The 90629-nt window shown below is 66.0% G+C and carries 91 protein-coding genes (1 of these 91 cut by a window edge); 58 read left to right on the forward strand and 33 right to left on the reverse strand.

Annotation, left to right across the window (positions count from 1 at the left end; genetic code table 11):
- From KB874_RS14340 to KB874_RS14380, 9 genes are all read left to right on the forward strand, one after another.
- Positions 1–250 carry the end of a hypothetical protein gene (locus KB874_RS14340; protein WP_212537224.1) on the forward strand. 584 nt of this gene lie to the left of the window's left edge, so the window shows 250 of its 834 coding nt (coding positions 585–834); the start codon falls outside the window, past its left edge; the stop codon is at positions 248–250.
- A gap of 75 nt (positions 251–325) precedes the next feature.
- A complete protein-coding gene (locus KB874_RS14345; RefSeq protein WP_249200492.1) occupies positions 326–748 on the forward strand; it encodes a hypothetical protein in 423 nt (140 codons plus the stop codon).
- Positions 749–775: 27 nt separating this feature from the next.
- A complete protein-coding gene (locus KB874_RS14350; protein ID WP_212537225.1) occupies positions 776–1711 on the forward strand; it encodes a homocysteine S-methyltransferase family protein in 936 nt (311 codons plus the stop codon).
- 119 nt (positions 1712–1830) lie between these two features.
- Complete coding sequence (locus KB874_RS14355) at positions 1831–4332, forward strand: GcvT family protein (protein ID WP_212537226.1); 2502 nt, start codon at positions 1831–1833, stop codon at positions 4330–4332.
- Positions 4325–5134: a hypothetical protein gene (locus tag KB874_RS14360; RefSeq protein ID WP_212537227.1), complete on the forward strand. Its 810-nt coding sequence runs from the start codon at positions 4325–4327 to the stop codon at positions 5132–5134. The genes KB874_RS14355 and KB874_RS14360 overlap by 8 nt, the downstream gene beginning before the upstream one ends.
- Before the next feature lie 62 nt (positions 5135–5196).
- Positions 5197–7230 carry an NADH:flavin oxidoreductase gene (locus tag KB874_RS14365; protein ID WP_212537228.1) on the forward strand — a complete coding sequence of 678 codons (2034 nt, stop codon included), beginning with the start codon at positions 5197–5199 and terminating at the stop codon, positions 7228–7230.
- 191 nt (positions 7231–7421) lie between these two features.
- Positions 7422–7871, forward strand: coding sequence for a YtoQ family protein (locus KB874_RS14370; protein WP_212537229.1), 450 nt, complete (start codon positions 7422–7424; stop codon positions 7869–7871).
- 123 nt (positions 7872–7994) lie between these two features.
- Positions 7995–8423, forward strand: coding sequence for a large conductance mechanosensitive channel protein MscL (gene mscL, locus KB874_RS14375; RefSeq protein ID WP_212537230.1), 429 nt, complete (start codon positions 7995–7997; stop codon positions 8421–8423).
- Between the two features lie 104 nt (positions 8424–8527).
- Positions 8528–9415, forward strand: coding sequence for a cation diffusion facilitator family transporter (locus tag KB874_RS14380; protein WP_212537231.1), 888 nt, complete (start codon positions 8528–8530; stop codon positions 9413–9415).
- A gap of 120 nt (positions 9416–9535) precedes the next feature.
- Here the strand turns inward: KB874_RS14380 and ald are convergent, their stop codons facing one another.
- Positions 9536–10669 carry an alanine dehydrogenase gene (gene ald, locus KB874_RS14385; RefSeq protein WP_212537232.1) on the reverse strand — a complete coding sequence of 378 codons (1134 nt, stop codon included), beginning with the start codon at positions 10667–10669 and terminating at the stop codon, positions 9536–9538.
- A 135-nt stretch (positions 10670–10804) separates the two neighbouring features.
- On the opposite strand from ald, the gene KB874_RS14390 reads away from it, so the two are divergent.
- The 4 genes from KB874_RS14390 to KB874_RS14405 all read left to right on the forward strand — a co-directional run bounded on the left by KB874_RS14390 (position 10805) and on the right by KB874_RS14405 (position 14095).
- Entirely contained in the window at positions 10805–11263 is a 459-nt protein-coding gene (locus KB874_RS14390; protein WP_212537233.1) for an Lrp/AsnC family transcriptional regulator, read from the forward strand.
- A gap of 57 nt (positions 11264–11320) precedes the next feature.
- Positions 11321–12904 (forward strand): GMC family oxidoreductase, encoded by a 1584-nt coding sequence (locus KB874_RS14395; protein ID WP_212537234.1) that lies wholly within the window; start codon positions 11321–11323, stop codon positions 12902–12904.
- 126 nt (positions 12905–13030) lie between these two features.
- Positions 13031–13627: an EF-hand domain-containing protein gene (locus tag KB874_RS14400; protein WP_212537235.1), complete on the forward strand. Its 597-nt coding sequence runs from the start codon at positions 13031–13033 to the stop codon at positions 13625–13627.
- Between the two features lie 108 nt (positions 13628–13735).
- Entirely contained in the window at positions 13736–14095 is a 360-nt protein-coding gene (locus KB874_RS14405; protein ID WP_212537236.1) for a penta-EF hand family protein, read from the forward strand.
- 60 nt (positions 14096–14155) lie between these two features.
- Here the strand turns inward: KB874_RS14405 and ccoS are convergent, their stop codons facing one another.
- The 8 genes from ccoS to ccoN form a co-directional block, all read right to left on the reverse strand.
- On the reverse strand, positions 14156–14317 hold the full coding sequence (ccoS, locus tag KB874_RS14410; RefSeq protein ID WP_212537237.1) for a cbb3-type cytochrome oxidase assembly protein CcoS: 162 nt from the start codon (positions 14315–14317) through the stop codon (positions 14156–14158).
- A 5-nt stretch (positions 14318–14322) separates the two neighbouring features.
- The gene (locus tag KB874_RS14415; RefSeq protein ID WP_212537238.1) at positions 14323–16503 is read right to left on the reverse strand and encodes a heavy metal translocating P-type ATPase; all 2181 of its coding nucleotides are present in this window, start codon (positions 16501–16503) and stop codon (positions 14323–14325) included.
- A gap of 4 nt (positions 16504–16507) precedes the next feature.
- Positions 16508–16969, reverse strand: a complete 462-nt coding sequence (locus KB874_RS14420; RefSeq protein ID WP_212537239.1) for a FixH family protein — start codon at positions 16967–16969, stop codon at positions 16508–16510.
- Entirely contained in the window at positions 16969–18396 is a 1428-nt protein-coding gene (ccoG, locus tag KB874_RS14425) for a cytochrome c oxidase accessory protein CcoG (protein ID WP_212537240.1), read from the reverse strand. Before ccoG ends, KB874_RS14420 begins: the two co-directional genes overlap by 1 nt.
- Positions 18397–18863: 467 nt before the next feature.
- Positions 18864–19736 carry a cytochrome-c oxidase, cbb3-type subunit III gene (gene ccoP / locus KB874_RS14430; RefSeq protein ID WP_212537241.1) on the reverse strand — a complete coding sequence of 291 codons (873 nt, stop codon included), beginning with the start codon at positions 19734–19736 and terminating at the stop codon, positions 18864–18866.
- A 14-nt stretch (positions 19737–19750) separates the two neighbouring features.
- Positions 19751–19939 carry a cbb3-type cytochrome c oxidase subunit 3 gene (locus KB874_RS14435; RefSeq protein ID WP_212537242.1) on the reverse strand — a complete coding sequence of 63 codons (189 nt, stop codon included), beginning with the start codon at positions 19937–19939 and terminating at the stop codon, positions 19751–19753.
- A 12-nt stretch (positions 19940–19951) separates the two neighbouring features.
- Positions 19952–20713, reverse strand: a complete 762-nt coding sequence (gene ccoO, locus KB874_RS14440; RefSeq protein ID WP_212537243.1) for a cytochrome-c oxidase, cbb3-type subunit II — start codon at positions 20711–20713, stop codon at positions 19952–19954.
- A gap of 12 nt (positions 20714–20725) precedes the next feature.
- Entirely contained in the window at positions 20726–22342 is a 1617-nt protein-coding gene (gene ccoN / locus KB874_RS14445; RefSeq protein ID WP_212537244.1) for a cytochrome-c oxidase, cbb3-type subunit I, read from the reverse strand.
- Positions 22343–22535: 193 nt separating this feature from the next.
- Between ccoN and KB874_RS14450 the strand changes: the two genes are divergently transcribed.
- Positions 22536–23381, forward strand: a complete 846-nt coding sequence (locus tag KB874_RS14450) for a universal stress protein (protein WP_212537245.1) — start codon at positions 22536–22538, stop codon at positions 23379–23381.
- A gap of 107 nt (positions 23382–23488) precedes the next feature.
- On the opposite strand, the gene KB874_RS14455 is transcribed toward KB874_RS14450, so the two are convergent.
- Positions 23489–23731, reverse strand: coding sequence for a MarR family transcriptional regulator (locus KB874_RS14455; RefSeq protein ID WP_249200493.1), 243 nt, complete (start codon positions 23729–23731; stop codon positions 23489–23491).
- Positions 23732–23940: 209 nt separating this feature from the next.
- Here KB874_RS14455 and KB874_RS14460 point away from each other — a divergent pair, with 209 nt between their 5' ends.
- Positions 23941–24294, forward strand: coding sequence for a DUF1428 domain-containing protein (locus KB874_RS14460; RefSeq protein WP_212537246.1), 354 nt, complete (start codon positions 23941–23943; stop codon positions 24292–24294).
- Positions 24295–24326: 32 nt separating this feature from the next.
- Here KB874_RS14460 and fnrL read toward each other — a convergent pair whose 3' ends face one another.
- Positions 24327–25073 carry a transcriptional regulator FnrL gene (gene fnrL / locus KB874_RS14465; RefSeq protein ID WP_212537247.1) on the reverse strand — a complete coding sequence of 249 codons (747 nt, stop codon included), beginning with the start codon at positions 25071–25073 and terminating at the stop codon, positions 24327–24329.
- Positions 25074–25134: 61 nt separating this feature from the next.
- On the opposite strand from fnrL, the gene hemN reads away from it, so the two are divergent.
- Positions 25135–26490 (forward strand): oxygen-independent coproporphyrinogen III oxidase, encoded by a 1356-nt coding sequence (hemN, locus tag KB874_RS14470; RefSeq protein WP_212537248.1) that lies wholly within the window; start codon positions 25135–25137, stop codon positions 26488–26490.
- An 82-nt stretch (positions 26491–26572) separates the two neighbouring features.
- Here the strand turns inward: hemN and KB874_RS14475 are convergent, their stop codons facing one another.
- The 5 genes from KB874_RS14475 to KB874_RS14495 form a co-directional block, all read right to left on the reverse strand.
- Positions 26573–28168 (reverse strand): ABC transporter ATP-binding protein, encoded by a 1596-nt coding sequence (locus KB874_RS14475; protein ID WP_212537249.1) that lies wholly within the window; start codon positions 28166–28168, stop codon positions 26573–26575.
- Positions 28165–29307, reverse strand: a complete 1143-nt coding sequence (locus KB874_RS14480) for an ABC transporter permease (RefSeq protein ID WP_212537332.1) — start codon at positions 29305–29307, stop codon at positions 28165–28167. The genes KB874_RS14475 and KB874_RS14480 overlap by 4 nt, the downstream gene beginning before the upstream one ends.
- Positions 29308–29388: 81 nt before the next feature.
- Positions 29389–30462, reverse strand: coding sequence for a microcin C ABC transporter permease YejB (locus KB874_RS14485; protein ID WP_212537250.1), 1074 nt, complete (start codon positions 30460–30462; stop codon positions 29389–29391).
- A 6-nt stretch (positions 30463–30468) separates the two neighbouring features.
- On the reverse strand, positions 30469–32421 hold the full coding sequence (locus KB874_RS14490; protein WP_212537251.1) for an extracellular solute-binding protein: 1953 nt from the start codon (positions 32419–32421) through the stop codon (positions 30469–30471).
- A gap of 194 nt (positions 32422–32615) precedes the next feature.
- A complete protein-coding gene (locus KB874_RS14495) occupies positions 32616–33125 on the reverse strand; it encodes a c-type cytochrome (RefSeq protein ID WP_212537252.1) in 510 nt (169 codons plus the stop codon).
- 117 nt (positions 33126–33242) lie between these two features.
- Here KB874_RS14495 and KB874_RS14500 point away from each other — a divergent pair, with 117 nt between their 5' ends.
- From KB874_RS14500 to KB874_RS14510, 3 genes are all read left to right on the forward strand, one after another.
- Positions 33243–34076 (forward strand): prephenate dehydratase, encoded by an 834-nt coding sequence (locus tag KB874_RS14500; protein ID WP_212537253.1) that lies wholly within the window; start codon positions 33243–33245, stop codon positions 34074–34076.
- A gap of 86 nt (positions 34077–34162) precedes the next feature.
- Positions 34163–35215: an NAD(P)-dependent oxidoreductase gene (locus KB874_RS14505; RefSeq protein ID WP_346346557.1), complete on the forward strand. Its 1053-nt coding sequence runs from the start codon at positions 34163–34165 to the stop codon at positions 35213–35215.
- A 56-nt stretch (positions 35216–35271) separates the two neighbouring features.
- The gene (locus KB874_RS14510) at positions 35272–35751 is read left to right on the forward strand and encodes an FIG domain-containing protein (protein WP_212537255.1); all 480 of its coding nucleotides are present in this window, start codon (positions 35272–35274) and stop codon (positions 35749–35751) included.
- Positions 35752–35785: 34 nt separating this feature from the next.
- Here the strand turns inward: KB874_RS14510 and KB874_RS14515 are convergent, their stop codons facing one another.
- The 3 genes from KB874_RS14515 to KB874_RS14525 are packed head-to-tail and all read right to left on the reverse strand — an operon-like array spanning position 35786 to position 38864.
- A complete protein-coding gene (locus KB874_RS14515) occupies positions 35786–36451 on the reverse strand; it encodes a TadE/TadG family type IV pilus assembly protein (RefSeq protein WP_212537256.1) in 666 nt (221 codons plus the stop codon).
- Positions 36452–36462: 11 nt separating this feature from the next.
- Positions 36463–36996 carry a TadE/TadG family type IV pilus assembly protein gene (locus tag KB874_RS14520; RefSeq protein WP_212537257.1) on the reverse strand — a complete coding sequence of 178 codons (534 nt, stop codon included), beginning with the start codon at positions 36994–36996 and terminating at the stop codon, positions 36463–36465.
- Positions 36993–38864: a pilus assembly protein TadG-related protein gene (locus KB874_RS14525; RefSeq protein ID WP_212537258.1), complete on the reverse strand. Its 1872-nt coding sequence runs from the start codon at positions 38862–38864 to the stop codon at positions 36993–36995. Before KB874_RS14525 ends, KB874_RS14520 begins: the two co-directional genes overlap by 4 nt.
- A 313-nt stretch (positions 38865–39177) precedes the next feature.
- Between KB874_RS14525 and KB874_RS14530 the strand changes: the two genes are divergently transcribed.
- The 14 genes from KB874_RS14530 (at position 39178) to KB874_RS14595 (ending at position 54607) form a co-directional block, all read left to right on the forward strand.
- The gene (locus tag KB874_RS14530) at positions 39178–40614 is read left to right on the forward strand and encodes a Glu/Leu/Phe/Val family dehydrogenase (RefSeq protein WP_212537259.1); all 1437 of its coding nucleotides are present in this window, start codon (positions 39178–39180) and stop codon (positions 40612–40614) included.
- 258 nt (positions 40615–40872) lie between these two features.
- Positions 40873–42798, forward strand: coding sequence for a Tad domain-containing protein (locus tag KB874_RS14535; protein ID WP_212537260.1), 1926 nt, complete (start codon positions 40873–40875; stop codon positions 42796–42798).
- Positions 42795–43340, forward strand: coding sequence for a TadE/TadG family type IV pilus assembly protein (locus KB874_RS14540; RefSeq protein ID WP_212537261.1), 546 nt, complete (start codon positions 42795–42797; stop codon positions 43338–43340). The genes KB874_RS14535 and KB874_RS14540 overlap by 4 nt, the downstream gene beginning before the upstream one ends.
- Before the next feature lie 4 nt (positions 43341–43344).
- Complete coding sequence (locus KB874_RS14545; protein ID WP_212537262.1) at positions 43345–43908, forward strand: TadE/TadG family type IV pilus assembly protein; 564 nt, start codon at positions 43345–43347, stop codon at positions 43906–43908.
- 112 nt (positions 43909–44020) lie between these two features.
- Positions 44021–45274: a sarcosine oxidase subunit beta family protein gene (locus tag KB874_RS14550; RefSeq protein WP_212537263.1), complete on the forward strand. Its 1254-nt coding sequence runs from the start codon at positions 44021–44023 to the stop codon at positions 45272–45274.
- A gap of 98 nt (positions 45275–45372) precedes the next feature.
- Positions 45373–45639 (forward strand): sarcosine oxidase subunit delta, encoded by a 267-nt coding sequence (locus KB874_RS14555; protein ID WP_212537264.1) that lies wholly within the window; start codon positions 45373–45375, stop codon positions 45637–45639.
- Positions 45629–48541, forward strand: a complete 2913-nt coding sequence (locus tag KB874_RS14560) for a sarcosine oxidase subunit alpha family protein (RefSeq protein ID WP_212537265.1) — start codon at positions 45629–45631, stop codon at positions 48539–48541. The genes KB874_RS14555 and KB874_RS14560 overlap by 11 nt, the downstream gene beginning before the upstream one ends.
- Positions 48534–49079: a sarcosine oxidase subunit gamma gene (locus KB874_RS14565; protein ID WP_249200495.1), complete on the forward strand. Its 546-nt coding sequence runs from the start codon at positions 48534–48536 to the stop codon at positions 49077–49079. Before KB874_RS14560 ends, KB874_RS14565 begins: the two co-directional genes overlap by 8 nt.
- A gap of 26 nt (positions 49080–49105) precedes the next feature.
- Positions 49106–49402 carry a hypothetical protein gene (locus tag KB874_RS14570; RefSeq protein WP_212537266.1) on the forward strand — a complete coding sequence of 99 codons (297 nt, stop codon included), beginning with the start codon at positions 49106–49108 and terminating at the stop codon, positions 49400–49402.
- A gap of 196 nt (positions 49403–49598) precedes the next feature.
- The gene (gene dnaG / locus KB874_RS14575; RefSeq protein WP_212537267.1) at positions 49599–51542 is read left to right on the forward strand and encodes a DNA primase; all 1944 of its coding nucleotides are present in this window, start codon (positions 49599–49601) and stop codon (positions 51540–51542) included.
- 128 nt (positions 51543–51670) lie between these two features.
- Positions 51671–53665 carry an RNA polymerase sigma factor RpoD gene (rpoD, locus tag KB874_RS14580; RefSeq protein WP_212537268.1) on the forward strand — a complete coding sequence of 665 codons (1995 nt, stop codon included), beginning with the start codon at positions 51671–51673 and terminating at the stop codon, positions 53663–53665.
- 9 nt (positions 53666–53674) lie between these two features.
- Positions 53675–53956, forward strand: coding sequence for an HlyU family transcriptional regulator (locus KB874_RS14585; protein ID WP_212537269.1), 282 nt, complete (start codon positions 53675–53677; stop codon positions 53954–53956).
- A 25-nt stretch (positions 53957–53981) separates the two neighbouring features.
- Entirely contained in the window at positions 53982–54215 is a 234-nt protein-coding gene (locus KB874_RS14590; RefSeq protein ID WP_212537270.1) for an RND transporter, read from the forward strand.
- A gap of 254 nt (positions 54216–54469) precedes the next feature.
- On the forward strand, positions 54470–54607 hold the full coding sequence (locus tag KB874_RS14595; RefSeq protein WP_212537271.1) for a hypothetical protein: 138 nt from the start codon (positions 54470–54472) through the stop codon (positions 54605–54607).
- 44 nt (positions 54608–54651) lie between these two features.
- On the opposite strand, the gene yghX is transcribed toward KB874_RS14595, so the two are convergent.
- Positions 54652–55557 carry a YghX family hydrolase gene (yghX, locus tag KB874_RS14600; protein ID WP_212537272.1) on the reverse strand — a complete coding sequence of 302 codons (906 nt, stop codon included), beginning with the start codon at positions 55555–55557 and terminating at the stop codon, positions 54652–54654.
- 101 nt (positions 55558–55658) lie between these two features.
- Here yghX and KB874_RS14605 point away from each other — a divergent pair, with 101 nt between their 5' ends.
- The 4 genes from KB874_RS14605 (at position 55659) to ribD (ending at position 59364) form a co-directional block, all read left to right on the forward strand.
- A complete protein-coding gene (locus tag KB874_RS14605; protein ID WP_212537273.1) occupies positions 55659–56063 on the forward strand; it encodes a secondary thiamine-phosphate synthase enzyme YjbQ in 405 nt (134 codons plus the stop codon).
- A 64-nt stretch (positions 56064–56127) separates the two neighbouring features.
- A complete protein-coding gene (locus KB874_RS14610) occupies positions 56128–57663 on the forward strand; it encodes a zinc-binding metallopeptidase family protein (protein ID WP_212537274.1) in 1536 nt (511 codons plus the stop codon).
- Positions 57664–57805: 142 nt separating this feature from the next.
- Positions 57806–58273 carry a transcriptional regulator NrdR gene (nrdR, locus tag KB874_RS14615; protein WP_212537275.1) on the forward strand — a complete coding sequence of 156 codons (468 nt, stop codon included), beginning with the start codon at positions 57806–57808 and terminating at the stop codon, positions 58271–58273.
- Entirely contained in the window at positions 58270–59364 is a 1095-nt protein-coding gene (ribD, locus tag KB874_RS14620) for a bifunctional diaminohydroxyphosphoribosylaminopyrimidine deaminase/5-amino-6-(5-phosphoribosylamino)uracil reductase RibD (protein WP_346346558.1), read from the forward strand. The genes nrdR and ribD overlap by 4 nt, the downstream gene beginning before the upstream one ends.
- 40 nt (positions 59365–59404) lie before the next feature.
- On the opposite strand, the gene KB874_RS14625 is transcribed toward ribD, so the two are convergent.
- The 3 genes from KB874_RS14625 to KB874_RS14635 all read right to left on the reverse strand — a co-directional run bounded on the left by KB874_RS14625 (position 59405) and on the right by KB874_RS14635 (position 63973).
- Positions 59405–61435: a capsule polysaccharide biogenesis protein gene (locus KB874_RS14625; RefSeq protein ID WP_249200496.1), complete on the reverse strand. Its 2031-nt coding sequence runs from the start codon at positions 61433–61435 to the stop codon at positions 59405–59407.
- A 4-nt stretch (positions 61436–61439) separates the two neighbouring features.
- Entirely contained in the window at positions 61440–62594 is a 1155-nt protein-coding gene (locus KB874_RS14630) for a polysaccharide biosynthesis/export family protein (RefSeq protein ID WP_212537276.1), read from the reverse strand.
- A gap of 86 nt (positions 62595–62680) precedes the next feature.
- On the reverse strand, positions 62681–63973 hold the full coding sequence (locus KB874_RS14635; RefSeq protein WP_212537277.1) for a capsule polysaccharide biogenesis protein: 1293 nt from the start codon (positions 63971–63973) through the stop codon (positions 62681–62683).
- Positions 63974–64063: 90 nt separating this feature from the next.
- Between KB874_RS14635 and KB874_RS14640 the strand changes: the two genes are divergently transcribed.
- Complete coding sequence (locus tag KB874_RS14640; RefSeq protein ID WP_212537278.1) at positions 64064–64651, forward strand: riboflavin synthase; 588 nt, start codon at positions 64064–64066, stop codon at positions 64649–64651.
- Between the two features lie 28 nt (positions 64652–64679).
- Here the strand turns inward: KB874_RS14640 and KB874_RS14645 are convergent, their stop codons facing one another.
- The 4 genes from KB874_RS14645 to KB874_RS14660 form a co-directional block, all read right to left on the reverse strand.
- Positions 64680–65321, reverse strand: a complete 642-nt coding sequence (locus tag KB874_RS14645) for a DUF3047 domain-containing protein (RefSeq protein WP_212537279.1) — start codon at positions 65319–65321, stop codon at positions 64680–64682.
- Between the two features lie 138 nt (positions 65322–65459).
- Positions 65460–66518, reverse strand: a complete 1059-nt coding sequence (locus KB874_RS14650; RefSeq protein ID WP_212537280.1) for a YeeE/YedE family protein — start codon at positions 66516–66518, stop codon at positions 65460–65462.
- Between the two features lie 116 nt (positions 66519–66634).
- Positions 66635–66973: an ArsR/SmtB family transcription factor gene (locus tag KB874_RS14655; protein ID WP_212537281.1), complete on the reverse strand. Its 339-nt coding sequence runs from the start codon at positions 66971–66973 to the stop codon at positions 66635–66637.
- A gap of 14 nt (positions 66974–66987) precedes the next feature.
- Complete coding sequence (locus tag KB874_RS14660) at positions 66988–67362, reverse strand: thioredoxin fold domain-containing protein (protein WP_428849249.1); 375 nt, start codon at positions 67360–67362, stop codon at positions 66988–66990.
- 80 nt (positions 67363–67442) lie between these two features.
- On the opposite strand from KB874_RS14660, the gene KB874_RS14665 reads away from it, so the two are divergent.
- The 12 genes from KB874_RS14665 (at position 67443) to KB874_RS14720 (ending at position 78651) form a co-directional block, all read left to right on the forward strand.
- A complete protein-coding gene (locus tag KB874_RS14665) occupies positions 67443–68180 on the forward strand; it encodes a cytochrome c biogenesis CcdA family protein (RefSeq protein ID WP_212537283.1) in 738 nt (245 codons plus the stop codon).
- Positions 68181–68196: 16 nt separating this feature from the next.
- Positions 68197–68793, forward strand: a complete 597-nt coding sequence (locus tag KB874_RS14670) for a thioredoxin family protein (protein WP_212537284.1) — start codon at positions 68197–68199, stop codon at positions 68791–68793.
- Positions 68794–68940: 147 nt separating this feature from the next.
- Positions 68941–69411, forward strand: a complete 471-nt coding sequence (soxX, locus tag KB874_RS14675) for a sulfur oxidation c-type cytochrome SoxX (protein WP_212537285.1) — start codon at positions 68941–68943, stop codon at positions 69409–69411.
- 24 nt (positions 69412–69435) lie between these two features.
- Positions 69436–69870 (forward strand): thiosulfate oxidation carrier protein SoxY, encoded by a 435-nt coding sequence (soxY, locus tag KB874_RS14680; protein ID WP_212537286.1) that lies wholly within the window; start codon positions 69436–69438, stop codon positions 69868–69870.
- Between the two features lie 19 nt (positions 69871–69889).
- Positions 69890–70216, forward strand: a complete 327-nt coding sequence (gene soxZ / locus KB874_RS14685; RefSeq protein ID WP_212537287.1) for a thiosulfate oxidation carrier complex protein SoxZ — start codon at positions 69890–69892, stop codon at positions 70214–70216.
- 60 nt (positions 70217–70276) lie between these two features.
- Positions 70277–71125: a sulfur oxidation c-type cytochrome SoxA gene (gene soxA, locus KB874_RS14690; protein WP_212537288.1), complete on the forward strand. Its 849-nt coding sequence runs from the start codon at positions 70277–70279 to the stop codon at positions 71123–71125.
- Between the two features lie 95 nt (positions 71126–71220).
- Positions 71221–72918: a thiosulfohydrolase SoxB gene (gene soxB, locus KB874_RS14695; protein WP_212537289.1), complete on the forward strand. Its 1698-nt coding sequence runs from the start codon at positions 71221–71223 to the stop codon at positions 72916–72918.
- Between the two features lie 28 nt (positions 72919–72946).
- Complete coding sequence (gene soxC / locus KB874_RS14700; protein WP_212537290.1) at positions 72947–74224, forward strand: sulfite dehydrogenase; 1278 nt, start codon at positions 72947–72949, stop codon at positions 74222–74224.
- A complete protein-coding gene (locus KB874_RS14705; RefSeq protein WP_212537291.1) occupies positions 74208–75470 on the forward strand; it encodes a c-type cytochrome in 1263 nt (420 codons plus the stop codon). Before soxC ends, KB874_RS14705 begins: the two co-directional genes overlap by 17 nt.
- Before the next feature lie 2 nt (positions 75471–75472).
- Positions 75473–76183, forward strand: coding sequence for a c-type cytochrome (locus tag KB874_RS14710; RefSeq protein WP_212537292.1), 711 nt, complete (start codon positions 75473–75475; stop codon positions 76181–76183).
- A 210-nt stretch (positions 76184–76393) separates the two neighbouring features.
- Positions 76394–77656, forward strand: coding sequence for an NAD(P)/FAD-dependent oxidoreductase (locus KB874_RS14715; RefSeq protein WP_212537293.1), 1263 nt, complete (start codon positions 76394–76396; stop codon positions 77654–77656).
- An 83-nt stretch (positions 77657–77739) separates the two neighbouring features.
- Complete coding sequence (locus KB874_RS14720; protein WP_212537294.1) at positions 77740–78651, forward strand: cation diffusion facilitator family transporter; 912 nt, start codon at positions 77740–77742, stop codon at positions 78649–78651.
- Here KB874_RS14720 and KB874_RS14725 read toward each other — a convergent pair.
- On the reverse strand, positions 78648–79853 hold the full coding sequence (locus tag KB874_RS14725) for an FAD-binding domain-containing protein (protein ID WP_346346559.1): 1206 nt from the start codon (positions 79851–79853) through the stop codon (positions 78648–78650). The two genes, KB874_RS14720 and KB874_RS14725, sit on opposite strands and share 4 nt — an antisense overlap.
- Positions 79854–80023: 170 nt before the next feature.
- Here KB874_RS14725 and KB874_RS14730 point away from each other — a divergent pair, with 170 nt between their 5' ends.
- A complete protein-coding gene (locus tag KB874_RS14730) occupies positions 80024–80662 on the forward strand; it encodes an ATP-dependent Clp protease proteolytic subunit (protein ID WP_212537296.1) in 639 nt (212 codons plus the stop codon).
- A gap of 153 nt (positions 80663–80815) precedes the next feature.
- Positions 80816–82078: an ATP-dependent Clp protease ATP-binding subunit ClpX gene (gene clpX / locus KB874_RS14735; protein ID WP_212537297.1), complete on the forward strand. Its 1263-nt coding sequence runs from the start codon at positions 80816–80818 to the stop codon at positions 82076–82078.
- Between the two features lie 4 nt (positions 82079–82082).
- Here clpX and KB874_RS14740 read toward each other — a convergent pair whose 3' ends face one another.
- On the reverse strand, positions 82083–83201 hold the full coding sequence (locus tag KB874_RS14740) for a glycosyltransferase family 61 protein (RefSeq protein ID WP_212537298.1): 1119 nt from the start codon (positions 83199–83201) through the stop codon (positions 82083–82085).
- Positions 83202–83280: 79 nt separating this feature from the next.
- Here KB874_RS14740 and KB874_RS14745 point away from each other — a divergent pair, with 79 nt between their 5' ends.
- From KB874_RS14745 to KB874_RS14760, 4 genes are all read left to right on the forward strand, one after another.
- Entirely contained in the window at positions 83281–83640 is a 360-nt protein-coding gene (locus tag KB874_RS14745) for a RidA family protein (RefSeq protein ID WP_212537299.1), read from the forward strand.
- Positions 83641–83715: 75 nt separating this feature from the next.
- A complete protein-coding gene (locus KB874_RS14750) occupies positions 83716–84099 on the forward strand; it encodes an NADH:ubiquinone oxidoreductase subunit NDUFA12 (RefSeq protein WP_212537300.1) in 384 nt (127 codons plus the stop codon).
- On the forward strand, positions 84096–84560 hold the full coding sequence (mlaD, locus tag KB874_RS14755; RefSeq protein ID WP_212537301.1) for an outer membrane lipid asymmetry maintenance protein MlaD: 465 nt from the start codon (positions 84096–84098) through the stop codon (positions 84558–84560). The genes KB874_RS14750 and mlaD overlap by 4 nt, the downstream gene beginning before the upstream one ends.
- Positions 84557–84913: a DUF2155 domain-containing protein gene (locus tag KB874_RS14760; protein ID WP_212537302.1), complete on the forward strand. Its 357-nt coding sequence runs from the start codon at positions 84557–84559 to the stop codon at positions 84911–84913. Before mlaD ends, KB874_RS14760 begins: the two co-directional genes overlap by 4 nt.
- Here the strand turns inward: KB874_RS14760 and aat are convergent.
- From aat to accB, 3 genes are read right to left on the reverse strand one after another with little or no spacing between them, the layout of a single operon-like run.
- Positions 84877–85512, reverse strand: coding sequence for a leucyl/phenylalanyl-tRNA--protein transferase (gene aat, locus KB874_RS14765; RefSeq protein ID WP_212537303.1), 636 nt, complete (start codon positions 85510–85512; stop codon positions 84877–84879). The two genes, KB874_RS14760 and aat, sit on opposite strands and share 37 nt — an antisense overlap.
- A 51-nt stretch (positions 85513–85563) precedes the next feature.
- On the reverse strand, positions 85564–86913 hold the full coding sequence (gene accC / locus KB874_RS14770; protein ID WP_212537304.1) for an acetyl-CoA carboxylase biotin carboxylase subunit: 1350 nt from the start codon (positions 86911–86913) through the stop codon (positions 85564–85566).
- A 4-nt stretch (positions 86914–86917) separates the two neighbouring features.
- Positions 86918–87418: an acetyl-CoA carboxylase biotin carboxyl carrier protein gene (gene accB / locus KB874_RS14775; protein ID WP_212537305.1), complete on the reverse strand. Its 501-nt coding sequence runs from the start codon at positions 87416–87418 to the stop codon at positions 86918–86920.
- A gap of 175 nt (positions 87419–87593) precedes the next feature.
- Here accB and KB874_RS14780 point away from each other — a divergent pair, with 175 nt between their 5' ends.
- Positions 87594–89102, forward strand: coding sequence for an AMP-binding protein (locus tag KB874_RS14780; RefSeq protein WP_212537306.1), 1509 nt, complete (start codon positions 87594–87596; stop codon positions 89100–89102).
- Here KB874_RS14780 and KB874_RS14785 read toward each other — a convergent pair.
- Positions 89048–89539, reverse strand: coding sequence for a hypothetical protein (locus KB874_RS14785; protein ID WP_212537307.1), 492 nt, complete (start codon positions 89537–89539; stop codon positions 89048–89050). The genes KB874_RS14780 and KB874_RS14785 overlap by 55 nt on opposite strands.
- A 303-nt stretch (positions 89540–89842) precedes the next feature.
- Between KB874_RS14785 and KB874_RS14790 the strand changes: the two genes are divergently transcribed.
- Positions 89843–90427 carry a DUF2202 domain-containing protein gene (locus KB874_RS14790; protein ID WP_212537308.1) on the forward strand — a complete coding sequence of 195 codons (585 nt, stop codon included), beginning with the start codon at positions 89843–89845 and terminating at the stop codon, positions 90425–90427.
- Positions 90428–90629: the final 202 nt, after the last annotated feature.

A 90629-nucleotide genomic window follows, 5' to 3' on the forward strand; every position in this document is an offset into this window, starting at 1 on the left:
CTCGGATGGGGACCTGCCGCATGACCTGCGCCGTTTCCATGCCGAAATGGACGGCGTCCGGATCGACCTTGTGACCCGCGCCCCCGAAGGCGTCATCCGCCGTTTCCTGGGCCTCGTCAACCTGCGCGACCTGCGCCGCCTCGGCGGTCAGACCGCTCCGGTTCCGGCTCCCGCAAGGGCCGATCCGCAGCCAGACCTGCTGGCGGACCTGTCCTTCGACCAGCCGGGGCCACTGGGCGGCGTAAACTGATCCAGCCCGGTTTCCTTTGACAGGCGATCCCGCACGGCTCAGGCTGACGGGGTCTTTTCGTCAAAGGATATTGCCATGAAGCATTTCGGCACGCTCATCCTGTCGGCGGCCCTGGCGCTGCCCTTGCTGATCGCACCGCAGGCCGCAAGGGCCGATTCCTGCTGGGATCACAACGGTTCTCTCATGCGGCTGCAAGCCAGCGGCAACGATCGCTGGTTCAGCTATGACCAGCCACGCCAGTCGCTGTGGTCGTCGGGGGTGGGGCGGGGGACGCTGCTGTTCAACGGCCAGAAGATCGGCGACTGGTATGCCGGTCTGGCGCGGGTGTTCTCCAGCGCCTGTCCGGGCCAGCCGCTGGAATACCGGGTCGAGGGGCCGGTGATGCAGAACCCGCTGCGCGTGGTGCTGCGCGGCACGCGCGAGGTCTTTGCCAACTGCCTGCCGACCGGCCGGATGACCAGCGACGAGCTGATCTTCGTCTATCGCCACGATTGCTGAGCGCCGCGCCGTTACGCCGGAGAGGATATGCCGCGATACCGCCGCCACTTGCCGCAGTTCGAGGACGGGCTGTTCCTGGCCTGGACCGGGATGGAAACCGACCTGATCTTTTCGCAGGGCGTGGACCTGCCCGGCTTTGCCGCCTATCCGCTTCTGGAAAGCGCCGAGGGGCGCGCCCGGCTGGCACACTATTACCGCGCACAGATCGCGCTGGGCCGGGCGCAGGGGGTCGGCGTGATCCTCGAAAGCCCCACATGGCTTGCCCATCGCGACCGGGGGGCCGAGATCGGCTATGCGCCCGACCGCCTGCGCGACCTGAACCGGCAGGCCATCGCGCAGATGGCAGCCATTCGCGACGAAAAGGGCGACTTGCCCACGGTGCTCAGCGCCAATATCGGCCCAAGGCGCGACGCCTATGCGGCCGAACCGGACATGACCGCCGACGAGGCCGAGGCCTATCACGCCGAGCAGATCGCCACGCTGGCCGCGACCGAGGTCGACGTGATCAGCGGCTATACGCTGGGCAGCGTGGACGAGGCGATCGGCATCGTCCGCGCGGCGCGGCGGCTTGACCTGCCCGTGGTGATCGCCTTCACGGTTGAAACCGACGGGCGCTTGCCCACCGGTGCGCCCCTTGGCCAGGCCATTGCCGCGGTCGATGCGGCGACGGCGGGATATGCCGCTGGCTACATGGTGAACTGCGCCCATCCCGAGCATGTCGCGCCCGCGCTGTCCGATGCGCCCTGGATGGCCCGCTTGCGCGGCATTGTCGCCAATGCCTCGCGGTGCAGCCATGCCGAACTGGACGAGGCCGAGACGCTGGACGCGGGCGACGCCCACGACCTTGCAGCGCAGCTTGCGGCGCTGCGGGCGCGCTTTCCGCATTTCTCGGTGCTGGGCGGCTGTTGCGGCACCGACATGCGCCACATGGCCCGCATCGCCGAGGCCGCCCGTTCCGCCTGACGCGCATTTCATACCGCGCGCGTCTCGAGTCGTTTTCCGACCGAAACGCGTCGGGCCCGCTCTGCGCGCCGCCCCGTGCCGCGCTATGCAACGGGGGAAAGATCGGGAGTCGTCACGCCATGAAAACCCATGTCAAAGCCCTCGTCGTCGGCGGTGGTGCCGTCGGCACCGCCATCGCCTATCACCTCGCCCGCGCGGGCTGGGACGATGTCATGCTGCTGGAGCGTGACGAGCTGACCAGCGGCAGCACATGGCACGCCGCGGGCCTGCTGCCCTATTTCAACATGAGCTATGCGACGACGCATATCCACGACTACTCGATCAAGTTCTACAAGACGCTGGAAGAAGAGACCGGGCTGAACGCCGGCTTCTTCGTCGTGGGCAACCTGCGCATGGCGCAGACCCAGGCGCGCATGGATGAATACATGCTGTATGCCGCCACCGCCGAGACCTGCGGCGTCCCGTTCGAATGGCTGACCCCCTCTCAGATCAAGGAGCGCTGGCCGCTGGTGCGCACCGACGACCTGCAAGGCGCGATCTTTCACCCGACCGACGGCTACATCAACCCCGCCGACGTGACGATGGCGATGGCCAAGGGCGCGCGCCAGCGTGGCGTCGCGATCGAGCGCCGCTGGCAGGTGGACAGCTACACATGGACCGGCTCCGAGTGGCAGGTCGGCGTGACCAAGATGGTCGAAAAAGGCGGCAACCTGGTGCCGTCCGAGGAGCGCATGGTCATTACCGCTGAGCATGTCGTGACCGCCACCGGCAACCACGCGCAGCGCATCGCGAAGCTGCTGGGCATCAAGATCCCCGCAATCCCGGTCGAGCACCAGTATATCGTGACAGAACCCGACCCCGCGCTGGTCGAATGGCGCAAGACCAACCCGCAGCACCCCGTCCTGCGCGACGCCGACGCCAAGTGGTATGTCCGCGAGGAGCGCGGCGGCTGGATCCTGGGCCCCTATGAGCGGAACGCGCCTGCGCGGTTCGAATACGGCGTGCCGGACAGTTTCCGTGCCGATCTGTTCCCGCTCGACCTCGAACGGATCGAGGAAGAATACATGAGCATGATCCACCGGATTCCGTCCTCGGAAACCGTGGGCCTCAAGGACGATTTCAACGGCCCGATCTGCTACACGCCCGACGGCAACCCGCTGATCGGCCCGGCGCCGGGGCTGCGCAACATGTGGCTGGCCGAGGGCTTTTCCTTCGGCATCACCGCCGCCGGTGGCACCGGGTATTACCTCGCCCAGTTGATGGTCGAGGGCGAGGCAGAGATCGACATGGCCAGCCTCGACCCCAAGCGTTACGGGTCGTGGATGACCACCGAATACGCCGCCCGAAAGAACGAGGAAGCGTATGAGCATGTCTTCATCCTCCACCATCCCGACGAGGAACGCCCCGCATGCCGTCCGCTGCGCACCGCGCCCGCCTATGACCGGCAAAAGGCGCAAGGCGCGCAGTTCGGGCACGTGAACGGCTGGGAGCGGCCGAACTACTACGGCCCGCTCGACGCGGGTGAGGATTTCGACCACGACGCCCGCAGCTTCCGCCGCGGCGGCTGGTGGCAATACGCGGTTGAAGAGGCCAAGGCCATCCGCGAGGGCGTGGGACTGATCGACGCCACTGCCTTTACCAAACATCTGGTGAAGGGGCCGGGCGCGACGGCCTTCCTCGACTGGTTCACCTGCAACAAGCTGCCCAAGGTGGGCCGCATCAACCTGACCTATGCGCTGACCGAAAAGGGCACGACGCGCACCGAATACACCATCGTCCGGCTGGCCGAGCATGAGTATTACCTCGTCTCGGCGGGTGCCTGGACGGCCTATGACGCCGATTTCCTGCGCAAGGCTGCCGAGGACAAGGCGGGTGAGTTCGGCCATGTCGAGATCCAGGACGTCACCACCCAATGGGGCGTCTTCGCCGTTGCCGGGCCGAAATCCCGCGCCCTGCTGAACGAGCTGGTCAAGGATGCCGAGCCCGAAACAGTGCTGTCGAACAAGCGCTTTCCCTGGCTGTCCTGCCGCGACATCGAGCTGGGCATGGTGCCCGTCCGCGCGATCCGCGTCGCCTATACCGGCGAGCTGGGTTGGGAATTGCATCACCCGATCGAGATGCAGAACCACCTCTGGGACCGGCTGATGGAGGCGGGCGCGAAGCACGGGCTGAAGCTGGTCGGCGCGCGGGCGCAGAACTGGCTCCGGCAGGAGAAATCCTATCGCGCCTTCGGCAATGAACTGGGCCGCGACGCGACCCCGCTCGAGGCCGACCTGCCGCGCTTCGTCGACCTGGACAAGGACTTCCACGGCAAGCAGGCGATGGTCGACACCGGCGTGCGGTCGAAATGCTGCACGCTGCTGATCAACGGGCCGGCGGATGCCGATCCCTGGGGCCGCGAGGCGCTGTATCTGGAGGATGGCACGCGTGTCGGGCGGCTGACCTCGGGCGGCTATTCCGTGGTCTTCGGGAAGTCGATCGGCATGGGCTATGTTCGCTCCGACCTCGTGGTCGAGGGTCAGCGCCTGAAGGTTCGGATGCAGAAGCGGCTCTGGGACGCTGTCGTAACCTGCGATAGCCCCTATGATCCCAGGAATGAGATGATCCGCAAGGATGGGTGAGAGCCGCAGACGCTTTGCCCTCGTCCTGGTCGCGGTGGCCGCCTTTGCCGCCGCTTTCCTGTATCCGTCGAACCCGGCGACGCAGGGGGCGCAGGCCTATGCCCGCAGCGTGGCAACCGCCAGCGGCGGCGTCTATGTCACGCTGCGGTCGCTGAACGCCGTCCTGTCCACCGCGCAGGAAATCGAGGTCGGCGGCTCTTTCGTGGTGCAGGGCACCGCGCAGCCGCTGAAGGTGCTCGAGCCGATCGACGACACGGTGGAACGGATCGCGGGGGTTGTCTTTTCCGTCATGGTGGCGACTGGGCTGATCTCGGTGGCAATGGGCCCGGCCAGCGCGGTCGGCTTTGCCATGGTTGGCGTCGCCGCGCTGCTGCGCCTTGGTGCAGGCATGACCGGTGGCGCGGGCGGTTCGCTGGTGCGGCCGCTCGGCGTCTACGGCCTGTTCCTTGCCGCCGCTCTGCCGCTGTCCTTCCTGGTTGCGGCGCTGCTGGCAGACCGCATGACCGCCGGCGTCTGGGCCGAACACAGCGCGGTCCTGGCCGAGATCACCGCCTCGGTCGCGCCCGAGATCGACACGGCCGGATCCGGCGGTTGGCGGGCGGTCATGGAAGATGCAGAACGCTACGGCACCCTCGCCTCCAATCTCTACGGTCGGGCGGATGACCTGGTGGCCAGCCTCGTCGCCATCCTCGCGGTCTTCCTGTTCAAGGTCCTGGTGCTGCCCCTGCTGATCCTTGGCGGCTTTCTGGTCCTGTCGCGCAGCCTTGCCCTGCCTCCGGGACGTTTCACGCCCATGCGATGACGCAAACGGGTTGGCGGGCCCGGCACAGGCACGCCAAGGTCAGGGGAAACACAGGACGCATCATGGCCACCGATCCGCTGTTCCAGCCGTTCCAGCTTCGTCACCTTGGCATCCGCAACCGGATGCTCTCGACCGCGCATGAGCCCGCCTATACCGAGGACGGGCTGCCGAAGGAGCGCTATCGCCTCTACCACGTGGAAAAGGCGAAGGGCGGCATCGGCATGACGATGATCGGTGGGTCGGCCGTCGTGTCCCGAGACAGCCCTGCCGTCTTCGGCAACATCCTGCTCTACAAGGACGAATCCGTGCGCTGGCTGGCGGAACTGGCCGAGGCGGTGCATCAGCACGACACGGCCGTGATGATCCAGATCACCCACCTTGGCCGCCGCAACAACTGGGATATCGGCGACTGGCTGCCGGTCATGGCGCCGTCCCACACGCGCGAACCGGCCCACCGCGCCTATGCCAAGGCGATGGAGGACTGGGACATCGCCCGCGTCATCCGCGACTATGCCGATGCCGCCGAACGGGTGCAGGCGGCCGGGCTCGACGGGATCGAGATCGAGATGTATGGCCACCTGATCGACCAGTTCTGGTCTCCCCTGACCAACCGGCGCGACGACGATTACGGCGGCAGCCTCGAGAACCGGATGCGCTTCGGCACCGAGGTGCTCCAGGCGATCCGCGACCGCGTGGGCCCGGATTTCATTGTCGGCGCCCGGCTGGTCTGCGACGAGGACCTGGCCCGCGGCCTCACCGCCGAGCAGGGGACAGAGATCGCGCAGCGCCTGGCGCAAGGCGGGCAGGTCGATTTCCTGAACGTGATCCGTGGTCATATCGACCGCGCCGCGGGACTTGCGCGGGTGATCCCCGGCATGGGCGCGGCCTCCAGCCCGCACCTGGACTTCGCCGGTCGCATCCGCGCCGCCACCGGCCTGCCGACATTTCACGCCGCGCGTGTGCAGGACGTGGCGACCGCGCGGCATGCCATCGAAAGCGGCAAGCTCGACATGGTCGGCATGACCCGCGCCCACATGGCCGAGCCGCATATCATGGCCAAGGTCGCCCGCGGCGAGGAACACCGCATCCGCCCCTGCATCGGCATGGGCTATTGCATCGACTCGATCTATGCCGGGCAGGCGGCCTGCATCCACAATGCCGCCACAGGGCGCGAGGCGACGATCCCGCACGTCCTGCCGAAGGCGCCTGAACGCCGAAAGGTCGTCGTCGTGGGCGCCGGTCCCGGCGGGCTCGAAGCAGCGCGCGTCGCGGGCGAACGTGGCCATGCCGTGACCGTGTTCGAGGCCGCCCCGCGCGCCGGCGGCCAGGTCCTGCTCGCCGGTGCCGTTCCGCGCCGGCGCGAGATCCTGGGCCTCATCGACTGGCGGCTCGACGAATGCGCCCGCCACGGTGTCACCTTCCACTACGACAGTTGGGCCGAATCGGACGACGTGCTGGCCGAGAATCCGGATATCGTGGTGATCGCCACCGGCGGCATGCCCGATCCCGATTTCCTGCTCTCCGGAGCCGATCTCGCGGTCAGTTCCTGGGACATCCTTTCCGGCGCGATCAAGCCCGGGCGCGAGGTGATCCTGTTCGACGACAGCGCCGGTCATGCGGGCCTGACCTGCGCCGAGGCGCTGGCCGGGCAGGGGGCAAGGCTCGACTATGTCACGCCCGAACGTGCGCTGGGTCCGCTGGTCGGCGACACCAGCTTTCCGCCCTATGCCGCGATGCTGAACCGGGCCGAGGCGCGGATCACGCTGAACCTGCGGCTGGAACGGGTGGAACGCGCCGGCAACCGGGTCCGCGCGGTCTTCCAGGACGACTACACGCGGCAGGAGGTCACCCGCGAGGCCGACCAGGTCGTGTGGGAGGCTGGCGTGCAGCCGCTCGACGATCTCTACCACGCGTTGAAACCGCTCTCGCGCAACCTGGGCGAGGTCGACCAGCGCGCCCTCGTCGCCCATGCCCCGCAGGATGTGACGCGCAACCCCGAGGGGCGATTTACCCTGTTCCGCATCGGCGACGCGGTGGCCAGCCGCAACATCCACGCCGCGATCTACGACGCCGTCCGGCTGCTCAAGGACGCCTGAAACCGTCCCGTGCCTGCCCGCATCCCTTCATCTTGCCGGAAAAACTCCGGGGGGTGGGCCGCAGGCCCGCGGGGGCAGAGCCCCCTCTGCGGCTTGCCATCCCCGCGCCCATGCATATCTTGAGGGGAAGAAAAGGGCCGCTCGACGGGGCGGCCCTAGTCTATTGCGAAAGACAAGAAGGAGAGAGCGCGATGGGACTGAGGGTCTACCTGTCCGGAGAAATCCACACCGACTGGCGCGAGCGCATCACCGAGGGCGCGCAGGGGCTCGACATCAGCTTCGACAGCCCGGTAACCGACCACGCGGCATCCGACGATTGCGGTGTCGCCATCCTCGGGGCCGAGCCGGACAAGTTCTGGCATGACCGCAAGGGCGCCATGGTCAACGCGATCCGCACCCGCAAGGGAATCGAGGAGGCCGACGTGGTCGTCGTGCGCTTCGGCGAGCAATACAAGCAGTGGAACGCGGCCTTCGATGCGGGCTATGCCGCCGCGCTGGGCAAGTCCATCGTCACCCTGCATCCCCCCGAGCATGACCACGCCCTCAAGGAAGTCGATGCCGCCGCCCTCGCCATGGCGCGGACCCCCGAACAGGTGGTCGCGATCCTGCGTTACGTCCTGACCGGCACGCTGCCCGGCTGATCCCCCGCCGCTGGGCCATTGGGCCCGGCGGCCGAATTCGTTTTGTTTTCCCGCGTCGCCGTTGTTCAATCTCGGCAGGGTCGCCCGCAACGACGGGACCGGCCAAAGCAGAGGGGAACAGTCATGCTCAACGAGTTCAAGCAGTTCATTGCCAAGGGCAATGTCATGGACATGGCGGTCGGCATCATCGTCGGCGCCGCCTTTACCGCGATCGTCACATCGCTGGTGGGGGACATCATCAACCCGGTCATCGCCCTGTTCACCGGCGGGATCGATTTCTCGGGCTGGTTCTACACGCTGGACGGCTCGGTGCATGCATCGCTGGCCGCCGCGCAAGAGGCGGGCGCGCCGGTCTTTGCGATCGGCAGCTTCATCATGGCGATCATAAACTTCCTGATCATCGCCTTCGTCGTCTTCCTTCTGGTGAAGATGGTGAACCGGCTCAAGGACGCGGCGATACGCGAGGAGGCCAAGGCCGAGGCGCCCGCGGCACCGCCCGGCCCGACAGAGCTGGAGGTGCTGCTCGAAATCCGCGACGCGCTGCGCAAGTGATCCGGCGGTCTCCGGCCGATCCCGGACCGGTCGATTGCAGGGCGGGGTTTTACCCCGGCCTTCTTCTTCGCTAAAGCGGGCGGGACAGCCGGACGGAGCCGCCCATGACCAACGCCCTGACCCTTGCCAAGGCCAGCATCGCGATCGGCCTGCTGGTGTTGGGGATCAAGACGCTGGCCTGGTGGATCACCGGATCGGTTGCGCTGCTGTCGGACGCGCTGGAGAGCATCGTCAACGTGGCCACCGCCGTCGCGGCCCTGCTGGCCCTGCGTGTCGCGGCGCAACCCGCCGACGACAACCATCCCTACGGCCATCACAAGGCCGAGTATTTCTCGGCCGTGCTCGAAGGGGTTCTGATTGTCATCGCGGCGCTGCTTATCCTGCATTCCGCTGCGCGCGGGCTGCTGAACCCGCAGCCGATCGAGGCGCCCTTTACCGGCCTGGGCATCAACCTGATCGCCGGGGCGATCAACGGATGGTGGTGTTTCGTCCTGATCCGCGCCGGGCGGCGGCTGTCCTCTCCCGCGCTGTCGGCCGATGGGCGGCACCTGCTCAGCGACGTGGTTTCGTCGCTCGGTGTTACCGTGGGCGTGGCGGCGGCGGTCTGGACCGGCTGGCTGTGGCTCGATCCGGTGCTGGCCGCGCTGGTGGCAGTCAACATCCTCTGGTCGGGTTGGCAGGTGATCCGGGGATCGGTCGGCGGACTGATGGACGAAAGCGTGCCCACATCCGACCTCGAGACCGTGCGCGCGCTGATCCTGTCGCACGCCGAGGGCGCGATAGAGGCGCATGATCTGCGTGCCCGCCATGCGGGGGCTGCGACATTCGTCGAATTTCACCTGGTCGTGCCCGAGGACATGACCGTCCTGGTCGCGCATGAGATCTGCGACCGGATCGAGGCGGCGCTGAAAGCCAGGATCGACAATTGCACCGTGACGATCCATGTCGAGCCCCGCCACAAGGCGAAACCCGACGAGGCGCTGGTGATCTGAGCCAGCTGCCTTGGCGATGGCGAGGGGCTCTGCCCCGCCTCGCTGCGCTTGGCCTCCGCGGGATATCCGGTGCCGGAAGAAACGGGCCGGACGCGCCTGTCGGGGCGCCCGGCGCCGGTGTCAGGCCGCTTTCGGCGCCTGGCGCAAAACGGTTTCCGCGTCTGTGACCTTCAGGCCTTGGGCCTCGCCCACCGCCGCGATGGTCAGCTTGCCCGCATGGACGTTCAGGCCTGCCAGCAGGTGGCGGTCCTCGGTGCAGGCGCGCGCCCAGCCCTTGTCGGCCAGGGCCAGCATGTAGGGCATGGTCGCGTTGCCCAGCGCCAGGGTCGAGGTGCGGGCCACGGCACCGGGCATGTTGGCGACGCAGTAATGCACGATCCCGTCGACGGTGTAGATCGGGTCCTGGTGGGTGGTGGCGCGCGACGTCTCGAAGCACCCGCCCTGGTCGATGGCGACATCCACCACCACGGCGCCGGGTTTCATCCCGGAGAGCTGCGCGCGGCTGACCAGCTTGGGCGCGGCGGCGCCGGGGATCAGCACCGCGCCAATCACCATGTCGGATTGCGCTACCAGTTCGGCGGTGTTGCCGGCGCTGGCGTAGCGGGTCCGGAAGACACCGCCGAAGGCTTCGTCGAGCTGTCGCAGGCGGGGCAGCGAGCGGTCGAGCACGGTTACGTCCGCGCCCATCCCGGCGGCGATGCGGGCCGCATGGGTGCCGACCACGCCGCCGCCGATCACCGTGACCTGCGCCGGGCCCACGCCCGGAACGCCGCCCAGCAGCACGCCGCGTCCACCATTGGCCTTTTGCAGCGCCCAGGCGCCCATCTGCGGCGCCAGTCGTCCCGCCACCTCGGACATCGGTGCCAGCAGCGGCAGCCCGCCGCGCTCGTCCGTCACGGTTTCGTAGGCGATGGCGGTCACGCCGCTGTCGAGCAGGTCGCGGGTCTGCTCCGGGTCAGGGGCGAGGTGCAGGTAAGTGAACAGCAACTGGCCCTCGCGCAGGCGCTTGCGCTCGGCGGACTGGGGTTCCTTGACCTTCACGATCATGTCGGCGCGGGCAAAGACCTCGTCTGCGGTGTCGACGATCTCGGCGCCGGCGGCGCGGTAATCGTCGTCGGCGAACCCGGAGCCTGTGCCGGCACCGGCCTGCACGACCACCGAATGGCCGTGTCGGACGAGCTCCTGAGCGGCGTTGGGGGTCAGGCCCACGCGGAATTCCTGGGGTTTGATCTCGGTCGGGCATCCGATCAGCATGGCGCATCCTCCTCTTGCTTGCGCGGATCATAGCGCGAACCGCGTGCAATTTGCTTGCAGACAGGTGGCGCGTGGACGGATATTCGGCGAAGCCTCTGCGATGAATTGGGCGATTATGGAAAGGATCTTCGAGGAATGACGCCAGATGAGACCGATCTTCGGATTCTGCGCGCCCTTCAGAGGCGCGGGCGCATGTCCAATGCCGACCTGTCAGAGGCGGTGAACCTGTCGCCTTCGGCCTGCCACCGGAGGGTGCAGCGGCTGGAATCCGAAGGGTTCATCCGGGACTATGTCGCGCTGCTGGATGCGCGCAAGATGGGTCTGCCCACCACCGTGTTCGTCGAGATCACGCTGAGCGCGCAGGCTGACGACGTGCTCGAGGCCTTCGAGAAGGCGGTGGCGCGGGTGCCGGCGGTGCTGGAATGCCACCTGATGGCCGGGACGGCGGATTACATCCTCAAGGTCATCGCCGCCGATACCGAGGATTTCGCCCGCATCCACCGCCAATACCTGACCCGCCTGCCGGGGGTGGCGCAGATGCAGTCGAGTTTCGCCCTGCGCACCGTGTTCAAGACCACGGCGCTGCCGGTCTGACCCGATTGCGCCCGTCCGCCCGCTGGGCCATTGTCGCGCCGCAAGAGGGGGATGGCCATGGCGGACTGGGATCACATCATTGTCGGGGCGGGCAGCGCGGGCTGCGTGCTGGCCAAGCGGCTGACCGAGGCGGGGCGGCGGGTGCTGTTGCTCGAGGCCGGGGGGCGCGACAATTACCACTGGATCCACATCCCGATGGGGTATCTCTACTGCATCGGAAATCCGCGCGCCGACTGGGGCTTTCGCACGGCGTCGGAGGCCGGGCTGAACGGGCGCTCGCTGCTTTACCCGCGCGGCAAGGTGCTGGGCGGCTGTTCCTCGATCAACGGCATGCTCTACCTGCGCGGGCAGGCCGCGGATTACGACGGCTGGCGACAGCGGGGCTTGCCCGGTTGGGGCTGGGACGACGTGCTGCCCTATTTCAAGCGCTCTGAGGATTACGTCGAGGGCGAGAGCGAATTCCACGGCGAAGGCGGCGAATGGCGGGTGGAAAACCAGCGCCTGCACTGGGACGTGCTGGATCACTGGATGGAGGCGGCGGTCAATGCCGGCCTGCCGCGCGTGACGGATTTCAACACCGGTGACAACGAGGGCGTGGGCTATTTCCGCGTCAACCAGCGCTCGGGCTGGCGGATGAACACGGCCAAGGCGTTTCTGCGCACCAACGGCGGCGAGGGCGTGAAGGTCGAGACGCAGGCGCATGTGACGGGCCTGATCTTCGACGGCGCGAAGGTCGTGGGCGTGCGCTGGCTGCGCGACAACGCCCCGCAGGAGGCACGCTGCGGCGGTGAGGTTATCCTCAGCGCGGGGGCCATCGGCACGCCGCATATCCTGCAACTCTCGGGCCTGGGGCCGGCCGGTCTGCTGAAAGAGCACGGGATCGCTGTTCGGGCCGACCTGCCAGGGGTGGGCGCGAACCTTCAGGACCATCTGCAACTGCGCTGCTCCTGGCGGCTCAAGGACGCGCACACGCTGAACACGCTGGCCAATTCGTGGATCGGCAAGGCGAAGATCGCCGCCGAATATGCGCTGAAACGCACGGGGCCGATGTCGATGGCGCCGTCGCAATTGGGCGCTTTCGCCAGGTCGCGCGACGGACTGGCGACGGCGGACCTGGAATACCACGTGCAGCCGCTTTCGCTGGATGCCTTCGGCCAGCCGCTGCACGACTATCCGGCGATCACCGCCAGCGTCTGCAATCTGCGTCCCGAAAGCCGGGGCAGCGTCACGCTGCAATCGCCCGATCCGCGCGCCGCGCCGAAAATCGCGCCGAACTACCTGTCGACGCCCGGCGACCGGCGGGTTGCGGCGGATGCGATCCGGCTGACCCGGCGCATCATGGAACAGGCGCCGATGGCGCGCTACGCGCCGCAGGAGATCAAGCCGGGCAACGCGTTCCAGACCGATGAAGAACTGGCGCGCGCGGCGGGCGATATCGGCACCACGATCTTTCACCCCGTCAGCACCGTGCGCATGGGCCCCGAGGACGACGCGCCGCTGGACGGCGCGCTGCGGATGAAGGGCGTGCCGGGTCTGCGGGTCGTGGATGCCAGCGTCATGCCCACGATCACCAGCGGCAACACCAACGCGCCGACGATCATGATCGCGGAAAAGGCCGGCGACCTCATTCTGGGTGCCTGACTCGGCGGAACGGCGCCATGATTGCCTGGGTCGGGCGGCTGGCCATCGATAATCCGGGCATGGTCTGCCATCCTGTTGCCACATCGCTTCGATACGCTTCGGCGCGAGGGAAAGAGGAGGTCCACCATGAAACCAGCGTGTTTCGCCATCGTGATCGCCGCGGGTCTTGCATCCGGCCCGGCGTTTGCCGCGACGTTCAGCGAACTCGATACCGACGGAAACGGTCGTCTGAGCGTCGAGGAATTCACTGAAGCGTTCGGCGAAGGCGGGCAAGAGGCCTTTGACAGCTACGATGCCAATGGGGACGGCAGCGTCTCGCTGAACGAGGTCCGGGCGAACGCCGACGCCTCCGGGACCGAAGAGGATGGCGACGGCGGCGTGACCTTCGGCGACCTCGACACCAATGGCGACGGCGTGATCGACAAGGGCGAGATGATCGACCATTTCGGCGCCCGTGCGCAGCAGGCGCTGGCCAAGTTCGACGCGAACGGGGACGGCTACGTGACGCTGAACGAGGTCCGCTCGTCAGACGACCCCAAGGGCGCACGCGGTCGCGGCGGGCTGGACCGTGCGGAACGCGACGGGGATCGTGCCGGCAATCGCGGCGGGCAGGGCAACGGCAAGGGCAACAGTGGTGACCGTGGCAATGGCGGCGATCGCGGCAACAGCGGAAATGGCGGCGACCGTGGCAACGGCGGCGGCAATGGCAAGGATCGCGGCTGATCCAGCGACTGACGCAAGGCCATAAAACCGGCCCGCGCGCGGCTTCGGCGCTGACGGGGCGCATGTTCCGTGCAAGACTGGCAGCGACTCGTGAAAAGGAGGCTGCCCATGTTCGCCATCAAGGTCCTGACCCTGTCTGCCGCGCTCTTGACCGGCCCCGCCCTGGCCAGTGACGGTGTGCCCCCGCTGGTCACGGGCCATGTCCCGTTCAGCGCCTACGAGGGCGGTGTGCCGCAGGGCGTTAAACCCGGCCTGCGGCAGTATGGGTTTCGCGCTGTCGACACCAACCGAAACGGCTTCTGGGATCATCCCGAGATCGTCGCAGCCTTCGGCAAGGGGGCACTCGATGCGCTGATGACCTTCGACGGCAATGGCGATGGCCGGATCAGCCTGCTGGAACTGCGGGCCCATGACGACGGCGGCACCGGCGGGCCAGACGGCATCCTCAAGGAGCGGGTTCGCGGCTAGGCGCGACCTCCGTCCCTTCGGGCCGGGCGATCCTTCTTCCGGCGCAGGCCGCCGGCGGCCTCAGTCCTGCTTGGGCCGGTCGTCGTATTCGCCCGACAGGATGCGGCGGGCGTCACCCTCGGGGTCGTCATACTGGTTCGACCGGATGGTGAAGACGAAGAACACCAGCCCCAGCCCTCCAAGGACAAGCGAGATCGGGATCAGGTAGGTCAGGATGTTCACTTGGCTTACCTCACGCGGAGCGCATTGAGCGACACGGTAATCGAACTGATCGACATGGCCAGGGCGGCGATCAGCGGCGAGCAGAGGCCCGCCACCGCCAGCGGCACGGCGATCACGTTATACCAGGACGCGATTGTGAAGTTCTCGGTGATGCGCTTGCGCGCCTTGCGGGCGGTGCGCAGCGCGTCGGGGATCGGCGCCAGGCTGGAGCCCAGCAGCACGATATCGGATGCGACGCGCGCCGCGTCCAGCGCCGAGGCGGGCGAGATCGAGGCATGGGCGGCCCGCAGCGCGGCGGTATCGTTCAGTCCGTCGCCCACCATCAGCACATGCGCGCCCTCGGCCGACATCTGCGCGATCCGGCTGGCCTTGTCGGCGGGCAGCGCCTCGGCCAGCCACTGGGTGATGCCCAAACGGGTCGCCATCGCCTCGACGGCGGGGGCGGTGTCGCCCGACATCAGGATCACGCGCAGGCCAGCGTCGCGCAGCGCGGCGACCGCCACTTCGGCGCCGTCCCGCAGCCGGTCGGTAAAGGTCAGCGCACGGGGGGCGTCCTCGGCGATGCGCAGCCAGGCGGCGGTCTGCGCCAGGTCCTGTCCGCCGACCCACGACGCGCGGCCCAGCCGAACCACTTGGCCCTGCCAGCGGCCCTCTGCGCCATAGCCCGGCACCTCGCGGATTGCCTCGACCGTCTCGGGGCGAATGCCGGCGGCCTGCGCCGCCTCGACCAGTGCGCGGGACAGCGGGTGGCTGGAGCCCATGGCCAGCGCCAGCGCAACACGCGACTCCTCGGGAGAGAGCGCGTCGAGATTGGTCAGCACGGGCGTCCCGGCGGTCAGTGTGCCGGTCTTGTCGAAAACCACGGTATCGACCTGTGCCAGCCTTTCCAGAGCGGTCGCGTCCTTTATCAGCAGCCCCTTGCGGAACAGCCGCCCGCTGGCCGCTGTCGTCACGGCAGGCACGGCAAGGCCCAACGCGCAGGGGCAGGTGATGATGAGTACGGCGGCGGCAATGTTCAGCGCGACGCGCAGGTCCCCCGCATAGAGATACCAGCCCACGAAGGACAGCGCGGCCAGGATATGCACGCCCGGCGCGTAGAGTTTCGCCGCGCGATCAGCCAGCGCGGTATAGCGGGAGCGGCCCGACTCGGCGATGGCCACCAGGTCGGCCATGCGGTGCAGCGAGGTGTCGCGGCCCACGGCGGTCGCGCGAACGGTCAGCGGCCCGGTCAGGTTGACCTCGCCCGCGCTGACCGTGCGGCCCGGCTCTGCCAGCACCGGCAGCGTCTCGCCGGTCAGCAGCGAGCGGTCCAGTTCCGACGTGCCCTCGACGATCTCGCCATCGACCGGCATCCGCCCGCCGGGGCGCACGCGGATCAGATCGCCAACGCGCAACTCGGCCACGGAGACCTGCTCCTCGCCCGTCCCGGTGACGCGCCAGGCGCGCGGCACCTCGAGCGCGGCCAGTTCCTCGGCCGCGGAGCGCGCCACGCTGCGCGTCCGGTGGTCCAGGTAGCGGCCCGTGAGCAGGAAGAAGGTCAGCGCGATGGCAGCGTCAAAATAGGCGTGCTCGCCCGACAGTGAGGTTTCCCAGAGCGAGGTGCCCACCGCCAGCAGGATCGCAAGGCTGATCGGCACGTCCATGTTCAGGTGGCGCGCGCGCAGCGCGGTCCAGGCGTTGCGGAAGAAAGGCTGCGCCGAAAAGGCCACGGCCGGCAGCACGATCAGCGCGGAAATCCAGTGGAACAGGTCACGTGTCGCGCCTTCGGCTCCCGACCAGACCGCGATGGACAGAAGCATCACGTTCATCGAGGCGAAACCCGCCACTGCCAGCCGCATCAGCAGGTCGCGTCCGGCACGGTCGGTCTGCGTGGCGCTGAGCGCAGTGGAATCCAGTTCATGCGCCTCGTAACCCGCGGCCTCGACCACGGGGATCACGTCCTGCGCGGTCACGTCCGCATCGGCCTCGATGCTGACGCGCTTCATCGTCAGGTTGACGCGGGCCGAGTGCACGCCCGGCGCACCCTTCAGCGCGCGTTCGACCGTGGCCATGCAGGCGGCGCAATGGATCGTCGGCAGGCTGAGGACGATATGGGCGTCCTTCGGCACCTCGGCCAGCGCCTGTGCGGCCGGGGCGGCGGCGCAGGCGGGGCAGGCAGAGACGGGCGGGCGGATCGAGGCGGTCATGGAGTCACTTCCTGACGGATATTTGCAGGCGCTGCTCGAACGGGGTGCCGTCGAGCGCGGTGGCTTGCAGCCAGATATCCCAGTTGCCGGGGCGCAGATCCTCGCGGGCGACATAAGCGGTGCCGTCATAGGCGAAGTCCGGCACGCGATCCTCGCTGGTGTTGGTGGGGCGGCCCACCGTCGCCTTCAGAGTCCCGGCCTGGACAGGGCGGCCTTCGGCATCGGTGATGGACAGCATCAGGCGGCCTTCTTCGAGCCGCGCCGCGACTTGCCAGCCCAGCGCCAACTGCGCGGCGCGGCGGGTGTCGAAGGTCTGGCTGGCAACGTAGGAGTTCTTGACTTCGAGCCCCGGAAAGGTCCGCACCGCCGAGACCGCCAGCAGCACGTTCACCCCGATGATGACCGCAAAGGCGCCGCCGAAAATGCCCAGGACATGCCAGCCGGTCAGCTTGAATTCGCGCGTCATCAGTTCGTCCTTCCGTTGAAGATGGTGTCGTTATAGGCGTGATCGCCGTTGGTCAGATCCTCGACCCAGAAGCGGAACGGCGTCCGCTCCCCCTCGGCCGGCTCGGAGTCCTTCGGCGCTATCACGTAGACCTTTTGCAGGAAGGTCTCGTTGGCGGGCACGGTCACCGTTTCATAGGGCGTGCCCTCGAGCCGGACGCGCAGCGCGGGATGGCCTTTCAGCGTGATGCGGAAGGGGCGGTCCTCGCCGTGCTTGTTCAGCAGGCGCACGTCGTAGGTGTTACGGATCGACCCGTCCGACAGGGTGACGAAGGTCGGGTTGCGCACCGGGGCGACCGTCATCTCGATCTCGGGACGGATGAACAGCGCAAACACCAGGCCGATTCCGACCGCCGCCCAGAGCCCGGTGTAAAGCATGGTGCGCAGGCGGAAGACATGCTGCCAGATCGGGCGGGGCACATTGCCCTGACGCTCGCGCGGCTCGTCCGACAGGGCAAGATAGTCGATCAGGCCGCGCGGCTTGCCGATCTTGGCCATGACGTCGTCGCAGGCGTCGATGCAAAGTGCGCAGGTGATGCATTCCAGCTGCTGGCCGTCGCGGATGTCGATGCCCATCGGGCAGACGTTCACGCAGGCCATGCAGTCGATGCAGTCGCCCAGCTGCTCTGCGCCTTCGCCCTTGCGGTGCTTGCCGCGCGGCTCGCCGCGCCATTCGCGGTAACCGACGGTCAGCGTGTCCTCGTCCATCATGGCGGCCTGGATGCGCGGCCAGGGGCAGGCATAGATGCAGATCTGTTCGCGCGCGAAGCCGCCGAAGATGAAGGTGGTCAGCGTCAGGATCAGCATCGTCGTGTAGGCGACCGGATGCGCCTGTCCGGTGACGAGATCGCGCAGCAGCGTCGGCGCGTCGGCAAAGTAGAAGACCCAGGCACCGCCGGTGGCCAGCCCGATCAGGAACCACAGCGTCCACTTGGTCAGTCGCAGCCGCGCCTTGGTGAAGTCCATCTTCTTCTGGCGGTGCAGGCGCAGGCGGGCGTTGCGGTCGCCCTCGACCCAGCGTTCCACCAGGATGTAGAGGTCGGTCCAGACGGTCTGCGGGCAGGTATAGCCGCACCAGACCCGGCCCAGCGCCGAGGTGAACAGGAACAGACCCAGCCCTGCCATGATGAGCAGGCCCGCGACGAAGTAGAATTCATGCGGCCAGATCTCGATCCAGAAGAAGAAGAAGCGCCGGTTGGCGAGGTCGATCAGCACCGCCTGGTCCGGCAGCTGCGGGCCGCGATCCCAGCGAATCCACGGGGTGACGTAGTAGATCCCAAGCGTCACGATCATGATGATCCACTTGAGATTGCGGAACTTTCCGCTGACCCGGCGGGGAAAGATCGGTTCGCGCGCGGCGTAGAGGCTGGGAGGGGTCGTATCGGACACGAGGGAATCGCTCCTGAAAAGGATTGTCTTGAATGTCTGTCTGGACCGGGGGAGGCGCCGGCTCCTTGACCTGCATCAAATACTGAATCCTGCATTCAGCTTTTGCGGCCTCACGTCGCAGCAAGGCCTTTGGCGGGGGGGGGGGCGGATCAGGGTACGGGGGGCAGATGGGAATGGAAAGGCGCCGATGCCTCGGGAAACGCGCGAACAGGACGAGGCATCGGCGCAGCACCCCCCGCTTGCGCGAGGTGTTCCATTTCTCCGACGATGGGGAGGGGCCGCACCGCCGATGAACATATAATCGCACGCCGCAGCGCGCGAATCCTTGACCTGAATCAACCGGGCAAAAAAATATTTCCGTTTTTGCATGTGTCCCGTGCCTCGCTGTCAGCCTTGGCCGGGCCCGGAAACGAAAAAGGCCCCCGCCTTGGATGGCGGGGGCCCTGGTTCGGCAATGTCCAGCGGGCTTATTCGCCGCCGCCCAGACCGTGAACATAGGTTGCCACGGCGCGGATCTCGGCCTCGGAAAGGCGCGTGTTCCAGTTCGGCATGACGCCGTAGCGCGCGTAGGTCACCGTCTCGTGCAACGTGTCGTAGTCGCCGCCATAGAGCCAGATCGCGTCCGACAGGTTCGGCGCGCCCTGCATCCGGTCGCCCGCCGCGTCCTCGCCATGACACGAGGCGCAATTGTCGAGATAGACCTGCTCTCCCTCGGCCACCTTGGAGGCGTCCTGTGGGTCACCCGACAGCGACATGACGTAGTTCACCACCGCGTCGATCTGCGGCTCTTCCAGCAACCCGTCGCCAAAGGCGGGCATTTCGGAAATCCGCTGCCAGTCCTCGTCGACGTCCGGGTTGCGGATGCCGACGGTGATCGTGGTGTGGATGTCCTCGACCGTGCCACCCCAAAGCCAGTCGTTGTCCAGCAGGTTGGGATAACCCTTGGCCCCGGCCGCGCCCGAGCCGTGGCACTGCGCGCACCAAGTGCGGAACACGGCCCCGCCGGCATTGTTCGCATAGCTCATCAGTTCGGGATCGTCCGAGATCGAGGCCAGTTCGACCGTCGCCAGCTTTTCGTTGATGGCGGCGTTCGCCTGCTCGACGCGGGCGATGTCCTCGGCCACCTCGGCGCGGGTCGAGAACCCCAGGATGCCGGCGGTCGCCTTGTTGATGCCCGGCCATGCGGGATAGGCGATGGTATAGCCGATCCCCCAGACGATGCAGGCGTAGAAGGTCCACAGCCACCAGCGGGGCAGGGGCTTGTTGTATTCCTGGATACCGTCCCAGGAATGGCCCGTTGTCTCGTAGTCGAGATCGTCGTCTTTCTTGTTCTGTGCCATCTGTCCGCGCCTCCTCAGTTCCGGGCGGGGGCGTCGTCGGACGCCGGTTTGTCTTCATGCCGCAGCGGGATATGCGCCGCATCATCGTGCCAGTCCCTGGATCCGGGCCGGAAGGCCCAGATCACGATGCCGATGAAAAAGGCGAACATCGCCAGAAGCGCCCAGCTGTCGGCCAGTTGACGCAGGAAGGAATACTGTTCCATCTCGTGTCCCCCTTACCGGCTTGCGTCAGGCGTGAAGGTCGAGAAATCGACCAGCGTGCCCAGCATCTGGAGATAGGCGATCAGCGCGTCGGCCTCGGAGATGCCCGGCTGGCCGTCGAAGTTGCGCACGTTCACGCGCTCGCCATAGCGTTCCAGCAGGCCCGAGGTGTCGGCCTCGGGATCGCCCTGTGCCATGAAGTCGGCGCTCGCCATCTCGATCATGTCCTCGGTATACGGCACGCCGACAAGGCGGTTGGCCCCCATGATGTCGCCGATGTCCTCGGCGCCTAGCATGCCGCTGGCCAGCCCGACATTCCCGGCCAGCAGGCGCTGTTCGAGATAGCCATATTTCGGCATGACCGATTCCGGCACGACCGACTGCGGGCTGCGCAGGTGGTCGACATGCCATTCGTCCGAATAGCGGCCGCCCAAGCGCGCCAGGTCGGGCCCGGTGCGCTTGGAACCCCACTGGAACGGGTGGTCATACTGGCTTTCAGCCGCCAGGCTGTAGTGGCCGTAGCGTTCCACCTCGTCCCGCATCGGGCGGACCATCTGGCTGTGGCAGACATAGCAGCCTTCGCGCAGATAGATCTCGCGCCCCGCCAGTTCGAGCGGCGTGTAGGGGCGCATGCCCTCGACGTCCTCGATCGTGTTGTCGAGGTAGAAGAGCGGCACGATCTGCACCAGACCACCCACCGTCACGGCGAGGAAGGCGAAGATGGCCAGCAGCGTGACGTTCTTTTCGAGAACCTTGTGCTTTTCGAGAATTGCCATTGTGTCTTCTCCTTACTCGGCCGGCGTCGCGTGGGCCTGGGCGGCCTTGGCTTCGACGGCGGGCGACCGGGTCGCGGTCATGTAGAGGTTGTAGACCATGATGATGGCGCCGGTCAGGAACAGCACCCCGCCCAGGCCACGGACCACATACATCGGGAACTTGGCGGCGACGGTGTCGGCAAAGCTGTTCACCAGGAAGCCGTTGGCGTCGACTTCACGCCACATCAGGCCTTCCATGATGCCGGTGACCCACATCGATGCTGCGTAGAACACGATGCCGATGGTCGCGAGCCAGAAGTGCCAGGAGACCATCGACAGGCTATACAGCCGCTCGCGGTTCCACAGTTTCGGCACCAGGTAGTAGAGCGCGCCGAAGGTGATCATGCCGTTCCAGCCAAGCGCGCCGGAATGGACGTGACCGATGGTCCAGTCGGTGTAGTGCGACAGCGAGTTGACCGCGCGGATCGACATCATCGGCCCTTCGAAGGTCGACATGCCGTAGAAACCCACCGAGATCACCATCATCCGGATCACCGGGTCGGTGCGCAGCTTGTCCCAGGCACCCGACAGCGTCATCAGGCCGTTGATCATGCCACCCCACGAGGGCATCCACAGGATCACCGAGAACACCATGCCCAGCGTAGAGGCCCAGTCGGGCAGCGCGGTATAGTGCAGGTGGTGCGGACCGGCCCAGATGTAAATGAAGATCAGCGCCCAGAAGTGGATGATCGACAGCTTGTAGCTGAACACTGGGCGTTCGGCCTGCTTGGGGATGAAGTAATACATCATGCCGAGGAAGCCCGCGGTCAGGAAGAAGCCCACGGCGTTGTGGCCATACCACCACTGCACCATCGCGTCCTGCACGCCCGAGAAGACCTGTACCGACTTCGATCCCCAGATCGAAACTGGGATGGCCAGGTTGTTGAACACGTGCAGCATGGCGACGGTGATGATGAAGCTCAGGTAGAACCAGTTCGCCACGTAGATGTGGGGTTCCTTGCGCTTGACGATGGTGCCGACGAAGACCGCCAGGTAGGCAAGCCAGACGATGGTCAGCCACCAGTCCACGTACCATTCCGGCTCGGCGTATTCCTTGCCGTGGGTCGAGCCCAGCAGGTAGCCGGTCGCCGCCAGCACGATCACCAGCTGGTAGCCCCAGAAGACAAACCACGCGAGGTTTCCGCCCCAGAGTCGCGCGGCGCTGGTGCGCTGCACGACGTAGAACGAGGTCGCGATCAGCGCGTTGCCGCCAAAGGCGAAGATCACCGCAGAGGTGTGCAGCGGGCGCAGCCGCCCGAAGTTCATGTAGCCTTCGGCCCACTCGAAGTTCAGCCCCGGAAAGGCAAGCTGGAAGGCGATCCAGGTGCCGACCAGAAAGCCGACGACGCCCCAGAGGGCGGTTGCGATCACGCCGGCGCGGATGACGCCGTCCATGTATTCATGCTCGAGCGAACCCGTTGCGGGCACCGGCTCGTCGGTGTGGCGCAGGGTCCAGAGAAACATACCTCCGGCCACCAGCATGATGATGATGGCATGGACCAGGTAAGCCACGTCGCGCGCATAGTTGGCCGCGATCATGGCGAACACCGTGATCAGGCCAAGCGCGACAAGCTTGAGATAATTCGACATTTTTCGTCCCTTCGTCAGACCCGCACGAATCCATAGCCCGTGCAGGGAGTTCTAGACTGCCCCGGTCTTGAGGGTTTTCCCGAAACCTATCCTTGATCTGCATCAAAGGTTTCGGCCTGGCGGTTTGACCGGGGTCAAAGTGACGCGGATCGGGCGCTGCTAGCGTGAACACAGGATCATCTGGAGAAAGACCATGACAACGGGATACAAGACCTTGCTGAGCGTCGTGACCGACAGCGCCCTGGCCCAGAGCACGGTGGAGCGTGCCGCTGCCCTGGCCGAGGGATTCGACGCGCATCTGGACGTTCTCAGTTTCGGCGTCGACCGGACGCAGACCGGCTATTACTATGCCGGCGCCAACGCGATGGTGCTGCAGGAGACCCTGAGCCGCGCCACGGCCGAGGCGGCGGCGCTGGCGCAGGACGTGCGGACCACGCTGGGCAATTTCGGCTGCCGCTGGGCGGTCGAGGAGGGGGTGGCGCAGCTGGCGGATATCGGCCGCCATGTCGCATCCCGCGCCCGTTTTTCCGACCTGGTTCTGTTGCCGCTGCCCTATGGCAAGGGGCGCGGCGTCGAGCTGGAACCGGTGACCGAAAGCGCCCTGTTCGAGGGTCACGCCCCGGTGATGGTGCTGCCCGATGAAATCAGCGGCTCGGCGCAACCGCAGAAGATCGTGCTGGGCTGGAACGAGAGCGCCGAGGCGATGCGCGCCATCAAGTCCGCGCTGCCCTTGTTGCAACAGGCCGATGACGTGCATATCGTCGTGATCGACCCGCCGAGCCATGGGCCGAACCGGTCCGACCCCGGCGGGCTTCTGGCGCAATGGCTGTCGCGTCATGGCGTGCGCGCCGAGATCGACGTGCTGTCCAAGACGCTGCCGCGGGTGTCGGACGTGCTGATGCGGCATGTCGCGGACATCAATGCCGACATGGTGGTGATGGGCGCCTATGGCCACTCGCGCTTCCGCGAGGCGATCCTGGGCGGGGCGACCCGCAACATGCTGGAAGCGGCGAGCGTCCCGGTCTTCATGGCGCATTGATCCGGGCGCGGACGGTGATGCGGCGCTCGCGCGTGCCGCGCATCGCCCCGCCCCGCCCACCGTCCCGCACGGCGTTCGCGTCGCGCGCAGGATTTTCGTCCAGTCCCTCAGGACGGCGTCGATCGCGTCATGTGTCTCGGGTCAGACCGGTACGGCGCGCTTTTGCAGGTCGCCCCCTTGCCGGTCAGGTGCAGGCGCCACGCGTGGCGGTCCTGCGGATCGGGCGTGACTGTCACCAAACCGTCCCGTTCCAGCGGTTTCAGCGCGGCGGTCAGCGTGCTGCGGTCCATGTCGAAGCCGGGGGCGAGGTCGCCAAGGCGCGGCGGTTCCGGCCGGTTCAGCGCGATCATCAACGAAAACGGTCCTTGCGTCAGGCAAATCGGGCGAAACGCCGCATCGAACTGGCGTGCAAGCCGGCGCGCCATTTCTTGGCACCGGAAACACAGGCAGCGCACCTCGTGCGTCACCGACAGGGGCAGGTCACGGTCCACGTCACTATTCTTGTTGATATCAACCTAATTTCGATCAGGCTGGTGGGCGAACCGCAAGGAGACGCGCCATGACCTATGTATCGGGATTTCTCGCCGCCGTGCCGGAAGCCAACAAGGAGGCCTACATCGACTCGGCGCGCGCAAGTTGGCCGCTGTTTCGCGACTATGGTGCGCTGGATCAGTGGGAATGCTGGGAAGATGCCGTGCCGGATGGCGAGGTCACGTCCTTTCCCATGGCAGTGAAACGTGCGCCGGGCGAAAAGATCGTGTTCAGCTGGATCCTCTGGCCCGACAAGGCCACCGCCGAACGCTGCTGGGCGTCGATGGAGACGGACGCGCGCTGGCAGGAAATGACCATGCCCTTTGACGGCAAGCGCATGGTCTACGGCAATTTCGACACGATCTTTCAGGGCAGGGCCTGACAGGCGCCGGGCCATCGACCCGGACCGGGCAATCAGACCAGCATGCCGCCGTCGGCGTCGTCGCCCGCCTCTTCCATCAGGCGCGCCATGTCGGGCACGGTGACGTGGCGCTTGCCCTCGAGTTCGATCACGCCGTCCCGCTTGAGCGCCGAGATCTGGCGGCTGACGGTTTCCAGCGTGAGGCCGAGGTAGTCGGCCATCGCCTCGCGCGTCAGTGGCAGGTCGAAGGCCAGCGGCCCCTCGATCCTGCGCATGTGCAGCGAGGCGTCGCGGCGCGCGATGATCGACAGCAGCGAGGCGATCTTTTCGCGGGCGGACTTGCGGCCCAGCACGATCATCCAGTCCCGCGCCGCGTCGAGTTCGTCCAGCGTCATTTCCAGCAGCCGATGGGCGATATGCGGTGTCTTGGCCAGCATCGACTCGAATGGTTTCTTGCGGAAGCAGCACATGACCAGGTCGGTTGTGGCGATGACGTCATAGGCGGCCTCGTCACGCCCCGGGCGACCGATGAAATCGCTTGGCAGCAGCAGGCCCACCATCTGCGTGCGGCCATCCTCGAGCGTCTGGGTCAGCGTGCCGATGCCCGAGATCACCGAGCCCACGAAATCCATCCGGTCGCCGCACCAGATCACGTGGCTGCCCGCCTCGAATCGGCGATAGAACTTGATTTCCTCGAGCTTCCGCAACTCGTCCGTCTCGCAGCGCGCGCAGACGGCGCGGTGACGGATGGGGCAATCCTCGCAGTCCTGCTGGGGCGAGAGGCTTCGTTCGTTGAGCATCGGGCTCCCCCGGTTGATCTGTGTCAATGTAGCACTCCCTCGCCCTCAATAGCCTACGTATATGAAACAACAAACACAACTCGCGCGTCTGGGTCTCTTCGACGCAAAGGTGCCGCGTTACACCTCTTATCCGACAGCACCGCAGTTCGCGGGTGGTGTCGGAGCGTCCGACCATGCGGCCTGGATCGAACGTCTACCTGAAGATGGGCATATATCTCTTTATTTGCATGTTCCATTTTGCCGCAGGCTGTGCTGGTTCTGCGCCTGTCGGACGCAGGGCACCACGACGCTGTCGCCGGTCGCGGCCTATGTCGAGACACTGAAGGACGAGTTGGCCCTGCTGAAGCGGCACCTGCCGAGGGGCGTGAAATTGTCGCGGCTGCACTGGGGCGGGGGCACACCGACGCTGCTGTCGCCTGAAATGATGGCCGAGCTGATCGCGGCGATTCGCGACGTGGCGGACCTTGCCGAGGGGGCCGAGTTCTCGGTCGAGATAGATCCGAACGAGGTGGATGGCGCCCGGCTGGACGTGCTGGTCGCGGGCGGCATGAACCGCGCCTCGATCGGGGTGCAGGATTTCGACCCCGAGATCCAGGAGACGATCGGCCGGCCGCAGGGCTTCGACGTGACCCGTGCGGCGGTCGACATGATCCGCGAGCGCGGCGTCGCCAGCCTGAATGCCGACATCCTCTTTGGCCTGCCACACCAGAGCCGGGCGCGCATCACCGACACGGTGCAGAAGTTGCTGAGCTTTGCCCCTGACCGCGTAGCGCTTTATGGCTATGCGCATGTGCCGTGGATGGCCAAGCGCCAGCAGTTGATCCCCTCGGACGCGCTGCCGACCCCGGCCGAGCGGTTGGACCTGTTCGAGACCGCCCGGCGGCTGTTCGTCTGGGACGGCTATGATGAGATCGGCATCGACCATTTCGCGCAGCCCTCCGACGGGCTGTCGATCGCGCGCAAGGAAGGGCGGCTGCGGCGGAACTTCCAAGGCTATACCGATGATACGGCCGAGGCTCTGATCGGGGTCGGGGCCTCGTCGATTTCGAAATTCCCGCAAGGTTACACACAGAACGCCTCGGGCACCTCGGCCCATACGGCGGCGGTGCGCGACGGGCGGTTCTCGACCGCGCGGGGGCATGTCTTCAGCGAGGACGACCGGCTGCGGGCGCGTCTGATCGAGGCGGTGATGTGCGATTTCCGCATCGATGCGGCCGAGATCCTGGCAGGGCATGAGATCGGGCGCACGGCGCTTTTCGACTGGTTCGAGCGGATCAACCGGGAGTTCGAGACCATGCTCGAGGTGACCGAGGACGGGCTGTTCGTGCCGCCCGTGGCACGGCCGCTGACGCGCATGATCGCGCGTTCCTTCGACGCCTACGACCTCAGCAAGGCGGGGCATTCGTCGGCGATCTGATCGGGCGACGGGACGGCGCTCTTTCCGCTGGCGCGGAAACTCGCCCCGCCCGCCGTCCCATGCCTGTCCTTGCCGGACCGCGTCAGATCGCGATGTCGTCGAAGGCCGCAGAGAGCAGCTGGCGGGTATAATCGTTCTGCGGTGCCTCGAAGATGTCGCGCACCGCGCCAATCTCGACCACGTCGCCCTGTTTCATCACGATGACCTTGTGCGCCATGGCGCGGATCACCTTGAGGTCGTGGCTGATGAACAGGTAGGCGAGGTCATATTTCCGTTGCAGGTCGCGCAGCAGGTTCACGATTTGAACCTGCACCGTCATGTCTAGCGCGCTGGTGGGTTCGTCCAGCACCACGAGGCGCGGCCGCAGCACCATGGCGCGGGCGATGGCGATGCGCTGGCGCTGGCCGCCGGAGAATTCGTGCGGGTAGCGGTGCATCGTCGCCGGGTCGAGCCCGACCTCGGCCATGACCTCGGCCACCGCCTGGCGATGCGGCTTGCCGTCGGGCGAGCCGTGCACGCCCAGCCCCTCGGCGATGATCTGTTCGCAGGTCATGCGCGGGCTGAGGCTGCCGAACGGGTCCTGGAAGACGATCTGCATTTCCGAGCGCAGCTTGCGCAGGCGTTTCGTGGACCATCCGCGCATGTCCTCGCCCCGGTAGGTCAGCCCGCCCTCGGAGGCGATGAGCCGCATGATCGCCAGCGCCAGCGTCGTCTTGCCGGACCCACTTTCGCCGACAATGCCGATGGTCTCGCCGGCCCGGACAGAGATCGAGGCGTCGTTCACCGCCTTGACGTAGCCCACGGTGCGTTTCATCAGGCCCTGCTGGATCGGGAACCAGATTTTCAGGTTGTCGGTCCGGGCGATCTCGGGCGCGTTCTGTGGCACGGGATCCGGCGTGCCGGTGCTTTCGGCCGCCAGCAGCATCTGCGTGTAGGGATGCTGCGGGTTGGCGAAGATCTCGGCGGTGGGGCCGGCCTCGACGATCTCGCCGTTCTTCATCACGCAGACCCGGTCGGCGATGCGGCGCACGATGCCGAGGTCATGGGTGATGAACAGCAGGCTCATGTTTTCCGACCGTTTGAGTTCGGCCAGCAGGTGCAGGATCTGCGCCTGGATCGTCACGTCGAGCGCGGTGGTGGGTTCGTCCGCGATCAGCAGGTCGGGCCCGTTGGCCAGCGCCATGGCGATCATGACCCGCTGGCGCTGCCCACCCGACAACTGGTGCGGATAGGCGCCCAGCCGGGTTTCCGGGTCGCGGATGCCCACCCTGGTCAGCAGATCGAGGATGCGGTCGCGGGCCGCTTCGCCGACCAGTCCCTGGTGCAGGGCGAGGCTTTCGGCCAGCTGCTTTTCCAGCGTGTGCAGCGGGTTGAGCGAGGTCATCGGCTCCTGGAAGATGAAGCTGATGTCGTTGCCGCGCACCTTGCGCAGCAGCCGGTCCTCGGCGCCGATCATCTCCTGGTCGCGGTAGCGCACCGAACCCTCGACCCGGGCCGCGTCGCCCAGAAGTGAGACGGTGGAGAGGGCGGTGACGGACTTGCCCGAGCCCGACTCGCCCACCAGCGCAACGGTCTCGCCTGCGGCGATGTCAAAGCTGACGCCCTTGACGGCCTGTGTGAGTGCGCCGTCCTGGCGGAAGGAGACCTTGAGGTCGCGGACTTGCAGGATGGCGCTCATGAGAAGGTCTTCCTGGGGTCGAACGCGTCGCGCACGCCCTCGAAGATGAACACGAGCAGCGACAGCATCACGGCAAAGACCGTGAAGGCGGTAAAGCCGAGCCAGGGCGCCTGGAGGTTCTGTTTTGCCTGCAAGGTCAGTTCGCCCAGCGAGGGCGCCGAGGAAGGCAGACCGAAGCCCAGAAAGTCGAGGCCCGCCAGCGTGCTGATCGTGCCTGTGACGATGAAGGGCAGCATGGTCAGCGTGGCGACCATCGCGTTGGGCAGCATGTGGCGGAACATGATCCGCCCGTTGCTGACCCCGAGGGCCTTGGCCGCGCGGACATATTCGAGGTTGCGGGCGCGCAGGAATTCGGCCCGCACCACACCCACCAGCGCCACCCAGCCGAACAGCACCGTCAGGATGACCAGCAGCCAGAAACTTCGCCCGAGGATCGCGAAGAGGATGATGATGACGTATAGCGACGGAGTCGCCGTCCAGATCTCGATGATGCGCTGGAAGATCAGATCGAGCCAGCCGCCGAAATAACCCTGGAGCGCGCCGGCGATGATGCCGATCACCGAGGCGCAGACAGTGACGATCAGCGTGAACAGGATCGACAGGCGGAAGCCGTAGATCACCCGCGCCACCACGTCGCGTTTCGTGTCGTCCGTGCCGAGCCAGTTCTGCTCGTTCGGGGGCAGGGGGGCCGCGCCGGGGCGGTCGACCGGTGTCTTGAAGCTGTAGGGCACCAGCGGCCAGATCATCCAGCCCTTCTGGAAATCGCCATCCAGCGTCTCTCCGGCCTCGACCCGCTCGATCAGCCCGTCGGGGTCGTCGAAACACTCCTCCAGCCCGCCGGTTCGGATCAGGCAGCGCACCTCGGGGTCGCGATAGGCGGCCTCGGTCCGGAAGTCGCCACCGAAATCGGTCTCGGGGTAGAAGGTGAAGATCGGCATGCGCAGCTCGCCGCGATAGCTGACCAGGATCGGCTTGTCGTTGGCGATGAACTCGGCAAAGAGCGAGGTCACGAACAGCGCTAGGAAGATCCACAGCGACCAGAAGGCGCGGCGGTTCTTTTTGAAGTTGTTCCAGCGGCGCCGGTTCAGCGGTGACAGGGTAAACAGGCCACCCGGCGCCGGCGGAACGTGCACCGGCATGCCCGGCAGGTGGGCGGGCAGAACGTCTGGGTTGATCTCGTCGCGCTGCGGCGGAAGCGGGGAGGGATTGGTCACCATGCCTCAGCCCTCGCGCTTTTCGAAATCGATGCGCGGATCGACCAGCACGTACATCAGGTCCGACAGGATGCCCACGACCAGCCCGATCAGGCCGAAGATGAAGAGCGTTCCGAAGATCACCGGGTAGTCGCGCGCCACTGCCGCCTCGAAACCCAGCCGCCCCAGCCCGTCGAGGCTGAAGATCGTCTCGATGATCAGGCTGCCGGAGAAGAACACGCCGATGAACACCGCCGGAAAGCCCGCGATGACGATCAGCATGGCGTTGCGGAAGACATGGCCATACAGCACGCGGCTTTCCTTCAGTCCCTTGGCGCGGGCGGTCATCACGTATTGCTTCTTGATCTCGTCGAGGAAGCTGTTCTTGGTCAGCAGGGTCAGCGTGGCGAAGGCCGAGATCGTCGAGGCCACGACCGGCAGGGTGATGTGCCAGAAATAGTCCGCCACCTTGTCCAGCAGGCTGAGTTCGTCCCAGTTGTCCGAGGTCAGGCCGCGCAGCGGGAATATCTGCCAGTAGGAGCCGCCCGCGAACAGGACCAGCAGAAGGATGGCAAAGAGGAAGCCGGGGATCGCGTAGGCCACGATGATCGCGCCAGAGGTCCAGGTGTCGAAGCTGGAGCCGTCCCTGACCGCCTTTCGGATGCCCAGCGGAATCGAGATGATATAGGCGATCAGCGTCGACCAGAGGCCGAGGCTGATCGACACGGGCATCTTTTCAAGAACCAGGTCGATCACGCTGATCGAGCGGAAATAGCTCTCGCCGAAGTCGAGCCGCATGTAGTTCCACAACATGTTGAGGAAGCGTTCCAGCGGCGGCTTGTCGAAGCCGAATTCCTTTTCCAGTTCGGCGATGAATTCCGGCGGCAGGCCGCGGCGGCCGACACCGTCCTCGGCGGCAGCCTGGGTCTCGCCGCCGCCGCCGGCGATGCCGGCAAACACGTCGCCCTCGCCCTCGATCTGGGCGATGATCTGCTCGATCGGGCCGCCTGGCACGAATTGCACCAGCGCGAAGTTCACGATCATGATCCCCAGCAAAGTGGGGATGATGAGCAGCAAGCGTCGGAGGATATAGGCGCCCATCGTTGGTTACAGCGCGCCGGCGGCACGCAGCGCCCGGGCCTTGTCCTCGTCCCACCACCAGATCGACTCGACACCGAGGCTCAGCGGCGGGGGCGTGTCGGTATAGGGGCGGCCGAAGGCGTCGCGGTAGGCGATGTTGTGCACGCCCTTGTACCATTGCGGCACCCAGATGTGCATCGACCGCAGCACCCGGTCCAGCGCCTTGACGGCGGTGTCCAGTTCCTTGCGGCTCTGCGCGTCGGCGATGATGCGGATCAGGCGGTCGACGCCTTCGTTCTTGAGACCAGCGACGTTGACCGAGCCGGGGGTGTCGGCGCTTTCGGATCCGAAGATCTGGCGCAGTTCGTCGCCCGGCGTCTGGCCCATGCTGAAGCGCTGGGTGACGATGTCGTAGTCGAAATTCTTCTCGCGTTCCTGGGCCTCGGCCGGGTCGACGCGGTTGGCGGTCGCGTCGATGCCGAGGCGTTTCAGGTTCTCGATATAGGGATTGATGATCCGGTCGAAGCTGGGGCTGTCGTTCAGCACCTCGATCGTCAGTTTCTGACCGTCCTTGTAGCGGAGCCCGTCTTCGCCGACGATCCAGCCCGCCTCTTCCAGCAGGCCCGAGGCGCGGCGCAGCTGCCGGCGGTCGGCCAGGTCCGCGGCGCTGGAGGCGGCGGGGCTGAACGCGGGTTCGGTGAACACGGTTTCGGGAAAGAATTCACGCAGCGGTTCCAGCAGGGCGAGTTCCGCCTCAGAGGGCATGCCCTCGGCCTGGAGGGTGCGAGAGTTTTCCCAGAAACTGTCGGTGCGCTCGTAGAGATTGTAGAACAGCGACTCGTTCGACCATTCGAAGTTGAAGGCCATGCCGATCGCCTCGCGCACACGCGGGTCGGAGAACTTGTCGCGGCGCAGGTTGAACCAGAAGCCCTGCGTGCCCGCCGGGCGGCCATCGGGCAGGGTCTCGACAATCACGTGGCCCGCGTCTATGGCGGGGAAATCGTATCCGGTGCCCCAGACGATCGAGCTGAATTCCTCGCGATAGAGGTAGGCGCCGGCCTTGAACGCCTCGAAGGCGGTCGTGTAGTCGGCGAAATACTCATACTTGATCGTGTCGAAATTGCTGTGGCCGATGTTGATCGGCAGATCGCGGGCCCAGTAGTCGTCGCGCCGCTTGTAGCTGACCGATCGGCCCGGATCGACCGAGGCAAGCTCATAGGGGCCGGATCCCATTGGCGGCTCGAGGCTGGATTCCGCGAAGTCGCGGCTCTCGTAATAGGCCTTGCTGAGAACCGGGATGCCGCCCGCGGTCATGACGACCTCGCGCAGCGCGCCATCGGGCTTGAAGTCGAAGCGGACGGTGTGGTCGTCCAGTGCCTCGACCTTCTGGAAATCCGAAAAGGTCGTCTTGAAGGTCGGGCGGCCCTTTTCCAGCAGGATGTTGTACGAAAAGACCACGTCATGCGCTGTCACGGGTGTGCCGTCGCGAAAGCGCGCCTCTGGGCGCATGCGGAAGATCACCCATTCGCGGCTTTCGGGATACTCGATCGTGTGGGCCAGAAGGCCATACATCGCGTCGGGTTCCTCGAGGTTGCCTGACAGAAGCGTGTCGTAGAACACCGTCGCGCCCGCCGCCGCGTTGCCCTTCAGGATGTAGGGCGTGAGGCTGTCGAACGTGCCGAAGGCCCAGGTCGAGAACTCGCCTCCCTTTGGGGCGTTCGGGTTGACGTAGTCGAAATGCGGGAAATCGGCGGGGTATTTCAGGTCGCCGAAGGTCGAGACGCCATGCGTCTGAATGATTGCTTCGTGGCTTTCCGCCAGTGCATCCGCGGCCCAGAGCAACCCGACCCCAAGCAAAGCGCCGGCCAGAACCCTACGCATCGGGATGGCCAAAGGCATGGCGCGGCTGCGAACGGCCTGCCGGGACTGCGCCCGTGCGCGAGATTTCGGCATCAAGAGACGGTCTGCTGGGCGGGTCATGTGCTCTCCCCTTCGTTATCGCGCGGCTTCTGACGCATTTTATCTAAAGTTGAGGCGGATGCTGGCCACATTCAAGTTGAGATTCCGTTATCGGCACCGCTGGGCCGCGGGAAGCGCTGGCATGATACCCCTCCGGCACGAAAAAGGGGCCGCCCCAAGTGGGACGGCCCCTGAAAATCTGCCGGCAAACGCGCTCAGCCGCCCGTGGACTGCAGGTATGCGATCAGGTTTGCGCGATCCTCGGCCTTGGGAAGGCCGTTGAAACCCATCGTGGTGCCAGGTGCGGCGCTCTTGGGGCTCTCGAGGAAGTGGTTGAGGTTCTCGGGCGTCCAGACATCGCCCACCTGCTCGAGCGCACCCGAGTAGTTGAACCCGGCCACCGCGTCGATGTTGCGCCCGACGACGCCGTTCAGGTGCGGACCGGTCGCGTCGGTGCCGTCGACCTTGTGGCAGGCGCGGCATTTGCCGAACACCTTTTCGCCCGCGGCGGCGTCCGCCGCTGCAAGCAGTTCCTCGAAGGGCACCTCGGCCACTTCTTCGGCGGGTTCGCTGTCACCAACCTCTATCACGTAGGCCGCCACTTCCTCGCCGTGGCCGCCGCCAACATGATACAGGCTTTCCGCCGCCCATTTGCCGAGCAAAAAGATGAGCAGCGCGCCGCAAAGGCTGCCAACCACTTTCGTAAACGTCATCGTGTCAAGCATGGGGTGCCCTGTTTTCCTGCGTGTTCCCTCAGTCGGGCGGGTAAGTAGAGCTTCCCTCGGGCCAAAGCAAGATATAGAAGGCGCGACCAAACGACCGGGCAGGGGAGAAAACGCGCCATGACCAAGCGGATCGCATTCCAGGGAGAGCCCGGTGCCTATTCCGACCAGGCCTGCCGCGAGGCCCGTCCCGACCACGAACCGCTGCCGTGTCGCAACTTCGAGGACGTGATCGGCGCCGTCAGGGACGGCCGCGCCGAACTGGCCATGCTGCCGGTGGAAAACACCACCTATGGCCGGGTGGCCGACATCCACCGGCTGCTGCCGGAATCGGGCCTGCGCATCGTCGACGAGGCGTTTGTGCGGGTGCATATCAGCCTGATGGCGCTGCCCGGCGTGCAGATCGAGGACCTGGAGGTGGTGCGCGCGCACCTGGTGCTGCTGCCGCAGGCGGCGTCCTTCCTGTCGCAATACGGCATAAAGGGCGAAGCGGCGGCAGACAGCGCAGGCGCGGCGGCGGATATCGCGCGGACGGGCAACCGCAAGGCGGGGGCGCTGGCCTCGGACCTGGCGGCGGACCTGAACGGGCTGCACATCCTCGCCCGCCACATCGAGGATCACGCCCATAACACCACGCGATTCCTGATCATGGGCAGCAAGCCGGATTACTCGCGCCGGGGCGATCACGGCATGATCACCACCTTCGTCTTCCAGGTGCGCAACATCCCGGCCGCGCTTTACAAGGCGATGGGCGGCTTCGCCACCAACGGCGTGAACATGACCAAGCTGGAAAGCTACATGGTCGGCGGATCCTTTACCGCGACGCAGTTTTACGCCGATATCGAGGGCCATCCCGAGGATCCGCCGGTGAAGCGCGCTCTGGAGGAACTCGACTACTTCACCGACATGCTGGAAATCCTCGGCGTCTATCCCCGCGACCCGCGCCGGGACTGAGCGGTTTCCGCAAGGAGCGGCTGCGCCGCGCCGGATGTCTCGCCGCCTGCCTGCGGCTGGCGGCTCGGGCCGCCCGTGGCGCCGTGGTGCGTTGGCAGGGCCGTCGCGGCGAAGGCGCGCGCCGGCATGTCGCAAACGGATGCGACCTCTCACGACGGTCTGGCGAAGGTCGGGCAAAACGGGAGGAACGGATGCGAGTCGGATTCATCGGTCTTGGGGCGGTCGGCGGAAAGCTGGCGGGTAATCTCATGCGCAACGGTGTGGCGCTGGCGGTGCACGATCTGGATGCCGCGAGGGTGGCGGAGTTCGTGGCCCAGGGGGCGACGGATGGCGGCAGTCCTGCCGCCCTGATGCGGAAGTGCGACGTGGTCATCACCTCGCTTCCCAGCCCGGCCGCGTCCGAGGCCGTTCTGGCCGCGATGCTGCCTGAGATGAAGACCGGCAAGACCTGGATCGAGATGTCGACCACCGATCCGGAGGTGATCGAGCGACAGGCGGCGCAGGTCGCCGCCACCGGGGCCGTGGCGGTCGAGGCACCGGTCTCGGGCGGGTGTCACCGGGCGGCGACTGGCAACATCTCTGTCTTCGTGGGCGGGCCGCGCGCCACCTTCGAGGCGGTGCTGCCGCTGATGACGATCCTCGGGCGCAAGGTGCTGCATACGGGCGACGTGGGCACGGCCTCGCGGCTGAAGGTGATGACCAACTACCTGGCCACCGCCAACCTGCTGACACTGATGGAATCGCTGGTCACGATGAAGGCTGCCGGGCTGGACATGGCCACCACCTTTGAGGCCATCGCCATCAGTTCTGGCACATCCTTCGTGCATGAGACGGAAAGCCAGCTGATCCTGTCGGGCTCGCGCGACGTGGATTTCACGCTGGACCTGGTGGCCAAGGATGTGGGCCTGTTCCAGTCGCTGGCCGAGGCGCATGGCGTGCCGCTGAGCCTGTCGCCGCAGATCTGCGGCATGATCGCCGATGCGCAGGAGAAATTGGGTGCGCGGGCGCAGTCCGACCGGATGATCGAACTGCTGGAAGAGGCCACGGGCCTGTCCGTCCTGGCCGACGGTTTCCCGATGGAACTGGTGGATACCGAGCCGCCCGGTCTTGGCGCGGAATGGCCCGTGCGGCGCGGCTGACTTTCCCTGCCGCCGCTTTGCCGCTATGGGGCGGGAAAGAGGCAGGGAGTCGGGACATGAAAGAGCGGGAACTTGCGGTGATCGAGGCGTCGACGCCGCGTCGGCTGATCGGCGTCGGCTCGATGATGGGGCTGGGGGCGATGCTGCTGTATCTCGCCCTGACGTCGCCGCCGGCAAACATCTTCTGGCACATGTTCCTGATGGCGATGGGGGGAGGATCGCTGGTGCTGGGGCAGTTCACCTGGCGCGCCACCGGCGAGGCGCTGATCCTGACCGAGACCGAACTGCGCGAGCGCAGCGGCACGGTGCTGGCGCGGCTGGACGACGTGGAGCGCGTCGAGCGCGGCATGTTCGCGATGAAACCGTCGAACGGGTTCAACCTGGTGCTGCGCCAGTCCGGCGCGCGCGTCTGGCGGCCGGGCCTGTGGTGGCGGCTGGGCCGCAAGGTGGCCGTGGGGGGTGTCACCTCGGGGTCGCAGACACGGCCCGTGGCCGACATCATCCAGCTGAAGATACAAGAACGCGCCGGGCGGTGAGGCCCGGCGCGCCAATCAGGTTCGGACGAATGCGTCAGCTGTTGTCGGTGCCGCACTCGCTCCACAGCATCGCCGCGACCTCGTCCGAGGTGAGCGTGTTGGCCGACGCGTAATCCTGCACCCGCTGTTCGCAGGTCACGATCTCGCCGGCGCTTTCGCTGCGGCCGCCGGCGACTTGCGGCGTGTAACGCGGGCGGGTGAAGCTGAAGGTGGTGATGTCGAAGGCGTCGAGCCCCACCTTGAACACCGGCGCGTAGTGGTCCCAGCTTTCGACCACGATCAGGTGGTCTCCGTCATGGACGGTGGGCAGGCGATCGCTGAAATCCGACAGGTCGCCCGTGCCGGCATTGCCGCGCACATGGCTCCATTCTTCGGTCCAGCTGTCGGTGTCCTGGTCATAGCTGACCATCGTCAGGCGCAGGCCGCCACCGGTCGCGCCGCTCCGGGTCAGGACGTTGAACAAGCTGAAGGTGCTGTCGACGAAGGGCGCCTCGATCCGGTCGGTCTGGCGCGAGAGCATGTCGCTGATGGCGTAGTTGGCCTTCTGGTTCACGCTCTGCTGGCGAAATACGTCGAAATACACCCAGCCAACCCCGAAAAGCCAGAGCAGGACAGGCAGGACGATGATCGCTTCGGTGGTGATGTCGCCGCGGGTTTCCCTGGCGAAACCACGAAACCATTGGGTCAGGGATCGGGTCATGGCCTCGCTCCTCAATCGGGTTCGTGCACGAAGGCGGTTGCGGAAACGAGGCCGGTATATCCGTTCTCGTCCTTGGGCAGGCCGGCGCCCAGCGTGCCAAGCGGGGTCAGCGGCTTGAACTTGTAGCAGGCGCGCAGCAGCATGACGTCATGCGCACCGGCATGGTCGAACTTGCGGTGCGGCGTGACGGTGGTCGAGGTTTCCACGCAATCGGCCTTGGCCGGCGGTTCCTGCCACGCGAGCATGTTCAGTTCGATCATCTCGAGTTGCAGGTTCTGCATGCAGTTCGTCAGGATCGATGCCTTGTCGCAGATCGCGCTCTTGAGCGTGACCGGATCGCCGGGCAGCGCGCCGATCTTGAGCGAGCGCACCGACTGGTCGACGGCGCGTTCGAGGATCGAGTGGCGCACCGTGACCGAACCCAGTTCGATCGACGAGACCATCAGGCCGATGAAGACTGGCGCCCACAGCGCGAAGGGCACGACCATCGAGCCGTCCTCGCAAGTGCGGAAGCGCCGCAAGGAAGTGGTGATGTTGCGGATCATTGTGTCAACCTCAGTTCGGTCACGATGCGGCCGATGCTGGAGAAGGTCTGGCTCAGCTCGTCGCCTTGCACGTCGTAGTAGTGCGAGTCGGAAGAGGCGCAGTCCTGCATGGCCTGAAGTCCGCGTGCCGGCGCCTCGACCCCGATCGCGTAAACCTGGATGCCTTCGTCACGGGCGACGCCGCAGATCCGCGACAACCGGTCGTCGGCCTGGTTGCCGTCGACGATGGCGCCATAGGCGTAGTAGGCGTTGGTATAGTCGCTGTAGCTGGCGTAGCCATCATTGTAGGCTTGGCGGACATGCGTGTTGGCGTATGTCCGCATGTTCATCAGGCCGTAAAGATCCTGGTAGGCGATCTGCACCGGACCGGCATAGGTGCCAACCCCGGTCAGTGGCTCACCTTCGAGCAGCGCTTTCTTGTATTGGCCGAAGTTCATTCCCAGGATGGCAAGGACGGTCGACTTGAACGCCTGGAATGTGCTGCGACCCATGCCCTCTTCCGTCGTGCCGAAGGGATGCGCCCTGCCTGTGCCGGGAATGATCCGTTGCACGCCGGTCGTCGTGACCGGCACGGGTTGGTTCAGCGTGGCGTCGAACGGGCCAGAGCCATAGGCCGCGGTCCGTCCCATCGACCGGCGATGCGGATAGTAGAACACGTCCTGGGTCGTCCCCGGCTTGTCCACCACGCGGATGGAATAGATGTAGTCGCGTGGGTCGGCGCTGCCGCGTGTGTCGACCCAGACCGGCGAGGCGGCGTGCTTGATCGTCGGCTTGAGATCGTATTGCGTGGTGTTCTGACCGTCGGTCATCACCACGAGATACTTGTTCGTATACGGGTCGTCGAAGCGCGCGGGCAGATCGGCCGCATAGGGCGTGTCGATCAGGCCATCCGCGGCCATCTTCATGATCGCGGGATTGATCGCGGGGTCGAGCAGGGCAGAGCCCCATTTCACACCCAGGTCGATTGCCGTGTTGCCGCCGGCCTGAAAAGCGTCGATCCGGGCCTTCAGTGCCTCGGCGTCGGTGCTGTGGATCATCAGCGCGGCCGTGTCACCGGTCGGGCACCAGGGCCGGTCGACCAGCCCGTTCGCGTTCAGCGGGTTGTTCAGGTCGAAATGCGAAAGCTGGGTCAGCGACCGGGTCGGGTCGATCGCGGTGGTCGAGAAGGTGTCATCCTCGAACAGGGCGCAATTGGAATAGTCGTGCAGACCCTCAAGGTTGAAATAGGGCGCCAGCGTCGTGCCGACGTTGACCGTCGCGTTGTAGGGCACGATCGACACCGAGACGCGACCGCTTTCGTCCCATTCGGGAAGGACGAGGTCGATGAAATCCTTGGCCGCGTCCTTGAGCTGCTGGATCTTGACGCCACTCATCGAGCCTGAGACGTCCAGCACCAGCGAGATCTCGGTCCGCGCGCGGGCGTTCTCGGCCGCTGCCAGACCGTCGGCTTGCAGCGTGTCGATCCCCAGCAGGCCGAGGAAGTTCGACGGCATCGTCTGGTGCCCCGCGGCATCGACGAACTTCGCACCGCGCGTTTCGGTGACGCTGACCTCTGTCAGGGCGTCCGACATGCCCATGGCGGCGAAATAGGAGTGCACAACCGCCTCGGGGCCCATCTCGTTGTCGAGATCAGCGGCGGCGAGCACGGCACGGTCGAGGGTGTTCTGCAACTTCGTGCGCTTGAGTTCGGCATGCATCATGTCGATGCCTATGCCGCCAAACACCATCATCACCAGGGCACCGGCAAGTGCCAGGTAGGACATCGCACCATCCTGTTCGGACCAGAAACGGCCCAGCCATCCGCCCGTCGCGGAAAGGCGCAAGGGACCAAGCCCCACCTTTCCGATCAATTCCATGCGTTTCGACATTACAAACCTTCCTGCCCTTCGGGTGCGGCCACGGTGACCGCCTGGTCGACCTGAGGGGTGTGCAGACAGAACCTTTTATGCGATTTCAAAATGGCGGAAATTGGGCGGTTTGAATCGTAATTTGCTTGAATTTTAATAATCTCGAATACAGTCCAATTCGATTTTATTTTTTGTTTCACCGGCAAGAACAATACAGCGCTTAAAGACTCCGTTTTCGGGCGATTTTACGGCTCGACCTGCAATCTGGGGGTGCGCGCGGGGCGTAAGCCAGCCTATGCTGATCGAGCCGGACCGATCAGCAAAAGGAGCCGCCATGGCCCAGATTCCGACCAGCGAACCCTCGTTCCGGGATTCCGTCGACCTCATGTTCAACCGCGCCGTCGCGCTGATGGACCTGCCACCGGGGCTGGAGGAGAAGATCCGCGTCTGCAACGCCACCTATACGGTGCGCTTCGGCGTTCGGTTGCGCGGCGGCATTCAGACCTTCACCGGCTACCGTTCGGTCCATTCCGAGCACATGGAGCCGGTCAAGGGCGGCATCCGCTATGCGCTCTCCGTCAACCAGGACGAGGTCGAGGCGCTGGCCGCGCTGATGACCTACAAATGCGCGCTGGTCGAGGCGCCCTTCGGCGGCGCCAAGGGCGGACTGTGCATCGATCCGCGCGCCTGGGACGAGCACGAACTGGAACTCATCACCCGCCGTTTCGCCTATGAACTGGTCAAGCGCGACTTGATCCACCCGGCGCAGAACGTGCCCGCCCCGGACATGGGCACAAGCGAACGCGAGATGGCCTGGATCGCCGATCAATACGCGCGCATGCACACCAACGACATCAATGCCCGCGCCTGCGTGACGGGCAAGCCGCTGAACTACGGCGGGATCGCGGGCCGGGTCGAGGCGACGGGCCGTGGCGTGCAATTCGCCTTGCGCGCCTTCTTCCGCCACCCCGAGGACGTGGCGCAGGCCGGTCTTGTCGGCGGGCTGGAGGGGAAACGCGTTATCGTTCAGGGGCTTGGCAATGTCGGTTACCACGCCGCACGGTTTCTGCGCGACGATGACGGCTGCATCGTCACCGGCATCGTCGAACGGGACGGCGCGCTGTTCAAGGCCAGTGGGTTGGATGTCGACGCGGTGCGCGACTGGCTGGTGAAGCATGGCGGGGTCGCGGGATTCCCGGATGCGCGCCACAGCGCCGAGGGCGCCGCGGTGCTGGAGGAAGACTGTGACATCCTCATTCCAGCGGCACTCGAGGGAGTCATCAACCTGTCCAACGCACATGCCCTCAAGGCGCCGCTGATCATCGAGGCGGCCAACGGCCCGATCACCGCGGCCGCCGACGATGTCCTGCGCGGTCGCGGCACCGTCATCATACCCGACCTCTATGCCAATGCCGGCGGGGTGACCGTATCCTACTTCGAATGGGTCAAGAACCTTGGCCACATCCGCTTTGGCCGGATGCAGCGCCGCCAGGAGGAGGCGCGCCATCAGCTGGTCATCGACGAGCTCGAACGGTTGTCGGCAGATACCGGAATCGGCTGGACGCTGTCCCCGGACTTCAAGCAGAAATACCTGCGCGGCGCGGACGAGCTGGAGCTGGTGCGCTCTGGGCTCGACGACACGATGCGTGGCGCCTACGACGCAATGCGCCAGGTCTGGCATGGCCGCGACGACGTCACCGACCTGCGCACCGCGGCCTACCTGGTGGCGATCGGCAAGGTCGCGGCCAGCTACCGGTCGAAGGGGCTCTGACCCCCGCCGCCGCGCAGTCTTGTCCCTTGCGAATCGCCTATTCCGGGCGCCCCGGGAAAAAAGGACGCTCCAAACGACTTCGCCGGAAATGCCCCATTTCGGTCGGACGCACCATTTCGTTTTCATATAAATAAACTGAAATCTGAGGCGTTGAACTTTTTCTTGCCACAATTCGATACCGATTCCTGCCCAATCGTAAATTTATCCATTTGTTAACTTCCGGCGTTTCGGCACGGAAATTTGCAAGGAGAAAAGATCATGCGAACGCAACGCGGGGGCGCGTCGACTTTCCTCGGATCGGAAGAGGGCAACATGACGGTGTTTTCCGTCTTCATGACGGTCCTGATTCTGATGATAACCGGGGCGGCCGTCGACATCATGCGGTTCGAGGCAGTACGCGCCGAGATGCAGTCCACCATGGACCGCGCGGTGCTTGCCGCCGCGGACCTCGACCAGCAGCAGGACCCTGTGGATGTGGTCAACGACTACATGAACAAGGCGGGTCTGGCCGGCGTCATGTCCGGTGTTCACGTGGAAGAAAGCGCCACCGCCCGGACGGTCACCGCCTGGGGTGACGGGGTGCTCGACACCATCTTCCTCGGCATGTCGGGTTTCGACACGCTGACCGCCCCGGCGCTGTCCTCGGCCGAGGAGCGGATCTCGAACGTCGAGATCTCGATGGTTCTCGATATCTCGGGATCGATGCGCTTCAACGACCGCATCAACAAGATGAAGCCTGCCGCGCAGGCCTTTGTCGACAAGGTGATGGACGAGGATTCGAACGGCGTGACCACGTTGAACCTCGTGCCGTTCGCCGGCCACGTGAACCCCGGCAACACGCTCTTCAACTACTTCCGCGGCGAACGCCCGAAGATCAAGAAAGAGAACAACGGCTGGGGCAACGGCGACCAGGACGCGCCCGGCAACTCGCTGTGCAACAACAATGCAGAGAACGCCTACGAAGGGTCGCAGGATCCGTCCTGCCTCGCCGAAGGCGGCGTGTTCGATCCCGGCAAAGGCCATTTCATGCCTTGGCCGCAGGCCATCTCGAACGTGGTCTACTACTTCGACACCGATGGTGATGGCGTCTACGACCGCGCCCACAAGGTGGAAGGCTTCCCGGAAAGCGCATCGCGCGACGCGGACGACTTCTTCAAGGGCACGGTTGCGTTCCTGATCGCCAACAACTCCGAACTCACCGGACCGGAAACCTTCCTTGGCGCGTCGATCAAGGGTGGAAACACCAAGACGCAGTACTTCCAGGTGAAAGGCAACGAGAACGGCGACAACAACGACCTCGGCCCGACCAAGAACCAGGGCAAGATCCCCGGCAAGACCTACAGCTATGGCAGCATCGATTTCGTGACCTGGGAAGCGAACTACGTCTCGCCCAACGCCGAACTCGCGCAACAGATCGCTGCCGAACAGGACGCTGGCATGCCGCCGGGCCAGTCTGCCAAGCAAAACATCAACATGCCAGGATCGTGCGTCGAGATCTATTCGGCGGAATTCTCGAACACCAACATGCCGACATCCAGCGACTATGTCCCCCACTTCATGTACTGGCCCATCGCCGCGGACGTGATGGACTGGGGCTGGTGCCCGGACGAGGACACGGCGATCCAGTACTACTCGGATGACAAGGAGGCGCTGAAGCAGTTCATTGGCGGCATGCGGATGCACGATGGCACCGGCCTGCACTACGCGATGAAATACGCCCTCTCGCTTCTGGATCCCAGCACCTCGGACGCGGTCAGCTATCTGATCGAGAGTGGACTGGTCGCCCCGCGTTTCCAGGGCCGACCGATCGCCTGGAACGACCCCGAGACCGAAAAGTTCATCGTTCTCATGACCGACGGCCAGACGACCGAACAGGTTCGCCCCCAGGATCCGCGCGCCGCGATCAACGGCACGGTGGAACTGCAGAACCAGGGCAGCAGCAGCTGGCAGACCTTCTCGACCCAGTCCAACAACGTCGGCCAGTTGATGCAGCAATGCGACCTCGCGAAATCCCTGGGCGTGACGGTGTTCACCATCGCCTATGAAACCAACCAGGCTGCCGCCGACGACATGCGCGAATGCGCCTCGTCTGAAAGCCACTTCTTCCACGTCACCGGCGACGAGATCTATGACGCCTTCGACATCGTGGCACGGCAGATCAACAACCTGAGGCTGATCCAATGACCGGTATCCTGACCCAGTCCCACCGCTTCCTGCGCCGCTTTCGCAAGCAGGAGGATGGCTCCTCCACCATCGAATTCGCGCTCTACTTCACCGTGTTCATGATGGTCCTCGCCGCCGGCGTCGAGATCGCCTACCTCAACCTCCGGCACGCGATGCTGGAACGCGGGGTCGATCTGGTGGCGCGGGAAATCCGGCTCAACACCGGGCACATCCCCAGCTACACCGAGGTGCGCAACGAGATCTGCCAGTTCGCGACGGTTCTCGACGAGTGCGAAGCGAACCTGCGGCTCGAGATGGTGCAGGTCGACCCGCGCGAGTTCGCCGGTCTGCCGACACCGACGGACTGCCAGAACGCCGCCCAGGATCCGCGCCCGGTCCGCAACTTCGTGCCCGGTCAGGACAACGACCTGATGCTGATCCGCGCCTGCCTGAAGTTCAAGCCGATGATCCCCACGACTTCTCTTGGGGCCCAGTTCAACGTCGACCAAGACGGGTATGCCCAGCTTCTGGTGACATCCGCCTTTGTCCAGGAACCGAGGTAAGACCATGTTCGCCAAGTTTTCCAACCTCCTGCGGCGTTTCCGCCGCGACCAGTCCGGCAACGTGACGATCGAGACGGTCATCTGGGTGCCGCTGCTGATCCTGATACTGGGAGCGACCTTTTCCTTCTACGAGGCGTTCCGGCAGAAAAGCCTGAACACCAAGGCCGCCTTCACCATCTCGGACGCGCTGTCGCGGGAAACCGATCCGATCGATGACGAGTACCTAGATGGCATGCTGTCGCTGCTCGAATTCCTGACCGACTCCAGCGGCCCTTACAGCATGCGCGTCACGATGGTGCGCTTCAGCGACGACGACGGCTACCTGATCGACTGGACCCAGGCGCGCGGCGGCTTCGACACGCTTGACGATGCGACGCTGGCCTCGATGGAAGAGAACCTGCCCAAGCTGCTGAACAACGAAAGCGTCATCGTCGTCGAGACGCAGACGGAATACACGCCGACCTTCGAGGTCGAGTCGCTGCAGCCGCAGAACTTCTACAACTTCGTCTTCACCCGCCCGCGTTTCGCGCCCAAGCTGGTGTGGAAGGAAAGCACGCCCGCGGCATAAGTCGCGCCTGCGACAGGTTCTGTCGAAAAACGGCGACCCGGACCCGTCCGGCGCCTGCTACCAAACCCGGGGGCGGTCCTGCCGCTCCCGGGTTTCGTTTTGCGGGGACGGCATGGGATTCTCAGGCTGGCGCATCCTGCGCGAGGGGCTGACCGGCAATCGCGGCTGGCGGCCCCATTGGCGTGACCCGGCACCGAAATCCTCTTATGATACGGTCATCATCGGCGGCGGCGGACATGGCCTGGCCACGGCCTATTACCTGGCCAGGGAACACGGCCTGACCGATGTCGCCGTGCTAGAAAAGGGCTATCTCGGCGGCGGCAACGTCGGGCGCAACACCACCATCGTGCGCGCCAACTACAACCTGCCCGGCAATTCCGAGTTCTACTCGCATTCCCTGAAGCTGTGGGAAGGGTTGGAGCAGGACCTGAACTTCAACGCGATGATGAGCCAGCGCGGCGTGCTGAACCTGTTCCACTCGGACGGCCAGCGCGACTATGCGGCGCGGCGCGGCAATTCGATGATCAACCAGGGCGACGACGCGGTTCTGCTCGACCGCGAGGGCGTGCGCCGGATGGTGCCCTACCTGGATTTCGACCAGGGCCGCTTTCCGATCTACGGCGGGCTGTTCCACCCGCGTGGGGGCACGGCGCGGCACGATGCGGTGGCCTGGGGCTATGCGCGCGGCGCGGATCGTCGGGGCGTCGACCTGATCCAGAACTGTGCGGTGACGGGGATCGACATCGAGGGCGGGCGCGTCACCGGCGTGCAGACCACGCGCGGCGCGATCCGCGCAAGGCGCGTGGGCATCGTCGTCGCCGGACGGTCAAGCCAGGTCGCGGCGATGGCCGGGATGCGCCTGCCGATCGAGAGTCACATCCTCCAGGCCTTTGTCACCGAGGGGCTCAAGCCGGTGATCGACCATGTCGTGACCTTCGGCATGGGGCATTTCTACATCAGCCAGTCCGACAAGGGCGGGCTGGTCTTTGGCGGCGACCTGGATTTTCACGCCTCCTATGCCGCTCGCGGCAACCTGCCCATGGCCGAGCACGTGATGGAGGCGGCGATGACCCTGATGCCTGTGATCGGCAAGGCGCGGGTGCTGCGATCCTGGGGCGGGATCATGGACATGTCGCCCGATGGCTCGCCCATCATCGACCGGACGGAAGTCGAGGGGCTCTATTTGAATTGCGGCTGGTGTTACGGCGGGTTCAAGGCCGTGCCGGGATCGGGCTTTTCCTTTGCCCACCTGATCGCGACGGGGCGTCCGCATGAACCGGCGGCGCGGTTCAGGCTGGACAGGTTCGCAACCGGGCGCGGCTTGATGGACGAGGAGGGCACCGGTGCGCAGCACAATCTGCACTGAGCCGCCCGTGGCACGGGTCGCCAGCGGGGGCCAGCCCCCGCACCCCCGGAGTATTTGGAACAAGAAGAAGGGCAGGATCAGCCTGGCGGGAGGGTGTCTTGAGGATTGACTGCCCGCTCTGCGGGGCGCGCGATCGGCGCGAGTTTTCCGTGCTTGGCGATGCCGCGATGGCGGTTCGGCCCGAGGTTGGCGCGGATACGCAGACCTGGTCGGACTGGCTGCATCTGCGCGACAACACGGCCGGGCGGTTGCGCGAGCTGTGGTATCATGAGGGCGGCTGCGCCGCCTGGCTGGTGGTGGAGCGCGACACGGTGAGCCACGCGGTCCACGGCGTGTCGCTGGTCGGGGCGTCGGATGCGGATTGAGGGCAGGGGGCGGGTCGATCGCGGCACGCCGCTGCGCTTTCGCTTTGACGGGCGGGAGATGGAGGGCTTTGGCGGCGATACGCTGGCCTCGGCGCTGATGGGCGCCGGGGTGGGGGTGGTGGGCCGCAGCTTCAAGTATCATCGGCCGCGCGGGGTTCTGACCGACGGCAGCGCCGAGCCCAACGCGCTGGTTACCATCGGCGACGAGCCCAATATCCGCGCCACGATGCAGCCGCTTTTTCACGGGTTGCAGGCGGTCAGCCAGAACCGCTGGCCGTCATTGGGTTTCGACCTGATGGCGGTGAACGACCTCGCCGCGCCCTTCCTTGGCGCCGGGTTCTATTACAAGACCTTCATGTGGCCCCAGCGCTTCTGGGAGAGGCTTTACGAGCCGATGATCCGCCGGGCGGCGGGGCTGGGCGCGCTGTCGGGGAAGCCGCCGGAGGAGCATTACGAGACCGCGTTCGCCTTTTGCGACCTGCTGGTGATCGGGGCCGGGCCCGCCGGGTTAATGGCGGCGCTGACGGCTGCGCAGGCAGGGGCCGAAGTGATCCTGTGTGACGAGGACGCGGCGCCGGGCGGGCGCCTTCTGGCCGAGGTCGAGGATGTTGGCGGCGTGGCGGGGCACCTCTGGGCGGCGGGCATGGCAGAACGGCTGCGCGGCCTTGGTGTCCGGGTAATGCCGCGGACCACGGTGACGGGAGCCTATGACCAGGGCACCTATGGCGCGCTGGAGCAGGTCGTGCCGGCGGGCGTGCACCCGGGCGGGGCGCCACGTGAGTGTTTCTGGCGGATCGCGGCGCGTCGGGCGGTTCTGTGTACGGGGGCTCTGGAGCGGCCCATCGCCTTTCGCGACAACGATCGGCCCGGCGTGATGCTGGCCGGCGCGCTGAGGGCGTATGTCAACCGCTGGGGTGTGGCGCCGGGGCGGCGGGTGGCGGTCTTTGGCAACAACGACGACGCGCATCGCACGGCACGGGACGCAGCAGCGGCGGGGCTGAAGGTCGTGGCGCTGGTGGATTCCCGTCCCGATGCGGTGAACCTGGCGGGCGACGTGCCCTTCATGCCGGGATGGCAGGTGACACAGGCCATCGGACGCGGCGGTCTGCGGGCGATCCGGCTGGCCGGGCCGGGCGGCCGCGGGCGGATGCTCGAGGTCGACGGGCTCGGCGTATCGGGCGGCTGGAACCCGTCGGTTCACCTGACGAGCCACATGGGCGCGCGCCCTGTCTGGGATCCGGGCCTCGCCGCCTTCGTTCCGTCCGAGGCCGCAGTCCCTGGGATGAGCGTCGCGGGATCGGCGCGCGGACGGATGGGAACGGCGGCCTGCCTGCGCGACGGGGCCGAACGCGGGGTCGAGGCGGCGGGCGAGTTGGGCCTGCGCGCGTCGATGCCCGATCTGCCCGAGGCCGGGGACGATCTCTTGCGCCTGCGCGCGCTTTGGGCGGTGCCGGGCAAGGGGCGGGCCTGGGTCGACTTTCAGAATGACGTGACCGTTAAGGACGTGCGCCAGGCGGCGTCTGAGGGCTATGGCACGGTCGAGCACATGAAGCGCTATACGACGCAGGGCATGGCCACCGACCAGGGCAAGAGTTCGAACGTGGTCGCGCTGGCTCTGCTGGCGCAGGCGACCGGGCGGGACATTCCCGGGACTGGCACGACGACCTTTCGCCCGCCCTTCGTTCCGGTCTCGATTGCGGCCATGGGCGCGGGCGGGCGCGGCAAGCGCTTTGCGCCCGAGCGGCGGACGACCACGGATGCGCTCAGCCGCGCGATGGGCGCGCCGATGATCGAGGCGGGTCTGTGGTATCGGTCCGCCTACTTCCCGCGCGAAGGCGAGACGACATGGCGGCAGGCCTGCGACCGCGAAGTGCGCATGGTGCGGCAGACGGTGGGGGTCTGCGAGGTCTCGACGCTTGGCAAGATCGCGGTGTCGGGGCCGGAGGCTGGGCGGTTCCTGGACCTCGTCTATACCAACACGATGAGTACGCTTGCCGAGGGCAGGGTGCGCTATGGGCTGATGCTGCGCGAAGACGGTCACGTGATGGATGACGGGACGGTTTCGCGTCTTTCCGCGCATGATTTCCTGTTGACGACCACGACTGCGGCGGCAGGGCAGGTGATGCGGCACCTGGATTTCGTGCAGCAGGCTTATGCGCCCCGGATGGCTTTGCGCCTCGTGTCGGTCACCGAGCATTGGGCGCAATTCGCCGTTGCGGGGCCGCTTGCGCGCGGCGTTGTCGATGGTCTGCTGGATGCACCGATGGGGGATCTGCCCTTCATGGGCTGTCGCGCGGTAACGGTGGGCGGCGTCGGTGCGCGGCTGTTCCGGATCTCGTTCAGCGGCGAGTTGGGGTTCGAGATCGCGGTACCCGCGCGCTATGGCGAGAGCCTGTTCCGGGCGTTGCTGGGGAGGGCCGAGGCGCTGGGCGGTGGGGCCTATGGGCTGGAGGCGCTGAACGTGCTGCGGATCGAGAAGGGGTTCCTGACCCATGCCGAGATGCATGGCCGAGTGACGGCCTTTGACCTTGGGATGCACCGCATGATCGCGCCGGGCAAGGACTGCATCGGCAAGGCGCTGGCGTCGCGGCCGGGATTGGTGGCCGAGGATCGCGAGATGCTGGTGGGTCTGTGGGTCGCCGGGGACAGGGCGCCGCTGGCCGGCGCGCACCTGTTTGCCGAAGGGGCAAGTCCGGTGTCGGAGAACGACCAGGGCTATGTCACATCGGCCTGCTGGTCGCCGACGCTGGAGCAATGGCTGGCGCTGGGGTTCCTGAAGAATGGTCGGGCGCGGCAGGGTGAGAGGCTGCGAATGGTCGATCACCTGCGGCGGCTCGATGTCGCCTGCAACGTGGCCGAAGCGGTGGCCTTCGATCCCGATGGAGGGCGGATGCGTGGTTGATCTGATCGCAAGCGACCCGTGGGCGGGGCTGCTGCCGGTCCAGGCCGGCGCGGCCCGGCTGGAGGCTGTCGATCCCGGTCCGCTGGCGCTGCTGGCGCCCTGGCCGAGAGCGGAGGAGGCGATGAATGCCGCGCTGCGCGCCGCGCATGGGCCGGGGTTCCCGGCGCCGGGGCGGATCGAGACGTCGGGTGCGGCGCGGGCGATCTGGTTCGGGCGCGGACAGGCCCTGCTGGCTGGTGTCGTGCCGGACCCGTCGCTCCGGGCGCATGGGCTGGTAGAGGATCAGTCCGACGGTTGGGTGGTGGCCCGGCTGACCGGGGATGGCGCGCTGGATGTGCTGGCGCGGCTGGTGCCGGTCGACCTGCGGCGGTTGGGACCGAAAGGGGTGGTTCGCACGATGCTGGGGCACATGAATGTCGCGATCCTCGGCACATCGGGCGGGGTCGAGATCCTGGCCTTTCGCTCGATGGCGGGAACCCTTGCGCATGAAATTGCCGACGCGATGCGCGCGGTTGCCGGGCGGGCGGCGCTGGGCTAACTCTCCGCGCAAAGGAGTTCTGCCCGATGCGTCTGATCCTCGCCCCCGTTCTTGCCCTGTCGCTGCTGCCCGTCCCGGCCCTGGCCCAGGACGACAAGGAGACCCTGTGCCGTGAACGCGCCGACCTCGTCATCGAGGCGTTCAACGCGCGACGTGCGGGAGATCGCGAGGGCAAGGTGCGGCGCGACCTCCAGTCCAAGCTGGACCGGACGGCGGGCGAGATGCTGGCCGCCTTCGTCTTTTCCGTGCCCGAGGCGCAGCTGACCGACGAGCAGATCGCCGGCGCGGGCGCGATGTTCTTCGAGCAATGCAAGGGGCTGTGACGGCCTGATCCCATGGTGCGGCTGCGCCGCGCAGGGCATCTCGACCTGCGCTGGCGCTTCGGCCTCGGGCCTGCGCCTTCGGCTTGGCCGTCGGGGGCTCTGCCCCCGTCGCCCGTGCCGGGCGATCCCCCCGGAGTTTGCCGGCAAGATGAAGCGGCGCTGGACTCGGCCCGGGCTGCGCGAGATATAGGTAGGCATGAGTCTGCCCCCCGGTTTCCTCGACGAATTGCGCGGCCGCGTGTCGCTGGCCGATGTGGTCGGTCGCAAGGTCATGTGGGATCGTCGGAAGTCGAACCAGGGCAAGGGCGACCTGTGGGCACCGTGCCCGTTCCACCATGAAAAGACCGCCTCATTTCATGTCGATGACCGCAAGGGGTATTATTACTGCTTCGGTTGCCACCAGAAGGGTGACGCGATCTCGTTTGTCCGCGAGACGGAGAACGTGAGCTTCATGGAAGCGATCGAGATCCTGGCTGGCGAGGCCGGGATGGAGGTGCCCAAGCGCGACCCACAAGCGCAGGAAAAGGCTGACCGGCGGACGCAGCTCTCCGACGTGATGGAACAGGCGGTGGCCTGGTTTCGCCTGCAACTGAAGCGCGGGCCAGGCGCAGAGGCGCGGGCCTACCTGGCGAAGCGGGGATTGGACGAGGCGGCGCTGGAACGCTGGGAAATCGGCTTTGCCCCGCCGGGCTGGGAGGGCCTGCGCGAGCATCTCAAGGGCAAGGGCGTGGCACCCGACCTGATGCTGGGCGCCGGGCTGGTCAAGGCGTCGGACAAGGGGCGCGAGCCCTATGACGTTTTCCGCAACCGCATCATGTTTCCCATCCGGGACGGGCGAGGGCGGGCGATTGCCTTTGGCGGGCGGGCGATGGACCCGTCGGACAATGCCAAATACCTGAACTCGCCCGAGACAGAGCTGTTCGACAAGTCGCGCAACCTGTTCAATCTGAAGCCCGCGCGCGAGGCGGCGGGCAAGGGGCAGGTGCTGGTCGTGGCCGAGGGCTACATGGACGTGATCGCGCTGTCCGAGGCGGGGTTTGCCGCCTCTGTCGCGCCGCTGGGCACGGCGGTGACGGAACCGCAGTTGCAGCTGATGTGGCGGATCAGCGACGAGCCCGTGATCGCGCTGGACGGCGACAAGGCGGGGCTGAGGGCGGCGTTCCGGGTGATCGACCTTGCGCTGCCACTGCTCGAAGCGGGCAAGTCGCTGCGTTTCGCGCTGATGCCCGAGGGGCAGGACCCGGACGATCTGCTGCGCGCCCGCGGACCGCAGGCCTTGGCCGAGGTGCTGGAGGCGGCGGTGCCGATGGTCGACCTGCTCTGGCGGCAGGAGACGGAGGGGCGGAGTTTCGACAGCCCCGAGCGGCGGGCCGCGCTGGACAAGGCTCTGCGCGCCCGGATCGGGCACATCAAGGACCCCGGCCTGCGCCACCATTATGGCGAGGCGATCCGCGAGCTGCGCTACCAGCTGTTCCGCCCGGCACGGCCCGGCGGCAAGGGCGGCAAGCCGCGCCGCGACTGGCGCGCGCCATTGCCGGCTTCGACCACGGCCAAGTCCTCGCTGCTGGTTGCCGGGGGCGAGGCTGCCGAGGCGCAACTGCGCGAGGCAGTGGTGCTGGCGGCCATCCTGTCGGCGCCCGGAATCGCGGTCGAATTCGAGGCGCAACTCGAGGCGATGCCCTGCACCGGTGCCACCCATGCCGCGCTGCGGGATGCGATCCTCGACGCCCTGGGGGCTGAAGACGGGATGCGCGCGCGGGCCGAGGCGGCGATCGGGGCCGAGGCCCTTGAAACCATGCTGGGTGCGCGCCATTTGTCCGTGGTGCCTTGTCTGCGCCGTCCCGGCGATACCGAACTGGCGCGGATGACAGTCGCCGAGGAACTGGCCAAGCTGTCGGCCCGCATCGGATGGCAGGCAGAACTGGCCGAGGCCGAGGAGGAGTTCGACGATACAGCGGACGAGGCCATGACATGGCGGCTCGCGCAGGCGGCCGAGGCGCGGAACCGGGCAGGGCGGCTGAACGACGAGGATGATACGGAATTCGAGATCGGGCCCAATGGTGCGGCGATGGATCGGCGCGAACGCAGCGCGCTTGATTCGCTGCTGGCGCGGATCCGGTTCGACAAGGGGCGGCATTGAGCACACAGCCTCGGAAAACTTGAAAGAAAGCTTAGGAAAATCAGCGTAACCGGGTGTGAAAGGAACCGAATCAGGCTATTGATTCGGGTCAAGCGAATCGATCCCACGCCCGCGACCAGGAGAGCCGGATGGCAGCCAAGGACACCGACGACGACAAGCCGCAGGATCAGGACGACGACGTCAGCCTCGACATGAGCCAGGCTGCGGTCAAGAAGATGATCGCCGAGGCCCGCGAACGGGGCTACATCACTTACGACCAGCTGAATTCCGTTCTGCCGCCCGATCAGGTCAGTTCCGACCAGATCGAGGATGTCATGTCGATGCTGTCCGAAATGGGCATTCAGGTCACCGAGGATGACGAGGAAGGCGACGACGACGACAACAAGGGCGGCACACAGCTGGTCGAGACCAAGCGCGGCGGTGAGGTCACGCTGGGATCTGGCCAGCAGGAAAAGCTGGACCGCACCGACGACCCCGTGCGCATGTATCTGCGTGAGATGGGCAGCGTCGAACTGCTGAGCCGCGAGGGCGAGATCGCCATCGCCAAGCGGATCGAGGCCGGCCGCAACACGATGATCGCCGGGCTTTGCGAAAGCCCGCTGACCTTTCAGGCCATCACCATCTGGCGCGAGGAACTGCTGAACGAGGACATCCTTCTGCGGGACGTCATCGACCTCGAGGCGACATTCGGCAACCAGTTGGGCGAGGATGGTGAACTGGACGAGGCCGTGGTCGATGCCTCGGGCACCGCGACGGGGGGGCAGCAGAAATCCTCCAGCGCGGAACCGGAGCTGGACGCCGATGGCAACCCCATCGCCCGGGAGGACGATGACGAGGACGACGACCAGGCCAACATGTCGCTGGCCGCGATGGAGACGGCGCTCAAGCCGCGCGTGCTGGAAACGCTGGACCGGATCGCACGCGACTATGAAGAGCTGGCCGAAATGCAGGACAGCCGGATCTCGGCCACGCTGAACGAGGACGGCTCTTTCAGCGCGGATGACGAAGGCCGCTATCAGAAGCTGCGCTCGGAGATCGTCGAACTGGTCAACGAACTGCATCTGCACAACAACCGGATCGAGGCGCTGATCGACCAGCTTTACGGCATCAACAAGCGCATCATGTCGATCGACAGCGCGATGGTGAAGCTGGCCGACCAGGCACGGATCAACCGCCGCGAGTTCGTCGACGAGTATCGCGGCCACGAACTGGACCCCAACTGGCTTGACCGCATGACGCAGAAGCCGGGCCGGGGCTGGCAGATGTTCATCGAACGCTCCAGCGACAAGGTCGAGGAGTTGCGCGCCGACATGGCGCAGGTGGGCCAGTATGTCGGTCTCGATATCAGCGAATTCCGCCGCATCGTGAACCAGGTCCAGAAGGGCGAGAAGGAAGCGCGGCAGGCGAAAAAGGAAATGGTCGAGGCGAACCTGCGCCTGGTCATCTCCATCGCCAAGAAATACACGAACCGCGGTCTGCAATTCCTTGATCTCATTCAGGAAGGCAATATCGGCCTGATGAAGGCCGTCGACAAGTTCGAGTATCGCCGCGGCTACAAGTTCTCGACCTACGCGACGTGGTGGATCCGTCAGGCGATCACGCGCTCGATCGCCGACCAGGCGCGCACGATCCGCATCCCGGTCCACATGATCGAGACGATCAACAAGCTGGTGCGCACCGGTCGCCAGATGCTGCACGAGATCGGCCGCGAGCCGACACCCGAGGAACTGGCCGAAAAGCTCCAGATGCCTTTGGAGAAGGTCCGCAAGGTGATGAAGATCGCCAAGGAGCCGATCAGCCTCGAAACCCCGATCGGGGACGAGGAAGACAGCCAACTGGGCGATTTCATCGAGGACAAGAACGCGGTCCTGCCGCTGGACTCGGCCATTCAGGAGAACCTGAAGGAGACGACGACGCGGGTTCTGTCCTCGCTGACGCCTCGCGAAGAGCGGGTGCTGCGGATGCGTTTCGGCATCGGCATGAACACCGATCACACGCTTGAGGAAGTGGGCCAGCAGTTCAGCGTGACCCGCGAACGCATCCGCCAGATCGAGGCCAAGGCGCTGCGCAAGCTCAAGCACCCGTCGCGGTCGCGCAAGCTGCGCTCTTTCCTGGACCAGTAAGGGGGCGCCATGTCGATCCTGTCACGGCTTTTCGGCGGTGGGGGCGGGGGCGCCAAGGCGCCCTCGGTCGAGCCTGTCGAGTATGAGGGTTTTCGCATCACGCCGCAGCCCATGCCCGAGGATGGCCAGTTCCGGCTGGCGGCCCTGATCGAGGCCGAGGTGGACGGCGAGACGAAGACCCACCACCTGATCCGTGCCGACCTGATCCGCGACCGGGCCGAGGCCGAGACCGCTGCGATCCGCAAGGCAAAGCAGATGATCGACCAGCAGGGCAAGCGCCTGTTCGGATGACCGCATGACGGCGAGGGAGCCTCGAATGTCTGGCCTGCGCCGTGTGCTTTCCGCGTTTTCCTTGCCGCTGCTCGTCGTGCTGTGCGCGACGCTGGGTCTTGCACCGTTCACGCCCGAGCCTCATGTCTGGGAAAAGCTGAAGATGCTGGCGGCGGGCGACCTGATCCGGCCCATCGACATCTTCGACCTGCTGATGCATGGCGCGCCTTGGCTGCTGCTGGCCGCGAAACTGGCGCTTGGGCCCAGGACACCGCACTGAGCCCTTGCCGGCTTTCGGCAAGCGCTTGTTAACGGGGCAGGTTCGGCCTGTGTGCCGCATTGGCAGGCAAAAGACGGCAACCGCGCGCTGGTCGCGCCTGGATCTCGCTTGATCTCGTTTTCACGTTCCGGCTGTTCCGTATCGTGTGGATGCGACGTTTTGATGTGACTTTTTATCTTGAGGCAGAGATGTCCGATACGCAGAACCGGAACCGTGCCATACGATTGTTCCGATGCGAAGAATGTGGACACCACATGCGCCTCGCAAGTCGGCGTTGCGGCTATTGCTATACCGACAAGCCGGTCTACCAATGGCCCGGCGTCCTAGCCCTGTTCGCTGTCCTGAGCGCCGCCACGTTGCTGCTGGCGGGATTGATGCTCGTCGCGGGCTGACGAACAAGGGGCCGACCCCGCCCGCGCGGGACCGGCCGGATTGCTTAGGCGAGGTGCTCTTCGAAGAAGGCGATCGTGCGGGTCCAGGCCAGTTCGGCGGCCTCGGCGTCGTAGCGCGGGGTGCTGTCGTTGTGGAACCCGTGGTTCACGCCGGGATAGATATATGCGGTGTAGGTCTTGCCGTGCTCCTTCAGCGCAGCCTCTTTGGCTGGCCAGCCCTCGTTGATGCGTTCGTCGAGTTCGGCGTAGTGCAGCAGCAGGGGTGCCTGGATTTTCGCCACGTCCTCGGCCTTGGCCTGCCGCCCGTAGAAGGGCACCGAGGCCGACAGTTCAGGATAGGCCACGGCCATCGCGTTGCACACGCCCCCGCCATAGCAGAAGCCGACGCAGCCGACCTTGCCGGTGGTGTCGGAATGGGCGGCAAGGAACTCGTAGGCGGCGAAGAAATCGTTCATCAGCTTCACGCCGTCGACCGTCTGCTGCAACTCGCGTCCGGCAGTGTCGTTGCCCGGATAGCCGCCGACCGAACTCAGCCCGTCAGGCGCCAGGGCGATGAAGCCGGCCTTGGCCACGCGGCGCGCGACATCCTCGATATAGGGGTTCAGGCCACGGTTCTCGTGCACCACGACGACCGCCGGCGCGGGGCCTGTCAGGTTCGCGGGCTTTACAAGGTAGCCGCGCACCTCGCCATGCCCGTTGGGCGAAGGATAGGTGATGTAGGACGGCACGATGTCGGCATCGGTGAAATCCACCTGGTGCGCCAGTGCGTAGTTGGGCGACAGCATGTCCAGAAGCGCCACCGCCGTCAGGCCACCCACGGCGAACTTGCCCGCGCGGTCGAGGAATTCGCGCTTGGTGATGCGGCCATGCGCATAGAAATCATAGAGGTCCAGCAACTCCTGGTCGAAATCAGCCGCGGTCATCCGGCGCGGCGGCGTCTGGTCGTTCATCGCGTTTCTCCCTGTGGTCCCAGGCCGCGAGGCCGTTGCAGCACGCGGTCCCGGATGTCAGGTAGTCTAGGGCACGGTGCCCGCCTGGGGAGTCCCTATCGATGCAAACGACGTTCACGATCTCGACGGAGGGGCCCGGCCTCTATGAATTCACCCGCGACGTGGCGGGCTGGGTGCGCGGCACGGGGCTTTGCACGCTGTTTGTCCGTCACAGTTCGGCCAGCCTGCTGATCCAGGAAAACGCCGATCCCGAGGTGCGGACCGACCTGACCGCCTTCTTCAGCCGGCTGGTGCCGCCCTCTGATGATCCCGCCATGGCCTACCTGACCCATACCTGCGAGGGGCCCGATGACATGCCGGCCCACATCAAGGCGGCGCTGCTGCCGGTGTCGCTGTCGATCCCGGTGACGGACGGACGGCTGGCGCTGGGGACGTGGCAGGGCATCTACCTGTTCGAGCACCGCCGCGCGCCGCATCGTCGCCAGGTGACGGCGCACCTTGCCTGAGCCACCTTGCCGACGCACCCGCCGCGGCCCTAGGCTGGTCCCGGAATGCAGACCGGAGGGCGCCATGACACCCACCGCCAGCGCAGACGCGCTGATCGCCGAACGCGCCACGGAATTTTCTGACTGGTGCGCACTGATCTTTGAATTCGCCGAACCGGCATGGCGCGAATACCGCTCGGCCGAGTGGTATGTCGCCTGCCTGCGGGCCGAGGGGTTCACCGTCGAGGAGGGCAGCGCGGGGATGCCCACCGCCTTTTGCGCGGAATGGCGAAACGGCGACGGGCCGATGGTGGGTATGTATGCCGAATACGACGCCGTTCCCGGTAATTGCCAGGCCGCCCGCCCGGAACGCGCCCCGCGCGACGGCCTGCCTTTTGGCGCGGCGGGCCATACCGATCCGCATTCCGCGCTGGGGATCGGGTCTCTGGCCGGTCTGCTGGCGACGAAGCACGCGATGCAGGCACACGGCATCCCCGGCGGGTTGAGATTTACGGGCGAGCCCGCCGAAAAGGTGCGTGGATCCAAGCCCTTGCACGCAGCGGCGGGCTATTACGACGGGCTGGCGGGAATCCTGTCCTTTCACCCGTTCTACATGCTGCCGCTGTGCAACACAGTGCGCTGGGACACGCAATGCGGCGCGGCGTATTCCTTTGTCTACCGGTTCCGCTGTGACGCGCCACAGTTGTGGGGAACGGGCGATGGCGCGCCGATCCCGCAAAGCCATTCCGACGTGCGCGCGCCGGGCGCCAACGACGCGCTGATGCTGATGCTGTCGCAAGGGCGGATGCTGCGCGACTCGATGCTGCCGCATCGTGGAGGCTGGTCTGTCTCCGAGGCGATCCTCGCCACCGGGCAGGCCACCGCCGACAATCTGCCCGCGCTGGCTGCCGACCTGCAATACATGATCCGCATCCCCGACATCCCCATGGCCGAGGCGATCACCGCCCGGCTCGACGCCATCGCCGACAGCGCCGCCGCGCTGGCCGGGTGCACGGTGGAAAAGGTCTGGGTCAGCCGCTCGCGCCCCGGCCTGACCAATCACGTCATGGCCGGGATTGTCTGGGACGCCTTGCAGGAGGCCGGGCCTCCCGCCTGGACCGACGAGGCGCTGGCGCTGGCCCGGCAGGTGCAACAGGCCTGCGGCCGGCCGCCAGAGGACAACCCGCTCATCCCCGAATGCACCGCCCTCATCGCGCCGCAAGAGGCCGAGGCGCACCTGCGCCGCGATCTGCCGCCCAGCCAGACGAACAGCACCTCGGACGATTACACCGACATGAGCTGGCACGCGCCTACCGCGCGGTTCTACGTTGCAAGGCCGGCGCTGCGCGGCGGACCCTATCCGCCCTGGGCGATGAACGCGCTGGGCGGCATGCGCCCGCTGATCGACCCGACCGTGAACTGCGCCGCGCGCGTCCTTGCCCGCAGTGCGCTGCGCCTGCTGACCGATGCCGCGGCCCGCCGCGCCGCGTGGCAGGAATTCGAGTGCCGCCGCGATGTCGCACCGATCCCGCCCCTGGCCGACTACCCGCCGCCCATCGCCCTGCCATGGCCGGAATACGTCGAAACCCGGCGCGGTCGCGGCTGGCACATCCCGTTCTGAGGCACATTTGCACCGCATGTCGTGGCGCAAAATCACCACTACCCAAATTATGGGCGCTCCCCTATAGTGCCTGTGGATAAGTGGGGACAAACCCCGCAATCAGGCAAGTCAGAGCAGAAAACGAACGAGGGGGACGGCCGGAATGCGCTGCCCGTTTTGCGGAAATATCGACACGCAGGTCAAGGATTCCCGGCCCGCGGAGGACCATGTCTCGATCCGGAGGCGGCGCTTCTGCCCGGCCTGCGGCGGGCGCTTCACCACCTATGAACGCGTGCAGTTGCGTGACCTCGTGGTGATCAAGACCAGCGGCCGGCGCGAAGATTTCGACCGGGACAAGCTGGAACGCTCGATCCGGATCGCGCTGCAAAAGCGGCCCATCGAGCCCGAGCGCATCGACCAGATGATCTCCGGCATCGTCCGGCGGCTGGAATCGATGGGCGAGACCGACATCCCCTCGAAGACGATCGGCGAGATCGTGATGGAGACGCTGGCCCGGATCGACACCGTTGCCTACGTCCGTTTTGCCAGCGTCTACAAGAACTTCCAGGCCGCAGACGACTTCGACAAGTTCGTCAGCGAGTTGCGTCCGCAGGGCCCGGAGCAGAAGTGACCGAGACGGATCGGCGGCACATGGCCCATGCGCTTGCGCTGGGCCGGCGCGGGATGGGGCATGTCTGGCCCAATCCCGCGGTGGGTTGCGTGATCGTATCCAGGGGACGAATCGTCGGGCGCGGCTGGACGCAACCCGGCGGGCGCCCCCATGCCGAGACAGAGGCGCTGGCCCAGGCCGGCACCGCCGCGCGTAACGCCACTGCCTATGTCACGCTGGAACCCTGCGCCCATCACGGCAAGACCCCACCCTGCGCCGAGGCGCTGATCGCGGCGGGCGTGGCCCGCGTCGTGGCGCCGCTCGAGGACAGCGATCCGCGCGTCGCGGGGCAGGGCTTTGCCCTGCTGCGCGCGGCTGGGGTCGAGGTGACGAACGGCGTGATGGCGGCCGAGGCGCAGGCCGATCACGCCGGGTTCTTCCTGCGGGTCGAGCAGGGGCGACCCTTCGTGACGCTGAAGCTGGCTTTGAGCCTCGATGGTCGGATCGCGACGGCCAGCGGCGAAAGCCGCTGGATCACCGGGCCCGAGGCGCGGCGCGTCGTGCATGGGCTGCGGGCCCGGCACGATGCGGTGATGGTTGGCGGCGGCACGGCGCGCGCCGACGACCCGGCGCTGACGGTGCGCGGCTTCGGTACGGTCTCTCAGCCGGTGCGTGTCGTCGTCTCTCGCCTTCTGGACCTGCCACTGATGGGCCAGCTGGCCCGCACGGCACAAGAGGTGCCGGTCTGGATCTGCCATGGTCCGGACGTGTCCACCGAGTTGAGGGACGCCTGGCAAGGGCTTGGTGCAAGGCTGTTTTCCTGTGCACTGGCGGGTGGTCGCCTGGCCCCTCAATCGGTGCTGCACGCCCTTGGCGAGGCAGGTCTGACACGGGTGCTCTGCGAGGGTGGCGGGCAGTTGGCCGCATCCCTTCTGGCAGAGGACCTGGTGGACGAATTGCAGGTCTTCTCCGCCGGTGTCGTCCTGGGGGCCGAAGGCGTCCCGGGCATAGGGGCGCTGGGTATAGGCGCGCTGTCGGAGGCGCCTCGCCTGGCGCTGGCCGAGCAGCGGGGCGTCGGGAATGACATGTATTCCATTTGGCGCAGAAACTGAATTATTTCAGCGCCCTGTGGGCATAACATGAGGCCGGATCTCAGCGCCAGAGATGCGTGTGGGACGACAGCAACCCCTGCATCTTGGCCAGTGCCCGGATCGCTGGCCCCGACCTTGGAACCGCTCCGCTTTCAAGGCGGTCAAGGATGACCTCGACCGGGCAGGGCTGGCCCGTGACCGGATCGCGATAGCGCGGATAGGCGATCAGCGTGGCATGAACCAGCGCGGCAAGACTGGGTCTGGGCCCGGACAGGCGGCGCGCGGGCACGACTCCCAGGTCGCGCGTCAGTCCCCAGCCAGCATAGAACGGCACGCCCAGCGTTGTCACGCGCAGACCCCGCAACAGCCCTTCAAACCCGGTCAGAGAGGTTATCGTCCAAATTTCAGAGACTTGTGACAAGAGCGGCGCGATTGGCGCGTGGTTCAGAACAAGGTCGGCCCACAGTTCTGTCCGGTCGACGTGCCCCTCGCGCAGGCCCGCCTCGACATCGGGATGGGGCTTGTAGAGGATCACCGCCTTGGGGTTCTCGGCCCGCGCACGCGCCAGAAGATCGGCATTGCGGCGCAGCTCGGGGCTGCCGCGCAGGATCGAAGCGTCGTCCTCGACCTGTCCGGGCACAAGGATGCGGTGACCCTTGGGCAAATCGGGTAAATCGCCGGTAATGTTGTATTTGGACAATTCCAGGCGGATTATTCGGCTTATTAATGCCTCTGATCGTTCGATTTGATCGCGTCCGAGGCTACCGCCTTGGGCAATCATCTGCTCCAGTCGAGAGGGGCGAGAGGGATCGTAATAGATGCCGAGATCGTCGAGGACCAGCGACATGGGCGGCACCAGCGCGGCGCCCAACCCGCGCGACCGCAGGAATCCGTCCTCGACCCGCGCCGCCTTGTCATCCTGCGCCTTCGACGCCCAGGCCATGCGCCGGCGCCCGTCGCGCGCGGCGATGGCGCGGCTCCTGTCCACATCGTCCTCGAAGCGCAGGCGCCTGACATGGCCGAAAAATCCCTGGAGGTGCGGTCTTTTCCACAGGCGCATGCCCGAGGCGACCCAGCCCGCCCGATCCTCGCGCCAGGCGCGCGCGCCGGCCTCCAGCGCCGCCAGAACGTCTTCCAGCTGGCACAGGCGATCGCGGAACGGGTCATACCAGACTGGGTAGAGGATCATCGCTGCGGCGAAGATCTGTGCGCGGGTCAGGCTGCGCTGCCGACGTTGCACCGGGTCCTGATCCTCTGTCAGGCCCCAGCCCGCATAGAAGGGCGTGCCGAAGACGCGCGGGCGATGCCCGGCAAGGATCGCCTCGAACCCCATCTGGGACGAGACGGTATAGACCGCGACCGCCCCCTCGAGCAGTGTCCAGGGCGATTGCGGCCCGTCATGGATTGTCACCGGGCCTTGCGCGTCGCTGTCGCGGTAATGGCCCGGGCGGTGCCCGGCCGTGGTTTCCGGGTGCGTTTTCAGTAGGATGCGTTTGCCCGGATGTTCAGCGCGGGCGTAATACAGCATCTCGAGAAACCGCGCGCGATCGGCACCGCAGGCCAGCGTCGAGGCATCTCCGTCTGTCTGGTCGACGACCAGCACATAGCCCGGTTCGGGCGGGGGCAGGTCGGTCCGGGTGGCGGAGTATTTCGACAAATGCGCCGCCTGCATCCGCGCCATGGCGGCGCGTGCCCTTGCCAGCAAGGCGGAATCGTCCAGCGGATGCGTCGCCAGCAGCGTCTCCAGGTCGGATGGCTGTCGGGCGTCGAAATGCATGCCGGAGCGGTCGATCAGCAGCCCCAAGGGCGGTTCACCCTCGCGTCCCGGATGCAGCGACCGCAGAAAGGCATCCTCGATCCGGACCAGCGGCGCACCATGCCGCGCGGCCACGGCCTCGCCCCGCCGGGCACGGGGCGACTGGCCCCAGACACCAATATGGTCACCCGGCCCCGGGCGGCCCAGTGCCACCTGCCAGCCGGACAGAGCCAGGATGCGCCGGATGCGCCGCTGCCACAGGAAACCGCCGGTATAGACAAGAAGACGCCGGGGGTCGTTGCCCCCGGCGCTGCCCTGTCCCTCGTTGTCTTGCAAGGGCTTATCCCCCGCCGGCCACGCCCAGGGTGGTCGCTGCGGTGTCCACCGTGCCGACAGCCGCCAGAGAGCCTGTCAGCGCGGCGATGGTCTTGTTCCATTGGGTGAAGGGCGCCTCGGTCACATACAGCGTGTCGTCGTCGCGGATTACGAAATCCCGCGCCAGGAACATTCCGTTGGGTTGCGTCAGGTCCAGCACGTAGACCACGCGCTGTGCCCCGATCAGGTCGTTGCGGCCCAGGACCTGGTTGGCGATCTCGGCCGGTTCGTTGCGGAACACGAACACGCCGGTGGGGTCGGCCGCGGTCGCCAGCAGGCCGCCGACCTGGGCGATCGCCTCTATCGCGCTCAGCGTCTGGCTTTCGAAGGGCACGCGGGCCTGGGTGCCGGTGGCGCCCAGGGCTGTGAAGGCGCGGGTGTCCTCCTCGACCAGGATACGGTCTCCGCCGCGCAGGGCGATGTCATAGCCGGGGTTGCGGTAGAGATCCTGGAACCAGATCGTCTCGGCCTGGGCGCCGCGCATCACCTTGACCTGCGCGATTTCCGGCTGGATCGTGATGCCACCGGCGCGCGCCAGCATGGCTGACAGCGTGCGGGTGGGCCGCTCGATCGCGTAGACGCCCTGTCCGCCGATCGAGCCGATCAGGCTGACGGTCGATCCGTCTCCGGCAAGGCGGCGCACCTGTACCTGTGGGTCCGGTGTCTGGTCCTTGAGCTTTTCGGTGATGATCTGGCGCACCCGTTCGGGCGTGTTGCCAGAGGCTTTCAATCGACCCGCGTAGGGCACGAAGATAAAGCCCGCGCCATCCACCTGTACCTCTTCCAGCAGGGTCGAGTTGCTGGTCTCTCCGGACAGAAGTCCGTCATCGACGTTTTCCCAGATTGTCAGGCCCAGCGTATCGCCCGGCTGGATCGTGTCAGAGCCCAGCACGCCGGCATTGCGAAAGCTTTCGGAAAAGCCCAGCGCGGGAACCACGGCCGTGGCGCGCGTGACGCGGTCATTGACGGCGACGATGAAGGCATCGCCCTCTTTCTGGACGGAGCCGGCGAAGATCTCGCGCTTGTTGGGACCAACGCGCGGCAGGCCGCAGGATGCCACAAGGGACACCGCGACCAGAAGGGCGCATCCGCGCACCCACCGGGAGGGGGAGTGTTTCACTGCTCGGTCTCCTCGACCTGTATTTTCTGCCTCGGTCTTTTTTTTTAAAGGCTACTTTGGACCGGGCGAAAAATCCAGTCGGGGGCCTAATGCACCACGCGCAACTGTTGCCGCGGGGCCGCGGTGCCGCGCAGCAGCGCGTCATAGGGATCATCGGGCGACAGCATCATGTCGACCACGTGGCGCAGCAATTGCCGCCTTCCGCGGGTGGAATAGAAACCGCCCGGCAACTGCGAGGTTTCCAGAAGGTAGCGGCGATAGTCCTTGTAGGCGCGCATGTCGGGGCGGACCGGCTGGGCAAAGAACTCGGGCAGCGGCTGGGTCGAGACGAATTCCGGCTTGGCATAGACCGCGTCGCCGAAGACCTTGAGAGGGATGCCCCGCCACAGCACCTGCTGCGCCGAGGTGGAATTCACCGTGACCGCGCTGCGCGCATCGTTGAGCAACTGCGCCAGCTTGCCGCCGCGCAGGTAATGCACACGGGTCTCGACGCCTTGGGCGCGCGCCGCCTCGCGGATGGCGCGGCGCATGTTGACGCGGCCATCCTCCAGCGGATGCGCCTTGAACACCAGGTGATGGTGACCCGGCGCGCCCCGGGCAAACCCCTCGATCACCATGGCGATGAACTCGGGCATGGTCTTGAACGGCGAATGCTTGCGAAAGCTCGAGTCATGTTCGAGCTGCATCAGCGCCAGGTGATAGGGGAACCCGCCCAACCGGATCCGCCGGGTCGAGATCACGCGGTCGGCCCAGCCGAAGGGCATCAGCAGCAGGCGCTTCAGATACAGCTGGAATTCCTGGAACACCGTCAGGTCGCGATGCGGGCGGAAGTTCCGGAAGGCGCGGTTTTGCGCCATGACGAACCAGTGATACAGCGCACCGTAAAAGATGTGCTGGCGCATGTCGCCCCAAGAGGCCGGCGGCATGGGCGATTCCAGGTCGGAGAGTTCCAGCGCGCGGCGCATCTCGGTCACGCTCATCCGCATCAGGCGGGAATGGCCGTTCGATCCGTCCCGTTCATACGTCACCCAGTAGGGGCGCATGTAGCCTTCCTCGAAGACATGTACCGTCATGCCGCGCCTGCGCGCCTCCTCGACGGCCTCGGCATGGATGGGGCGCACGTCACCATACAGGACGATGTCGGTCACACCCTTGTCCGTCACGACGTCGACGAAGGTTTCGCGCCAGTCCTCGATCCGGCCCCGAAACGGGATGAACGAGGCGCGGTCAAACCAGAACGCCCGGTCGCCCGCGTTGAAGCCGACGCGCCAGACCTGGGCCCCGGTGCGGCGCAGCATCACCCCGAGCCGGTGAAAGAACGGCCCGTGCGGTCCCTGAAGGAACAGAAAGACCCTGTCTTGTCCGGTTGCCTTGGTCATGTCGCCGTTTTATGTGCTGTGGCTGAGGAAATCCTTACCGCGTCAGCGGGGCGAAAATAAGGCTCTACGGGAGCCGCAAGGGGGGAGTGGATGTTCACCGGCATCGTGACGGACATGGGCGAGGTCATCGACCTGGAGCGGCGCGGCGACCTGCGTGCCCGCATCGGCACGCATTACGACACGTCCGGCATCGAGATCGGCGCCTCGATCGCCTGCGACGGGGTCTGCCTGACGGTGGTCTCTCTGGGCCCTGACTGGTTCGGCGTGGAAATCAGCGCCGAGACGGTCTCGAAGACCAACCTCGACCTCTGGGCGCCGGGACGGCGGATCAACCTGGAACGCGCGTTGCGGGTTGGGGACGAGTTGGGTGGCCATATCGTCTCGGGCCACGTGGACGGAGTGGCGACCATCGTGGCGATGCGCGACGAGGGCGACAGCACCCGCGTCACCCTGCGCGCACCCGATCACTTGGCGCGCTACATCGCGTCCAAGGGCTCGGTCGCGCTGAACGGCACGTCACTGACCGTGAACGAGGTCGATGGCTGCGATTTCGGGATAAATTTCATCCCTCATACCAAGGCGGTGACCACTTGGGGGCAGGCGCAGGTCGGAGACCGGGTGAATCTCGAGATCGACACGCTGGCGCGCTACGTCGCGCGGCTTCAGGACTGGGCCTGAGCAGTCGCGCGCCGCCGGGGCGGACACGCTAGCGCAGTTCCAGGTTCCCGATGGCGGCGCGGATTACGCTGTCGGTGTCGTCGCTGTCGCCTGACACTGCAAGACCGATCAGCGCGCCCCTCTCGCCGCCGAAGGCGCGGGCATAGTCCGCGGCGAGGTCGACCGATTCATGATGCGCGCCAGTCCCGGCCTGCCGCAACGGGATGGTCACGCCCTGCCCGGCAGGGCCATAGGGCGAGCGGATGACCTGCCCGCGCCCGTGTTTGCCGCCCCACGCATACTGGATGATCCGCACGTCCTTATTGCCGAGAAGGTTGCGGATGCCCGCCTTCCCCAGGCTTGGGGCGATGCGTTCCGGCACGAAGACGAAGTAGAGCGAAATGTTGCGGTCGTCCCCGCCCTTGCGCGACAGGTCCGTCGGCGGAACCGATTGATCGACGGTCCAGCTCCAGGAGGCACGGGAACTCGTCCAGTCCTGCGGCGCCACGCGGGTCCAGGCGATCGAGACCGAATCCTTCGAGACCATCCCGAGGCTGGACCCGAACCGGTAATCGTTGGAGTTGAACAGCGACAGACGCTGTTCCTGCCATCCCTTGGCAAAGCTGACCGAACCGGCCGGGGCGGGGGTCGCGAGCGTGGCGAGGATGGCGGGCAGGAGTGCAAGGCGCATCGTTCTCTCCGATCCGGTGTCGACGGAACGATACAGCAGCCCTGATTTGCGCACATCGCCGTTTCGCCGTTCTGACGCGATTGTCAGGCGCGCGTGAAGGCCAGCGCTGGAGCTTGGGGCAGCCGGTTGGCTGTCGCCTCACTCGGCCGGCTGAAAGCCCATGATAAGCTGGCGCAGCCCCAGTGCCGCCCCTGCAAAGATCGCCGCGAAGGTCAGCGGGGCCGAGAAGGCGAGAACCGAAAACGCCGTCAGGCCCTGCCCGATGGAACAGCCGATGGCGATGACCGCGCCGGCACCCATCAGCGCGGCGCCGATGATCTGGCGGCGCAACTCGCGCGGGTCCTCGCAGGCCTCCCAGCGGAAATGCCCCTTGATCATCGAGCCGATGAAGGCGCCGGTCCAGACCCCGGCGACCGAGCCTACCGCAAAGGACAGCGGCCGGGCCGAGCCGGTCATCCACCACAGGATCGATTCGCCCAGCGGCGCGGCAAAGCTGTGCGAGACCACCGGCAGGGTCTCGAACCCCGTCCGCGCAACCCAGGCGGTGCCGGCCCAGCCGATCAGCACGCCGGCTGCAACGACCAGTGCCCAGAGGATGTATTTCGGCTGTTCCAGCAGCGGGCGGTGACTGATCGAGCCCAGCAGGATCAGCCCCCCGATCGCCATGCCGATCCCGTTGACCGACAGACCCGTCAGCGCGCCCAGCTGGTGCGCGATGCCGGGCGGGATGGCGGTTATCACCGGTTCTTGCGGAAACAGCGCCGCACGCAACGGCGCCAGCGGGCCAGACAGGACGACATAGGTCGACACCCCCATCACAAGGACGATGACAAAGCTGCGCAGGTCGCCGCCGCCCAGCCGCGCGATGGCGCCGTAGCCGCAATTGCCCGCCAGCGCCATGCCGTAGCCAAAGACCAGCCCGCCCACGATCGAGGCATAGGGCAGCCAGTGGACCGACAGGTAGTAGGTGTCGGCGCCATCCAGCAGCCCGGCCTGCATCAGGCCGAAACTGCCGATCACCGAGGCGCCGATGGCCACGCCCCACATCCGCAGCCGAACGGTCGAATTGCCATAAAGCGCGTCTTCGATGGCGCCCAGCGTGCAGAACCGCCCCATCCGCGCCGCAAGGCCCAGAAAGACGCCCCCGACAAGCCCGACCAAGGCCACGAGGTGGAATTCCGAAAGAATGTCGCTCATGCCCGGGTCCTCCTCCCGACCCGTCTCTCCACATCCCAGTATGCGGATGTGTGCACGCGCGATCAAGGCCTCGCGACGGGCCTGCGAATCGCGTCAGGCCGGACGCGGGGGTCGGGTCAGCGCTCGTCGGCGCAGAACAGCTCGTAGACGCATTCCAGCAGCTTGCGAGGCTTGTCGTCGGCAAGGCGGTAATAGATTGCCTTGCCGTCCCGACGCGGCACCACCAGCCCCTCGAGCCGCAGGCGCGACAGTTGCTGGCTGACGGCGGCCTGGCGCGCCGACAGCAGTTCCTCGAGCTCGGTCACGGATTTCTCGCCGGTGACGAGGTGGCACAGGATCATCAGGCGGCCTTCATGGCTGATCGCCTTGAGAAACGAAGACGCCGCTGTCGCCTTGTCGACGATGGCGTCGAGTTCGTCCTCTGTCAGATCGCTGCTCAGAACCGGCAGTGCCATGGTGGATTCCCTGTTCAGTTTCCGACGGCGCGGAATTCCGTGTGCTGCCCAAGCAGCTGCGAATAGACAGGCCAGAAGAAGGTTTCGCCGACATAGCCTTCCATCCGGGCGATCTCCTCTCCGTCCTTCACCAGGATGAAGGTCGGCGTGAAGTTCACCCGCCGGTCATATTCAATCCCGGCGGGCGGGCCAAGATGCAGGTCGGCGCGGATCAGCGGGGCAAAGCGCCCTTCCTGAGTTTCGGGATAGGCGGGCGCGATCTGATCGTCCCAGGCGGCGCAATAGGCGCAACCCGGTTGCTCGACCATCACGAGGGCATACTCTGCCCAAGCCACGGGCGCGGCCAGCACGGCCAGCGCCAGTGCCGAAAACTTGAGCAGGTGAGACACGCTGCGATCCCCGATTGACATTTCACTCAACACTCAACTTAATCTGAATATGTGAATTGATCAAGGAAAGGCGCACAGCCATGCTCGACATCTCATATGCGGGCGCCCTGTTTGCCGGTCTGTTGAGCTTTTTCACGCCCTGCATCCTGCCCATGGTGCCCTTCTACCTGTGCTACATGGCGGGCATTTCCATGGCGGAACTGCGCGACGACGCGGGAATCACTCCCAAGGCGCAGCGGCGGCTGCTGATGTCGGCGGTGTTCTTCGCGGCGGGCGTGACAACGATCTTCGTGCTGCTTGGAATGGGCGCCACGGCGGTGGGGCAGGCCTTTGCCGACTGGCTGGACCAGCTGCAATGGGTGGCGGCGGCGATCCTGACGGTCTTCGGCCTGCACTTCCTCGGCGTGATCCGCATCGGCTTTCTCTACCGCGAGGCGCGGATCGAGTCGAAGGCGGAACCCACGACCGTGCTGGGCGCCTACCTGATGGGTCTCGCCTTCGGCTTTGGCTGGACGCCCTGCGTCGGGCCGGCGCTGGCCTCGATCCTGATGATCGCCAGCGGCATGGGCGACATTGCGCGCGGCGGGCTGCTGCTGCTGGTCTACGGCATCGGCATGACCGCGCCCTTCGTTGTCGCGGCGCTGTTCTCGGGGCCGTTCCTGCGCTGGACGGGACGGCACCGCGACAAGCTGAAGTATGTCGAGAAAGTGATGGGCGCGATGCTGATCCTCTTTGCGATTCTCATCGTGACCGATAGCGTGAACGTGATCGCCCAGTGGATGATCGAGACTTTTCCGTCCTGGTCGTCGCTGAGCTGAAAAGAGGGAGGACAAGATGAAGACGTGGATAGGCGCGGCCCTTGCCGCACTCATCGCCCTGCCGGTCTGGGCGCTGGAAATGGGGGACGACGGGCTCTACAAACAGCCTTGGATCCGAGACACTTTCAAGGACCTGCGCGAGGACCTCGCTGAGGCCAATACCGAGGGCAAACGCCTGGTGCTGTTCGTCGAACAGCGCGGCTGCATCTACTGCCATAAGATGCACGAAGAGGTGTTCAGCGACCCCGAGGTCAGCCAGTTCATCGACGACCATTTCTTTGTCGTGCGGATCAACCTGCATGGCGATACCGAGATCGTCGATACGGACGGGGAATCGATGAGCGAGAAGGCCGCGACGCGCAAGTGGCACGTGCTCTTCACGCCCAACATCCTGTTCCTGCCCGAGGAGGTTCCCGAGGACCAGTCGGCCGTCGAATCGGCGGTCGCCGTGATGCCCGGGGCGTTCAGCAAAGGCACGACGCTGGACATGTTCACTTGGGTTCAGGAAAAGCGCTACGAGCTTGACGGCGATGAAGATTTCCAGCGCTACCACGCTCGCCGAATCCAGGAGCGCAACGCAAACCGACCTGAGTCGGAAAAGAAGTTCGACTGATGGCGAAAAGGCGGTCGGCCGCGACAAAAAGGATCAAAAATTCACATCCGTGAATTTGTTGTTGCGAATGGCGGCCTCTGTGCTCTACGGTATGCAAGAGCCATAAAGCTAGGGCGTCAAAAGCGCCGTCAAGCCCAGGGAGGGAACATGAGGCTTACAGCAATCACAGCAGCGGTGGCGCTGACGGCGGGCGTGGCATTCGCCGAGACCGTCGCACCGGACAACGTCGCATTCGACGAATACGGCGCGGTCGAGGTCTCGCTGACCGGCACGCCGGGCAATGCCGAGAACGGCGCCAAGGTCATGACGGACCGGGGTCTGGGCAACTGCGTGGCGTGCCACGTGGTCAGTGCGCTGAGCGCGGATTTCCAGGGCGAAGTCGGTCCGAGCCTAGATGGCGTCGGCGGCTACCGCTCCGAGGCCGAACTGCGCGGTGTCCTCGTGAATGCCAAGAAGATGTTCGACGGCACGGTCATGCCGGCGTTCTACAAGGTCTCCGGCTTCATCCGGCCGGGCGACGGATATACCGGCAAGGCGGCGACAGAAATCACGCCGATCCTGTCGGCGCAGGAAATCGAAGACGTGGTCGCATTCCTGATGACCCTCAAGGACAGCTGACCGCCAGTTTATAGGAGAAACGACATGGACTTCACGCGACGTGAAACCCTTGCGCTGGGTGCCGGCGCCGCCGTTGTGGCGATGCTGCCGCTCAGCGCCGCCGCGCAGGCCGCGGCCGATGCCGAGATGGTCGGCGCCCCCGATGACTTCCTGGCCGGCGCCACTGCCGGCGAGGGCGGTCTGACCCTGAACGCCCCCGAGATCGCCGAGAACGGCAACACCGTTCCGATCTCGTTCGACGCCCCCGGCGCCGTCGAAGTGCGTCTTTACGCACTCGGCAACCCGACGCCGGGCGTGGCCACCTTCCGCTTCGGCCCGCTGGCCGGTTCGCGCGTGGCCTCGACCCGTATCCGTCTGGCCGGAACGCAGGACGTGCGCGCCATCGCCAAGATGGCCGACGGCAGCTTCGTCACCGCGGCCAAGACCGTTAAAGTCACCATCGGCGGCTGCGGCGGCTGAGTCAGAGGAGAAACAGGAAATGGCATCTGGTGTCAAACCCCGCGTCAAGGTTCCGTCCAAGGCGGCCGCTGGTGATGTCGTCACCATCAAGACCCTGATTTCGCACAACATGGAATCGGGCACGCGCAAGGACAGCTCGGGCAACGTGATCCCGCGCTCGATCATCTGGCGCTTCACCGCGGACTTCAACGGTCAGAATGTCGTCGACATCGTTCTGGCGGCCGCGATCTCGACGAACCCGTATTTCGAGTTCGATGCAACCGTCCCTGAAGCCGGTGACTTCAAGTTCACCTGGTACGACGACGACGGCTCCGTCTACGAAGACGTCAAGTCCATCGCCGTGTGAGCACGGTGCACCCCTGTCCCGCGTGCCGCGGGGCAGGGTCGCCATAAGGGAGGGAAACACATGAAATTCAAGGCTTTGACGGCAATTGCCGCATTGCTGGCCGCCCCGGCTTTCGCGGGTGGTGCCGATGACGACGTGCTGACGATCGACGGTCAGGAAATGATGTCGAAGGTCGCAGCCGCGCCCGCTCTGGCAGAGACCGGTATCGACACTGCGATCTCTGGCTGGCACTTCCGCGAGGACGACACGCAGGCCATGCAGATGGACACGTTCGACAACCCGGCGATGATCGCCGTGGACCAGGCGCTCGACGCCTGGAACGCTGTCGAAGGCACCGCCGACAAGTCCTGCGCCTCCTGCCACGGCGCGCCGGAGGAAAGCATGGCGGGCGTCCGCGCGGTCTATCCCAAGTGGAACGAGGCCGCAGGCGAGATGCGCACCCTGGCCATGCAAATCAACACCTGCCGGACCGAGAACCTGGGCGCCGAGGCCTACAAGTATGACGGCGCCGAAATGACCGCGATGGAGGCCCTGATCACGGTCCAGTCGCGCGGCATGCCGATGAACGTCGCAACCGACGGCCCCGCCGCCGAGTTCTTCGATAAGGGCAAGGAGATCTACTACACCCGCTACGGGATCCTGGAACTGTCCTGCGCCAACTGCCACGAGCAGAACTATGGCAACTACATCCGGGCAGACCACCTGTCGCAGGGCCAGATCAACGGCTTTCCGACCTACCGTCTGAAGAACGCCGGTCTGGTTCAGGTGCACAACCGCTTCCGCGGCTGCATCCGTGACACCCGAGGCGAGACTTTCGCTGTCGGTTCGCCGGAATTCGTTGCGCTTGAGGTCTATGTTTCCGCACGCGGCAACGGCCTGAGCATCGAAGGTCCGTCCGTCCGTCAGTAATCCGGTTGACCCCGCATCGGCGACGGTGCGGGGTCTTCGCTATTCCAACAAATTCACACATGCGCATGTGTGTCGAGAGACAGAAAGACCCTCCCATGATCTCAAGACGCGACTTCCTGCAAGTGTCCATGGCCGCCTCTGCCCTGTATGGCGCCAGCGGTTTCGGCAACTGGGCGCGGCTGGCCGCGCAGCAGGCGCTGACCCAGGACCAGCTTTTGCAGTTCGACACGTTCGGCAACGTCTCGCTGATCCATGTCACCGACATCCATGCGCAGCTTGTGCCGATCTTCTTCCGCGAACCGGAGGTGAATATCGGCGTCGGCGAGAACAAGGGCGCCGTGCCTCACGTCACCGGCGCGGACTTCCGCCGCCTCTACGGTATCGAGGACGGCAGCCCGTCGCATTACGCCCTGAGCTATGACGACTTCTCCTCCCTCGGAAAGGCCTATGGCAAGGTCGGCGGGCTGGATCGTGTCGCAACGGTCGTGAACGCGATCCGCGCTGACCGGCCGGACGCGATCCTGCTGGATGGCGGCGACACCTGGCATGGGTCGATGACCTGCTACAAGACCGCCGGCCAGGACATGGTCAACGTGATGAACGCGCTCAAGCCCGACGCGATGACCTTCCACTGGGAATTTACGCTGGGCTCGGCCCGCGTTCAGGAACTGGTCGAGGGGCTGCCCTTTGCCGCGCTCGGTCAGAACATCTTCGACGCCGAGTGGGATGAACCGGCAGAGCTGTTCAAGCCCTACGAGTTCTTCGAGCGGGGTGGGGTGAAGATCGCCGTGATCGGCCAGGCCTTCCCCTACATGCCGATCGCCAACCCGCGCTGGATGTTCCCCGAATACAGCTTTGGTATCCGCGACGAGAACATGCAGGCGATGGTCGACGAGGTCCGCGCCGAGGGCGCAGAGCTGGTCGTTTGCCTGTCGCACAACGGCTTCGACGTGGACAAGAAGATGGCGTCCAAGGTGACGGGCATCGACGTGATCCTGTCGGGCCACACCCATGACGCGCTGCCCGAGCCGGTGCTGGTGGGCGAGACGATCATCATCGCCTCCGGCTCGAACGGCAAGTTCGTGTCGCGCGTCGATCTGGACGTGCGCGAGGGCCGCATGATGGGCTTCCGTCACAAGCTGATCCCGATCTTCTCGGACGTCATCGCACCCGATCCCGAGATGTCCGCCCTGATCGAGGAACAGCGCGCGCCCTTCAAGGCCGAGCTGTCCGAGGTCATCGGCCGCACCGAATCGCTGCTGTATCGCCGCGGCAACTTCAACGGCTCGTGGGACGACCTGATCTGCGACGCGCTGATTTCCGAACGCGAGGCCGACATCGCCATGTCGCCGGGCGTGCGCTGGGGGCCGTCGATCCTGCCGGGTCAGGACATCACGCGCGAGGACATCTGGAACGTCACCAGCATGACCTACGGTCAAGCCTATCGCACCGAAATGACCGGCGAGTTCATCAAGGTCATTCTCGAGGACGTCGCTGACAACATCTTCAACCCCGATCCCTACTACCAGCAGGGCGGGGACATGGTCCGCATCGGCGGCATGGGCTTTGCCTGCGACGTGTCCAAGCCACAGGGCGAGCGGATCACCAAGATGACCCTGCTCAAGACGGGCGAGGCGATCGACGCGGCCAAGTCCTATGTCGTCGCCGGCTGGGCCAGCGTCAACGAGGGCACCGAGGGCCCGCAGATCTGGGACGTGGTCGAAAGCCACATCCGCAAGCAGGGCACCGTCACGGTCGCTCCCAACAATTCGGTCGAGGTGACGGGCATCTGATGCCGCGTCCCAATCAAAGGAGAAAGCGATGAGCAAGGAAACGAACGGGCCTTCCCGCCGCCAGTTCCTGACCAGCGCCGCAGCGATGGGCGCAGGTGCGGTCGCGGCGACAGCCGCACGGGCCGCAGGCCCCGATCCGCTGATCACTGAGGTCCAGGAATGGGCAACAGGGCTGGGCGACGGTGTGGATGCGACCCCCTACGGTCTGCCGATCCAGTTCGAGGGCGACGTGATCCGCCGCAACGTGTCCTGGCTGACGGCCGACACGATCAGCTCGATCAACTTCACGCCGATCCACGCGCTGGACGGCACGATCACCCCTGCAGGCTGCGCCTTCGAGCGGCACCATTCCGGCGCGATCGAGCTGCGCAAGGAAGACTACCGGCTGATGATCAACGGCCTTGTCGACACGCCGCTGGTCTTCTCCTACGAGGATCTCGAGCGCTTTCCGCGCGAGCAGCACGTCTATTTCTGCGAATGCGCCGCGAACACCGGCATGGAATGGGCAGGCGCGCAGCTGAACGGCGCGCAGTTCACCCACGGCATGATCCACAACATGGAATATACCGGCGTTTCCCTGCGCACCCTGCTGGAAGAGGCGGGCCTGAACGCGGCGGGCGACCTGGCTGACAAATGGGTCTATGTCGAGGGCGCCGATGCTTCGTCGAACGGCCGCTCGATCCCGATGGAAAAGGCGCTGGACGACGTGCTGGTGGCCTTCAAGGCCAATGGCGAAGCCCTGCGGAAAGAGCACGGCTACCCGGTGCGCCTGGTCGTTCCCGGCTGGGAAGGCAACATGTGGGTCAAGTGGCTGCGCCGCGTCGAGGTGACCGATGCCGCCGTGGAAAGCCGCGAAGAGACCTCCAAGTATACCGACACGCTGGCCGACGGCACGTCGCGCAAGTGGACTTGGGTTATGGACGCCAAGTCGGTCGTCACCTCGCCCAGCCCGCAGGCGCCGATCAAGCATGGGCCCGGCCCGGTGGTCATCACCGGCATGGCCTGGTCGGGGCATGGCAGGATCACCCGCGTCGACGTCTCCAAGGATGGCGGCATGACCTGGGAGACCGCGCGTCTGGCCCAGGACGGCGGCAACAAGGCGCTCGCCCGCTTCTATCTCGACACCGAGTGGAACGGCGAGGACTGGCTGCTGCAATCGCGTGCCATCGACGAGACGGGCTATGTTCAGCCGACCAAGGCGCAGCTGCGCGAGGTCCGGGGTGAGAACTCCGTCTATCACAACAACTGTATCCAGACCTGGCACGTGAAGCCGAATGGGGAGGCAGAAAATGTCGAAGTCTCTTAATCTCTTTGGCGGTGCCGCGGTCGGCGTCGGCGTGATGCTGGTGGCGGCCTACAACTTTGCCGATCGCAACATCGCCGACATGCCGCAGAACCCGCCGCAGTTGGCGCCGCTTTCGGCGGTGCAACTGGCCGAGCTCCGCGCCGCCGAGGAAGCCGCACAGGCGCCGGCGGTTGTGGCCGAGGCCGCGCCGGCTGGCGGCCTGATCGCCGCCGCGAATGCGCAGGCAGGCGGGGCAGGGGCCAAGTTCGGGCTGGGCCGCGCGGCCCTGCCCGAGGAAGTCGCCGCCTGGGACGTCAACGTCATGCCCGATGGCCGTGGCCTGCCTGCGGGCTCGGGCGATGCCATGACCGGCGAGCCCATCTTTGAAGAGAATTGCGCGATCTGCCACGGCTCGTTTGCCGAGGGCGTCGACAACTGGCCCAAGCTGGCCGGGGGCGACGGCACGCTGGCCGACAAGGACCCGCTGAAGACCGTGGGCTCCTATTGGCCCTACCTGTCGACCGTCTGGGACTACGTTCACCGTTCGATGCCCTTCGGCAACGCGCAGTCGCTGTCTGCCGACGATGTCTATGCGATCACGGCCTATATCCTCTACTCGAACGACATCATCGCCGATGATTTCGTCCTGTCGCAGGAAACCTGGGCCGAGGTCCAGATGCCCAACGCCGAGGGCTTCATCATCGACGACCGGGCAGAGACCGAATACGCCCAGTGGCGCGCCGAACCCTGCATGGAGAACTGCAAGCCCGAGGCCGTGCAGATCACCATGAAGGCCACCGTGCTTGACGTGACGCCGGACGACCCGACCGACGACGCAGCCCCCGCCGAGGAGGCCGCGGCCGAACCCGCTGCGGAAGCCGAAGTTCAGACCGCCGCGGCAGAACCGGCGGCAGAGGCCGCAGCCGCCCCTGCCGAAGAGGCCCATGCGGCGATCGACCCGGCGCTGGTTGCCGAGGGCGAGAACGTCTTCAAGAAGTGCAAGGCCTGCCACCAGGTCGGCGACGGTGCCAAGAACCGCACCGGACCGCAGCTGAACGGTATCTTCGGCCGTGCCATCGGCGGTGTTGACGGGTTCAAGTATTCTGGCACGATGGCCGGCATGGGTGGTGAATGGACCGAGGAAACCCTCGCAGCCTTCCTCGCCGATCCCAGAGGCTATGTGAAAGGCACCAAGATGGCATTTGCCGGGCTCAAGTCCGATGAGGAAATCGCGGCTGTCACGGCCTATCTGAAGTCGTTCCAGTAACCATGCGCGCGCTTGTCGCCGCAGTGATGATCGCGCTGGCCCCTGCGGGGGCCGCGCTTGCCCAGGACAAGGCAGAGCTGATCGGCGATGCCAGCCGGGGCGAAGAGGCCTTTCGGCAATGCCGAGGTTGCCATCAGGTGGGGCCGGGGGCGGAAAACCGCGTCGGACCGCATCTGAACGGCATCTTCGGCCGCCGCGCAGGCAGCATCGAGGGGTTCGATTATTCCGACGGGATGGATCGGGCGCATGCCGATGGCATGGTCTGGACCATCGAACGCCTCGACGCCTACCTGGAGAATCCCCGGGCGTTGGTCTCGGGCACGCGGATGTCCTTCCGGGGCATCAAGGACGCGCAGGAACGCCATGATGTCATGGCCTATCTGCGCCGCTACAGCGCCAGCCCCCGCGACATCCCGGAATCCCAGCCGACCGCCTTCCGCAGCGAGGTGGACTTGCCGCCCGAGATCCTCGCCATCGTGGGTGACCGGGAATACGGCGAATACCTCGCCTCGGAATGCCTGACCTGCCACAAGCGTGACGGCGCCGACGACGGCATCCCTTCGATCGTGAACTGGGTCGAAGAGGATTTCGTGATCGCCATGCACGCCTACAAGCGCCAGATTCGCCCGCATCCGGTCATGCAGATGATGGCCGGGCGCCTGTCGGACGAGGAAATCGCAGCGCTGGCCACCTATTTCGCCACGATCGACTAGGGGGGCAGGCGCCCCTTCGCCGTGTTTCCGACGCGCTCGCGCGGCCGTCCGGCCATGCGGGCGCTTTCCTTGGCAGGCGGAAAAAAACTCTGAATATCAGTAAATTACCGTTTCTGAATCGCGGGTTTTGCGGTAGTCTTTTCGGGTGATGCACGCGACGCGAGAGCGGCCCGCAAGAGGCCCGGCATCGCGCCAAAGGGAGGAGACCCAATGACATTGAACCGCAGAACATTCCTGGGCACCGGCGTTGCCGCCGCGGCCACGCTGAGCGCGCCGATGGTCCGCGCGCAGGGCCGGCCCCGCGTCGTCGTCATCGGCGGCGGTGCCGGTGGCGCGACCGCCGCGCGCTACATCGCCAAGGACAGCGAGGGCGCGATCGACGTCACGCTGATCGAACCCAGCCGGACCTATTTCACCTGCTTCTTCTCGAACCTCTATCTCGGCGGGTTCCGCACGCTGGAAAGCCTCGCCCATACCTATGCCAAGCTCGCCACCGACTACGGCATCAACGTGGTGCATGACTGGGCGACGGGCGTCGACCGGGATGCCAAGACCGTCGCGCTGGCCGGCGGCGGCAGCGTGCCCTACGACAAGCTGGTGATCTCGCCGGGGATCGATTTCGTCGACGGCTCGGTGCCGGGCTGGGATATCTCGGCGCAGGGCGTCATGCCCCATGCCTACAAGGCCGGGACGCAGACCGCGCTGTTGAAGGCGCAGATCGAGGCCATGCCGCAGGGAGGGGTCTTTGTCATGGTGGCGCCGCCCAACCCCTACCGTTGCCCTCCCGGCCCCTACGAGCGGATCAGCATGGTGGCGCATTACCTCAAGGCCAACAACCCGACCGCCAAGATCATCGTGGCCGACCCTAAGGAACAGTATTCCAAGCAGGCGCTGTTCGAGGAAGGCTGGCAAAAACACTATCCCGGCATGGTCGAACGGCTGGGCCCCGATTTCGGCGGCGGCAACGTCTCGGTCGATCCGGGCGCGATGACGGTGGATATCGACGGCGAGGTGGTCAAGGCCGACGCGGTCAACGTGATCCCGGCGCAGAAGGCCGGCCATATCTGCGAGGTCGCGGGCCTGACAGATGGCAACTGGGCGCCGGTGGACGGGCACAGCATGGTGTCGCGGCTCGATCCCGAGATCTACATCCTGGGCGACGCCAGCGCGCAGGGCGACATGCCGAAATCCGGTTTTTCGGCCAACTCGCAGGCCAAGGTGGCGGCCATGGCGGTGCGCGGCGCGCTGACCGGCAGCCGGGTCTTTCCTGCCAAGTTCTCGAACACCTGCTGGTCGCTGATCGCCACCGACGACGGCGTGAAGGTGGGCGCGGCCTATGAGCCCACGGAGGAGAAGATCGCCAGCGTTTCCAGCTTCGTCAGCCAGACGGGCGAGGACGCGGCGATGCGCAAGGCGACCTACGAGGAAAGCCTGGGCTGGTATTCGGGCATCACCTCGGACATGTTCGGCTGATCCCGGACGGGGCGGGCCCGCCTTGGGCCCGCTTCACCCGCGCGGCGGCTTGATCCGGCGGCAATGTCAGGACCAGGTCGCACATGGCACATCACCACCATCATCACGATAGCGGGCAGGGCGACCGCAGCCTCTTTGCGGCGGTCGTCATCAATGTCGGGCTGACCGTGGTCCAGATCGTGGCGGGACTCGTGTCGGGCAGCCTCGCCATGATCGCCGACGCGCTGCACAACCTCTCGGACGCGGCAAGCCTCGTGATCGCCGTCTGGGCGCGGCGCATCGCCCGGCGCAAGGCGGACTCGCGCATGACATTTGGCTATGCAAGGGCCGAGGTGGTGGCCGCGCTCATCAACCTGACGGTTCTGGTCGTGGTCGGGCTGTATCTGGTGGGAGAGGCGGTTGCGCGGCTGGTCGCGCCAGAGCCTGTGACCGGCTGGATCGTCGTCGTCGTGGCGGGCGTGGCGCTGGTCGTCGACCTGGCCACCGCCGCGCTGACCTGGGCGCTGGCCAAGGACAGCGTCAACATTCGCGCGGCGTTCCTGCACAATGTGGCGGATGCGCTGGGCTCTGTCGCGGTGATGGTCGCGGGCAGCCTGATCCTGCTGTTCGGCTGGATGTGGGTCGATCCGGTCGCGACGCTGGGCATCGCCGGTTACATCCTGTGGATGGCCCTGCGCGAGATGCCCGAGGTGGTGAGGGTGCTGATGCTGGGCGCGCCTGTCGATCTGGACGCGCAGGCAGTGCTGCGCACCGCCGAGACGGTCGAGGGCGTCGACGGGATCCACCATGCCCACCTGTGGCTGATGGACGAGCATCACGCCGCACTCGAGGCGCATGTGGTGATCGAGGCGGGCGCCTGGGACCGCGCCGACACCATCAAGGCCGCGATCAAGGCCCGCCTTGCCGAGGCCCACGGGCTGCGCCACGTCACGCTGGAACTGGAATGCGCAGCCCATCGCTGCGACGCGCCGCAGCGCATCGGGCACGCGGGCTAGGCGGCGCGCAGCCCCTTCAGCTGGCCTAGGAATTTCGGGATCTTCTCCTTGAACTTGAAGAAGCCGGCCGTCGCATGGGGCCACGCGGTGGCGTCAAAGTCGCGCATCACCCGCAGGACGGGAATGCCGGTGATCTCGTCCAGCATCTCGGCAACCGGCCCGACGGGGGCGAAGGCGGTCACGATCTGCTCGGCGCCCAGGGCGCGCGCCCAGTCGGCCAGCGCCTGCGGACAGTCCAGCCCCTCTGTAACCGGCCCCAGCCTTTCGGCCCAGCGCGATGCCGCATCGCGGGCCAGCGCCGTGCGGAACTCTGTCACCCGCGGCGCCATGCGCAGCGGCGTCAGCCCGTCCGAGGCGGTCACAAGGGCGGTTCCCAGCGGCCGCAATCCCCGCAGGACCAGAAAGCCGGGCGACAGGTCGTCTTCGTGCAGGATGAACGCCGTAGGTATGGCTGGATCGAACGCGTCGCCTTTTGGTGCGTCCATCCGCGGTGGGTGCGGCGGGGCGTCGACGGCCTGCGCGTCGTTGGCAAAGATCCAGCCATCCGGGCGGAACCGCCCTTCGGTGTATTTCGAGATGTTGGACCCACGCGCAAGGTAGGTCTTGCCCGGCGTCTGAACCCCCGCCACCCATCGCCAGCTGAGCGTGTTCGAGGCCGGGTCGCCGTCCAGCAGGTGCCGCAGGAAGAAATCGGCTCCCAGCACCCAGGGCAGGCGCAAGGTGAAGATCCAGATCGAGGCGAACCACATCCGCGCATGGTTGTGAAGGTAGCCCGTTTCCACCAGTTCCCGCGCCCAGAAGTCGAAGCATTCGATCCCTGTCTCGCCCTTGCAGGCGGCTTCCCAGTCGCGGCGCAGCCCGCCCTGCGTCTGCACCCCGTCCAGCGCGCGGCGCAGGTCCGCCCGGTAGCTGCGCCAGACCGAGGGGCGCATTTCCAGCCAGCCTTTCCAGTAGGTGCGCCAGCAGACCTCCTGGATGAATTTCTCGGCGGCGCTGTGGGAATGACGGCCCAGCACGGCTTCCAGCACCTCGGCCTCGGTCAGCGCACGGTGGCGGATATACGGCGACAGCACCGACACGTCGCGATGCTGTCCCGGCCCGCGATCGTAGTTGCGCAGCGCGGCATAATCCTTGCCCGCATGGGGCACAAAGGCCGAAAGCCGCTCCAGCGCGGCGGTTCTCGTGGGCGTGAAACGGGTCACGGGCGCGCCTCCAGTCATCGTGTGGGGCGAGTTAGGGCGGGGCCGCCGGGGCGCAAGCGGGGACGTGCAAATTACCGCCGCCCCTTGCGGGTGGTGGGGGGCGACACTAAGACTCCGGTAACCGAGACAGGTTACGCAAGTCCAGAAGGCACAAGACAGGCAGGGCCCCGATGAAAGATCCGTATGACGTCTACATGAACACGCTGGTTCCCATGGTGGTCGAACAGACCAGCCGGGGGGAGCGGGCCTACGACATCTTCTCGCGTCTGCTGAAAGAGCGGATCATCTTCCTCAGCGGCCCGGTGCATGACGGCATGTCATCGCTGATCGTGGCCCAGCTGCTGCACCTCGAGGCGGAAAACCCGTCCAAGGAAATCAGCATGTATATCAACAGCCCCGGCGGTGTCGTGACCTCGGGCCTGTCGATCTACGACACGATGCAATACATCAAGCCCAAGGTCTCGACGCTGGTGATCGGGCAGGCGGCGTCGATGGGCTCGCTGCTGCTGACGGCGGGCGAGCCGGGGATGCGGTTCTCGCTCCCGAACAGCCGCGTGATGGTCCACCAGCCCTCGGGCGGCTACCAGGGCCAGGCGACCGACATCATGATCCACGCCCAGGAAACGCAGAAGCTCAAGCGCCGCCTGAACGAGATCTACGTCAAGCATACCAGCCAGGAACTCGACAAGGTCGAGGCCGCGCTGGAGCGCGACAACTTCATGTCCCCCGAGGAGGCGAAGGCCTGGGGCCTGATCGACGAAATCGTCGAAAGCCGCGCCAAGGCGGATGACGACAAAGGCGGCAAATGATCCGGCGGCCCCGGCAGCGGTCGTGCCGGGGCGCTTTTTCGGATTGTGGACCCGGAAGGGCTGGCCTAAGCTGGCTTGAAATTGGCGGCCGAGGCAGTCGGGCGGGCGTGCCAATGGCGCGCCGTCCGTTGGCAAGGTCGGGAAAGGTGCAAGATGGCGACGAATTCAGGCGGTGACAGCAAGAACACGCTCTACTGCAGCTTCTGCGGCAAGAGCCAGCACGAGGTGCGCAAGCTGATCGCTGGCCCGACGGTGTTCATCTGTGACGAGTGCGTCGAACTCTGCATGGACATCATCCGCGAAGAGACCAAGGGCGCAGGCCTGAAATCCTCCGAAGGGGTGCCGACCCCGCGCGACATCTGCGACGTCCTTGACGACTATGTCATCGGCCAGCAGAAGGCCAAGCGTGTCCTATCGGTCGCCGTGCACAATCATTACAAGCGCCTGAACCACGCCCAGAAATCCGGCGACATCGAACTGGCCAAGTCGAACATCCTGCTGATCGGCCCGACCGGCTGCGGCAAGACGCTGCTGGCGCAGACGCTGGCGCGCATCCTCGACGTGCCCTTCACGATGGCCGATGCTACCACGCTGACCGAGGCCGGTTATGTGGGCGAAGACGTGGAAAACATCATCCTCAAGCTGCTGCAATCCTCGGAATACAACGTGGAACGCGCGCAGCGCGGCATCGTCTACATCGACGAGGTCGACAAGATCACGCGCAAGTCGGAAAACCCCTCGATCACCCGCGACGTGTCGGGCGAAGGCGTGCAGCAGGCCCTGCTGAAGCTGATGGAGGGCACCGTGGCCTCCGTTCCGCCGCAGGGCGGGCGCAAGCATCCGCAGCAGGAATTCCTCCAGGTGGACACGACGAACATCCTGTTCATCTGCGGCGGTGCCTTCGCCGGTCTGGACAAGATCATCGCGCAGCGCGGCAAGGGCTCTGCCATGGGCTTTGGCGCCGATGTGCGGGACGTGGACGCGCGCAACGTGGGCGAGATCTTCAAGGATCTCGAACCCGAGGACCTGCTGAAGTTCGGCCTGATCCCGGAATTCGTCGGCCGCCTGCCGGTCATAGCGACGCTCGAGGATCTCGACGAAGAGGCGCTGGTGACCATCCTGACCCAACCCAAGAACGCGCTGGTCAAGCAGTATCAGCGCCTGTTCGAGATGGAAGACACCGAGCTCAGCTTTACCGACGATGCGCTGAAGGCCATCGCCAAGCGGGCGATCGAGCGCAAGACCGGTGCGCGCGGCCTGCGGTCGATCCTCGAGGGCATCCTGCTGGATACCATGTTCGAACTGCCGGGGATGGAGAACGTGGCCGAGGTCGTGGTGAACGAAGAGGCGGTCATGTCCGACGCCAAGCCGCTGCTGATCTATGCCGACCAGAAGAAAGAGGGCGCCAGCGCCTGACCTCTCAGATTTCGACCGGGATCAGCGGTCCATCGAACGAGGCGGCCAAGGCCGCCTCGATGTCGTTTGTGGGGGGCTCTGTCCAGACCGGGCCGGGCGCGACGAAACCGCCTGCCACCAGCGCCGCCTGCGCCTTGGGGAAATCCAGCGCGCTGACCTGGTGGCGGCGGGTCTCCTTGCCTTCGGGCAGCCAGCCTCCCTTGATCGCGTTGACCGTCAACGGCATGATGCCCGCGAACCCGCTGACGTGCTTTTCGATATAATGGGTCGCGGCGGACAGGCGGCGCACGACGATGGCAAGGCTTTGCTGCGGGCGTGCCACCATCGCGAACAGGTGGATGGCCGAGCCCTCGCATGCGATGACCTGCCGCGCGGCCTTGTAGCGGGCGATCTGAGTCGCGAGGTCGTGATCCTGCGGGTGGAACACGGTGTAGTCTTCGGCCTCCAGATAGCGATCCAGCCGATCCTCGCACAGCAGCTTGGCGCGCCCCGCGCTGAGGCCCGAGCGCGAGATATAGAGGCGTTCGGGCCCGTCGGGGGCAATGTCGCGGGCGAAATGCTCGGCGAACCAGCGGCGCGCGTGGGGCGTGCCCTCGGCGATCTGGCCCAGGCCGAACCCCTGCCCTGGCACATAGAGCTTCTCGGGCCGCACGGGCCGGTCCAGAACCCGCACGCCGGGCGCGCCCGCCAGCGTAAAGAAATCTCGCTGGTAGCCTTCCAGCGCCGTGCCCAGCGCCGGGCTCTTGGGGATGAACAGCACGCCGCGCACGCCTTGCGGCAGCGCCATCAGCGCCCAGAGCCGCCCGGTGCTTTCCACCAGGAAATGCCCGAAATGCCGCCACAGCACGCCGCCCCAAAGCCATTCGCCGGGCAGGTCCTCGGGGTCCGCTGCGGGCGGGGCGGGCGGGGTCGTCAGGGGGCGGTTCTTGCGCCACAGCGCGCCTTGCGCGCAGTAGCTGCCATTGGCGCGCAGGATGCCGCCGGCCTGCACAAAGGCGCGCTCCACCGGCGGCACGATGACTGGCGCGCGCAGCACCTCGACACGCAGCGACCAGCCCTGGTCGGGCCGGGGGCGGTTGCGCTCTGCCTCGCGCGCCTTGGCGATGGCGTCCCGGTTCGTCATGTCCTGCCCGTATCGATTCCCGTTTGAGTGTAGCCGTCGATTGGGGCAATGGTTCTGCGAAACCTAGGCAGAGGGCAGCATGATCAGACGAATCTCATCGGGTGGCGCTTTCGAACCCAAGATCGGATATTGCCGCGCAGTCGTGGCGAACGGCTTTGTCTTCGTGGCGGGCACAGTGGGGCAGGGCGACACGGTGACCGAGCAGTGCCGCAGCGCGCTGGCGGTGATCGACAAGGCGCTGACCGAGGCGGGATCGTCCTTTGCCGACGTGGTGCGCGTGACCTACTACCTGCCCGACCGGGCTGAGTTCGAGCCCTGCTGGCCGATCCTCGTCGAGACCTTCGGCGCGAACCCGCCCGCGGTGACGATGATCGAATGCGGGTTGATCGACCCGAAATACCGCATCGAGATCGAGGTGACGGCGTTGGCGCGCGGGTGATCGCCTGCGACCGCGGGGCCACTGGACCTCTGTCGCCGCTTCGCCTAAACCCTGATCGACAGACAGGAGACGTTGATGGGCATTCTCGACACACTGCTCCGCGCAGTGACCTGGTGGAACGGTCAGACGCTGAACACCCAGTTCTACACCTGGCGCAAGGGCCGCAAGGTGGGCCAGGACGAGCAGGGCAATACCTTTTACCTGTCCAAGGATGGCAAGCGCCGCTGGGTGATCTTCAACGGCGAGGCCGAGGCCAGCCGCATCAGCCCCGACTGGCATGGCTGGCTGCATCATACCTATGCAGAGCCGCCGACGGAACGTCCGCTGTCCCGCAAGAGCTGGGAGAAGCCGCACCAGGAGAACCTGACCGGCACCGCGCTGGCCTATGTCCCGGCGGGCTCGCTGCGGCGCGAAGCCCCGGCGGACCGCCGCGACTACGAGGCCTGGAGCCCCGAATGAATCACTCCACGACCGAGGTGATCGTGGGCGGCGCCGTGCTGGCCGCCGCGCTCGCCTTCGGGTTCTACGCGGTGCAGAGCACGGGCTTTACCGTGCGCGACAGCGGCTATGCGCTGACGGCCTCCTTCCGCTCGATCGAGGGGATCGGCGTGGGCAGCGACGTGCGGCTGGCGGGTGTCAAGGTCGGCACGGTGACGGCGATCGACCTGAACCCGCAGACCTTCCGTGCCGACACGACGGTAATGATCCGGGACGGCATCGAGATTCCCGACGACAGCGCCATCGTCATCGCCTCCGAAGGGTTGCTCGGCGGCAATTTCGTCGAGATCAGCCCGGGCGGCTCACCCTTCAACTATGCTCCCGGCGACGAGATCGCGGACACGCAGGGCGCGGTCAGCCTGGTATCGCTGCTGCTGAAATTCGTCTCGGGCTCGGGCTCGGACACGGGGGCATCGCAATGAGGGCACTGGCGCTTGCTGCCTGCCTGATGGCGGCCCCGCTCGCCGCACAAGAGGCGGTGAACCCCGGCACGGGTGCCGTCCTGCGCACGCTGGACAAGCTGAATGCCAAGGTCGAGGACGTCACGCTGACCAACGGTCAGGCGGCGGTGCTGGGTCAGATCGAGGTTGCCTTGCAGGAATGCCGCTTTCCGGTCGGCAACCCCGCGGGCGATGCCTATGCCTTTCTGACGATCCGCCAGGCCGGCGTGGCAGAGCCGCTGTTCCGCGGCTGGATGGTGGCGTCGTCGCCGGCGCTCAACCCGCTGGATCACCCGCGCTACGACGTCTGGGTGCTGCGCTGCACCACGTCCTGACCCGAGGCGGCCAGCGGTTCCGACAGGATGTCCGAGTCGCCCTCCAGCGCCTCGGCAAGCCGGCGGCGATAGTCGGCCCGCGTGATCTCCACCCCGCCCAGTGAGGCCAGGTGCGCTGTCAGGAATTGCGTATCGAACAGCGTAAAGCCGGTGCGCCGCAGCAGGTCCACAAGCCAGGCCAGCGCGATCTTTGACGCGTCGCGGCGGCGCGAGAACATCGACTCGCCGCAGAAACAGCGCCCGATCACAACGCCGTAGACCCCGCCGACCAGCGCGCCGTCCTGCCAGACTTCCAGCGAATGGGCATGGCCCAGACTGTGCAGGTCGAAATAGAGATCCCGGATGGTCGGGTTGATCCAGGTCTCGGTGCGGTCGGCGCAGCCCTCGAGCACGCCCAGGAAATCGCGGTTCAGCGTCACCTGATAGTCATCGCGCCGCAGCCGTTTCGCCAGGCTGCGAGACACTCGGAACCCGTCCAGCGGCAGCACGCCGCGCCGCCTTGGGTCGACCCAGAACACCTCGGGATCGTCACGGTGCTCGGCCATCGGAAAGATGCCCGAGCGATAGGCGTGCAGCAGCAGGTCGGGCGACAGATCCATGCCGCGGAGCCTATTGAATTCTGGGGCGGATGGAAGTGGCGGCGCGGGGCGTCAGCCCAGTCCGCCGCCCTCCAGCCATTTTTCCAGCCAGTGGATGTTGTATTCGCCGGTCTGCACCGCGCGTTCGCGCAGAAGCGCACGGAACAGCGGAACGGTGGTGTCCACGCCATCCACGATCAACTCTCCCAGCGCGCGGTTGAGACGGGCCAGTGCCTCGGGGCGGTCGCGGCCATGCACGATCAGCTTGGCGATCAGGCTGTCGTAATAGGGCGGGATCTTGTAGCCGTCATAAAGCGCGGAATCCATCCGCACGCCCAGGCCGCCCGGCGCATGGTAATGCGTGATCTTGCCCGGCGAGGGTGAGAAGTTGGGCAGCCTTTCGGCGTTGATCCGCACCTCGATCGCGTGCCCGTTGATGACCAGGTCGTCCTGGGTAAAGGACAGCGGCATGCCTGCCGCGACGCGGATCTGCTCGCGCACCAGGTCGACGCCAAAGATCGCCTCGGTGACAGGGTGTTCAACCTGCAGGCGGGTGTTCATCTCGATGAAGTAGAACTCGCCCTCCTCGTAGAGGAATTCGATCGTGCCTGCGCCGCGATAGCCCATCTTGGCGATGGCTTCGGCGCAGATCGTGCCGATGCGGTCGCGTTCCTCGGGTGTGATCGCGGGGCCGGGGGCCTCTTCCAGCACTTTCTGGTGCCGCCGTTGCAGCGAGCAGTCGCGCTCGCCCAGATGCACACCGCCGCCCTGGCCGTCGCCAAAGACCTGGATCTCGATATGGCGCGGCTTTTGCAGGTATTTCTCGATATAGACTTCGTCATTGCCGAAGGCCGCCTTGGACTCGGCCCGCGCGGTCTGGTAGGCGCGCGTCATCTCGGCCTCGTTGCGCGCGACCTTCATGCCGCGCCCGCCGCCGCCGGCGGTGGCCTTGATGATGACGGGATAGCCGAATTCGGCGCCGATGCGCAGCGCATCCTCCAGCGAGGCAACGCCGCCCTGCGAGCCGGGAACCACCGGGATGCCCAGTTCCTTCGCGGTCTCCTTGGCAGTGATCTTGTCGCCCATCATGCTGATGTGCTTCGCGCTGGGGCCGATGAAGGTCAGCCCGTGATCCTCGACGATCTGCACAAAGCGGGCGTTTTCCGACAGGAAGCCATAGCCCGGGTGGATCGCCTGCGCGCCCGTCACCTCGCAGGCCGAGATGACGGCCGGCATGCTGAGATAGCTGTCGGTCGAGGACGGCGGGCCGATGCAGATCGCCTCGTCGGCCATGCGCACATGCATCGCGTCCGAGTCGGCGGTAGAATGCACGGCCACCGAATGAATGCCCATCTCGCGGCAGGCGCGGATGACGCGCAGCGCGATTTCGCCCCGGTTCGCAATGAGAATCTTGTCGAACATGGGCTTACTCTAGGATGACGAGGGGTGCGCCGTATTCCACGGGGGCGCCATCCTCGACCAGGATGCGCTTGACCGTGCCGGAGCGGGGGGCGGGGATGTGGTTCATCGTCTTCATCGCCTCGACGATCAACAGCGTGTCGCCCTCTTTCACTTGCGCGCCCAGCGTGATGAAGGGCGCCGCCCCAGGTTCCGCCTGCATGTAGACCGTGCCCACCATGGGCGAGGTCACGGCGCCGGGATGGGCGGCAGGATCCTCGGGCAGGGTGTCGCCGGCCGGGGCGGCATGGGCGACCTGGGTGCCGGGCGCCATCATCGGTGCTGCCTGGGGGGCGGCATACATCTGAACCGGTGCCGCCTGCGGCTGCATGCGGCTGACGCGCACGTTCAGGCTGTCATCCTCGCCGTAGTCACGCTTGACCTGCAGTTCCGTCAGGTCGTTATCGCGCAGGAGCTCCGCCAACGCCCTGATGAAGGCCACGTCCGCGTCATGGGTCTCTTTGCTCATCCGGTCCTCGCCCGCTTGATCCCTTGTCCCGCCGCGCCGGGCGGGTCGTTCGACACCCTATATGCCAAGCGCGGGCGCATGAAAAGCGACCCGGCAGGCGATTTCATGTTGCCGGGCGCCGATTGCACCGCCGCGCGGGCTTGTGTTTAGTGGCCTTAAAAGGGGGGAGGCCGGAATGAACGTCGCACAGTGGCTGGCGCGCCGCGCGGAATTGCAGCCGGACCGCCCGGCGCTGTTCCTGGGTCGCGACGCGGTGATGAGCTATGGCGCGCTGCACGAAGTGGCGTGCCGGCTGGCGGGCGCGCTTGCCGCGCGCGGCATCGCCTCTGGCGACAGGGTGGCGCTGTTCATGAAGAACGTCCCCGATTACCTGCTGGCCGAGTATGGCGCCTGGTATGCCGGGGCTGCGGTCGTCCCGATCAACGCCAAGCTGCACCCGAAGGAGGCCGCCTGGATCATCGCCGATTCCGGTACGTCGCTGGTCATTGCCACGCCCGACCTTGCGCCCGGTTTGGCCGCCGTGACCGACGTTCCCCTGGTCGAGACCGGCAGCGCCGCGTGGCAGACACTGTGCGCAGCCGAGCCATCCGGGCCCGCGCATCGGACGCCCGATGACCTCGCCTGGCTGTTCTACACCTCGGGCACCACCGGCCGGCCAAAGGGCGTGATCATCACGCACCGGATGCTGATGACCATGGCCCTCTGCTATCAATGGGATTGCGATCTGGTCGGCGGCGAGGATGCCGCGCTGTATGCTGCGCCGCTCAGCCATGGCGCGGGGCTCTACAGCGTGATGCACGTGGCGGCCGGGGCGCGGCACGTCTTTCCGCCCTCGGGAGGGTTCGACGCGACCGAGGTGCTGGACCTCGCCGCGCATCATGGCCGCGTGCACATGTTCATGGCGCCCACCATGGTCCAGCGCCTGACGCGCGAGGCGCGGGCGCAGGGGCGCGCGGGCGAGGGGCTGCGCACCATCGTCTACGCGGGCGGGCCGATGTATTCCGCCGACATCATCGAGGCGGTAGAGCGCTTTGGCCCGGTCTTTGTGCAGATCTACGGGCAGGGCGAATGCCCGATGGGCATCACCGCCCTGTCGCGCCATGATGTTGCGGACCGCAGCCATCTCCGCTGGCGCGAGCGCCTGGGCTCTGTCGGTCGGGCGCAATCGGCGGTCGAGGTGCGGGTTGCCGATGAGAATGGCCAGACCCTGCCGCCCGACGCGGTGGGCGAGATCCAGGTGCGCGGCGACATCGTCATGCCGGGCTACTGGCAGAACCCGCAGGCCACGGCAAAGACGCTGGTGGATGGCTGGCTGCTGACCGGCGACATGGGCTCGATGGATGCCGACGGCTACGTGACTCTCAAGGACCGCTCGCGCGACATGATCATCTCGGGCGGCACCAACATCTATCCCCGCGAGGTCGAGGAGGCCTTGCAGGACCACCCTGCGGTGTTCGAGGTCGCCGTGGTGGGCCGCCCGCATCCCGAATGGGGCGAGGAGGTGGTGGCCTTCGTCGTCTGCGACGGCCCGCTCGACGAAGCGGCGCTGGACGCGCATTGCCTCGACCGGATCGCCCGGTTCAAGCGGCCCAAGGTCTATATCCGGGTCGAGTCCCTCCCCAAGAACAATTACGGCAAGGTCCTGAAGACAGAGCTGCGCGAAAGGCTGGCCGCCACCTCGTAGGCGTCGCGGTTCTGCTCCGCCCGCGGCGCATCCGCTTCCGTCCGTGGCGAATGCTTTTCCCGTTCGGGGCGCTGGGGGCCTTCGCCCTGCGCGCCCTCTGTCTGCATGGCAGGCGCCGGTTCAGGGGGCGCATCACGCTTGTCTGACACCGGTTCGGCGGTCTCGGCCATGCCCTTCGCCTGGTCCTCCAGCATGCGGCTGATCTTGAGCTGCATGATCGTGGGCGGCGCAACGTGGGTCGCCGGGTCGGGCTCGCCGCCGGCGCTGCGCCAGAACTGCAGTGGCGGCTTGCCGTCCGACAGGGTGGCGTCGGGATCGCTGCGCTTGGCGATCGGCTTGACCGTCACGGAGGGCGGCTTGCGCGCGGGTTCCGGCAGGCCCAGCGGGTGGCCGGTGGAATGGGGTGCATACCACGCAGGGATGCCGACGAGTTTCATGGCGACTGCTCCGTCCGGTGCGCCCCCACCGTTCTGGAACTTCTGTAGATAATACTATCGTAACCAAGCCAATCGTTCAGCCGTTTTCCGAACAGAGGGTTAACGCGACGCATCTGAGGGGTTGCGCCTTGATCTGGATCAAGGTGACGAAAACGTTGTCGCCGCGTGTCGGCAGGGTTCCGCCCCCGACTCGGCAGGTTTCGGCGTTGCCGCAATCCTGTCTGGATTTGGTCATGGTTTTGAAATCATATCTCGATAATGAGATATGATGAAACGCGCAGACCCTTTTGAGAAGAGGCACGAATGAAACGAGCAATGCACAAACATGGCCAATCCGGCGGCAAGTTCGGCTGGGGCACCGGGCAGGGCGATACGGACAGCGGGGCCGTGACCGTGTCGACCGATGACCCCGTCACGGTCTCGGCGGAGGCAGTCGAGTCGTCTGACTCGACCTACAGCGACGCGGCCATCGCGGAACTGCTCTTCATGATCGAAGAGGAAAAGCTGGCCGGCGACGTCTATGAGGCCTTCTACGATCTCTATGGGATCAAGGTGTTCGACAATATCGCCGCCTCCGAGGACCGGCATTTCGACGCCCTGATCGCCCAGGCCGAGGCGCTGGGCATCGATACGGATGCCTTCGTCTTCGCCGAGGCCGGTGAATTCGAGAATGACGAGTTGCAGGCGCTGTATGATTCGCTGATCGCCGAAGGATCTGTCTCGCTGACCGACGCGCTCGAGGTGGGCGTCGCGATCGAGGAAAGGGACATGGTCGATATCGCCGCGGCCATCGACGCGGTCGAGGGCACGGTGCTGGCCGACATCTACCAGAACCTGCTGGACGGGTCGGTCGCACATCTCGCGGCGTTCGAGGGACTGCTGGCCTGACGCCCTTGCCTTGAACGAATTGCAGCCGCCGAGACTCTCGGCGGCCGCTGCGGTTTCGCGAAATCGCCGCGGCTCAGCGGTTCATTCTGTTTTCGATGAGGTCGTCGACGACGGCTGGGTCTGCGAGGGTTGAAGTGTCGCCGAGGGCGCCGAAGTCGTTTTCGGCGATCTTGCGCAGGATGCGGCGCATGATCTTGCCCGA

It is taken from the genome of Thetidibacter halocola (assembly GCF_018224955.1).
GTDB lineage: Bacteria > Pseudomonadota > Alphaproteobacteria > Rhodobacterales > Rhodobacteraceae > Thetidibacter > Thetidibacter halocola.

Bases quoted from the DNA above. Each gene is read 5' to 3' on its own strand.
- KB874_RS14345 (WP_249200492.1), top strand. From the start codon at position 326: ATGAAGCATTTCGGCACGCTCATCCTGTCGGCGGCCCTGGCGCTGCCC.
- KB874_RS14350 (WP_212537225.1), top strand. From the start codon at position 776: ATGCCGCGATACCGCCGCCACTTGCCGCAGTTCGAGGACGGGCTGTTC.
- KB874_RS14355 (WP_212537226.1), top strand. From the start codon at position 1,831: ATGAAAACCCATGTCAAAGCCCTCGTCGTCGGCGGTGGTGCCGTCGGC.
- KB874_RS14360 (WP_212537227.1), top strand. From the start codon at position 4,325: ATGGGTGAGAGCCGCAGACGCTTTGCCCTCGTCCTGGTCGCGGTGGCC.
- KB874_RS14365 (WP_212537228.1), top strand. From the start codon at position 5,197: ATGGCCACCGATCCGCTGTTCCAGCCGTTCCAGCTTCGTCACCTTGGC.
- KB874_RS14370 (WP_212537229.1), top strand. From the start codon at position 7,422: ATGGGACTGAGGGTCTACCTGTCCGGAGAAATCCACACCGACTGGCGC.
- mscL (WP_212537230.1), top strand. From the start codon at position 7,995: ATGCTCAACGAGTTCAAGCAGTTCATTGCCAAGGGCAATGTCATGGAC.
- KB874_RS14380 (WP_212537231.1), top strand. From the start codon at position 8,528: ATGACCAACGCCCTGACCCTTGCCAAGGCCAGCATCGCGATCGGCCTG.
- ald (WP_212537232.1), bottom strand. From the start codon at position 10,669: ATGCTGATCGGATGCCCGACCGAGATCAAACCCCAGGAATTCCGCGTG.
- KB874_RS14390 (WP_212537233.1), top strand. From the start codon at position 10,805: ATGACGCCAGATGAGACCGATCTTCGGATTCTGCGCGCCCTTCAGAGG.
- KB874_RS14395 (WP_212537234.1), top strand. From the start codon at position 11,321: ATGGCGGACTGGGATCACATCATTGTCGGGGCGGGCAGCGCGGGCTGC.
- KB874_RS14400 (WP_212537235.1), top strand. From the start codon at position 13,031: ATGAAACCAGCGTGTTTCGCCATCGTGATCGCCGCGGGTCTTGCATCC.
- KB874_RS14405 (WP_212537236.1), top strand. From the start codon at position 13,736: ATGTTCGCCATCAAGGTCCTGACCCTGTCTGCCGCGCTCTTGACCGGC.
- KB874_RS14415 (WP_212537238.1), bottom strand. From the start codon at position 16,503: ATGACCGCCTCGATCCGCCCGCCCGTCTCTGCCTGCCCCGCCTGCGCC.
- KB874_RS14420 (WP_212537239.1), bottom strand. From the start codon at position 16,969: ATGACGCGCGAATTCAAGCTGACCGGCTGGCATGTCCTGGGCATTTTC.
- ccoP (WP_212537241.1), bottom strand. From the start codon at position 19,736: ATGGCACAGAACAAGAAAGACGACGATCTCGACTACGAGACAACGGGC.
- KB874_RS14435 (WP_212537242.1), bottom strand. From the start codon at position 19,939: ATGGAACAGTATTCCTTCCTGCGTCAACTGGCCGACAGCTGGGCGCTT.
- ccoO (WP_212537243.1), bottom strand. From the start codon at position 20,713: ATGGCAATTCTCGAAAAGCACAAGGTTCTCGAAAAGAACGTCACGCTG.
- ccoN (WP_212537244.1), bottom strand. From the start codon at position 22,342: ATGTCGAATTATCTCAAGCTTGTCGCGCTTGGCCTGATCACGGTGTTC.
- KB874_RS14450 (WP_212537245.1), top strand. From the start codon at position 22,536: ATGACAACGGGATACAAGACCTTGCTGAGCGTCGTGACCGACAGCGCC.
- KB874_RS14455 (WP_249200493.1), bottom strand. From the start codon at position 23,731: ATGATCGCGCTGAACCGGCCGGAACCGCCGCGCCTTGGCGACCTCGCC.
- KB874_RS14460 (WP_212537246.1), top strand. From the start codon at position 23,941: ATGACCTATGTATCGGGATTTCTCGCCGCCGTGCCGGAAGCCAACAAG.
- fnrL (WP_212537247.1), bottom strand. From the start codon at position 25,073: ATGCTCAACGAACGAAGCCTCTCGCCCCAGCAGGACTGCGAGGATTGC.
- hemN (WP_212537248.1), top strand. From the start codon at position 25,135: ATGAAACAACAAACACAACTCGCGCGTCTGGGTCTCTTCGACGCAAAG.
- KB874_RS14475 (WP_212537249.1), bottom strand. From the start codon at position 28,168: ATGAGCGCCATCCTGCAAGTCCGCGACCTCAAGGTCTCCTTCCGCCAG.
- KB874_RS14480 (WP_212537332.1), bottom strand. From the start codon at position 29,307: ATGCCGGTGCACGTTCCGCCGGCGCCGGGTGGCCTGTTTACCCTGTCA.
- KB874_RS14485 (WP_212537250.1), bottom strand. From the start codon at position 30,462: ATGGGCGCCTATATCCTCCGACGCTTGCTGCTCATCATCCCCACTTTG.
- KB874_RS14490 (WP_212537251.1), bottom strand. From the start codon at position 32,421: ATGACCCGCCCAGCAGACCGTCTCTTGATGCCGAAATCTCGCGCACGG.
- KB874_RS14495 (WP_212537252.1), bottom strand. From the start codon at position 33,125: ATGCTTGACACGATGACGTTTACGAAAGTGGTTGGCAGCCTTTGCGGC.
- KB874_RS14500 (WP_212537253.1), top strand. From the start codon at position 33,243: ATGACCAAGCGGATCGCATTCCAGGGAGAGCCCGGTGCCTATTCCGAC.
- KB874_RS14510 (WP_212537255.1), top strand. From the start codon at position 35,272: ATGAAAGAGCGGGAACTTGCGGTGATCGAGGCGTCGACGCCGCGTCGG.
- KB874_RS14515 (WP_212537256.1), bottom strand. From the start codon at position 36,451: ATGACCCGATCCCTGACCCAATGGTTTCGTGGTTTCGCCAGGGAAACC.
- KB874_RS14520 (WP_212537257.1), bottom strand. From the start codon at position 36,996: ATGATCCGCAACATCACCACTTCCTTGCGGCGCTTCCGCACTTGCGAG.
- KB874_RS14525 (WP_212537258.1), bottom strand. From the start codon at position 38,864: ATGTCGAAACGCATGGAATTGATCGGAAAGGTGGGGCTTGGTCCCTTG.
- KB874_RS14530 (WP_212537259.1), top strand. From the start codon at position 39,178: ATGGCCCAGATTCCGACCAGCGAACCCTCGTTCCGGGATTCCGTCGAC.
- KB874_RS14535 (WP_212537260.1), top strand. From the start codon at position 40,873: ATGCGAACGCAACGCGGGGGCGCGTCGACTTTCCTCGGATCGGAAGAG.
- KB874_RS14540 (WP_212537261.1), top strand. From the start codon at position 42,795: ATGACCGGTATCCTGACCCAGTCCCACCGCTTCCTGCGCCGCTTTCGC.
- KB874_RS14545 (WP_212537262.1), top strand. From the start codon at position 43,345: ATGTTCGCCAAGTTTTCCAACCTCCTGCGGCGTTTCCGCCGCGACCAG.
- KB874_RS14550 (WP_212537263.1), top strand. From the start codon at position 44,021: ATGGGATTCTCAGGCTGGCGCATCCTGCGCGAGGGGCTGACCGGCAAT.
- KB874_RS14560 (WP_212537265.1), top strand. From the start codon at position 45,629: ATGCGGATTGAGGGCAGGGGGCGGGTCGATCGCGGCACGCCGCTGCGC.
- KB874_RS14570 (WP_212537266.1), top strand. From the start codon at position 49,106: ATGCGTCTGATCCTCGCCCCCGTTCTTGCCCTGTCGCTGCTGCCCGTC.
- dnaG (WP_212537267.1), top strand. From the start codon at position 49,599: ATGAGTCTGCCCCCCGGTTTCCTCGACGAATTGCGCGGCCGCGTGTCG.
- rpoD (WP_212537268.1), top strand. From the start codon at position 51,671: ATGGCAGCCAAGGACACCGACGACGACAAGCCGCAGGATCAGGACGAC.
- KB874_RS14585 (WP_212537269.1), top strand. From the start codon at position 53,675: ATGTCGATCCTGTCACGGCTTTTCGGCGGTGGGGGCGGGGGCGCCAAG.
- KB874_RS14590 (WP_212537270.1), top strand. From the start codon at position 53,982: ATGTCTGGCCTGCGCCGTGTGCTTTCCGCGTTTTCCTTGCCGCTGCTC.
- KB874_RS14595 (WP_212537271.1), top strand. From the start codon at position 54,470: ATGCGCCTCGCAAGTCGGCGTTGCGGCTATTGCTATACCGACAAGCCG.
- yghX (WP_212537272.1), bottom strand. From the start codon at position 55,557: ATGAACGACCAGACGCCGCCGCGCCGGATGACCGCGGCTGATTTCGAC.
- KB874_RS14605 (WP_212537273.1), top strand. From the start codon at position 55,659: ATGCAAACGACGTTCACGATCTCGACGGAGGGGCCCGGCCTCTATGAA.
- KB874_RS14610 (WP_212537274.1), top strand. From the start codon at position 56,128: ATGACACCCACCGCCAGCGCAGACGCGCTGATCGCCGAACGCGCCACG.
- nrdR (WP_212537275.1), top strand. From the start codon at position 57,806: ATGCGCTGCCCGTTTTGCGGAAATATCGACACGCAGGTCAAGGATTCC.
- KB874_RS14635 (WP_212537277.1), bottom strand. From the start codon at position 63,973: ATGACCAAGGCAACCGGACAAGACAGGGTCTTTCTGTTCCTTCAGGGA.
- KB874_RS14640 (WP_212537278.1), top strand. From the start codon at position 64,064: ATGTTCACCGGCATCGTGACGGACATGGGCGAGGTCATCGACCTGGAG.
- KB874_RS14645 (WP_212537279.1), bottom strand. From the start codon at position 65,321: ATGCGCCTTGCACTCCTGCCCGCCATCCTCGCCACGCTCGCGACCCCC.
- KB874_RS14650 (WP_212537280.1), bottom strand. From the start codon at position 66,518: ATGAGCGACATTCTTTCGGAATTCCACCTCGTGGCCTTGGTCGGGCTT.
- KB874_RS14655 (WP_212537281.1), bottom strand. From the start codon at position 66,973: ATGGCACTGCCGGTTCTGAGCAGCGATCTGACAGAGGACGAACTCGAC.
- KB874_RS14665 (WP_212537283.1), top strand. From the start codon at position 67,443: ATGCTCGACATCTCATATGCGGGCGCCCTGTTTGCCGGTCTGTTGAGC.
- KB874_RS14670 (WP_212537284.1), top strand. From the start codon at position 68,197: ATGAAGACGTGGATAGGCGCGGCCCTTGCCGCACTCATCGCCCTGCCG.
- soxX (WP_212537285.1), top strand. From the start codon at position 68,941: ATGAGGCTTACAGCAATCACAGCAGCGGTGGCGCTGACGGCGGGCGTG.
- soxY (WP_212537286.1), top strand. From the start codon at position 69,436: ATGGACTTCACGCGACGTGAAACCCTTGCGCTGGGTGCCGGCGCCGCC.
- soxZ (WP_212537287.1), top strand. From the start codon at position 69,890: ATGGCATCTGGTGTCAAACCCCGCGTCAAGGTTCCGTCCAAGGCGGCC.
- soxA (WP_212537288.1), top strand. From the start codon at position 70,277: ATGAAATTCAAGGCTTTGACGGCAATTGCCGCATTGCTGGCCGCCCCG.
- soxB (WP_212537289.1), top strand. From the start codon at position 71,221: ATGATCTCAAGACGCGACTTCCTGCAAGTGTCCATGGCCGCCTCTGCC.
- soxC (WP_212537290.1), top strand. From the start codon at position 72,947: ATGAGCAAGGAAACGAACGGGCCTTCCCGCCGCCAGTTCCTGACCAGC.
- KB874_RS14705 (WP_212537291.1), top strand. From the start codon at position 74,208: ATGTCGAAGTCTCTTAATCTCTTTGGCGGTGCCGCGGTCGGCGTCGGC.
- KB874_RS14710 (WP_212537292.1), top strand. From the start codon at position 75,473: ATGCGCGCGCTTGTCGCCGCAGTGATGATCGCGCTGGCCCCTGCGGGG.
- KB874_RS14715 (WP_212537293.1), top strand. From the start codon at position 76,394: ATGACATTGAACCGCAGAACATTCCTGGGCACCGGCGTTGCCGCCGCG.
- KB874_RS14720 (WP_212537294.1), top strand. From the start codon at position 77,740: ATGGCACATCACCACCATCATCACGATAGCGGGCAGGGCGACCGCAGC.
- KB874_RS14730 (WP_212537296.1), top strand. From the start codon at position 80,024: ATGAAAGATCCGTATGACGTCTACATGAACACGCTGGTTCCCATGGTG.
- clpX (WP_212537297.1), top strand. From the start codon at position 80,816: ATGGCGACGAATTCAGGCGGTGACAGCAAGAACACGCTCTACTGCAGC.
- KB874_RS14740 (WP_212537298.1), bottom strand. From the start codon at position 83,201: ATGACGAACCGGGACGCCATCGCCAAGGCGCGCGAGGCAGAGCGCAAC.
- KB874_RS14745 (WP_212537299.1), top strand. From the start codon at position 83,281: ATGATCAGACGAATCTCATCGGGTGGCGCTTTCGAACCCAAGATCGGA.
- KB874_RS14750 (WP_212537300.1), top strand. From the start codon at position 83,716: ATGGGCATTCTCGACACACTGCTCCGCGCAGTGACCTGGTGGAACGGT.
- mlaD (WP_212537301.1), top strand. From the start codon at position 84,096: ATGAATCACTCCACGACCGAGGTGATCGTGGGCGGCGCCGTGCTGGCC.
- KB874_RS14760 (WP_212537302.1), top strand. From the start codon at position 84,557: ATGAGGGCACTGGCGCTTGCTGCCTGCCTGATGGCGGCCCCGCTCGCC.
- aat (WP_212537303.1), bottom strand. From the start codon at position 85,512: ATGGATCTGTCGCCCGACCTGCTGCTGCACGCCTATCGCTCGGGCATC.
- accC (WP_212537304.1), bottom strand. From the start codon at position 86,913: ATGTTCGACAAGATTCTCATTGCGAACCGGGGCGAAATCGCGCTGCGC.
- accB (WP_212537305.1), bottom strand. From the start codon at position 87,418: ATGAGCAAAGAGACCCATGACGCGGACGTGGCCTTCATCAGGGCGTTG.
- KB874_RS14780 (WP_212537306.1), top strand. From the start codon at position 87,594: ATGAACGTCGCACAGTGGCTGGCGCGCCGCGCGGAATTGCAGCCGGAC.
- KB874_RS14785 (WP_212537307.1), bottom strand. From the start codon at position 89,539: ATGAAACTCGTCGGCATCCCTGCGTGGTATGCACCCCATTCCACCGGC.
- KB874_RS14790 (WP_212537308.1), top strand. From the start codon at position 89,843: ATGAAACGAGCAATGCACAAACATGGCCAATCCGGCGGCAAGTTCGGC.